The sequence below is a fragment of the Stenotrophomonas sp. WED208 genome (genome assembly GCF_040984485.1).
Taxonomy (GTDB): domain Bacteria; phylum Pseudomonadota; class Gammaproteobacteria; order Xanthomonadales; family Xanthomonadaceae; genus Stenotrophomonas; species Stenotrophomonas riyadhensis.
The window spans coordinates 2654671-2768141 of sequence record NZ_JAZARB010000001.1 but is presented as its reverse complement, the minus strand read 5'-3'; the positions used below and the strand labels follow the sequence as shown (position 1 = coordinate 2768141).

Sequence of the window (113471 nt, the reverse complement as noted above, 5' to 3'; positions counted from 1 at the left end):
GCCGGTACGGCCGACGCGGTGCTGGTAGCTCTCCACATCGGTCGGCAGCTCGTAGTTGATCACCGCCGCCAGCTCTTCCACGTCCAGGCCACGTGCGGCGACGTCGCTGGCCACCAGTACGTTGCAGCTGCGGTTGGCCAGCAGCAACAACACTTCCTCGCGATCGCGCTGTTCCATGTCGCCATGCAGGGCCAGTGCGGAGAAGCCGAACTGCTGCAGTGAGTTGGCCACTTCGTCCACGTCCTTGCGGGTGTTGCAGAAGACCACCGCCGATTCCGGCGTGTACTTCAGCAGCAGGCCGGCCAGTGCCTTCTGGCGATGTGCCGGTTCCACCTCGCAGAACAGGTGGCGGATGGCTGGGGCCTGGTCGGCGCCTTCCACGGTCACTTCCACTGCGTCGCGCAGCAGGTCACGCGCCATGGCGCGGATGCTGTCGGGGAAGGTGGCCGAGAACAGCAGGCTCTGGCGGTCCTTGTGGGTGCGGCCGGCGATCTCGCGGATCGGCTCCTCGAAGCCCATGTCGAGCATGCGGTCGGCCTCGTCCAGCACCAGCGTGCGCACCGCGCCCAGGTTCAGCGCGCGCTTGCGTGCAAGCTCCTGCACGCGGCCGGGGGTGCCGACCACCACGTGCGGGTCGTGGCCTTCCAGCGATGCCAGCTGCGGGCCCAGCGGCACGCCACCGACCAGCAGCAGCAGCTTCAGGTTGGGGATGCCGGTGGCCAGCTTGCGGATCTGCTTGCCGACCTGATCGGCCAGTTCGCGGGTCGGGCACAGCACCAGCGCCTGCACGCGGATCAGGCTGGGGTCGATGGCCTGCAGCAGGCCCAGGCCGAAGGCGGCGGTCTTGCCGCTGCCGGTCGGCGCCTGTGCGATCACATCGCGGCCATCGAGGATGGCCGGCAGGCTCTGCGCCTGCACGGGGGTGAGGGTGGTGTAGCCGAGGGCATCCAGGCCGGGCTGCAGGGCCGGGCTCAGCGGCAGGGTCGAGAAGTCAGTCATGGCGCATTGTACCCGTCCGCGCGGCCGCTCCCGCCTAATGGGGTGGGGTCGGCTCCCTTTCCGCAGGAAAGGACTCTGACCCCCAGTGGAGCCGCCATCCACGCATGGCGTGGATCTACTGGTGGGTGCCGACCCTGGTCGGCACGCTCCTGCTCAGCCCAGCACGGCCAGCACGCCCTGGTGGATCGCCAGGCCCCCGAACAGCAGCCAGGCAAACAGGATCAGCGCCAGCAGCAGCGGCTTCAGCCCGGCCTGGCGCAGCGCCGAGACGTGGGTGGTCAGGCCCAGTGCCGCCATCGCCATCGCCAGTAGCACGGTATCCAGCTGCACCAGCCCCGCCTGCAGGCCAGCCGGCAGCAGGTGCAGCGAGTTGAAACCGGCCACCGCCACGAAACCGAAGGCGAACCACGGCACCACAATGCGCGCCTTGCTGCCATCGGCGCTGGCCTTGCCGCCACGCGCCAGCCACAGCGACAGCGCCACCAGGAACGGTGCCAGCAGCATCACACGCACCATCTTGGTGATCACCGCCGTGTCAGCCGCCGCTTCGTTGACCGCGCGGCCAGCGGCGACCACCTGTGCCACTTCATGCACCGTCGCGCCGGTGAACAGACCGTACTGGCGCGCGTCCATTGCCAGCCAGCCGTGTGACTGCACCAGCGCATACAGCGCCGGGTACAGGAACATCGCCAGCGTGCCGAACACCACCACCGTCGACACCGCCACCGTGACCTGTGCCGCGCGGCCACGCACCACCGGTTCGGCGGCCATCACTGCCGCCGCGCCACAGATCGCGCTGCCGGCGCCGATCAGCATTGCCGCCTCACGCTCCATCTTGAACACGCGCACACCCAGCCAGCAGGCCAGGCCGAAAGTGCTGGCGACCACCAGCACGTCCATCAGCACGCCGGTGACGCCGACATGGCCGATGTCCTGGAAGGTCAGACGCAGGCCGTACAGCACGATGCCGGCGCGCAGCAGCCAGTGCTTGGAGAAGCCGACACCGGCTGCGCTGCTCGGCGCCAGCCGCGGATAGAGGGTGTTGCCGACCACGATGCCGGCGACGATGGCCACGGTCAGCGCGCTCAGGCCGTGCGCCTGCAGCCAGGGCAGCTCGGCCAGGTACAGCGACGCCGCCGCGATCAGGCCCACCAGCAGCAGGCCGGGCAGGCGCGGCTGCCAGCGTTGGCGCAGGGCGGGCAGGGACCAGGGGGAGAGAGCGGGGGCGTTCATGGCAGGGGCAGGGCTGGAGTGATGGGGCAAGCGTGCGCCTCTGTCGCTGACCTGTAAAACGAATAATATGGGTGAAACCTACCCATCAAGAAGGTAAGTGCCATGCGCTTGACCTTGCGCCAGCTGCAGGTCTTCGTCGCCATCGCCGACCATGGCAGCACCACCGCTGCCGGCCAGGCCATTGCGCTTTCGCAGTCGGCCAGCAGCGCCGCCCTGCAGGAACTGGAGGCGCACTTCGGCACCCCGCTGTTCGACCGCATCGGCCGCCGCCTGGCCCTGAACGGCCACGGCCGCGCGCTGCTGGAGCCGGCGCGTACCCTGCTGGTCAATGCCGCCGATCTGGAGCGGCAGCTGGCTGCCGGCGGCGACCCGTCGCAGGGTGCACCGCTGCGGCTGGTGCTGGCCGCCAGTACCACCATCGGCAACTACCTGCTGCCGCCGCGCATCGCGGAACTGCTGCGGCAGGCGCCGCAGGCCGAAGTCGACCTGCGCATCGACAACAGTGCCGGCGTGGTCGCCGCCGTGCAGCGACTGGACGTCGACGCCGGCCTGATCGAAGGCCCGTGCCACGAGCGCGGGCTGCAGGTGACCGCCTGGCAGCAGGATCCGCTGGTGATCGTCGGCGCCGCCGACGCCCCCGCGCGCTGGTCGCTGGATGAACTCCGCCGCGCCCGCTGGCTGCTGCGCGAGCCGGGCTCCGGTACCCGCGAAGCGGTCGAACAGGCGCTGTTGCCGCACCTGCGCGGCTTCGCCCAGACCCTGCAGCTGGGCAATACCGAAGCGATCAAGCAGGCCGCCATTGCCGGCCTCGGCCTGGCCTGCCTCTCGCGCCACGCGCTGGAAGAGCCGCTGGCCCTGGGCCGCCTGCGCGTGCTCCAGACCCCGCTGCCCGCCCTGCAGCGCACCCTGTGGCTGGTACGCCACCCCGGCAAGCAATGGCTGCCGGGGTTGCAGGCGTTGCTGGGGGAGGTGCAGTAGCAGGGATCCGTCTTGCACTGCGCGAATTCCACGAAGGGGTCAGAGCCCGTTGCGCAGCAACGGGATCCGACCCCGACCGATCGACAGTTCTTGCAGCGCTCATCCACGCATGGCGTGGATCTACCGTGTCGACCAAGGTCGCCACCCACCAGAGCAGAATGCCGTTCCGACAGATCGCAGAAATCTGTCGAAGGCGGGATGGGTCCGGTTGCGGGGGCGTGAGCCGCATGGATGCGGCGACCGAGCTTACATGGACGTACTTGCAGCGGCCCCCGCAACCGGACCCATCCCGCCATCCCTCAGGAAACCAGCTTCTGCCGTTGCCGTTGAGGTTGCCGGCCAGCGGCCGGCACTACCGCGGGTGCCGGGTGCAACCCGGCCGACGCCCCCAACCCGTACAATATCCGGATGCCTCTGATTACCCTACAGAACGTCGACTTCAGCGTCGGCGGCCCGTTGTTGCTGGAAAAGGCCGAACTGTCGATCGAGCCGGGCGAACGCATCGCCCTGATCGGCCGCAACGGCGCCGGCAAATCCACCCTGCTCAAGCTGCTGTCCGGCGACCACAAGCCCGATGACGGCGAAGTCCGCGTGCAGCAGGGGGTGCGCGTCACCCGCCTGGAGCAGGAAGTGCCGCATGGCGCCGCCGGCTCGGTGTTCGATGTTGTGGCCGACGGCCTCGGCGAACTGGGCCAGTGGCTGGCCGAATTCCACCACCTCAGCCATGCCGAAGTATTCGATGGCGAAGCCCTCGGCAACGTGCAGGCCAAGATCGATGCCGCCAACGGCTGGGGCCTGGACCAGCGCGTCAGCGAGACCCTGACCAAGCTCGACCTGGACGGCGAGGCCGAGTTCGGCCGCCTGTCCGGCGGCATGAAGCGCCGCGTGCTGCTCGCCCGCGCGCTGGTGTCCAGCCCCGACGTACTGCTGCTGGACGAACCGACCAACCACCTGGACATCGAAGCCATCGACTGGCTCGAAGCGTTCCTGAAGGGCTGGAGCGGCAGCGTGGTGTTCGTCACCCACGACCGTCGCTTCCTGCGTGCACTGGCCACCCGCATCGTCGAGATCGACCGCGGCCAGGTCACCAGCTGGCCGGGCGACTGGGCCAACTACGAGCGCCGCCGCGAGGAACGCCTCAACGCGCAGGCGCAGGAAAACGCCCGTTTCGACAAGCTGCTGGCGCAGGAAGAAGTCTGGATCCGCCAAGGCATCAAGGCCCGTCGTACCCGCGACGAAGGCCGCGTGCGCCGCCTGAAGGCGATGCGCACCGAACGCTCGCAGCGCCGCGACCTCAGTGGCAACGTCAAGATGGAAGCTGCCCAAGGCGTCAGCTCCGGCAAGAAGGTCATCGACGTCAAGGACATTTCGTTCGCCTTCGGCGAGCGCACCATGGTCCGCGATTTCACCACCACCATCCTGCGTGGCGACCGCATCGGCCTGATCGGTCCCAACGGCAGCGGCAAGACCACGCTGCTGAAGCTGCTGCTGGGCGAACTGCAGCCGGCCAAGGGCGAGGTCAACGCGGGCACCAACCTGCAGATCGCCTATTTCGACCAGTACCGCGCGGTGCTGCGCGAAGACTGGAGCGCGATCGAGAACGTGGCCGAAGGCCGCGATTTCCTCGAGTTCAACGGCAAGCGCAAGCACGTGCATGCTTACCTGCAGGACTTCATGTTCACCCCGGAACGTGCGCGTGCGCCGATCACCCGCCTGTCCGGTGGCGAGCGCAACCGCCTGCTGCTGGCCAAGCTGTTCGCGCAGCCATCCAACCTGCTGGTGATGGACGAACCGACCAACGACCTGGACGTGGAAACCCTGGAGCTGCTGGAAGAGCTGCTGGGCGAGTACACCGGCACGCTGCTGCTGGTCAGCCATGACCGTGACTTCATCGACAACGTGGTGACCTCCACGCTGGTGATGGAAGGCGACGGCGTGATCGGCGAGTACGTCGGTGGCTACAGCGACTGGCAGCGCTATGCGGCCAGCGTGGCTGCACCTGCTGCGGCCCCGGCTGCCAAGCCAGCGACCGCTGCACCGGCCGCTCCGGCGGCTGCGACCCCCGCTGCGCCCAAGCGCAAGTTGGCCTACAAGGAAGCGCGCGAGCTGGAGCAGCTGCCGAAGACCATCGAGAAGCTGGAAGGCGATGTCGAAGGGCTGACCTCGGCGATGAACGACCCGTCGTTCTACACCCGCAGCAGCGCCGAAGTGACCGCGCATACCCAGCAGCTGGCCAAGGTGCAGGCCGAGCTGGATGCCGCGTACGCGCGATGGGAAGAGCTGGAAGGCTGAGCGTCTGCCACGGCCGTCTCGCCCGGCGGGCGGCTGTGGCTTTTGATCTGATTCCGCCTTGAAGCGAGCCGAGCACCGCAGGTCCGGCGAGGGCGAAGAGGCGCGGGTGTCTGAGCGCAGCGAGTTCCCGCGCCGTCCCTCGGTGGGCCGAGGAGCGCAGGGTACCGGTGCGCAGCATCGGCTCGCGGACGGCGGAGCGTTTCTTTTGGTTACTTTTCTTTGCGCGCAAAGAAAAGTAACGCCCATGAACGCATCAGATTGCAGCCGTCATGATCCGCGCAGGCGGTCATTTAACCCCGTGCAGATCCCTCAGCTGGCTCGGTCGGCTGCCGAAGTACGCCGCCAGATCGGCAATGTCCTGATCGCTCAGGTCCTTCGCTTGTGGCGTCATCAGCGCATGCTGGCGGTCACCGGCGCGGTAGGCCTGCAGCGCATGCGCCAGGTAATCACCGTACTGCCCACCCAGCTTCGGGTAGGTCGCATCGATCGGCGCGTTGCCGTCGGCCCCGTGGCAGTCGATGCAGCTCTGGTTGGTGGCTTTGCCCTTCACCTTGGCGCGGGCTTCACCGGCGGCCTCGCGACCTGCCGGCAGGCCGGCGGAGGACGATGAACCGTGTTCGCCGCTGGCATGGCCCGGGTCGGCGGCGGATTTCTCGCTGTTCTCCACCTGCGACTGTGAACAGGCCGCCAGCAGCAGGGCAACGGACAGGGCGATGGCGTGACGCATCGGATGCGCGGCTTTCGACATGGGCGGGCCTTACTTGACGGTGGACAGGTAAACAGAGAGATCGGCGATCTCCTGTTCGCTGAAACTCATCGACTGCGCCTGCATCGTCGGATGCCGGCGCTTGCCCTGGCGGTATTCGGTCAGGGCCTGGGCCAGGTACTGCTGGGTCTGGCCGCCGATCTTCGGCACCCGGTAGCTGGGGTAGGCGTTCTTGTAGCCGGTGATGCCATGGCACCCTTGGCAGGTGTAGGCCAGGACACGGCCATTGTCGAAGTTGCCGGTGGGGGCGGCAGGCGCCGGGGCAGCGGCGGGAGCCGGGGCCGGGGCGGGTGTGGCAGGAGCAGGAGCGGGCTGTGCGGCGGCCCCAAGGGGCAGGAGGACGGCCAGAGCGAGACAAGCGGCGAGCGGCTGCGGGCGCATGGTGTCGTTTCCGGGGATTCGGGTCTGGTCGTTCCGGCGTGGGGTACGGAACGCCCCGAGTATAGCCTCAGGTTTCATCTAGCTGAAATGGGGGGAGGCCGACCAGCGGCGTGAAGGCACCATGACCTTTGGGATATGGTGTTGCCGTGAAGTGGTGCATTACTTTGCTACCACACCTGTCCACGCATCCTCCAGGGATCTGACGATGTCGCACCCAACCTTCCTGTCCGGCCGTCGCAGCGGAATCTGCGCTGCCGCACTGCTGATCTCCACCTCCCTGCTGCTGGGCGGTTGCGCCGCAGGGCCCAATTCCGAAGCCAAGGCCGCCGAGACCAAGGAGGAGAAGAAGGTCGACGCGGTCCCGGTCGAAGTGGCCGTGGCCAGCCATCGCGCGGTCGCCGCCAGCTACACCGGCACCGCCGCGCTGGAGCCGCGTGCCGAGTCGCAGGTGGTCGCCAAGACCTCCGGCGTGGCGCTGGCGGTGCTGGTCGAAGAAGGCCAGCGGGTCACTGCCGGCCAGCCGCTGGTTCGTCTGGACCCGGACCGTGCGCGGCTGGCCGTGGCACAGAGCGAAGCGCAGATGCGCAAGCTGGAAAACAACTACCAGCGCGCGCAGAAGCTGGTCGGCCAGCAGATGGTCAGCGCTGCAGACGTCGACCAGCTGCGCTTCGACCTGGAGAACGTCCGCGCGCAGTACCGCCTGGCCACGCTGGAGCTGTCCTACACCACCGTCGTGGCGCCGATCTCCGGCGTGATCGCCTCGCGTTCGATCAAGACCGGCAACTTCGTGCAGATCAACACACCGATCTTCCGCATCGTCGACAACTCGCGGCTGGAAGCCACCCTCAATGTGCCCGAGCGCGAGCTGGCCACGCTGCGCGCCGGCCAGCCGGTGACGCTGGCCGCCGATGCGCTGCCGGGGCAGAGCTTCACCGGCACCGTCGATCGCATCGCGCCGGTGGTGGATTCGGGCAGCGGCACGTTTCGCGTGGTCAGTGCCTTCGACGGCGCCGCGCACGCGCTGCAGCCCGGCATGTTCGGGCGCATCCGCATCGACTACGACCAGCGCGCCGATGCGCTCGTGGTGCCGCGCCTGGCGCTGCTCGACGATGGTGAGCCGGCGGTGTTCCGGGTGCGCGAAGGCAAGGTCGCACGCGTTCCGGTCAAGCTGGGTTACGCCGAGGGCCCGTGGGTGGAGATCCGTGATGGCCTGGCGGCCGGTGATCAGGTGGTCACCGCCGGCAAGGTCGCGCTGCGCGACGGCACCGCAGTGCAGGTGATCGCCGATCCGAAGGCAAAGCCGAAGACGGTCGCGGCGGCCGCCAAGCCGACAGACAAGGCCGGGAGCACGCAATGACCGCCCCGGGCCACGACCACGGTGCCTCGCCGGCGAGCGACGGCGCCGCCGCCGGCATGCGCGGCGGCTTGGTGGAGTTCGCCACCCGCCGCCGCGTGACCATCGCCATGTGCACGGTCACCCTGTTGCTGTTCGGCCTGATCGCGCTGGGCAACCTCAAGGTCAACCTGTTGCCCGACCTGAGCTACCCGACGCTGACCGTGCGCACCGAGTACACCGGTTCGGCGCCGACCGAAATCGAAACCCTGATTACCCAGCCGGTTGAAGAAGCGGTCGGCGTGGTCAAGAACCTGCGCAAGCTGAAGTCGGTCTCGCGTACCGGCCAGAGCGATGTGGTGCTGGAGTTCGCCTGGGGCACCAACATGGACCAGGCCAGCCTGGAGGTGCGCGACAAGATGGAAGCGCTGAACCTGCCACTGGAGGCCAAGGCTCCGGTGCTGCTGCGCTTCAATCCGTCCACCGAGCCGATCATGCGCCTGGTGCTGTCGAACAAGGTGGCGCCGACCAGCGATGCCGATGCGGTCCGCGAGCTGACCGGCCTGCGCCGCTATGCCGATGAAGACCTGAAGAAGAAGCTGGAGCCGGTCACCGGCGTGGCCGCGGTCAAGGTCGGCGGTGGCCTGGAAGACGAGATCCAGGTCGACATCGACCAGCAGAAGCTGGCCCAGCTGAACCTGCCGATCGACACCGTCATCAAGCGCCTGAAGGACGAGAACATCAACATCTCCGGCGGCCGCCTGGAGGAGGGTTCGCAGCGCTTCCTGGTGCGCACCGTCAACCAGTTCGCTGATCTGGAGGAGATCCGCAACCTGCTGGTCACCACCCAGGCCGCCAATGGCAGTGCCGCTGATTCGGCGTTGCAGCAGATGTTCAACATTGCCGCGTCGACCGGTTCGGCGGCGGCCATCGCGGCGGCCTCGGCGGCGCAGAGCGCATCGTCCGGCGGCGGTTCCAGCGTGGTCGCCAATGGTGTGCCGGTGCGCCTGAAGGACGTGGCCACCGTGCGCCAGGGCTACAAGGAGCGCGAAGCGGTGATCCGCCTGGGCGGCAAGGAATCGGTGGAGCTGGCGATCTACAAGGAAGGTGACGCCAACACCGTGTCCACCGCCGAAGCGCTGCGCAAGCGCCTGGAGCAGATCAAGGGCACGTTCCCGTCCGATGTCGAGATGACCACCATCGAGGACCAGTCGCGCTTCATCGAGCACGCCATTGCCGACGTCAAGAAGGATGCGGTGATCGGTGGCCTGCTGGCGATCCTGATCATCTTCCTGTTCCTGCGCGATGGCTGGAGCACGTTCGTGATCAGCCTGTCGCTGCCGGTCTCGATCATCGCCACGTTCTTCTTCATGGGCCAGCTCGGCCTGAGCTTGAACGTGATGTCGCTGGGCGGCCTGGCACTGGCCACCGGCCTGGTGGTGGACGACTCGATCGTGGTGCTGGAGAGCATCGCCAAGGCCCGCGAGCGTGGCCTGGGCATCCTGCAGGCGGCCATCGCCGGTACCCGCGAAGTGAGCATGGCCGTGGTTGCCTCGACCCTGACCACCATCGCAGTGTTCCTGCCGCTGGTGTTCGTCGATGGCATCGCCGGCCAGCTGTTCCGCGATCAGGCGTTGACCGTGGCGATCGCCATCGCGATCTCGCTGCTGGTGTCGATGACCCTGATCCCGATGCTGAGCTCGCTGAAGGGACGGCCGCCGCTGGCGTTCCCGGAAGAAGCGCCGAACGCGCCGTGGCAGCCGCAGAACCGCTGGCAGAAGCCGGTGGCGCTGGGCCGTCGTGGTGCCGTGGCGACCGCGCGCTGGAGCTTCTACGCGCTGGCCTGGCTGATCGTGCGGCTGTGGCGCGGCGTAGTGGCCGTGGTGGGCCCGGTGATGCGCAAGGCCAGCGACCTGGCGATGAAGCCCTACGCCGGTGCCGAGCGTGGCTACCTGCGCCTGCTGCCGAGCGCACTGGCGCACCCGGGCAAGGTGCTGGGCGTGGCCACGATCATCTTCGTGGCGACCATGGCGCTGGTGCCGATGCTCGGTGCCGACCTGATCCCGCAGCTGGCGCAGGACCGTTTCGAGATGACGGTGAAGCTGCCGGCCGGTACGCCGCTGAAGCAGACCGATGCGCTGGTGCGCGAGCTGCAGTTGGCCCACGGCCAGGGCGAGGGCGTGGCCTCGCTGTATGGCGTCAGCGGCAGCGGCACCCGCCTCGATGCCAGCCCGACCGAAAGCGGCGAGAACATCGGCAAGCTGACCGTGGTGATGGAAGGCGGTGGCAATGCGCGCACCGAGGCCGAGATCACCGAGCGCCTGCGTGACACCATGGGCCAGCATCCGGGGGCACAGGTCGACTTCGCACGGCCGGCGCTGTTCAGCTTCTCCACGCCGCTGGAAATCGAGCTGCGCGGGCAGGACATGGCCACGCTGGAAGTGGCCGGCCAACGCCTGGCGGCGCTGCTGCGCGGCAACGCGCACTACGCCGACGTGAAGTCGACGGTGGAAGAAGGCTTCCCGGAAATCCAGATCCGCTTCGACCAGGAGCGTGCCGGTGCACTGGGCCTGACCACGCGCCAGATCGCCGACGTGGTGGTGAAGAAGGTGCGCGGCGATGTCGCCACCCGCTACAGCTTCCGTGACCGCAAGATCGACGTGCTGGTGCGTGCGCAGGAAGGCGACCGCGCCAGCGTGGAGAGCATCCGCCGGCTGATCGTCAACCCGGGCAGCACCCGTCCGGTCACGCTGGACGCGGTGGCCGATGTGGTCGCCACCACTGGCCCCAGCGAGATCCACCGCGCCGACCAGACCCGCGTTGCCGTGGTCTCGGCCAACCTGCGCGACATCGATCTTGGCGCAGCCATGCGCGAAGTGCAGCAGATGGTCGCCGAGCAGCCGCTGGGCGCGGGCGTCGGCCTGCACATTGGTGGCCAGGGCGAGGAACTGGCGCAGGCGGCGAAGTCGTTGATCTTCGCCTTCGGCCTGGCGATCTTCCTGGTCTACCTGGTGATGGCCTCGCAGTTCGAATCGCTGCTGCATCCGTTCGTGATCCTGTTCACCATCCCGCTGGCGCTGGTCGGCGCGATCCTGGCGCTGACGCTGACCGGCAAGCCCATCTCGGTGGTGGTGTTCATCGGCCTGATCCTGCTGGTCGGCCTGGTCACCAAGAACGCGATCATCCTGATCGACAAGGTCAACCAGCTGCGCGAGGCTGGCGTGGCCAAGCACGAGGCGCTGGTGGAAGGTGCGCGCTCGCGCCTGCGCCCGATCATCATGACCACGCTGTGCACGCTGTTCGGTTTCCTGCCGTTGGCGGTGGCGATGGGTGAGGGTGCTGAGGTGCGCGCGCCAATGGCGATCACCGTGATCGGCGGCCTGCTGGTGTCGACCCTGCTGACCCTGCTGGTGATCCCGGTGGTCTACGACCTGATGGACCGCCGTGGCGATGCCTACTACCGCGAACGCGGCCGCAAGCATGCCGGCGGGATCGAGCCGGGCAGCGCAGGCAACGCGGCAGGTGTGGAGGAACCGGTATGAGTGTGGCCGAGTTCTCCATCCGCCGTCCGGTCACCACCATCATGTGTTTCGTGTCGCTGGTGGTGATCGGCCTGATCGCTTCGTTCCGGCTGCCGCTGGAAGCGCTGCCGGACATCTCTGCGCCGTTCCTGTTCGTGCAGATTCCGTACACCGGCTCGACCCCGGAGGAAGTGGAGCGGACCATCATCCGCCCGGTCGAGGAATCGCTGGCGACGATGACCGGCATCAAGCGCATGCGCTCGTCGGCCACCTCCGAGGCGGCGCTGATCTACATCGAATTCAGTGACTGGGACCGTGACATTGCGATTGCCGCTTCCGATGCACGCGAGCGCATCGATGCGATCCGCAGTGACCTGCCTGACGACCTGCAGCGCTACAACGTGTTCAAGTGGTCCAGCAGCGACCAGCCGGTGCTGAAGGTGCGCCTGGCCAGCACCACCGACCTGACCACCGCCTATGACATGCTCGACCGCGAGTTCAAGCGGCGCATCGAGCGCATCCCCGGCGTGGCCCGCGTCGACATCACCGGCGCGCCGCCGAACGAGGTGGAGATCGCCATTGATCCGAACCGCCTCAACGCGCACGGCCTGAGCATCAATGAGCTGAGCGAGCGCCTGCGCACGCTGAATTTCTCGATCTCGGCCGGGCAGATCGACGACAACGGCCAGCGCGTGCGCGTGCAGCCGGTGGGCGAGATCACCGACCTGCAGGAGATGCGTGACCTGGTGATCAACGCCAAGGGCCTGCGCCTGGGGGACATCGCCGACGTGCGCCTGAAGCCGGCGCGGATGAACTACGGGCGCCGCCTCGATGGCAATCCGGCGGTTGGCCTGGACATCTTCAAGGAGCGCAGCGCCAACCTGGTGGAGGTGTCGCGCGCGGCACTGGCCGAGGTTGAATCGATCCGTGCGGAAGCGTCGATGCGCGACGTGCAGATCAAGGTGATCGACAACCAGGGCAAGGCGGTGACCTCCTCGCTGCTGGAACTGGCCGAGGCCGGTGCGGTCGGCCTGATCCTGTCGATCACGGTGCTGTTCTTCTTCCTGCGCCATTGGCCGTCGACGCTGATGGTGACCCTGGCCATCCCGATCTGCTTCACCATCACCCTGGGCTTCATGTACTTCGTCGGGGTGACGCTGAACATCCTGACCATGATGGGCCTGCTGCTGGCGGTGGGCATGCTGGTCGACAACGCCGTGGTGGTGGTGGAAAGCATCTACCAGGAACGCGAGCGCATGCCGGGGCAGCCGCGCCTGGCCTCGATCATCGGCACCCGCAACGTGGCCATCGCGCTCAGCGCCGGCACGCTGTGCCACTGCATCGTGTTCGTGCCGAACCTGTTCGGCGAGACCAACAACATCAGCATCTTCATGGCGCAGATCGCGATCACCATCTCGGTCTCGTTGCTGGCCTCGTGGCTGGTTGCGGTCAGCCTGATCCCGATGCTGTCCGCGCGCATGGCCACGCCGAAGCTGGTGCACTCGCAGACCGGCATGATCGCGCGCCTGCAGCGCCGCTACGCGACGCTGCTGGACTGGTCGCTGCGCCATCGTGGCTGGAGCCTGCTCGGCATCCTGCTGGTGGTGCTGGTCAGCCTGGTGCCGATGAAGCTGACCAAGATCGACATGTTTGGTGGTGACGGTGGCAAGGACATCTTCATCGGCTACATGTGGAAGGGTGCCTACACCTACCGCCAGATGTCCGATGAAGTAGCACGGGTGGAGAACTGGATCGACCAGAACCGTGAGCGCCTGCACGTGAAGCAGGTCTATTCCTGGTACAGCGAGCAGGAAGGCAGCTCCACCGTGGTCACCCTGGACGAAAAGTACGCCAAGGACATCAAGGCGCTGCAGGAAGAGCTGCGCAAGGGCCTGCCGAAGTCCGCCCGCACCGACTATTTCGTTGGCAACCAGGGCGGCGATGGCGGTGGTGGTGGCAACCAGGGGGTGCAGGTGCAGCTGGTCGGCGACTCCAGTTCGATGCTGCAGGAGATCGGCCAGGAAGTGGTGCCGCTGTTGGCCCAGCGCGCCGAGCTGCGCGACGTGCGCATCGACAATGGCGAGAAGGGCGGCGAGCTGAAGGTGCGTGTCGATCGTGAGCGCGCCGCAGCGTTCGGTTTCAATGCCGAGCAGGTGGCCAGCTTCGTCGGCCTGGCGCTGCGCGGTGCACCGATGCGCGAGTTCCGCCGCGGTGACAACGAAGTACCGGTATGGGTGCGCTTCGCCGGCGCCGAGCAGAGCAGCCCGGAAGACCTGGCCGGTTTCAGCGTGCGCACCGGCGACGGCCGCAGCGTGCCGCTGCTGAGCCTGGTCACCGTCGACGTCGGTTCGTCGGCCACCCAGATCGGACGCACCAACCGCCAGACCACGCTGACCATCAAGGCCAACCTGGCCGAGAAGGTCACCGCGCCGGATGGCCGCAAGGCGATGGAGTCGGTGCTCAAGCCGATGAACTTCCCGGCCGGCTATGGCTTCACCTTCGATGGCGGTGACTACGGCAACGACGATGAGGCGATGCAGCAGATGGTGTTCAACCTGCTGATCGCGCTGGTGATGATCTACGTGGTGATGGCGGCGGTGTTCGAGTCGCTGCTGTTCCCGGCGGCGATCATGAGCGGCGTGCTGTTCTCGATCTTCGGCGTGTTCTGGCTGTTCTGGATCACCGGCACCTCGTTCGGGATCATGTCCTTCATCGGCATTCTGGTGCTGATGGGCGTGGTGGTGAACAACGGCATCGTGATGATCGAGCACATCAACAACCTGCGGCGCGGCGGCATGGGCCGAACGCAGGCTTTGGTTGAGGGTTCACGCGAGCGCCTGCGCCCGATCATGATGACGATGGGCACGGCGATCCTTGCGATGGTGCCGATCTCGCTGACCAACACGCAGATGTTCGGCAACGGCCCGGAGTACGCGCCGATGGCGCGCGCGATTGCCGGCGGCCTGGCGTTCTCCACGGTGGTCAGCCTGCTGTTCCTGCCGACGATCTATGCGGTGCTGGATGACCTGCGCAACGCGGTCACGCGGTTGATCCGCCGTGCGCGTGGTCTGGAAATGGTGGCGGGTACCCCGGTGTAGTGGTCGAGCCTGCTCGACCACAAGGAGCGCCAACGTGTTGTGGTGTGGGGGAGGCCGGTCGTAGTGGGGCGGCCTCCCCCTTTTTTTGCCAGGCATGGCCGGGCTGGCCATCACCGTATCGGCTTGCCTTCTGTAGAGCCGAAGGCAGCGGCAGGAGCCGCTGCCAACGTCGCTTGCGACGGCCCGGAGGGTGTCGGCCAGGACGGCCGGCATAGCCATGCTCGGCTGATCTTCGCGACCGGAAACGATGTGCCAACCAAGGTTGGCACCTACCGGTCGCGCGCGCAGATGCCGTGCGGCCGGTAGCGCCGGGCCATGCCCGGCGGGGCGTTGCAATCAACCGGCGACCTTGCCCCACACCTTGAACGTGGTCAGCCACAGGCCGAGCATGCTGCCGATGTTGGTCAGCATGAAGGTCAGCACCACGCGGGTGACGCGGTTGCGATACCAGCCCTTCAGGCTCTGCGCATCGTCGCGCAGCTTCAGGAAGTCCTCATACGCCGGCTTGCGCAGGCGCGCTTCCACCAGGGCCGAGAATGCGCCGGTCGGGATGCTCAGGCGGAACGGCTTGAACGGCGCCACCGCGATCGCGGTGAGGATGCTCAGCGGATGGCCGCCGGCCAGCAGGCAGCCCAGGCCGGCGAGGCCACCGGTATACATCGCCCAGGTCGCCAGCAGTTCGGTGCCCACGCCCAGACCACCGCGGTAGAAACCTACGCCGATGCCGGTCGCTACGATGGCCAGGATGCCCAGCGTGAACCACGGAATGTTGCGCTTCTTCGGCACCGCTTCCAGCTCGGCGCGCAGCGGCGCCGGTGCTTCGGTATCGGTTTCCAGGTAGCGCGCCAGCCCGGCCAGGTGACCGGCACCCACCACCGCCAGCACTTCACGCTGCTGCGGGTCGTGTTCCTCGCGCAGGCGCGTGGCCATGTAACGGTCACGTTCGCCGATGATGGTTTCGTACAGCGCCGGGCTCTCGCTGGCGAACTCGCCGAAGCTCGACTCCAGCATGTCGCCCTGCTTGAGCTTCTCGATCTCGTTCTCGCCGACTTCCTCGGACGAGAACAGGCCAGCCCCGAGACCGGCCACCAGCTTCAGCTTGCCGAAGAAGCCCAGCCGCTGCGAGGCACGGCGGAAGGTCAGGCCAACCTCGCGGTCGATCAGGTGCACCGGCAGGTTGCGCTCGCGCGCCAGTTCCACCGCGCGTTTCAGTTCCGCGCCCGGCTCGATGTCGAGCTGTTCGGCCAGGCGGCGCTGGTACGCGGACAGGGCCAGGTTGGCGGCGAACAGAGCAACGCGGCCCTTGCGGATCACCTCGACCAGGTCGAGCTTGGCCAGTGTGTCCGGGTCGCTCAGCGCCTGCAGGCGCTGTGGGTCCAGTTCAACGGCAACGGCATCGAAGCGGCCGCTGTCGATGGCTTTTTCCACCGCCTCGACGCTGGCGCGGGAGACGTGGGCGGTGCCCAGCAGGGTATAACGCACGCCGTCGCGTTCGACGACGCGTACCGGCTGGCCGGCGAACAGATCGTCGCCGGTCTCGGGAAGGGTTTCAGTCATGGGTTCATTCATTGGAAGGTGCGGTGTCGGCGCCATCGCCGAGCGCGCGCTGCATCTGCACGGTATCCAGCCAGCGGCCGTGCTTGCGGCCAAGGCCACGGAACACGCCCACCAGCTCGAAGCCGAAGCGTTCGTGCAGCTTGATCGACGCGGTGTTGGTCGGTTCACCGATCACCGCCACCATCTGCCGGTAACCGCGCGCCACGCAGGCATCGATCAACGCCTGCAGCAGGCCAGTGCCGACGCCCTGGCCCTGGAAGCGGGCATCGACGTAGACCGAGTTCTCCACGGTCCACTGGTAAGCCACGCGGGTGCGGTAGGTGTTGGCGTAGGCATAGCCGGCGACCTGGCCGTCGATCTCGGCGACCAGGTAGGGGAAGCCGCGGTCGATGATGTCGCGCATGCGGCGCAGCATCTCGGTCGCGTCCGGGATGTCGTACTCGTAGGTGTTGACGAAGTCGGTCACTTCCACCGCGTAGATCGCGGTGATCGCGTCGATGTCGGCAGGGCCGGCATCACGGATGAGGACGGCCATGCGCGGGCTCCGGATCAGTCGATGTAGCGCTTGAGCAGGTCGCCGTAGGCATCGATGCGGCGATCACGCAGGAACGGCCAGATACGGCGCACGTGCTCGCTGCGCTGCAGGTCGACATCGCACAGCAGCACGGTGGCGTCGGTGCCGGCTTCGGCCAGGAACTCGCCCTGCGGGCCCAGTACGTGGCTGTTGCCCCAGAATTGGATGCCCGAAGCACCCAGCGGCGAGGCTTCATGGCCAACGCGGTTGCAGCTCAGCACCGGCAGGCCGTTGGCCACGGCATGGCCGCGGTGACTCAGTACCCAGGCGTCGCGCTGGCGGGTCTTCTCGTCCTGCACATCGTCCGGGTCCCAGCCGATCGCGGTCGGGTACAGCAGCAGCTCGGCGCCGGCCAGCGCCATCAGGCGTGCCGCTTCCGGGTACCACTGGTCCCAGCACACCAGCACGCCGAGGCGGCCCACCGAGGTGTCGATCGGCTTGAAACCGATGTCGCCCGGGGTGAAGTAGAACTTTTCGTAGAAGCCCGGATCGTCCGGGATATGCATCTTGCGGTACTTGCCGAGCAGCGTGCCGTCCTTCTCGAACACCACGGCGGTGTTGTGGTACAGGCCGGCGGCGCGGCGCTCGAACAGCGAGCCGACCAGCACCACGCCATGCTGCTTCGCCAGCGCGCCCAGGCGCTCGGTGCTCGGGCCCGGAATCGGCTCGGCCAGGTCGAACTCGTCCACCGACTCGTGCTGGCAGAAGTACGGGCCATTGTGCAGTTCCTGCAGCAGCACCAGCTTGGCACCCTGCGCAGCCGCCTCGGCCACGCGTGCTTCGATCACCGCCAGGTTGGCGGCGGCATCACCGTGGTTGCGCTCCTGGATCAGGGCGACGGTAAGGGGGCTGCGCGAGTTCATGCGGGGCGTTCCTGCGGGGGAAAACCAGCATGTTAGCGCGGATGGACGGCGACGGCGTGTCGCGCGCTGAATGGGTGCTGGTAGTGCCGGCCAGCGGCCGGCACTACCCATCCTCAGGCCTTCAACAACCCTTCCGGCAGCTGCATGGTGATGCAGTGCAGGCTGCCGTTCTGCCAGATCAGCGAGCGGCAGGGCACCTGCACGATCTCGCGGCCCGGGTGCGCCTGGGCCAGCACATCGCGGGCCAGGTCGTCGGCCGGGTCGCCATAGGCCGGCATCAACACCGCACCATTGACGATCAGGTAGTTGGCGTACGACGCAGCCAGGCGGCGGCCTTCGTCGATCACCGGCTGTGCCCACGGCAGCGGGAACAGGCGGTACGGCTGCCCATCCTTGGTGCGCAGTGCGGCCAGTTCGTTGCCCATCGCCTGCAGTTCGGCGTAGTGCGAGTCGCTCTCGTCGTCACAGGCCTGGTAGACGATGCTGTCGGCCGAGGCGAAGCGGGCGAGGGTGTCGATGTGCGCGTCGGTGTCGTCGCCCTCCAGGTGGCCGTGGTCCAGCCACAGCACGCGGTCCTGCTGCAGCCAGTCGGCCAGGTCGGCGCTCAGGCTGGCGCGGTCGCGGTCCGGGTGGCGCTCGTGCAGGCACTTCCAGGTGGTCAGCAGGGTGCCTTCGCCGTCGGTTTCGATGCCGCCGCCTTCCAGCGCGAACGGGATGCTGCGCACCGGCGCGTCGTTGAACACGCCGGCCTGGTCCAGTACGCCCACCAACTGGTCATCCAGGGTCGCATCGAACTTGCCGCCCCAGCCGGTGAAGCGGAAATCCAGCAGCTGGAAACCGCCGTCGGCGCGGCGCAGGGTGATCGGGCCGGAGTCGCGCAGCCAGGTATCGTCGTAGGCCGCCGTGGTGAAGTGGACCTTGTCCATGTCGATGCGGTTGGAGCGCAGCCGCATCTCGGCATAGGTCTCCACGTCGTCGTCGGCCACGCAGATCAGCACCGGCTGGAAGCGGGTGATGGCCGCGACCAGGGCGATGTAGGTCTCTTCCACCTGGCCCAGGCGGTCGGCCCAGTCGGTGTCGGCGGTGGGCCAGGCAATCAGGACGCCGCTCTGGGCTTCCCACTCGGCAGGAAAACGAAGGGTCTGGTTCATGGTCTCGCTACACAGGCCCGCCCACGGCGGGTAAAGGGATCAACGGATCGGCGGTTTCGGGCCGATTTCGTTCGGGGCCGCCTGGTTGGCCACCACGTCGATCACCTTCTGCTTCTCGAAGTAGACGGTGAACTGCGGGTACACCCAGCGGTTGATGGTCGGCCATTGCCGCTTCTGCCCGCCACGCGGCTGCAGCTGTTCGCTCGGCGCGCCGAACTGCGCCTGCACCTGCTGCATGCTCTGGCCGCGCACGGGCAGAGCACCGGCCGGCTTCTCGCGGGCACGGTCGACAAGCAGGGTATCGGCCAACGCCGGCGTGGCGGCGGCCAGGGTGGCCATCACGGCCAGGGCGGACAGGTAACGCTTCATCTCGATCTACTCCCCAGTGGTCAAGAAAGGCGATTACAGCAAAAACGGCAGGAAAAAGCCGCATAAACAAAAAACCGCCCGAAGGCGGTTTCTTGCATCGGGTCGGCCCCGCGTAGGGCCAGCCGCAGCCGCGAGGGCTGTTGGGCTTAGCGCTGACGCGCCTTGAAACGCGGGTTCGACTTGCAGATGACGAAGATCTTGCCGCGACGACGGACGACCTTGCAGTCGCGGTGACGGGCCTTCGCCGACTTCAGGGAGGACAGGACTTTCATGGCATACCTCGGCGTAAACAGTAGTTGTTCGGGTGGAGCGTGGCCGCGATATGCGAAAGACAATCGGCAGTTGACGCTCGTTCAAGCCCGCCATTCTACCGGGCTTTTCCTCGTGGTTTCAAGTGGTTGCACAAAAGATCCCGCTGGGGGCGTCTGGCAGGGGCTAGAATGACCCCTTCACACGCTCTGGGACCCCCATGAATCCACTCGCTCCCGTCCTGACCATCGACGGCCCATCCGGGGCCGGCAAGGGTACCATCAGCCGCATCGTCGCGCGCCGGATGGGCTGGCATTACCTGGATTCGGGCGCGCTGTACCGGGCGGTGGGCGTGGCCGCCAGCTGGGCCGACATCGATACCTCGGATGCCTCGGCGCTGGTCCGCTGCACCTTCGATACCCACGTTCAGTTTGTCGAGCAGGGCGAGGCCATGCGGGTCATGGTCAACGGCACCGACGCCACCGACGAGCTGCGCCTGGAGACCACCGGCGCGCTGGCCTCGGCCATTGCCGCCATCCCGGAGGTCCGGGCTGCCCTGAAGGAACGCCAGCGCGCATTCAGGGAGCTGCCGGGCCTGGTCGCCGACGGTCGCGACATGGGCACGGTGATCTTCCCGGACGCCCCCTACAAGGTCTTCCTGACCGCCAGTGCCGAGGAGCGCGCCGAGCGCCGGCATAAGCAGTTGAAAGACAAGGGGGTTTCTGTTAACTTTGATGACCTCCTGCGCGAGATCATGGCCCGCGACGCCCGTGATGCTCAGCGTACCGTGGCGCCACTGAAGCCGGCAGACGATGCTGTCCTCATCGACACCACAGGCATCGGCATCGCAGATGTCGTTGCCAGAGTGATGGATCTGCTTCCGGTTCCGGCTGCCTGATCCGTTCGCGCGGGAGCACTGCCAGCAGCATCGGCGGTGGTCGCGCATAGCAGTGCTGTACCAGCTCCGTCGCGCAATGATGCGTGGCGGTTTTCCTACTACACACGACCTGCATTTCCGGGGTCGACCAACAGGCGGGCGGTCGCCATTCCCCTGAAGGGGACGCCACCGACCCATGTGTCCAACAGAGTAAATCTAATGACCGAATCATTTGCCGAACTGTTTGAAGCCAGCCAGGCCAACCTGGCCAAGCTGAAGCCGGGCGCCATCGTCAGCGGTACCGTTGTTGAAGTCCGCGGCGACGTCGTGGTGATCAACGCTGGCCTGAAGTCCGAAGGCATCGTGCCGATCGAACAGTTCCGTAACGACGCTGGCGAAATCGACGTCGCCGAAGGCGACATCGTCAAGGTCGCCCTCGACTCGATCGAGAACGGCTTCGGCGAAACCGTCCTGTCGCGCGAGAAGGCCAAGCGCGCGATGGTGTGGGACGAGCTGGAAGAAGCGTTGGAAAAGAACGAAACCATCACCGGCCGCATCAGCGGCAAGGTCAAGGGTGGTTTCACCGTGGACATCAAGGATGTCCGCGCCTTCCTGCCGGGTTCCCTGGTCGATGTGCGCCCGGTGCGCGATCCGGCCTACCTGGAAGGCAAGGAACTCGAGTTCAAGCTCATCAAGCTGGACCGCAAGCGTAACAACGTCGTGGTCTCGCGCCGCGCTGTCGTCGAAAGCGAGCACTCGGAAGAGCGCGAGCAGCTGATGGACAAGCTGCAGGAAGGCGCGATCCTGAAGGGTGTCGTCAAGAACCTGACCGATTACGGCGCGTTCGTGGACCTGGGCGGTATCGACGGCCTGCTGCACATCACCGACATGGCGTGGAAGCGCGTGCGTCACCCGTCGGAAGTCGTGAACGTCGGCGACGAGCTGGACGTCCGCGTGCTGAAGTTCGACCGCGAGCGCAATCGCGTTTCGCTGGGCCTGAAGCAGCTGGGCGAGGATCCGTGGGACAACATCGGCCGTCGTTACCCGGCCAACAGCCGCGTCTTCGGCAAGGTCTCCAACGTTACCGATTACGGTGCGTTCGTTGAGATCGAGCCGGGCGTCGAAGGCCTGGTGCACGTCTCCGAGATGGATTGGACCAACAAGAACGTCAACCCGTCCAAGGTTGTGCAGGTTGGTGATGAAGTCGAAGTGATGGTGCTGGACGTCGATGAAGAGCGTCGCCGCATCTCGCTGGGCATGAAGCAGGTTGCCGCCAATCCGTGGGAAACCTTCGCTGCCACCCACAAGAAGGGTGACAAGGTGTCGGGCCAGATCAAGTCGATCACCGACTTCGGCATCTTCATCGGCCTGGACGGCGGCATCGACGGCCTGGTTCACCTGTCCGACATCAGCTGGGCCACCACCGGCGAAGACGTCGTTCGCAACTTCAAGAAGGGCGATACCCTGGACGCCGTCGTCCTGGCCGTCGACCCGGAGCGCGAGCGCATCTCCCTGGGCGTGAAGCAGCTGGAGCAGGATCCGTTCGGCCAGTACATGGCTGCCAATCCGAAGGGCTCCAAGGTCGAAGGCGTGGTGAAGGAAGTCGACGCCAAGGGCGCCGTGATCGAACTGGCCGACGGCATCGAAGGCTACGTGTCGGCTCGCGACATCGCCAACGAGCGCGTTGACGACGCTACCCAGCACCTGAAGGTCGGCGACAAGGTCGAAGCCAAGTTCGTGGGCATGGACCGCAAGGGCCGCACCCTGCAGCTGTCGATCAAGGCCAAGGACGACGCGGAAATGCGCGAAGTGCTGGAGGAATACCAGTCCTCTTCGGCATCCAGCGGCACCACCCAGCTGGGCGCGCTGCTGCGTGCACAGCTGAACGGCAACAAGTCCGAGTAATCGGCCTTACGCTGTTCGTTGTTTCCTGGACGGCCCGGGCATTGCCCGGGCCGTTTCAGGCTGAGATGCCCCTGATGTGAGCCGGTAATGACCAAATCCGAACTGATCGAAATCCTTGCGCGCCGCCAGGCGCACCTGAAGGCCGATGATGTCGATCTGGCGGTGAAGTCGTTGCTGGAAATGATGGGCGGCTCGCTGTCCGCCGGGGATCGCATCGAAATCCGCGGTTTTGGCAGCTTCTCGCTGCACTATCGTCCGCCGCGCCTGGGTCGCAACCCCAAGACCGGCGAATCGGTTGCCCTGCCGGGCAAGCACGTCCCCCATTTCAAGCCGGGCAAGGAACTGCGCGAGCGGGTCAGCAGTGTGCTGCCGCTGGACGCCGATCCGGCCTGAGCCCCGTCGCGCCACCGCGTGCGAATCCAGCCGCGAGTCGGATAAGCTACGGACTCCTGCCACTGGAGCTGTCGCATGAAGGTTTTTCGTCTGCTGGTCCTGCTGGCGGTCCTGATCCTTGGGCTGATCATTGGTGCGGTCAACATGACCGCGATGTCGATCAACCTGCTGTTTACCCAATTGAACACGTCCGTCGGTGTGGCGCTGATTGCTGCCCTGCTGATCGGTGTCGTGGTCGGTGCTGGCCTGGTGCTGGTGAGCGTGGTCATTCCGCTTTACAGCCAGTTGCGCCGCGCCAACAAGTCCGTGGCGGCCACGCCGGCCGCGGGTGTTTCCCCCCAATCTTTTGATGGACGTTGATCGAAGATGGATTTCGTCACCGAGTGGTTCTGGTTCTTCCTGTTCGTTCCGTTGGCCGCACTGGCCGGGTGGGTGATCGGGCGACGCGGCGGTCAACGTCACGGTGACAACCAGGTCAGCCGCCTGTCCAGCACCTACTTCCGCGGTCTGAACTACCTGCTCAACGAGCAGCCGGACAAGGCCATCGAGCTGTTCCTGCACATCGCCGAGCTGGACAAGGAAACCTTCGAAACCCAGGTCGCGCTGGGCCACCTGTTCCGCCGTCGTGGTGAAGTGGATCGCGCCATCCGTCTGCATCAGGGCCTGGTCAACCGCCATGACCTGAGCGATGCGCAGCGCGTGCAGGCTCTGCTGGCGCTGGGCGAGGACTACATGAAGTCCGGCCTGCTGGACCGTGCCGAGACCGTGTTCACCGAGCTGGCGCAGCTGGACCAGCGTGCTCCGCAGGCGCTGAAGCATCTGATCGGCATCTACCAGGCCGAGCGTGACTGGGAAAAGGCGATTGACAACGCCACCCGTTTCGAAGAGGTGACCGGCGAGCCGATGGGCAAGCTGATCGGGCAGTTCGAATGCGAGCTGGCCGAGCGTTTCCGCGGTGCCGGCAAGCTGGAAGAGGCGAGGGCGGCGATCGCCCGTGCCTACCAGGCCGACGCCATGTCGGTACGCGCGGGCATCATCGAAGGGCGCCTGGAGACGGATGCGGGCAACGCCGAAGCCGCGGTGCGTGCGTTCGAGCGCGCCGCGCGCAACGACCCCGAGTACCTGCCGGAGCTGCTGCCGGCGTTGATGCAGAACTATCGCAAGGTGGGTGATCTGGGGGGCGCGCGGGCATTCCTGTCGGAGATGACCGAGCACTACCGTGGCATTGCGCCGGTGCTGGCCTTGACCCGCCTGATGGAAGAGCAGGAGGGCGTGGCCCCGGCCCGTGCCTACCTCGGTCGCCAGCTCAAGGATCGTCCGTCGGTGCGTGGCGAGTCCGCGCTGATCGACCTGACGCTGGCCGAGGGCGCCGATTCCACTGCCACCCTGCACGACCTCAAGCACATCACCGACCAGCTGCTGGTGCGCAATCCCGCTTACCGCTGCACCCGCTGTGGTTTCGGTGCGCGCACCCATCACTGGCAGTGCCCGAGCTGCAAGGAGTGGGGCACGGTCAAGCCGCTGCTGAACTACGCGGTGCTCTGATCCATGCCGTGGCTCGTGATGGGCGCGCTGCTGGGGCTGGCCCTGCTGAGTGCGGCGCTGACGTGGGCCGCGCGCGGCTATGCGCTGCGCCAGCAGCTGATGGACCAGCCGGGCGAACGTCGCAGCCATAGCGTGGCGACCCCGCGCGGCGGCGGCATCGCCATTGTCATCAGTCTCCTGGTCACTGCAGGCGTGGCAATGTGGATCTGGCCCGAATCGGCGCCGAGCCTGCTGGTTGCCAGTCTGGGGCTGGTGCTGGTGGCGGGCATCGGCTGGTGGGACGACCACAGGCCGCTGCCGGCCATGCGCCGCCTGCTGGTGCACTTCATCGCTGCCGCCCTGCTGGCCGCATTGGTCAAGCTGCATGGCGGCAGCTGGCTGCTGGCCGCTCTGGTGCTGCTGTTCACCGCTTCGCTGATCAACATCTGGAACTTCATGGATGGGATCAACGGCATCGCCGCCAGCCAGGCCATCGTGGTGGCGCTGGGCCTGGCGCCGGTGCTGCCCTGGCCGTATTCGCTCGCGGCTGTGGCCCTGGGGCTGGCCTGCCTGGGCTTCCTGCCGTTCAACTTCCCGCGGGCGCGGATCTTCATGGGCGATGTCGGAAGTGGCGCGTTGGGCTACGCGGTGGCGGCAGTACTCGCACTGGCCAGCGTGCAGACCGACATCCACTGGATCCTGCTGCTGGTGCCGGCCTCGGCATTCCTCGTGGACGCGGGCTTCACGTTGCTGGCGCGCATCATTTCCGGACAACGCTGGATGGAGCCCCATACCCAGCATGTCTACCAGCGGGCGGTGCAGGCAGGAGCCAGTCATGCCCAGGTCACAGGGATGTACTTTGCTTTGGGCCTGTTCAGTATTACAGTGCTTAATGTCTGCTCCAATTTGCAGCCGAGGTGGGAGGCTGTCGTGGCGATCGCGTGGTTCAGTGCGCTGAGCGCCCTCTGGCTCTTCCTGCGCAATGGATTGCGTCACCGACAAGGAACTACCTGACTTATGGCTTCACCCTGGCGGGACAGAATTCTCGGCGTGATGCCGCGTTCGGCGATCGTCTGCCACGACCTGTTCATGGTCTGGGCATGCTGGCAGCTGCTCCACGCGGGGCGGTACTCGATCCTCCCCAATGCGCCCGAGCTTCCCCTCTGGAATGTCGATACCACGCTGGTGCTGCTGCTGCAGGGGCTGGTGTTCTGGCGTGTCGGCCTCTATCGCGGCCTGTGGCGGTTTGCCAGCGTCAGCGACCTGCTGAACATCTTCAAGGCCAGCTTCATCGGCATGGTCGCCATCGTGCTGGTGCTGATGTGGAAGCGCTTCGATGGCGTGCCGATGTCGGTGCTGGTGATCTACCCGTTTGCGCTGTCGGCGCTGCTGGGCGCGCCGCGGCTGCTCTACCGGGCCTGGAAGGATTACCAGTCGCTGCAATCGGATTCGTCCGCACGGCGGGTGCTGATCCTGGGGGCCGGCCAGGCGGCCGAAACCCTGGTCCGTGACCTGCGCCGCTCCGGCAACTTCGAACCGGTCGGCCTGCTGGATGACGCGCCGCACCTGCGCGGTGCCAAGCTGCAGGGCCTGCCGATCCTCGGCACCCTGGACGATGCGCCGACGGTGGTGCGCGAGACCGCAGCCAAGCTGCTGGTGATCGCCATTCCTTCGCTGGACGCCGCCGGCATGCAGCGGATCGTTGCCATCTGCGAGAGTACGGGCGTGCCGTTCCGTACCGTGCCCAAGCTCAGCGACATCCTGCAGGGCCAGTCGCTGCCGGGGCAGCTGAAGGAAGTGGCGATCGAGGATCTGCTTGGCCGCAAGCCGATCATGCCGGACTGGAACCTGATCCGTGGCTGGCTGGGCGGGCGTACCGTGATGGTCACCGGTGCCGGCGGTTCGATCGGCTCCGAGCTCTGCCGCCAGTGCGCGCGGCATGGTGCCGGCCGCATCATCCTGCTGGAGATCAGCGAACTGCTGCTGCTGACCATCGAAGGCGAGCTGCGGCGCAGCTTCCCCGATGTCGAGATCGAAGCGGTGCTGGGTGACTGCGGTGACCCGGCGGTGATCCGCCACGCCCTGTCGCTGCACCCGGTCGACACCGCCTTCCATGCGGCTGCCTACAAGCACGTGCCGGTGCTGGAGCGCCAGCTGCGCGAAGCGGTGCGCAACAACATCCTGGCCACCGAGAACGTGGCCCGTGCCTGCCTCGAGGCCCGCGTTGAGCACTTCGTGTTCATCTCCACCGACAAGGCGGTCGATCCGGTCAATGCACTGGGTGCGAGCAAACGCTACGCGGAGATGATCTGCCAGAGCCTGGACCAGAAATCCACGCACACCCGTTTCGTCACCGTGCGCTTCGGCAACGTGCTGGCCTCGGCCGGCAGCGTGGTGCCGCTGTTCCGCGAACAGATCCTGCGCGGCGGGCCGGTGACCGTGACCGATCCGGAAGTCAGCCGTTACTTCATGACCATTCCGGAGGCCTGCCAGTTGATCCTGCAGGCTGCCGCGTCCGCGTCGCACGGCGCCATCTATACCCTCGACATGGGCGAGCCGGTACCGATCCGGGTGCTGGCCGAGCAGATGATCCGCCTGGCCGGCAAGCAGCCGTACAAGGACATCCCGATCATCTATACCGGCCTGCGTCCGGGTGAGAAGCTGCACGAGACGCTGTTCTATTCGGACGAGGACTATCGTTCGACGGCACACCCGAAGATTCTCGAGGCCGGTGTGCGCACGTTCGCGCGCGACCTGGTGCTGGGCAATGTCCCGCGCCTGCGCGATGCCGTCGCCGGTTACGACGTGACCACCATCCAGGAAATCCTGTTCGCGACGATGCCGGAGTTCTCTCCGATCGAACAGGATGCTTACATTTCATCCGCTAAAGTCGTGCCTTTTCCGGCACGTGAGGCCAGCAGGCACCAATGAGCAAGCGAATTCGCAAGGCGGTTTTCCCCGTCGCAGGACTGGGGACGCGGTTTTTGCCAGCAACCAAGACGGTTCCGAAGGAGATGCTGCCGATCATTGATCGACCGCTGATCCAGTACGCCGTGGATGAAGCGATCGAAGCGGGCTGCGACACGCTGGTGTTCATCACCAACCGCTACAAGCATGCGGTCGCTGACTATTTCGACAAAGCCTACGAGCTGGAGCAGAAGCTCGAGCGTGCCGGCAAGCAGGAGCAGCTGGAGCTGATCCGCCACGTGCTGCCCAACGGCGTGCGCGCGGTTTTCGTAACCCAGGCCGAAGCGCTGGGCCTGGGTCATGCAGTGCTGTGTGCCAAGGCCGTGATTGGTGACGAGCCGTTCGCGGTGCTGTTGCCGGATGACCTGATCTGGAACCGTGGTGCCGGTGCGCTGAAGCAGATGGCTGACCTCAACGAGGCCAGTGGTGCCAGCGTGATCGCCGTTGAAGACGTGCCGCACGACAAGACTGCCAGCTACGGCATCGTTGCCACTGATGCGTTCGACGGCCGCAAGGGCCGCATTTCGCAGATCGTGGAGAAGCCCAAGCCGGAGGACGCGCCGAGCGATCTGGCGGTGGTTGGCCGTTATGTGCTGAGCCCGAAGATTTTCGAGCTGCTGGAGCAGACCGGCAGTGGTGCCGGTGGCGAGATCCAGCTGACCGATGCGATCGCGCAGCTGCTGAAGACCGAAGAGGTCGATGCCTACCGCTTCGAGGGCACCCGCTTCGACTGCGGTACGCATCTGGGGCTGGTGGAGGCGACGATCCGTTTCGCGTTGGACAACCCGAAGCTGGCCGGCCCGGCGCGGGAGAAACTGACGGCGATGTTGGCGGAATAAGGTTTATCAAGCGCTCCGTCAGCGCCTTCCTGCCAGAGTGGGGAGGCGTGGGCAGTCCGCTGCAGGACACGCCGTAAACCCATCCCTGGGGGCTCGATGGCGCCATCCATGGCGCCAACGGTCCTGCAGCGGACTGCCCACGCCTCTCGACGGTTTCCTGCGAGCGCGGACGGGAAGGGCGGAATCAAGGGCAAGAGCACAAGCAAAAAAGGCAGCCGATGGCTGCCTTTTTTGCTTGTTGGGGTCAGATCCCTTTGCGCCGCAAAGGGCTCTGACCCCAGCCTTTGCTCACCCCTCCGCCGCGTGGAATGTTGGCTGGCACGGGTGGGTGAGGCTGACCGGGACCGTTGGCGCCATGGGTCCAAGGCATGCCTTGGGCGGGTTGGGCAGGACGCCCAACCCCGGTCTTGCCGTGTGCGCAGGACAGCGCACACGAGCAAGGCGCCATCGAGCCCCCAGGGGTGAGGGCGCTTTGCTTGCGAAGCACTGCTTCGCAAGCGCCCGAACGCACAGCCGCCAGCGGCTGGGCCGGACCCCGGAGGGGGGCACGGCGTGTCCCGGGCAGTCTCACCCACCCGGGCCCTGCAGTACGCCGACATCCCGACCGGCAGCGCTCTGAACCTTACAGCGCCTCGAAAATACCCGCCGCGCCCATGCCGGTGCCGATGCACATCGTCACCATGCCGTACTTCTGCTGGCGACGACGCAGGCCGTGCAGCAGGGTCGCGGTACGGATCGCGCCGGTCGCACCCAGCGGGTGGCCCAGGGCGATCGCGCCGCCCAGCGGGTTGACCTTGCTCGGGTCCAGGCCGCAATCGCGGATCACCGCCAGCGACTGTGCGGCGAACGCTTCGTTCAGTTCAATCCAGTCCAGCTGGTCCTGGGTCAGGCCCGCCTGCTTCAGCGCCTTCGGAATCGCGGCGATCGGGCCGATGCCCATCACTTCCGGGCGCACGCCGGCCACCGAGAAGCTGACGAAACGGGCCAGCGGGGTCAGGCCGTAGTCCTTGATCGCCTGTTCCGAGGCCAGCAGCACGGCACCGGCGCCGTCGCTCATCTGCGACGAGTTGCCAGCGGTGACGGTGCCGCCGAACTGGCCGTTGCGGAACACCGGGCGCAGCTTGGCCAGGCCTTCAGCCGAGGAATCCGGGCGCGGGCCTTCGTCGGTGTCGGCGATCTTGTTGCGGGTGATGATGCGCTGGCCATCGGCCAGGTCCGGCAAGTGCGAGACGATCTCGTACGGGCTGATCTCGTCCTTGAACTCGCCGTTCTGGATCGCGGCCATGGCCTTCTGGTGCGAGGCCAGGGCGAAGGCGTCCTGGTCTTCGCGCGAGACCTTCCACTCTTCAGCTACCTTCTCGGCGGTGATGCCCATGCCGTAGGCGATGGCGACGTGGTCGTTGTCGAACACGCTCGGCGCCATCGCGATCTTGTTGCCCATCATCGGCACCATCGACATCGACTCGGTGCCACCGGCCAGCATCAGGTCGGCATTGCCCAGGCGGATCGCGTCGGCGGCCTGCGCCACGGCCTGCAGGCCGGAGGAGCAGAAGCGGTTCACGGTCTGTGCGGCGATGGTGTTCGGCAGGCCGGCCAGCAGCACGCCGATGCGTGCCACGTTCATGCCCTGCTCGGCTTCCGGCATGGCGCAGCCGATGATCGCGTCATCGATCCGGTTGACGTCCACGCCCGGGGCCTGGGCGACGACGCTGCGCAGCACGTGCGCAAGCATGTCGTCGGGGCGGGTGTTGCGGAACATGCCCTTGGGCGCCTTGCCGACCGGGGTACGGGTGGCGGCGACGATGTAGGCGTCCTGGATTTGCTTGGTCATTGCAGTGATCTCTCGAATTGGTTTTGCCGGTGTGCCCACCAAGGTGGGCACCTACCAGAGGCAGAGGGATGCCGGCCAGGGGCCGGCACCCGCCATCAATCAGTTACGCAGCGGCTTGCCGGTCTTCAGCATGTGCGCGATGCGGGCCTGGGTCTTTTCCTGCTGGGCCAGTTCGACGAAGTGCTTGCGCTCCAGGGTCAGCAGCCACTCTTCGTCCACCAGGGTGCCGCGGTCGACCTTGCCGCCGCACAGCACGGTGGCGATGCGCTCGGCGATCTCGTAGTCGTACGGGCTGATGAAACGGCCTTCCAGCATGTTGACCAGCATCATCTTGAAGGTGGCAATACCCACGTCGCCGGCCACCTGGATGCGGCGTGCCGGCAGCGGCGGACGGTAGCCCGATTCGGCCAGGGCGCGCGCTTCGGCCTTGGCGATGTGCAGGGCCTCGTAGCTGTTGAACACCACCTTGTCGGTGCTGCGCAGCAGGCCCAGTTCCTTGGCGTTGACCGCCGAGTTGGAGACCTTGGCCATCGCCACGGTCTCGAAGGTCTTCTTCAGTTCGGCGAACACGTCACCGCCCGGACCGGCGGCCTGCGAGGCGCGCACGGCCAGTTCCTTCAGGCCGCCGCCTGCCGGCAGCAGGCCGACGCCGGCCTCGACCAGGCCGATGTAGCTTTCCAGGAAGGCCACGGTCTTGGCGCTGTGCATCTGGAACTCGCAGCCGCCACCCAGGGCCAGGCCACGCACGGCAGCCACCACCGGCACCAGCGAGTACTTGATGCGCTGGCTGGTGCGCTGGAAGTTGGCGACCATTTCCTCGAACTGGTCGACCTTGCCGGCCTGCAGCAGGCCCAGCGCGCCGGCCAGATCGGCGCCGGCGGAGAAGGGTTCCTTCTGCTGCCAGATCACCAGGCCCTGGAAGTCCTTCTCGGCGCGGCTGACGCATTCCTGCAGACCGTCCAGCACCTGGTCGGACACGGTGTTCATCTTGGTCTTGAAGCTGACCACGGCGATGCCATCACCGTCGTGCCACATGCGCAGGCCGTCGTTCTCGAACACGGTCTCGCCCGGCGCGAACGTCTCGCCCAGCAGCGGATCCGGGAAACGCTGGCGCTGGTACACCGGCAGCGACGAGCGCGGCAGCTTGGCGTTGCGCGACGGGCTGTAGCTGCCTTCGGCGGCATGCACGCCATCGCGGCCATCGAACACCCAGTCCGGCAGCGGGGCGTTGCTCATGCTCTTGCCGGCGACGATGTCATCGGCGATCCACTGCGCGACCTGCTTCCAGCCGGCGGCCTGCCAGGTTTCGAACGGGCCCAGCGACCAGCCGTAGCCCCAGCGGATGGCCAGGTCGACGTCGCGCGCGGTCTCGGCGATGTCGGCCAGGTGGTAGGCGCTGTAGTGGAACAGGTCGCGGAAGGTCGCCCACAGGAACTGCGCCTGCGGGTGCTGGCTCTCGCGCAGCTTGGCGAACTTCTCGGCAGGGTTCCTGATCTTCAGGATCTCGACCACTTCCGGCGCGGCAGCGCGATCAGCCGGACGGTAGTCCTGCTTCTCCAGGTCCAGCACCACGATGTCCTTGCCGACCTTGCGGAAGATGCCGGCGCCGGTCTTCTGGCCCAGCGCGCCCTTGGAAATCAGCGCGTCCAGCCACTTCGGCGACTTGAAGAATTCATGCCACGGGTCGTTCGGCAGGGTATCGCCCATGGTCTTGATGACGTGCGCCATGGTGTCCAGGCCGACCACGTCGGAGGTGCGGTAGGTGGCCGACTTCGGGCGGCCGACCAGCGGGCCGGTCAGGCCGTCCACTTCATCGAAGCCCAGGCCGAACTGCTGGGTGTGGTGGATGGTGGACAGGATCGAGAACACGCCGATGCGGTTGCCGATGAAGTTCGGGGTGTCCTTGGCGTACACCACGCCCTTGCCCAGGGTGGTGACCAGGAATTCTTCCAGGCCTTCCAGCACGGCGGCGTCGGTGGTGGTGGCCGGGATCAGCTCGGCCAGGTGCATGTAGCGCGGCGGATTGAAGAAGTGCACGCCGCAGAAGCGGTGGCGCAGCTGCTCGGGCAGCACGTCGGCCAGCTTGTTGATGCCCAGGCCCGAGGTATTGGAGGCCAGCACCGCGTGGTCGGCCACGAACGGCGCGATCTTCTTGTACAGGTCCTGCTTCCAGTCCATGCGCTCGGCGATGGCCTCGATGATCAGGTCGCAGTCCTTCAGCTGCTCCAGGCCGGACTCGTAGTTGGCCGGAGTGATGGCTTCGGCCAGCGACTTGCTGGCCAGCGGCGCCGGGCTCAGCTTGCCCAGGTTGGCGATCGCCTTCAGCACGATGCCGTCGGCCGGACCTTCCTTGGCGGGCAGGTCGAACAGCACGGTGTCGACGCCAGCGTTGGTGAGGTGGGCGGCGATCTGGGCACCCATGACGCCGGCACCCAGCACGGCGGCGCGGCGGACTAGCAGGGAATTGGACATGGTGTAGGGCCTTTGTTGGTCAGCAGTTACTGGGTGGAATCAAAGGGAAGCGGGCAGGGCGCTGGCGCGAGCGGCGGCGCGGAACCCGGCTTCGGCGAAATGGATCAGTTCGTGGGCGGCATGGGCACGATGCGCCGCTTCGGTGACACCGGCGGGACGCTTGATCAGCCCGAAGTCGGCCATGGCATAGGTGAGCGAGCCGGCCAGGAAATCCAGGCGCCAGTACAGCTCTTCCTTGCTCAGGTCGGGCACGCACTCGCCGATGGCCTTGCCGAACGCGCGCAGCACGTGGCCGTAGTGGTCGGACAGGAACTTGCGCAGGTTGTCGTTCTTCTCGGCGTAGGCGCGGGCGATCACGCGCACGAAGGCGCCGCCGTTCTGGCGGTCCTGGGCCAGCGCCAACGCCGGTTCGACGAAGGCGGCCAGCACCGGGCGCAGCTGCCCGGGGTGTTCGCTGCGGGCGCGCTCGAGCTGCGCCAGACGCGCGCCGGTCATCTCGTCCATGCGGCGGCGGAACACCTCGTTGACCAGGTTTTCCTTGGAGCCGAAGTGGTAGTTGACCGCAGCGATGTTGACGTCGGCCTGGCTGGTCACCTGGCGCAGCGAAGTGCCGGCGAAGCCGTGCTGTGCGAACAGCTCCTCGGCCGCGCCGAGAATGCGGTCCTTGGTCGAGAAGTGGGCGGGTTTGGCCATCGGCGGGCGGACCTTAATCAAACGATTGTTTGATACTAGGACCAGACGGTAGCGTATGGCATTTTGCAGTGCAGCAAAATTGCCAGCAGCGGTCAGAATCCGCTCAGGTGGGTGAATGGGCGCAAAGGGTAGTGCCGGCCGCTGGCCGGCAACCGCGGGCAGCCCATGGGGCACCAGCCTGCCGGCCAGCGGCCGGCACTACCACCCTGCCGCTTTATCTTTTACAATTCGCCTACGTTTATCAGGCTAAGCCCGCGTCCCGACGCGGGTTTTTTTCATGTTACCCTTCGGGCCATCAGCGGCCCGATTCCATTGGAGACATCCCATGGCGCTGGAGCGCACCCTTTCGATCATCAAGCCGGACGCCGTTGCCAAGAACGTCATCGGCGAAATCTACGCCCGCTTCGAGAAGGCCGGCCTGAAGGTCGTGGCCGCCAAGTACAAGCAGCTGTCGCGCCGTGAAGCCGAAGGCTTCTACGCCGTGCACCGCGAGCGTCCGTTCTTCAACGCGCTGGTCGAGTTCATGATCTCCGGCCCGGTGATGATCCAGGCCCTGGAAGGCGAGAACGCCGTCCTGGCCCACCGCGACCTGCTGGGCGCCACCAACCCGAAGGAAGCCGCTGCGGGCACCATCCGCGCCGACTTCGCCGAATCCATCGATGCCAACGCCGCCCACGGCTCGGACTCGGTCGAGAATGCCGCGATTGAAATCGCCTACTTCTTCGCCGCCACCGAAGTCGTCTCGCGCTGAGAGTAATGCCGTGAACGAGGTCGTACAGTCCCCCGCCATCCAGCCGCTGCCGAAGTCGGCACCCACGGCTGGCAAGCAGAACCTGCTCGACCTCGATCGCGCGGGCCTGGAGAAGTTTTTCGTCGACGTCCTCGGCGAAAAGAAGTTCCGTGCCCATCAGGTGATGAAGTGGATCCACCATCGCTACGTCACCGACTTCGATGAAATGACCGACCTCGGCAAGGTCCTGCGCGCCAAGCTGCAGGCCCATGCCGAGGTGCTGGTTCCCAACATCGTGTTCGACAAGCCCTCCGCCGACGGCACCCACAAGTGGCTGCTGGCGATGGGCGTGGATGGCAAGAACGCCATCGAGACCGTGTACATCCCGGACAAGACCCGCGGCACGCTGTGCGTGTCCTCGCAGGTCGGTTGCGGCCTGAACTGCACGTTCTGCTCCACCGCCACCCAGGGCTTCAACCGCAACCTGACCACCGCCGAGATCATCGGCCAGGTGTGGGTTGCCGCACGCCACCTGGGCAACGTGCCGCACCAGATGCGCCGCCTCACCAACGTGGTGATGATGGGCATGGGCGAGCCGCTGATGAATTTCGACAACGTCGTGCGCGCCATGAGCGTGATGCGCGACGATCTGGGCTACGGCCTGGCCAACAAGCGCGTGACCCTGTCGACCTCCGGCCTGGTGCCGCAGATCGACCGCCTGTCTGCCGAAAGCGACGTGTCGCTGGCGGTGTCGCTGCATGCGCCCAACGATGCGCTGCGCGAGACGCTGGTGCCGCTCAACAAGAAGTATCCGATCGCCGAGCTGATGGCCTCGTGCGCACGCTACCTGCGCGCCAACAAGCGCCGCGAATCGGTCACCTTCGAATACACCCTGATGAAGGGCATCAACGACAAGCCCGAGCATGCCCGCGAGTTGGCCCGGCTGATGCGCCAGTTCGACAACGCGGTGCAGGCCAAGGATTCGGGCAAGGTCAACCTGATTCCGTTCAATCCTTTCCCGGGTACTCGCTACGAGCGTTCGGAAGAAGCGCACATCCGTGCCTTCCAGAAGATCCTGCTGGACAGCAATGTGCTGACCATGGTCCGCCGCACCCGTGGCGACGACATCGACGCCGCCTGTGGCCAGCTCAAGGGCCAGGTGATGGACCGCACCCGCCGCCAGGCGGAGTTCAACAAGTCGCTGCAGGCGGGGAAGGGGAGCGATGCCGCGGCCTGACCGCCTCTGGCTGGTCCTGCTCGCAGGCGTGCTGGCCGTTTCGGTCGGCGGCTGCAAATCCCACTCCAAGGCCAAGGTGGGCCCCAGCATGGCGCCGGTGTACTCGGTCCGTGATCCGGACAGCGTACGCCGCCAGGTGCGCTGGCAGGATCTGCTGGCCCTGGCAGCCCGCGACATGCAGGTTGGCAACCTCGACGCCGCCGAGCGCAAGGTCCGCGAGGCGCAGAAACTGGCCCCGGATGCGCCGGACGGCCTGGTGCTGCTGGCCGGCATCGACGAACGCCGCGGCCGTATCCAGCAGGCCGGCGAGAACTTCCGCAGGGCTGCCGAGCTGGCGCCGCAGCGCGGCGACATCCTCAACAACTACGGTGCCTGGCTGTGCCAGCAGGGCCGACCGGCCGAATCGCTGATATGGTTCGACCGTGCGCTGCAGGCGCCGGGCTATGCCACGCCGGCCGAAGCACAGGCGAATGCCGGCGGCTGCGCGCTGGACGCGGGCCAGTTCGAGCGTGCCGAGCGCGACCTGCGCGCGGCACTGGCGACACTGCCCGGCAACCCCGTTGCGCTGGAGGCGATGGCCCAGCTGAGCTACCGCCAGGGCCGCTACATGGAGGCCCGGGCCTTCGCCGAACGTAGGATTGCGGCTGCACCCGCAACGCGTTCCGTGTTACAACTTGCGTCTCAAATCGAAGCGCGGCTGGGCGATCGGGCGGCATCTGATCGTTATCTTCAGCGGATTCGACAGGAATTTCCGCAGGAAGCGGGCTCCTAACTCCAGGGTTGATGCATTGTGATTGATGACCAGACTGTGAGCGCTCTCGAGACTGCGGCCGGCTGCGGCACCCGCCTGCGCCAGGCCCGCGAGGCGGCCGGACTGACCCTCGAAGATGTCGGCTCGCGCCTGCGCATGCCGGTCCAGGTGGTCAGGTCGCTGGAAGAAGAACAATGGCAGAAGCTCGGCGCGCCGGTGTTCGTGCGCGGCCAGCTGCGCAGCTATGCGCGCCTGCTCAACGTGGACGTGGGGCAGCTGCTGGAGCAGGCCCAGGTCGGGCCGGTGGTTCCGCCCACCCTGGTCAGCCATACCCATACCCCGCGCGCGCGCCGTATTGCCGAGAACCTCGGTCGGCGCATGCTCTATGTCGGCATCACCGCGGTGCTGGCCGTGCCGGTGTGGTTCGCCACCCGTGGTCACTTCGATGGCAGCGCCACCCCGTCGCCAAGCACCGCCTCGCTGGACGCGATCCCGGCTGCGGTGCCGGTGACCCCGTCCGCCGCAGGCGTGGAGCCGGCAGCGCCGGCTGACGTGGCCAGCGCTCCGGCCAGCAAGCCGGCCGCGACCCCGTACGTGGCCTCGCTGGCCCCGGTGCCGCGTTCGGCGCCCGCGCCGGCCGCGGTCGGCAACACGCTGGAGATGCAGTTCAGCGGCGACAGCTGGGTCGATATCGGCGGCCCGGATGGTGCCACCGTCGAGAAGGCGCTGATCAAGTCCGGCGAAAGCCGCAGCTTCACTCCGGGCCAGGTAACCCGGGTGACCCTGGGCAACGCCTCGGCGGTCCAGGTTCAGCAGAACGGCGCTATCGTCGATCTGACCCCCTACCAGCGAGCCAACGTGGCACGCTTTCAGGTATCCTCTGAAGGCTCCGTAGTCCCGGTTTCGCACTGAGGCGCGGTTTCACCACCTTCGATTAAACCCAATGGTCCCTCCCGACGGGCGGGGCGAGAGTACGCATGGCGATCGACGATCTGCTCGACGAGCACGAACAAAGTGAACGCGTCCGCAGCTGGCTGCGGAAGAATGGCGCCAGCATCCTCGGTGGCGTAGCCATCGCGATCGGTGCCATTGCCGGCTGGCAGTGGTACCAGAAGGATCAGGGCGGCAAGCTGGCCTCGGCCAATGTCGAGTACCAGAAGGCGCTGGTCGGCCTGCAGCAGAACAAGCTCGACGATGCCGCCAAGGCCGTGAAGGCGCTTGAGGCCGGCCCGTCCAGCATCTACGGCGACCTTGCGGCGCTGCAGCTGGCCAAGGCCCAGGTCGACGCCGGCAAGAATGAAGAAGCGCTGGCCACCCTGCGCGGCGTGAAGGTCGAAGGTGACCTGCAGCGCGTGGTCGACCAGCGTGTGGCTCGCCTGCTGGTGGCCACCGGCAAGAGCGACGAAGCCATCAAGCTGCTGGGCAGCGCCACCGACAGCAGCAGCCTGGAAATCCATGGCGATGCGCTGCTGGCGCAGGGCAAGCGTGATGATGCCCGTGCACAGTACGAGAAGGCGCTGAAGTCGCTGGATGTGGCAGCGCCGCAGCGGCGCCTGCTGGAAACCAAGGTTATGGATGCCGGCGGCACGGTCGCCGCCCCTGCGGAGTCGGTTTGATGAGTCAGAAGGTCATGATCACCCGCGTCGCCACCGTGCTCCTGATGGGCATGGCCCTGACCGGCTGCAGCACCATGAAGGGCTGGTTCGCCGGCAAGGACGCGGCGGCGAAGAAGGCCCAGGAGCCGGCTGAGCTTGTCAAGTTCGAGCCGAGCGTGAAGGTCAACAAGATCTGGTCGGTCAACCTCGGCAAGGGTGAGCGCCGCATCGGCGTGCGCCAGGGCCCGGCCGTGGCCAACGGCCATGTGTTCGCTGCGGCGATCACCGGTGGCGTGCACGCCATCGACCTGCAGACCGGCAAGAAGGTCTGGACCTGGGAGCCGCAGAAGGAAAAGAAGAAGCCGAAGCTGCGCCTGTCCGGCGGCCCGGGTGTCGGTGAGAACCTGGTCGTGATCGGCACGCTGGATGGCCAGGTCATTGCCCTGGACATCAACGATGGCAGCGAGAAGTGGCGCGCCCGTGTTCCGGGTGAAGTGATTGCCGCACCGGCCGTGGCCCAGGGCCTGGTCTTCGTGCGCAGCAACGATGGCCGCGTCACCGGTTTCGATGCTGGCAACGGCACCCAGAAGTGGTTCAACCCGAGCGAACTGCCGGCGCTGACCGTGCGCGGCAACGCCCCGGTGGTCACCGGCCCGGGCGTGCTGTTCATCGGCAAGGACGAAGGCGCGGTTGCCGCGCTCGCCATGCAGGATGGGCGTACCCTGTGGGAGCAGAACCTCGGCAACGGCGAAGGCCGTACCGAGCTGGAGCGCATGGCCGACGTCGATGGCGCCCCGGTGCTGGAGGGCAACACCCTCTTCGTGAGCAGCTTCAAGAACCAGACCATGGCCATTGAAGGCCCGACCGGTCGCCCGCTGTGGGCGCGCGACCATGGCGGTGCAGGTGGTGTGGCGGTGTCGTCGGGCAATGTGTTCGTTACCGACAACAAGGGTGGCGTGTTCGGCCTGGACAAGGCGACCGGCGCAGCCATGTGGTCGCAGACCGAGCTGGCGCGTCGTTCGCTGACCGGCCCGGCTCTGCAGGGTGATTACGTGGTCGTCGGCGACTACAAGGGATACGTGCACTGGCTGAAGACCTCCGATGGTGCGATGGCGGCACGGGCGAAGAGCGGCGGCGACGCCCTGTTGGCCCAGCCAGTCGTCGTAGACGGGGTGCTGCTGGTGCAGAACGTTGATGGCAAGCTGACCGCCTTCCGGTTGGCAAATTAAAAATTGGAGTAATCGCGATGCTGCCTTTGGTCGCCCTGGTTGGACGGCCGAATGTCGGCAAGTCGACTATTTTCAATGCGCTTACGCGCACCCGTGACGCGCTGGTCCATGACCAGCCCGGCGTCACCCGCGACCGCAACTACGGTGTCTGCCGTCTGGACGAGGACAATCATTTCCTCGTCGTCGACACCGGCGGTATCGCGGAAGAGGAAGAGGGACTGGCGGGGGCTACCACCCGCCAGGCCCGCGCCGCTGCAGCGGAAGCTGACCTGATCCTGTTCGTGGTCGACGCCCGTGAGGGAACGTCGGCGATGGACGACGAGATCCTGGCCTGGCTGCGCAAGCTGTCGCGCCCGACGCTGCTGCTGATCAACAAGATCGACGGCACCGACGAGGACACCGTGCGTTCGGAATTCGCCCGTTACGGCTTCGGCGAGATGCTGACCGTGTCGGCCGCGCATCGCCAGGGTCTGGACGACCTGCTGGACGAAGTGATCCAGCGCCTGCCCGAAGAAGGCAGCGGCGAAGAGCTGGACAACGATCCGAACCGCATCCGCATCGCCTTCGTCGGCCGCCCGAACGTGGGCAAGTCGACCCTGGTCAACCGCATCCTCGGCGAGGAGCGCATGATCGCCTCCGACGTGCCGGGCACCACCCGCGACTCGATCGCCGTGGACCTGGAGCGTGACGGCCGCGAATACCGCCTGATCGATACCGCCGGCCTGCGCCGTCGTTCGCGCGTGGACGAGGTCGTCGAGAAGTTCTCGGTGGTCAAGACCATGCAGTCGATCGAGCAGTGCCAGGTGGCCGTGCTGATGCTCGACGCCACCGAAGGCGTGACCGACCAGGACGCCACCGTGCTCGGTGCCGTGCTCGACGCCGGCCGCGCGCTGGTGATCGCCATCAACAAGTGGGATGGCCTGACCGAGTACCAGCGCGAGCAGGCCGAAACCATGCTGTCGCTGAAGCTGGGCTTCGTGCCGTGGGCCGAGTCCGTGCGCATCTCGGCCAAGCATGGCTCGGGCCTGCGTGAGCTGTTCCGTGCGGTGCACCGCGCGCACGAATCGGCGAACAAGACCTTCACCACCAGCGAAGTGAACAAGGCGCTGGAAGTGGCGTACGAGACCAACCCGCCGCCGACCATCCGCGGCCACGTCTCCAAGCTGCGCTATGTGCATCCGGCCGGTGCAAACCCGCCGACCTTCATCGTGCACGGCACGCGCCTGAAGGAGCTGCAGGAGTCGTACAAGCGCTACCTGGAAAACTTCTTCCGCAAGCGCTTCAAGCTGATCGGCACGCCGGTGAGCTTCATCTTCCGCGAGGGTACCAACCCGTACGAGGGCAAGAAGAACGTCCTCACCGAGCGGCAGGTCAAGGCCAAGCGGCGCTTGATGAAGCACGTCAAGGGCAAGTGATGCAGAAGAAGGCGGCCTGAGGGCCGCCTTTTTCGTTTGTGGTGGTGTCGGCCGCTGGCCGGCAATCCCCCGTGTTCGCAGATACCGGCCGAGGCGGTCCGGCGCCACGTGCCCGACAATGCGGCCTCGAGCATCGAAGAGCTTTCCCCCACGTGAGCGCCTGGCCTACGGCGCCGTGCTGATTGATGTGCGCTAGGCGGTCGCTGGGGGACCTACCTCGATGTGGAACTCGACGAGGGGACCTTTCAGCGACGGGATTCGACTTATGCAATTCCTTCTATCATCTGCCTGGCTGAGGCCAGCAGGAATTCATCCTGATAGTGACCGGCGGCAACAGAGAGTCCAACCGGGCAATTGTCGATAGTCAGCAACGGCATGGAAATCTCTGGCAGCCGCGCGACACCGGAAAAGGCGGTGATCGCCATTGTCCTATCGTAGAAGTCCAGCACGGCCTCCAGCGTCGTCAGCGATCCCTTGAGGGGGGCAATGACCGGCGTCGTGGGGAAGCAGATGACGGTTCCGGGCATGAGGCAAGCATTGATCCTCTCGAAGAACCATTCGCAGCGGGTGATGCTGTCGAGTGCGGTAAGCCGGTCGAACGATTGCACATTTCCATACGCCATGGAGAAGGCAAAGCCAAGCTCGGGCTTGTGTGTTTCGATCCAGTTGCCGACCGTGCTCTGGAATTCGGCCGTCTGCAGATTCCGCAGCGCCTTCACATTGCAATCGACTAGCGGAACGTCCGCGCCGACGATCTGCGAGAAGCGGACTGTCTCCGGCACGATGCCGGTGCGGGTGGCGATCGCCTGCAAGGCGGCATCCGCCTGGTTTCTCACTGCTTCGTCAGCAATGTCCAGCGCATCGGCGAGGACCAGGATACGTTGCAGCGGCGCCGGCTGGCTTGAGCTGCTGCGCAGCAAAACCCGTGTCGCTGCATCGAGCAGGTTCAATGATGCAGCAACGACGCCCACCGTGCTGACGCTCGGCATGAAGGGCAGCACGCCGGCTTCGGAAATCCGGTGCAGGGATGGGCGCATGCCCCAGATGCCGCACAGGCTCGCAGGAACACGGATCGAGCCGCCCGAATCGGTGCCGATTGAGAAATCGGCCACGCCATTGGCGACCGACGCTGCAGATCCACTTGAAGAGCCGCCGGGAATGCGATCTGGAGCCTTGGCATTCACCGGCGTGCCGAAGAATTGGCTTTCGCCGTCGAGGCTATACGTGAATTCGTCCGCGACGACCTTGCCTACGCAGCGCGCGCCCGCAGCCAATACCTGATCGACGCAAAGCGCATTGAGCTTCGGCGCAGGATGCCTGGCCCGCCAGGCCGGGCTGCCATAGGAGGTCTTATGACCCGCCAGATCGATATTGTCCTTCACCGTGAAGGTTGTTCCCTCCAAAGACCCTGCTCCAAGCGGTGCTATGTCGATCCTTTCGACGATCGAGCCGGACGGATCATCAGGGTAACTACTGTGCATGCTCATCTCGTGGTGGGTTCCGAAGCGTTGTGACGATTGTCCGTGCGAACATCGGCCTAAGAGTATGAAACCCGAGGACTGCTGTTGCGGGCGCGCTGGGGGCGCCAGCCAGGTATGGGTTTGGTTCTCGATGTCTCGATCAGGGCGAACTGCTGCGACGAGCGCGGCAATGAGGCAACGCGCATGGCATGCCTCGACCGCGCCGCGATGTTGAAGCCGGTTGCACCTGACTTGTGGCAGGGATCGATTCCGGCAGCTGCACCTGCCCCGTGATGCTTGCCCAGACCAGGGTCGTACCCAGTGCACCTGCCAGGTACGCCACCGACACCGCCCCGATCAGCAGGCCCGTGGCATGCTCCAGCCATGGAAGCAATCGGCAACACCCCTGTGCCCAGCGCGGATGGCTGCCGAGCCACGCCATCAGCAGGCCGAGCGACAGCGCGACGCCACTCAGGCCGGCCACGTAAGCGGCCTGGGTGCCCGTGTCGGCAACGAGGCCGGTAACCAGGGCTGCAATCGCGAACTGCAGCATCCAGTTGCTGCTGCTGGCGAGCGCCAGCAGGCATCCTGCTTCGGCGTGCGGCCAACGGGAGCGAGCGCGCAGGCCCCAGGGCATCTGCAGGGAAAGCGGAGAGAAAGGGGTCAAGCCTGCGTCGCGCAGGCACATGCCCGCCAGGCGCAGCAGCAGGAGGCAGCCCGCGCACTGCATCGCCAGCGTCCACAGGCCGCGGTTTCCCAGCATGCCCGCTGCAACGAAAGCCGTCGCACAGATGACGCCCGTACCGATGGCGATACCGAACGACGCGGCCATGGCGGCGTGCCCGCCCGCGCCCATCGCGGTGCGCAGGATCTTCGCGTGATTCGAAGCAGGCAGGAGCATGGCGAAGCCGTACAGCACCGCGACGATGAAGAACTGCTGCACGTAAACCTGCCACTGACCTACAGAAAGTGCAGAGTGTGGGCGGGTGTGAACGCGAGGTATTGAACGCCATTGCGACAGGTGCGAATCGCCGGCATCAGCCGGCCCACAGCGACACGACGATCCATAGCGCCAGCGCGATCATCAGAAGCCCTGCGGCCCGCTCCAGCCAGGGCAGGGCGTGTGCGAACCGACCCAGTACCCATGGATGGCCGACCAGCGCGGCGACCAGCAGATCCCAAAGCAGGACGATGCCGAACATCCACGCGCCATAGAAGAATTTCGTTGCGGTGTTGGCCTGCGGGCCGTTGAGCATTGCCGCCAACGTTGCGTAGAACAGCGCATTCTTCGGGTTCAGCAGCGCAGACAGGACGCCCAGCCCTGCCGCCTTCCACCATCCATGGGTACCGCCCGCTGGCGATCCGGCGGCAGCGTCAGCTGCCTGCAGCGTCGTCGAGCCCGCATGGCGCAGGAACAGCGTGCCGAGGTACAGCAGGAAGCCGCAGCCCGCCAACTGCACCGCAATGAACCCTGCGCTGCCCGCGCGCAGCAGGGCGATTCCGGTGAAAGCCGCCACGATGAAGACGCCGTTGCCGACGGCGATGCCTGCGCAGGCGCCACTGGCGGTGCGCCAGCCAGAGGTGATCGCGGTGCGTGCAACGAGGAAGAAATCGGGACCGGGTGAGAGCAGGGCGAGAAAATGTACGGTGGCGATGATCAGGAACTGTTCCATCGGGTCCGGCGGCGGCTGGCTGGGGCGCCAGTCTGGGGATGTGCCGCGCAGTGGTATTGAACGTTATTGCAGGCTCAGCGCCGGTACTGGCCCGGGGTTGCACCGGCGTGGGCCTTGAAGACCCGCTGGAAATGACTCTGGTCGGCGAAACCCAGCGCATGCGCGACCGCGGCCAGCGCCTGACCTTCGCACAACCGTCGGCGCGCCTCCTGGATGCGCTGGTCGATCTGCCAGGCGTGTGGGGTCAGGCCCGTGGCACGCCGGAAGGCGCGGATCAGCTGGTAGCGGCTCATGCCTGCCAGTGGTGCGAGCTCCTGCAGGGCCGGGGTGTGTTCGAGCCGCTGGCGCAGAAGGTCCATCACCGGCTGCAGCCGCTGCTGTAGTGCGGCATCTTCAGGCGGGCCGGCGACGGCTACACCATCGTGTTCATCCAGATCGCCGACGAACGCGATCAGGGCCGCTTCCTTGACGCAGACCGGATCATCGGAGAACAGCGTCTCGTTGAGCTGGCAGTACTGCTGGTAGCGCAGGCGATGGCTGGAAATCCGGATCGGTTCCTGCTGCCAGTCGGGCCCGGGCAGGCCGTCGTACTCGGCGCGGACCTCGGCCATCCAGCGCGCATCCAGGTGCAGCATCTGGTAGCTCCAGACCTGGCCGGGCAGGGGGTTGCAGGCATGCACGCGGCCTGCGGGTACGCCGACCAGGCTGCCGGGCTGCAGCAGGCGCGGTCCTTCCGCGGCGCCGGTGAACACGCTGCTGCCGGCGTCCACGGCGCCGATCGAGAAGGTGTCATGGCTGTGCGGGCGATGGCAGGCGCGGCTGTCGCACGCCCGTCGGCTTTCGACGAAGGGCATGCGCGGGTCACGCCAGAATTCGGTGGCAGAGCGCATGCAGCGGTTCCGGGATGCAAGGGGCAACGCCCGCATGGTGCCATGTTCGGGGCAAGGCGCGTCGAGGGTGTCTGCGCGATAATGCGGCCATGAGCATTCAAGAGCTTTCCCCCGCGCAGGCGCGCGAGCGCCTGGCCCATGGCGCCGTGCTGATCGATGTGCGCGAGGCGCATGAACGGGCCGGGGGCATGGCCGAGGGCGCGCGCGGCGTGGCCAAGGGCGAGCTGCAGGCCGACCCGGCCGCGCATCTGCCGCGACTCGACCAGGAAATCCTGCTGATCTGCCAGAGCGGCAAGCGCTCGGCCGATGCCGCGCAGTTCCTGCTGCAGGCCGGCTACACAAACGTCGCTTCCGTGACGGGCGGCACCGTGGCCTGGCGCGAGCAGTCGCTGCCGCTGGTGCAGCCGCTGGCCAGCGCCGCCGACCGCGATTTCTACGACCGCTATTCGCGCCACCTGCTGCTGCCGCAGGTGGGCGAGGCCGGCCAGCGCCGGCTGCAGCAGTCGCGCGTGCTGGTGCTGGGCGCGGGTGGGCTGGGCGCACCGGCTGGGTTCTACCTGGCCGCGGCTGGGGTAGGGCACCTGCGCTTTGCCGACCACGACCGGGTGGAGCGCAGCAACCTGCATCGGCAGATCGTGCATACCGAAGCCAGCGTCGGCCAGCTCAAGGTTGACTCCGCGCGCGAGCGGCTGCTGGCGCTGAACCCGTCGATCGAGGTCGAGGCGGTGCCGGAGCGGGTCACCTCCGAGAACGTGGATGCGCTGCTGGAGGGCGTGGACGTGGTGCTGGATGGGTCGGACAACTTCCCGCTGCGCTACCTGCTCAACGACGCCTGCATCAAGCACGCCAAGCCGCTGGTGTATGCCGCCATCGAACGCTTTGACGGCCAGGTAAGCGTGTTTGACGCTGGCCGCCAGCGTGGTGTGGCGCCGTGCTACCGCTGCCTGTTCCCCGAGCCGCCGCCGCCGGAATTCGCGCCGAACTGTTCCGAGGCCGGTGTGCTGGGTGTGCTGCCGGGATTGGCCGGTGTGCTGCAGGCTACCGAGGTGCTGAAGTTGCTGCTGGGCATCGGCGAGCCGCTGGTTGGTCGGCTGCTGCGCTTCGATGCGCTGGGCATGCGCTTCCGCGAGACCGGCATCCGGCCAGACCCGCAGTGCCCCGTGTGCGCGCCGGGCGTGCCATTCCCGGGGTATATCGATTACGCCGCGTTCTGCCGGGGTGGGTGAACCCGATCGGGGTGTGCATTGGTAGATGCCGACCTTGGTCGGCGCTTTCGTGCCAACCAAGGTTGGCACCCACCGAAGCGGGTGTACGGTTGCTCCCACTTGGGCGGGCGCATGGTTTCGGGATGATGCTGGGGGTCACTCCCGGCATCGTTCCACCTCCAAGACAATCCGACGCAGCATGCGTGCTATTGCCGTCATCGGCATTGCTCTATTGTTGAACCCGATTCTGGATCTTGGGGAAAACACCGCATGGCGGTAGAAGCAGCGACCAGCGAGCTGGTCAAGGTCGTCGCCCTGTTGGGCGCGGCGGTGGTGATGGTGCCTTTGTTCCGCCGGGCCGGCCTGGGCTCGGTGCTGGGCTACTTCGCCGCTGGCCTGGCGATCGGACCGTTCGGGCTGGGCTGGTTCTCAGATCCGCAGGCGATCCTGCATACCGCCGAGCTCGGCGTGGTGATGTTCCTGTTCGTGATCGGTCTGGAGATGCGGCCCTCGCACCTGTGGAGCCTGCGCAAGGAAATCTTCGGGCTGGGCACGCTGCAGATCGTTACCTGTGCGGTGGTGCTGACCAGCATCGCCAAGCTGTTCGGCCTGCCGTGGCAGGTGGCCTTCATCGGCGCTACCGGTTTCGTGCTGACCTCCACCGCGGTGGTGATGCAGCTGCTGGCCGAACGCGGCGACATCGCGCTGCCGTCGGGGCAGAAGATCGTCTCCATTCTGCTGTTTGAAGACCTGCTGATCGTACCGTTGCTGGCGCTGGTGGCGTGGATGGGCCCGAGCGCGGGCAGTGCCGACGGCGAGGGTTCTCGCTGGCTGTCGGTGGCGATCGGTGTCGGTGCCATCGTCGGCCTGGTGCTGGTCGGCCGCTTCCTGCTCAACCCGCTGTTCCGCGTGCTGGCCGAATCGAAGGCGCGCGAGGTGATGACCGCCGCCGCGCTGCTGGTGGTGCTGGGCGCCGCGCTGCTGATGCAGCTGTCCGGCCTGTCGATGGCGATGGGCGCGTTCCTCGCGGGTGTGCTGCTGAGCGAGTCGACCTTCCGCCACCAGATCGAAGCGGACATCGAGCCGTTCCGCGGCATTCTGCTCGGCCTGTTCTTCCTCAGTGTGGGCATGGCGCTGGACCTGAGCGTGGTGGCCGCGCACTGGCAGCTGATCCTCGGCCTGGTGCTGGCGTTGATGGCGGCCAAGGCGCTGTGCATCTACGTGGTCGCGCGCGTGATGGGTAGCGATCACGCGCAGGCGCTGGATCGCGGCGTGCTGATGGCGCAGGGTGGCGAGTTCGCCTTTGTGCTGTTCTCCGCCGCCGCATCGGCCGGCGTGATCGACCTGGAGATCAATGCCAACTTCACCGCCGTGGTGGTGCTGTCGATGGCGCTGACCCCGCTGGTGGTGCTGGTCTACAAACGCATCGCGCCGAAGCCGACGGTGAACATGGACGGCGTGGACGAGGCCGACGGCCTGTCCGGCAGCGTGCTGCTGATCGGCTTCGGCCGCTTCGGCCAGGTCGCCAGCCAATCGCTGCTGGCGCGCGACGTGGATGTGACCATCATCGACAACGATGTGGAGATGATCCAGAGCGCCGCGCGCTTCGGTTTCAAGATCTATTACGGCGATGGCACCCGCCTGGATGTGCTGCATGCCTCGGGTGCCGCGACTGCGCGTGCGATTGCGGTGTGCGTGGACAAGGCCGAGGCCGCAGACCGCATCGTCGAACTGGTGGCGCATGAATTCCCGCAGGCCAAGCTGATGGTGCGTTCGTTCGACCGCGAGCATTCGCTGCGGTTGATCCATGCCGGTGTCGATTTCCAGATCCGCGAGACGTTTGAATCGGCGGTGTTGTTTGGCCAGGCCGCGCTGGTGGAACTGGGTGCGGACGAAGACGATGCGGTGGAGATTGCCGAGCAGATCCGCCGCCGCGACGCCGAGCGTTTCGAGCTGGAGATTGCCGGTGGTGGTCTGAATGCCGGCGCGCGGATGATCTACGGCAACAGCCCGCAGGGCGTGCCGACGCCGACGCCGTTCACCGCACCGAAGCGGGAGAGCAAGACGCTGAACCCGCAGGATGTGCCGGAAGAAGAAGAGTAAGGCCCTGGTAGTGCCGGCCGCTGGCCGGCAGATACGGGAACGTTCCGACGTCATGAGGTTGCCGGCCAGCGGCCGGCACTACCGGAGGTTGGCAATCTGAGTCACCCCGGAGTCAGAGCCCTTTGCCTGCGGCAAAGGGATCCGACCCCATTCCGCGGTGGGCGAGGGGGCCTGAATCGGGGACAATAGCGTCCCCGCCGCCCCACGCCCGCTCCCGATGACCGATTCCTCCCCCCAGCTTCCTGCCCGCATCCTTGATGGCCGCCGTATCGCCGAGGACCTGCTCGACAGCCTGAAGGTGCGCGTCGACGCCCGCGTGGCCGCCGGTGGCAGCCGCCCGGGCCTGGCCGTGGTGCTGGTCGGTGGCGACCCGGCTTCGACCGTGTACGTGCGCAACAAGCGCCGTGCCGCCGAGAAGGTCGGCATCGAAGCGCATGACTACGATCTGCCGGCCGGTACCACCGAAGCCGAGCTGCTCGACCTGATCGACCAGCTCAATGCCGACCCGAAGATCAACGGCATCCTGATCCAGCTGCCGCTGCCGGGCATCCCCGACGCGCGCCGGCTGATCCAGCGCATCGACCCGCGCAAGGACGTGGACGGCTTCCACCCGGAAAACGTCGGCCACCTGGCCCTGCGCGAGTTCGGCCTGCGCCCGTGCACCCCGCGCGGCATCACCACGCTGCTGGGCCACACCGACCAGCCGGTGCGTGGCCGCAACGCCACCATCGTGGGCGTGAGCAACCACGTCGGCCGCCCGATGGGCCTGGAGCTGCTGATTGCCGGTTGCACCGTGACCAGCTGCCACAAGTTCACCCCCAAGGACGTGCTGGAACAGGCCGTGCGCAACGCCGACATCCTGGTGGTGGCGGTGGGCCGCCCGGGCATCGTGCCGGGCGAATGGGTGAAGCCGGGCGCGGTGGTGATCGATGTCGGCATCAACCGGTTGGATGACGGCCGGTTGGTGGGTGATGTCGGGTTTGAAGCGGCTGCCCAGCGGGCGAGCTGGATCACCCCGGTGCCGGGTGGCGTGGGTCCGATGACCGTGGCCACGTTGATGCAGAACACCCTGGAAGCCGCGGAAGCGCTGAGCTGACCTTTTGGGGTGGGTGCCGACCGTTGGTCGGCACAATGCTGGGGCAGGCCGATGACCCGCTCCTGGTAGGTGCCAACCTTGGTTGGCACACATCCATCGGGGCCATCTGGGGCACCGGTGCCGGACGGATCGTGCCAACCAAGGTTGGCACCTACCAAAAGCAGTTTCAGGACTGGCCCGAGTGAACCTCTTGAGGTGGGTGCCGACCGTTGTTCGGCACATTGCCGGGGCAGGCCGATGACCCGCTCCTGGTAGGTTCCAACCTTGGTTGGCACATCCATCGGGGCCATCAGCCCGTCTGGGGTCCAGGTGCCGGACGGGCCGTGCCAACCAAGGTTGGCACCTACCAAACGCGGTATGCCGTCGGCCCCGACGGCCCCCCTGAACCAATCGCCGCCCGCGCGACACTGCGTCGCATCTACCCCCTGCCACAGGGCGCGAAAAAGGGGTAAAATGTCGCGCTTCCCCACATCTCGGGTATGCCGATGCTGCGCATCCAGGCTGAAGCACTCACTTACGACGACGTCTCGCTCGTCCCCGCCCACTCGACCATCCTGCCCAAGGACGTCAACCTCGAAACGCGGTTGACTCGCGACCTGAAGCTGAAGCTTCCGATCCTGTCTGCAGCCATGGATACCGTCACCGAAGCCCGCCTGGCCATCGCCATGGCCCAGCTCGGCGGCATGGGCATCATCCACAAGAATCTCAGCCTGGAACAGCAGGCCGCGGAAGTGGCCAAGGTCAAGAAGTTCGAGGCCGGTGTCATCCGCGATCCGATCACCGTCGGCCCGGAAACCACCATCCGCGACGTGCTGGCCCTGACCCAGGCGCACAACATCTCCGGCGTGCCGGTGGTGGGCAGCGACGGCCTGCTGGCCGGCATCGTGACCCACCGCGACATGCGCTTCGAGACAGAGCTGGACGATCCGGTCCGCCACATCATGACCAAGAAGGATCGCCTGATCACGGTCAAGGAAGGCGCCGCGTCTGACGAAGTGCTGCAGCTGCTGCACCGCAATCGCATCGAAAAGGTGCTGGTGGTCAACGATTCGTTCGAACTGCGTGGCCTGATCACCGTCAAGGACATCCAGAAGAACACCGACTTCCCGAACGCTGCCAAGGATCTGTCGACCCGCCTGCTGGTCGGCGCCGCCGTCGGCGTGGGTGGCGATACCGATCGCCGCGTGGAAGCGCTGGTCGCCGCCGGCGTGGACGTGATCGTGGTCGATACCGCGCACGGCCATTCGCAGGGTGTGCTGGACCGCGTCAGCTGGGTCAAGAAGAGCTTCCCGAACGTGCAGGTCATCGGTGGCAACATCTGCACCGGCGAAGCCGCACTGGCGCTGCTGGACAGCGGCGCGGATGCGGTCAAGGTCGGCATCGGCCCGGGCTCGATCTGCACCACCCGTGTCGTCGCCGGTGTCGGCGTGCCGCAGGTTACTGCGATTGACCTGGTGGCCGAAGCGCTGCAGGACCGCATCCCGCTGATCGCCGACGGTGGCATCCGCTACTCGGGCGACATCGGCAAGGCGCTGGCCGCCGGTGCCTCGACCATCATGGTCGGTGGCCTGCTGGCTGGTACCGAGGAATCGCCGGGCGAGACCGAGCTGTACCAGGGCCGTTCGTACAAGAGCTACCGCGGCATGGGTTCGCTGGCCGCCATGGAGAAGGGGTCGAAGGACCGCTACTTCCAGGACGCCGCCACCGCCGACAAGCTGGTGCCGGAAGGCATCGAAGGCCGCGTGCCGTACCGCGGCCCGGTGGGCGGCATCATCCACCAGCTGATGGGCGGCCTGCGCGCCACCATGGGCTACGTGGGCTGCGCCACCATCGAAGACATGCGCAGCAAGCCCAAGTTCGTGAAGATCAGCGGCGCCGGCCAGCGTGAGAGCCACGTCCACGACGTGACCATCACCAAAGAGCCGCCGAACTACCGCGCCTGATGCGCTTGCGAACTGCTCTTGCGATTACGGGCAGCCTGCTGATGGCAGGCTGTTCGTTGTCCGAACCGCCGCCGCGCTCCGGGTCTCCGGGCGCGGCGGTTTCGCAATTGCAGGACGTGCAGGCGTGCCAGAGCGCGTTCTCGCTGCCGAAGGGCTGGCAGGTGCAGGCCGCTGGCGAGCAGCGTTGGCTGCTGAAAGGTACTGGCGAGCGCCCGCTGCAGGTCACGCTGCAATGCATTACCGAGCTGCTGCACGGGCCGGATGATCCGGTGCTGACGCCGGTACTGGGCGCGCTGGAGCCCGCACGGATGAGCGTGCGCTGGGCGTCCTGGGGCGCTGCGGATTCGGGCGTCTCGATGGCGGCGCTGCAACGGCGCATCGTGCCCGGCACCGAAGTGCAGGAAATCGCCGAGCTGCCGCGCGCCGACCGCTCCAACCCCAACGCACCGCATGGCCTGCTGATGCTGCGCTGGGACGAGGAAGACCCCTCACATATTCAACAACGCGAGGCGTTCATCGCCACGCTGACGCAGAGCCTTGAAGCGCCGGGCGCTGCGAAAAACACCACTGGAACGGCACCATGACCAACATCCATAACGACAAGATCCTCATCCTCGATTTCGGCGCGCAGTACACGCAGCTGATCGCCCGCCGCATCCGCGAGCTGGGCGTCTACTGCGAAATCTGGGCGTGGGACCACAACCCGGCCGAGATCGCCGCGTTCGGCGCCAAGGGCATCATCCTGTCCGGTGGCCCGGAATCGACCACGCTGCCGGGCGCCCCGGCCGCGCCGCAGGAAGTGTTCGACAGCGGCCTGCCGATCTTCGGCATCTGTTACGGCATGCAGACCCTGGCCGCGCAGCTGGGCGGTGCCACCGAAGCGGCTGACCAGCGCGAATTCGGCCACGCCGAAGTGAACGTGATCAACCCCGATGCACTGTTCAAGGGCCTGAGCGACCACGGCGGCGAGCCGAAGCTGAATGTCTGGATGAGCCACGGCGACCACGTCTCCGTTGCGCCGCCGGGCTTCACCATCACCGCCACCACCGACCGCATTCCGGTGGCCGCCATGGCCAACGAAGAAAAGCGCTGGTACGGCGTGCAGTTCCACCCGGAAGTGACCCACACCCTGCAGGGCCAGGCGCTGCTGCGCCGCTTCGTGGTGGACGTGTGCGGCTGCCAGACCCTGTGGACCGCCGCCAACATCATCGACGACCAGATCGCCCGCGTGCGCGAACAGGTGGGCGATGACGAAGTGATCTTGGGCCTGTCCGGCGGCGTCGATTCGTCCGTGGTGGCTGCGCTGCTGCACAAGGCCATCGGCGAGAAGCTGACCTGCGTGTTCGTGGATACCGGCCTGCTGCGCTGGCAGGAAGGCGACCAGGTGATGGCGATGTTCGCCGAGCACATGGGCGTAAAGGTGGTACGCGTGAATGCCGCCGACCGTTACTTCAGCGCGCTGGAAGGCGTGAGCGACCCGGAAGCCAAGCGCAAGATCATCGGCAACCTGTTCGTTGAGATCTTCGACGAAGAGTCGAACAAGCTGAAGAACGCCAAGTGGCTGGCGCAGGGCACCATCTACCCGGACGTGATCGAGTCGGCCGGCAGCAAGACCGGCAAGGCGCACGTGATCAAGAGCCACCACAACGTGGGCGGCCTGCCGGAGCACATGAAGCTGGGCCTGGTGGAGCCGCTGCGCGAGCTGTTCAAGGACGAAGTGCGCCGCTTGGGCGTTGAGCTCGGCCTGCCGCGCACCATGGTCTACCGCCATCCGTTCCCGGGCCCGGGCCTGGGCGTGCGGATTCTGGGCGAAGTGAAGCGTGAGTACGCTGAGCTGCTGGCCAAGGCCGATGCCATCTTCATTGATGAGCTGCGCAAGGCGGATCTGTACGACAAGACCAGCCAGGCGTTTGCCGTGTTCCTGCCGGTGAAGTCGGTGGGCGTGGTGGGCGACGCGCGGGCTTATGAGTGGGTGATTGCGCTGCGGGCCGTGGAGACGATCGACTTCATGACGGCGCACTGGGCGCATCTGCCGTATGAGTTCCTGGGGACGGTGAGCAACCGGATCATCAATGAGTTGCGGGGGGTGTCGCGGGTGGTTTATGACATCTCGGGGAAGCCGCCGGCGACCATTGAGTGGGAATGAGTTGAAAGAACGAGGGCGCCGAGAGGCGCCCTTGTTTTTTTTGAAGGGCCGGCCCATCAGTTGAGCCTAATGAGTAGGCCTAGCTGGGGCATTGACGACCATCGGGCGCTGATACAATGTCGCGGGTATCCAGTTCGCTAAGCTCCTGCCTCGTAGAGCCGCAGCTGCGAAATATGAATCCCTTCGTGCTGACAGCCGAGTTCTGGGGAGGGCTGGATTAATGGCATCGAGAACAGGAGGAGGCGCGATGGAACGGATGTGGATGGTTCGCGGCGATGGCGGCACCTTGTATGACGCTTTCCGTGAGCGCGGTGTGGTGGCTGTGGGCTGGAATCAGCTGGCTGCGCATGCCAAACCCGGCGTCGGTCGAAAACAGCTGATCGGCCTCTATCAGGCAGCTGAGCCCCAGGCCAAGCATGGCACGGTAGTGTCAGGCGCTTCTCAGGTCTGGCGCTTCGTCAATGACATCCGAGATGGCGATTGGGTTATTACCTATTCTCCTCCAAACCGCCTGTATTCGATCGGTAGGATTGCTGGTCCGGCCAAGCATTATGCCGACTGGACAGAGCAGGGCATGCCTTTGGCTCGAGACGTTCAATGGGGCGCGCAAGAATTGCCGCGCGATCATTTGGGCACCGGGACGAAGAACAGTCTTGGTTCCACCTTGACGTTGTTCGAGGTGCCGCGAGTTGCTGCTGCCGAAGTTCTCGCCGCTCTTCAGGGGCAGTCGGCCCCGATGGCCGATGATGAGGCGGACGAGGCAGTAGCAGATCCTCTGGCTGACATCGACTCTCAAGCGGTGGAGCGAATCAAAGACCGAGTCAACGAGCTTGACTGGGACGACATGCAGCAGCTCGTGGCGGGAATATTGCGCGCCATGGGCTACAAGACCCAGGTTTCTCCGCCAGGTTCAGATCGAGGTAAAGATATTGTTGCCTCGCCGGATGGGTTCGGATTCGAGCATCCGCGCATCGTCGTGGAGGTCAAGCACCGCAGGGGGCAGATGGGAAGTCAGGAGATTCGCAGCTTCCTCGGCGGCCGCCACAAGGATGATCGCGGGCTTTACGTAAGTACTGGGGGATTCACCAAGGACGCTCAGTATGAAGCAGATCGCGCTTCCATACCTCTGGCGATGTGGACGCTAGATCACGTGGTTCGCGCTCTGATTGAGCACTATGACGCTACAGACGCCGAAACCAAGCGAATTGTGCCGCTGAAGCGACTTTACTGGCCAGCCTAACATAAGAGGAATGGTAGGTGATTCCCCCCGAACAGAAGACCGAACAATGCAACTGAAGGTCGATTGCCTGCGGCAGTCGCGCTCGCAATAAGCGTCTGCTTGAAACGCCGGGCAGGCAGGGTAGTATCTTCTCACGCGCCAAACGGCAATTAGTCGGCTGCCGCATTAGCCCTGGCGCGGCCTCGGTAGCCTTGAGCGAGAACGTTTTTCCTTACGCAAACGCGACAACGGCCACCAAGCGAGAAGTTTATGGGGCTAGCAAGGAAGACAGACATGACGAAACACGGGACAAAAACATGAAACCCATCGAACAACAATTCTTCAACGACCTGGAAAAGAAGCTCTGGTCCGCAGCAGACAAGCTACGCTCAAACCTCGATGCGGCCGTTTACAAGCACGTCGTACTTGGGCTGATCTTCCTCAAATACGTTTCCGACTCCTTCGAAGAGCGGCAACGCGAGCTGCGCGAACAGTTTTCCAATCCGGACCATGACTACTACATGGCCCCAAACGAATACGGTTGCGAAGGCACTCAGGATTACGAGAAGAATATCACCGCCGAGCTTGAAGTCCGCGATTACTACACCGAGAAGAACGTGTTCTGGGTGCCGGCAGAGGCCCGTTGGCAAACCCTGCGCGATTGCGCTCAGCTGCCGCCGAAGGCGGGGCTGCCGTGGAACAAGCCGGGCAAGGACGAGCCGGAGGAAATGCGTTCGGTCGGATGGCTGATCGACAACGCCATGGAAGCCGTCGAGCGCGAGAACGTCCGGCTGAAGAACGTGCTCAACAAGGACTTCGCTCGCGTGCAGCTCGACTCCAGCAAGCTGGCCGGATTGATAAGCCACTTCTCGGATACTGACTTCAGCGCCAAGGAATACAGGGGGCAGCCGTTAGACCTGAAGTCCAAGGACATCCTCGGCCACGTCTACGAATATTTCCTGGGCCAGTTCGCCCTGGCCGAAGGCAAAAAGGGTGGCCAGTACTACACGCCCAAGAGCATCGTTACCCTGATCGCGGAAATGCTCCAGCCGTTCAAGGGCCGCGTCTACGACCCGGCTATGGGTTCCGGCGGCTTCTTCGTGCAGAGTGAGGAGTTCATTGAACAGCACGGCGGCAGGGCCATCAACGGTAAGAGTGGACAGATCAGCGTCTACGGGCAGGAGAGTAACCCCACGACTTGGCGACTAGCTGCGATGAACATGGCCATTCGCGGCATCGACTTCAACTTCGGTAGCGGCCCGGCCGACACCCTGCTCAACGACCTGCACCCGGACCTGCGCGCCGACTTTGTAATGGCCAACCCACCCTTCAATATGAAGGAATGGTGGAACGAAAAGTTGGCCAGCGACCCGCGCTGGATCGCTGGTACGCCGCCGCAAGGCAACGCCAACTTCGCTTGGCTGCAGCACATGCTGTATCACCTGGCGCCCACCGGCAGCATGGCGCTGCTGCTGGCCAACGGCTCCATGAGCTCCAATACCAACAACGAAGGCGAAATCCGCAAGCGGTTGGTCGAGGACGACTATGTCGAGTGCATGGTCGCGCTGCCGGGCCAGTTGTTCACCAACACCCAGATTCCGGCTTGCATCTGGCTCCTTACCCGCGACAAGCGAAACGGGTTTGCGCTCGACAAGAAGAAGCGCGACCGGCGTGGCGAGTTCCTGTTCATCGACGCCCGACAGTTAGGTTATATGAAGGATCGCGTGCTGCGCGATTTCACAAAGGACGACATCCAGAAAATCGCTGAGACTTTCCATGCCTGGCAGCAGGGCGAGGGATATGAGGATGTGCCCAGCTTCTGTTATTCTGCCACATTGAAAGACGTGCGCAACCATGAGCATGTGCTCACGCCGGGACGTTACGTGGGCGCGGCAGAGCAGGAGAATGATGGCGAACCCTTTGCCGACAAGATGCAGAGGCTGACCGGACAACTGGCGAAGCAGCTTGCGGAGGGTGCGAAGCTGGAGGCGGAGATCAAGAAGAATTTGGCGAGGCTGGGTTATGACCTCTAAGTGGAGATCAACAGCTTTCGGTGATTTGGTGGATTTTGTTTCCGAGAAGGCTAAGGCACAAGATGCAGTCTACGCAAAATACGTCTCCACTGAAAACATGCAGGCAGACTTTGGAGGCGTGGCAATAGCAGCAACCGTGCCCAAAAGTGGAAACGTGACGAAATTCAATCTCGGCGATACGCTGTTCTCAAATATTCGAACCTATTTCAAGAAAGTTTGGCTGGCAGAGTTTGATGGATATTGCTCAAATGATGTGTTGGTCTTTCGCACTAAAGACGAAATTGTATTGCATCCGGGATTCCTAAATGGCATTTGTCGGTGGGAAAAATTCACCGAGTTCAGCATTAGAACATCCAAAGGTGCAAAAATGCCGCGCGGAGATAAAGATGCGCTGGCACAGTTTAAATTTGAATTGCCGTCCATCGAAGAGCAGCGTGCGATAGCCAAAACAATTCGCTGTTTTGATAACAAGATCGACCTCAATCGCCGCATCAACCAAACTCTTGAAGCCATGGCGCAGGCCATCTTCAAATCTTGGTTTGTCGATTTCGATCCGGTCAAGGCCAAGATCGCGGCCATCGAACAGGGCGAAGACTCCCAGCGGGCCGCCATGCGCGCCATCAGCGGCAAGACCGACGCCGAACTCGACCAGATGCCACGCGAGCACCATGACCAGCTTGCCGCCACCGTCGCACTGTTTCCCGATGCCATGGAAGAGTCGGATTTGGGAGATATTCCGAAGGGATGGACGCACGGTGTTCTGGGTGATGTTTGCAGCTTTACGGCTGGTAGCGCATTTAAGCCCGAACATCAGGGAAGCACAGAGGGAGACTATCCGTTCATCAAGGTTAGTGATATGAATCTTGCTGGCAACGAGGTATTCATACAGTCAGCTAACAACTATGTGAGCAAAGCGCAGCAGTCTGAAATGAAAGCCAAACTTCACCCAATAGGGGCGACAGTTTTTGCCAAGATTGGCGTGGCGCTGATTTCGAATCGTCGAAGATTACTGACTGCCCCAACAATCATTGACAACAATTTGATGTCAGCCAGTCCTGTTGACGGTAAGTCGGGAGTATATTTTTTGTACTCGATGCTTAGCGCGATTGATTTCAATACACTGGTTTCAGGCACTGCTTTGCCATATCTCAATGTTTCTGACCTTAAGAAGATCCCTATTGTTCGTCCTTCGCACGACGTCAATTGTAATTTTGAGCGGAAAGCATCCTCGATTTTTTCGATGATGCAGGCGCTGACGGAACAAAGTTCAACTCTCGCAGATACTCGCGACAATTTGCTGCCTAAATTGCTATCGGGTGAAGTTGAGATTTATGAATCACTTGAGGGGTGACCATGGAATTTTGGCGCCCCAAGTACCATGAATATCTCAATTCCGAAGGGGATGTGACCATTGTTGGTTCTACCTTTCAGCGGAGTCGAATACTCAAAGATTTAGAGCCAGAAACTTATCAGTTATCTTTTGAAGATTGGGTTGAAGAGAGAAAGGCTGGCTTGCATGATTTGGCTGGTCAAGTACTGACGACGCACGACAACGAAAACCGTTTCAAGGCTCTCAAGAGGGCATATGAGACTCGGAATGTTGTTCCATTTCTTGGTGCGGGCATATCAATGCCTAGTGGCTATCCGGGCTGGACGAAATTTCTATGGGATTTACAGTCTGAGTCGCACGTCAAAGAGAATGATTTGGAGTTGTTGTTAAGTTCTGGAAACTATGAAGGTGCAGCTCAGCTGATTTACGATGATCTTGGCTCTGCGTTATTTGGCAAGCAGCTGCAAGAATGCTTTGATAGAAATTGCACGACTGCTGGCGCAATAAATTTGCTTCCGCTTGTGTTCCCGGACTCAAATATCATTACCACCAATTTCGACAAGTTGCTTGAGTCTGTCTTTTCTGGACAATCACAAGGCTTTGACCAAGTGGTGCTTGGTACTAGCCTGGAAGAGGCGCTGCGTATTTTGAATACTGGTGGAAGATACCTTCTAAAGCTGCATGGCTCATGTGAATCGATTGCAAATCGCGTGCTACTCCAGGGTGAGTACGAGCATGCCTATAGCGACTCAGGGGTTGTTAGGAGATTCTTTTCACGCTTCTTGTTCGGGAAGTCATTGTTATTTATCGGTTGCAGCCTTTTGACGGATCGCACGCTACGGGCAATGGAAGACGTAGTCTCAGCAGAAGGTTCCCACACGCTTCCACAACACTATGCTTTCCTTGAGTTAAAGGATGGGGTCGATCGCGTGGAACGGAAAAAGGATTTGGCAAGAGCCAACATATTTCCCATCTGGTATCCGGAGGGAGAGCATGATGAATCTATCGAAGCCTTATTGTTGGCGCTGATGGAGGATGGGGCATGATCACGGAGCAGCAACTCGAAGACCACAGTGTCGCTTGGTTTCAGGAGCTTGGTTGGCAGTACGTTCTGGGTTCAAGCATTGCACCCGATGGAGATGGCCCTGCGCGTACTGATTATCGCCAGACCGTATTGCGGGAACGCTTGTTAGTCGCGCTCACCCGCATCAACCAGCACATCCCCGCTGCGGCGCTGGAGCAGGCAGCACACGAGCTTCTTACGGTAAGCGAGCCGCTGCTGATCGCGCGCAACCGTCGTATGCATGGACTTCTGCTGGCTGGCATTCCGGTCGAGTTCTCCATAGGCGACGAAAAGCGCACCGACTTGGTTAACCTGATTGACTTCGCTGACCCACGCAACAACGACTTCCTGCTGGTCAGCCAATTCACCGTGACTGGTACCAAGCAGCTGCGCCGTCCCGATCTGGTGGCCTTCGTCAACGGCCTGCCGCTGGCGGTGATCGAGCTGAAGAACCCAGCCAACGAGCAGGCCGACATCTGGGATGCCTTCAACCAGATCCAGACCTACAAGGAAGAGATTGGCGACCTCTTTAACACCAACGTGGCGGTGGTGGTCAGCGACGGCTTCACGGCGCGCCTGGGTTCGCTGACGGCCAACCAGGAGCGCATGCAGCCCTGGCGGGCGATTGCCAATGAGGACAACCGGCCGCTGCTGGAGTTCGAACTGGAAACCATGGTGCGTGGCTTCTTTGAGCCTGCACTGTTCCTGGACTATGTCCGCCACTTCGTGCTGTTCGAGCAGGATGCCGATCAGATCATCAAGAAGATTGCGGGCTACCACCAGTTCCATGCCGTGCGCGAGGCGGTGAAAGCTACGGTGGTCGCCGCCAGCGACCCGAACAAGGGTCTTCTGGAAGTGCAGGAGCCGCGTGCCACCTATGGCAAGGAAGTGCAGCCCGGCAGCCGCAAGGCCGGTGTGGTGTGGCATACCCAAGGCTCGGGCAAGAGCATCACCATGGCCTGCTACGCGGGCAAGCTGTTGCAGCAGCCAGAGATGAAGAATCCAACGCTGGTGGTGGTGACCGACCGCAACGATCTCGACGGTCAGCTTTTCGGCACTTTCTGCGCCGCCGAGGACCTCCTTAGGCAGGCGCCAGAGCAGGCCGGCAGCCGCGAGGAGCTGCGCGAGATGCTGGCTTCGCGTGAGGCTGGCGGCATCATCTTCACCACGGTGCAGAAGTTCGCCCTGCTGGACGATGAGGCACTTCACCCATTGCTGTCGGATCGCAGCAATATTGTTGTGATCTCCGACGAGGCGCACCGCAGCCAGTACGGCATGAAGGGGCGGCTGGATACCGAGACCGGCAAGTACGTGTTCGGCTATGCCAAGCACATGCGCGACGCGCTGGCCAATGCCACGTTCATCGGCTTTACCGGCACGCCCATCGCTCTGGAAGACAAAGACACTCGGGCGGTGTTCGGCGATTACGTCAGCATCTATGACATTCAGGATGCGGTAGACGATGGCGCCACGGTCCCAATCTTCTACGAAAGCCGTCTAGCTAAGCTGGACGTGAACCAGGCTGAGATCGACGCACTCAATGCCCGGGTAGATGAGGTCATCGAGGACGAGGAAGACATCACTGCCCGCGAGAAGACCAAGAGCGATTGGGCTGCGCTGACCAAGCTGGTTGGTGCGAAACCGCGTCTTGAACAGGTCGCTGCCGACTTGGTGCAGCACTTCGAGACGCGCACGGCCACGCTGGAAGGCAAGGCGATGATCGTGTGCATGAGCCGTGACATTTGTGCCGAGCTGTACGACGCAATCGCGGCCCTGCGCCCGGACTGGCACGATGCCGACCCGGAGAGGGGGGCAATCAAGGTAGTGATGACCGGCTCGGCAGCGGACAAGCCCTTGCTGCAGCCTCATCTTTACAGCCAGCAGGTGAAGAAACGCCTGGAAAAGCGCTTCAAGGATCCGGCAGACCCGTTGAAGCTGGTGATAGTACGCGACATGTGGCTGACTGGCTTCGACGCGCCCTGCTGTCACACCATGTACGTGGACAAGCCCATGAAGGGCCACAACCTGATGCAGGCCATCGCCCGCGTCAACCGAGTGTTCCGCAACAAGCCCGGTGGATTGGTCGTAGATTACATCGGCATTGCCAACGAGCTAAAAGCGGCGCTCAAGACCTACACCGAATCCAAGGGCAAGGGCGATCCTGCGCATAGCGCGGCGGAGGCTCTGGCTGTGTTGCTGGAGAAGCTGGACATCGTGCGCGGGTTGATGCATGGCTTTGATTACAGCGAGTTCGAAACAGATGCGCTGCAACTTTTGGTGCCAGTGGCCAACCATATCCTAGGGCTGAAGGACGGCAAGCAGCGCTTCCTCGATGCCATGTTGGCGGTGAGCAAGGCGTTCTCCCTGTGCAGCACGCTCGATGAAGCCGCAGCCTTACGTACGGAGATTGCCTTCTTTGCCGCCGTCAAGGCCGCCATCGTCAAGTTCACCACTGTGGATCGCAAGGGTTCCGATGCGGACAAGAACAGCGCGCTCAAGCAGATTCTTGATAACGCCATCGTGGCCGACGGGGTGGCGGATATCTTCGCGTTGGCGGGCCTGGACAAGCCCAACATCGGCCTGCTTTCAGACGAGTTCCTGGAAGACGTGCGGCAGATGAAGAGCCGCAATCTGGCGGTGGAACTGCTGGAGAAGCTGTTGCGCGACGAGATCAAGGCGCGGGCGCGCAACAACGTAGTGCAGGAGAAGAAGTACGGCGACCGCCTGTTGGAAACCTTGCGCAAGTACCACAACCGGGCGGTGGAGACGGCGCAGGTCATCGAAGAGCTGATCCAGATGGCCAAGGACTTCCAGGCGGCCCTGGAACGAGAGACGGCATTGGGCCTGAGTCAGGATGAGATAGCCTTCTATGATGCCTTGGCCAATAACGAAGGTGCGGTTCGGGAGTTGGGGGACGACACTCTAAAGAGCATTGCCATCGAGATCACGGAGAAGCTGCGCCATAGCACCACGGTGGATTGGCAGGTGCGTGAGAGCGTCCGCGCTAAGTTGCGGATTCTGGTGCGACGTACCCTGAAGAAATGGAAGTACCCGCCGGTAGGTGAGGATGCCGCGATCGAACTAGTGCTTAAGCAGGCCGAATCACTGTCAGACGCGTGGTCAAAGTAGATGCACGTTTAAAGAATTAGGGCGCCGATAGGCGCCCGTGTGATCGAGCGAGGGGCTGGTGGATTACTCCGGCCTAACCTCCCGACAGGCCCACTCAACCAACCCTCTACAAGCCAGAAACAACCCGTCCACCACCCCCTCATCCAGATGCCTCTCCGGCTCCGCTGCCACCCGGCAGCGGTCTGCCGCATGCAGCAGCTCCAGCACCGTCAGCGCCCCCACCATCGCGCGCTCGCTCCTGGCCAGACTTACACGGCGGCCGGGTGACACGTCGTTCTCCGGCCACGGATGCCCATCAGCCCCCTCGCAACCGCGCATGCGCTTGAGGATGCCGAGCAGGGAGTTCAGGTCGGGCAGGGGAGTGTCGTCGTTGACGGGCTCAACAACGGTGTACGAAGAGAAGGTGTCGGATTCGTTCATGGCGTCGGCTTCCGTGGCTGTGCTTAACAGCGCCACCGCGAAGAGGTGGCGGACGATGCGTGGCTGCAAACCGGGATGAAATAGCACCATAGACCGGTGGGCCCAAGGACCCCCACGCACCGCCCGCCAGAAAGGCCGACGGATTGCCCGCCGGCACCGGTTAAGGACGGTGCCGACGGGCAAGCGCAAACTACAGGTGCATCTCTCATCACGGGTTTGCAGACCCGCTGCCACCCTTTCTCGGTGGCGCGCCATGGTGTTTACGCCGCCGCTTCGAATGCCAATAGAAATTCGCGAAGGAATCTCTGAATCCGAGAGCGAAGAACTATTGTTGCACGCACCATTCGTGCAGCACGCGACGCCAGCAGACGCATTCGCGCAGCTGCTCTGCTGATGGCGGATCAAAGTGGCGCAATCGCCCATGTCACAAGCGGATAGCGCGACGGCCTTCTTTGCAACAGTTCTTACTCTGCTTAGGCAGGCAGCGGCGCCCGACCGACCGTAGGCCCCGAAAATCGGTTCAATCCCGACAACGTCAGCGAACCTTGCAGTCTCAACCAACGCCATCCTCAGCACGCCCCACATTCCCCACCAGCAATTCAATCATCGCCCGCGCCGCCGCCGACTGCCGCCGATGCGGCGCATAGATCACCGAGAACGGCCGCGATCTCCCGCGCAGCTGCGGCAGCACTTCCACCAGCTGCCCACGCTGCAATCGCTCGCGCACGATGAACTCAAAGCTCTGGCAGATGCCTATGCCTTGTTCGGCCAGCGACACCACGCCCAGCACATCGTCGGAGGTCTCGATGGACGAACGCGGCAGCCAGTCCACGTCGCGTCCGCCGTCGCGGAAGATCCACGGCGCCAGCCGCCCGGTGCGCGGCATTACAAACGGCAGGCACAGGTGCTGCTGCAGGTCGTCGAGCGTCTGCGGTGTGCCGCGGCGCTGCAGGTAGTTGGGTGCGGCCACCAGCAGCAGCGGCGCGTCTTCCAGCTTTCGCCCCACCAGCCCGCTGTCCGGCAGCTGGCCCAGCCGGATGGCCAGATCGAAGCCTTCGGCCACCAGGTCCACGTTGCGGTTGGTGATGTTCAGTTCCACCTGCACCTGCGGGTACTGCTGCGCAAAGCGCGCCAGCACGGGCGGCAGCCGGTAGTGGCCATAGGTGGTGGGCACGCTCAGGCGCACGCGGCCGGCCAGCGCACCATCCTGGCCCAGTACGTCGCGCTCGGCCTCGTCCAACAGGCCGAAGGCGGTGCGCACCTGTTCCAGATAGAGCCGCCCGGCGTCGGTCAGGCCCACGCGGCGGGTGGTCCGCTGCAACAGCTGCCGGCCCAGCCGCGCTTCCAGACGGGTGACCGCGCGGCTCAGCACCGAGGGCGTGGTGGACAGCGCCACCGCGCCAGCCGTGAACGAGCCGTGCTCGACTACCGCCAGGAACACCTCCACATCGCCCAGGTAGTCGAACTTGCGGCTCATTTGGCTCTCCGTGGAACAGATGTTTTGCGATGGAGCCAATTTATCGCCGCCGGGGCGATGAATAAAGTGGCCGCCATTCCCCCGATAGGAGCTCCCCATGAACCTGATGACCCGGCTGGCCGCAGCGCTGGCCCTGACCCTGGCCGCCAGCGGCGCGCAGGCCGCCAACGTGCTGGTGGTGCTGTCCGACGAAAACCACCTGGACCTGAAGGACGGCAAGGTGCTGTCCACCGGCTTCTATCTCAACGAGTTGATGCAGCCGGTCAAGCTGCTGCTGGACGCCGGCCACGAGGTGACGTTCGCCACGCCGCAGGGGCGGGCGCCGACGGTGGATGCGTCCTCGGTGACGCCGGCGTATTTCGGCAACGATGCCGCGCAGCTGGCGCTGCACAAGGATCTGCTGGAGAAACTGGCGCTGACCTCGCCGACGGCTTCGCCGGTGGTCAGCCTGGCGCGCGTGGAGCAGCAGGGCTACGCGCGTTTCGATGCGGTCTACATTCCCGGTGGCCACGCGCCGATGCAGGACCTGCTGAAGAGCCCAGCGCTGGGCCGGTTGCTGGCCGACTTCCACCAGCGCAACAAGACCACCGCGCTGGTCTGCCACGGGCCGATCGCGCTGCTGTCCACGCTGCCGGATGCTGCGGGTTTCGTGGCGAAGTTGGACGCGGGTGCGATGCCGGCTACGCCGAAGTGGATCTACAGCGGCTACCAGATGACGGTGATCAGCAACCAGGAAGAAGAGCAGGCCAAGCCGCTGCTGGGCGGCGGTGAGATGAAGTTCTACCCGCAGACCGCGCTGCAGCGGGCGGGGGCGACGTTCAGCAGCAATGCCACGCCGTGGACCGGGCATGTAGTGGTGGACCGCGAGCTGATCACCGGGCAGAACCCGGCTTCGGCGCTGGAGGTGGGGCAGCGGTTGGCGGAGCGGTTGAAGTAGGGCGGGTTCTGCATCGCATGCGGTGCCGTGGCACCATGGTGGGCTGGCCTCGTCCTTCCGGGCGGGGCCGTTTTCCCAGGGAAGCCCTCGAACACGACATGCGAACGTCTCTTTTCATTCTCTCCGCCCTGTGCCTTGGCCTGCTGTCTGGCTGCGCCAGTGGCCCGGAGGAGCACGCCTCAAGCCGCGAAATCACCGGTGCGTTCGTGGCCGACGACGGCCAGCTATACCTGCTGCCGCGCTTTGAAGAGCCGATGCGTTTCAATGCCGCGCCGTTCCGCGAGTACCGCGCGCTGATGGACAGCCCGCTGCGCGAGACGGTGGCCTGCGCGCAGATGTACTTCCATGAGGACTGGCGCGACCCGGCCAACAAGGCCAAGGTGCACGGCAGCTATGCGCTGCTGCTGCGGCCGGAGCAGGTGACGCCGGAACAGGCCGCGCAGTTCAAGCTGGAGCGGATTGAGGTGCTCCCGCGCGAGGCGAAGTATGTGGATGAGCGTGCGCGCTACTACCTGCCGCAGGATCGGAGCCGCTACGCGCTGGCGTTTGATCGGGCCTGCAATCTTTCAAAGACGGGCGGCAGCTATTACAGCGCGCTGTTCGAGGGCGACGGCGAGCGGGTGAAGTTGCCGGACGCCGCTGCGCTGGCGGAGAAGGGGAAGCTGGTACAGCCGATCAGTGCGCGGGCGCAGCGGATCCTGCCGGAGAGGGAGGACAAGCCGGGTGTTGGGACGGCGGCCGGCAAGGTGCTGGGCGCAGCGTTGATACCTGTGGCGGTTCCGGTGTTTGTGTTGAGCCTGCCGTTCCTGGGGCCGGATCATTGGAAGTGATGGGGCGTTGAGGGAGAGCCATCCACGCATGGCGTGGATCTACCCGGGCGTCGTCAGTGCCTGAACGTTCATCCTGGAGATCTGTGTGCCCAGCACGCTGGGAACTGTTTTGAAGACCGCAGGCTTCATTGTCCTCGCGGCACTTCCGTTGGTGATCCTTTGGTTCATCCTTCGGCAAATGTCAGCGAGAGCCCGTTCGGCGTTGGGATCAGGGTTGCGTCTGAATCCCCCGCGCCGGATCTCCGGCACGTCCATGACCCTGGTGATGGTGGATGGCAAAGAGGATCGGGAGCACTACTTCTTCGACACAGATTTCTTTTACCTGCGGCGGGGCCCGGTACCCACGGCGGTTCCGCTCTCGCAGATCACCTCAGTCACACGAACGTCCGACGTCATCTATGCGCGCTATGTCTGGCAGGTATGCTTCAGCAGAGCATCGGGTAGAAAGTGCGTGACGTTCACTAACAACCTTTCGCTGTTCAACCGCGACTTTCTGCTCTTTCTGGAGGCGGTGCGGAAGGCTAATCCGCTCGCGACCGTTGAGCGAGCGAGTCTGTTCTTCTGAGTGCTGGATGATTCAGATATGCGGACGTTGAGGCAGTGAATCCACGCGTGGCGTGGATCTACAGCTTGGCCTGCCGCCAGTCACACAGCTTGCCCGCCAATGCTCCCAGGCCTTGGCATCGATGCCGGCCTTCAGTGCGATGGCCTGCAACTCCGCCCAGTTCTTCGGCGAAGGCGAGGCCAGCAGCCCGCGCATGAAGGCCTGCATCTTTACTTCGCCAACCTGTTTTTCCAGCGAGATCAGCAACAAAGGGCCGTAGCCATAGCGGTACAGTTCGCCCATGTCCGAGTTGCCGTCGATGGCATCGAACGCGGGCAGCGGCTTTTCCTGCTTATCGACGGCCGATTGCAGTCGCGCGATGTAGCGATCCGCCGCAGCATCGCCACTGATCTCGCGCAGCGCCTTGATCGACAGGAACTCGGCGCTGGATTCCAGCAGTACCCAGAAGTAGGGGCCCTGCGGACGGTTCAGCGTGCCGAAGTAGTAATGGCCCATTTCGTGTGCGATGTACTGCACGCGGCGGTCGGCCTTTTCGCCACCGGCGAGCAGTGAATCGGCCACGTTGCCGATGCTGCCGCTCATGGCGATGGTCGGCCAAGTGGCAAAGCCCCACTCGCTACCCTCGCGGTCGCGCTCGATCTGGTTGAGGGTGACCATGCGCAGGAAGGTGGGGCGGTCGGCCAGCGGCACGCCCATGTAACGGCTGTGCACGTCGGCTACCTTCTGCATCGTGCTGGACAATGCATCAACCTTGGCCTTGGGCAGGGTCTCGTTGAGGACCGTGACCTGCGCGGTGCGGGTGATCGGGCCGCTGCCGCCGAACAGCAGGATCGGCCGTGCGTTCTCGCTGCGGAAACGGCCCTGCGCGCCTTCGATGGCCGGGCTGCCGTTGAGATACAGGAAGCGGCAGCCGTTGCAGTCCACCTGCAGGTCGTAGCGGCTTTCGCTGCTGCGCACGCGGGCCTTGGGGTCGAATGCCTGCGGCAGCCAGGCGGACTGTTCGGTGAAGCGGGCGCTGTCGCCGTTGAAGGCCATCAGGCCCTTGAAGTCGGTTGGGGCATCGTGCCGGGCATAGACCGGGAAGGCGCCCACGTACTGCACGCAGAGCGTGGCGGATGGCTTGGCCACGGTGTACACGCGTGCCTCGCCATCCACACCGGGGGCGTACCAGCCTTCGAAGTCCAGCGGCGCGCCATCGCCATCGGTCACCCGCGCGACATTCAGGCCCGCGTTGAGCACGAAGGTGTTGAGCGACCCGGCAGGGCGGTTGGACACGCAGACGTCGCCCTCGACGCGGCCACTGGCAATGTCCAGCCGCGCGCTGCCGGTGGTAAGTGGCGTCGCGGCCTGAGCGGGCGGCGTGGCCTGGCTGATGGCAGGGGCGAGCAGTGCGGCAACAACGGCGGGCAGCAGGGCCTTGCAGGGGTTCATCGGGCCAGCCATGGGTGGATTGCGCTGACTATAGGGGTAATGTGAAAGTCTGCCGAGAGGGGGGGCATCCACGCATGGCGTGGACCCAGAGGGCTACACTGGTTGCCTGTGCCCGTTGGAAGCTCGCCCATGTTCAGTGGAAAGGTTGCGGTGGTTACCGGCTCCACCAGCGGTATCGGCCTTGGCATCGCCACGGCGCTGGCACGGCAGGGCGCCGACGTCGTGCTGAATGGCTTTGGCGATGCAGCGGAGATTGAACGCCTCCGTTCACGGCTGGAAACCGAGTTCGGTGTACGGGTGGCGCATGATGGCGCAGACCTGTCCCGTGGCGAGGCGGTGCGCGGAATGATCGACCACGCCGTTGCGACGATGGGCCGCATCGACATCCTGGTGAACAACGCGGGCATCCAGCACACCGCTTCAATCGACGAGTTTCCCGTAGAGAAGTGGGATGCGATCCTGGCGCTGAATCTCTCGGCGGTGTTCCATGCAACGGCGGCGGCCTTGCCCCACATGAAGCAGCAGGGCGCCGGTCGCATCATCAACATCGCATCCGTACACGGTCTGGTGGGCTCGGCGAACAAGTCGGCCTATGTGGCGGCCAAGCACGGCGTGGTGGGGTTTACCAAGGTGACCGCGCTGGAGAATGCGGGCAGCGGTATCACCGCCAATGCCATCTGCCCGGGCTGGGTGCGGACCGCGCTGGTCGAGCAGCAGATCACTGCGTTGGCCGAGCGCGAAGGCACGGATCAAGAAACCGCCGCGCGCGCGTTGCTGGCCGAAAAGCAGCCCTCGTTGCAGTTCGTGACGCCCGAGCAGCTGGGAGAAATGGTGGTGTTCCTGGCCTCGGACGCCGCGGCCCAGATCACCGGCACGGCATTGCCGGTGGATGGAGGCTGGACGGCGCGCTAACTGCAGGTGTTCGGAGTAAAGAGGGGACAGGATAAGACAGCCAGCTGGATGGCGGGTTCAGTCCCGCTGGATTCGACGCAACCAAGTGTCCCACGATTCGAGCCGCACTTGGGGTGACGTTCCGCGTTCGTAATCGTGGCGTTTGCGGCTCTCTTCCAGGTCGTTCTGGGTTCTCCCACCGATGATCACCGGGCGGATGTTGATGTCCTTATCGGGATCGACCTCAAGAGGGGCTTCGGGGCCGAGAAATGCATTGTGGAGCGAACTCCCGCGCTCGGCTTCTGCGCGGATACGGTGCAGCTCGCAGCGGATGGGTTCCTGGTTGCGATAGAACAATCCGAGGCGTTTGCGGAGCTGGCCTGCGGCTTCCAGTACTTTGTGGTTGAACTCCTCGTAGTGGTTGCTATTGACGAGGTTGAAGTCGGCTCCCTTGACCTCGATCAGAATGACATCCATGCGCGAGCGACCGGTGAACACGGCGAAATCCACATAGCCGTCGCCAAAGGGAAATTCCGAAAAGCAGATGTATTCGTCATCTGGCGAGGTGAACGCTTCGGCGACAATCGATAGATCGCTCTTGAGCAAGCGTTGGAGCTCGCGTTCACCACTTCCAGCCTCGACGAGTGCGCGCACGGAGGAGCGCGAGATCATGGTGTCTGCGATCTCCAGCTTGCGCTTGGTGACCTCGGGAGACTCGGGCCAGGGTGAACCATCAAATCGCCTTGTGGAGAGTCTGAGCGTTTCGGTCCTGCCGACGATTCGCTTGTTGTGTTCGGTACGGTCTTCAAGCTCGTCCGGACTACAACCCAGAAGGGCAATCGCCGTCTTTTTCGAGATCGACTGCCAGTTCACCCCTGGAGAGACTCGCACCTGGTCAAAGGTGTCATGCTCTGGGTCAGGTCTCTCATAGTGTTCGATATAAACCGTCGCACCGAGGGCCAGTCCGCTGTCCTCGATTCGCTCCACGATCGTTTCAATGGCATTGGTGACGGACCGCCCGTTGTTACATGGGCCAAGATCCGTGATGAGAACGCGGGGGCCGTCATCTCCGGAGAACACGCGGAGACGGCACATGCCTTTGGATTGCGGGTGGTAGTCGCCTGCGTAGCTGAGTACCGTATCTACAATCTTCATTCTGCAATTGCTCTCGCTCCTCCATGGAATGTCAACAATGTGCGTCTTATGTTCCGCACACAATCGGGGATTCCCCTACAGATTTCACCAATGGGGACGACAGTTGGGAATCAACGGCCAGGGATATTCAGGCGTTACAGTCACTGGACCGGCTGTGCCCGCCGCTGCAGCATCGGCAGCGCCACCAGTGTGGCGAGGATGGTGAACAGCACCAGCGACGAGCCCACCGTGCCGAAGCCCAGGCCACCTTTTTCCAGCGGCTTGGTGAGCAGGTCGCCGAAGGTGGCACCGAACGGGCGGGTGAGCACGAAGGCGATCCAGAACAGGATGACCCGGTTGATGCCCTTGATACGGCTGGCCAGCGCGGTGAGCGCGATGAGGCTGCCGATCAGTAGCGCGCCGCCGGTGAAGCCCAGCCCGGAATCGTCGGCGAGGAAGTCGCCCAAGGCGGTGCCCAGCGTGTTGGAGAACAGCACGGCGGTCCAGTAGAAGCCTTCGGCGCGGCGCGATGCGATGTTGCTGACCGAGATCGACTTTTCAGACAGGCGCCAGGCCAACAGCACCAGCGCCAGGCAGCCGGCGAGCAGGCTGGCGCCGGTGGCGTACCCCAGCCCCAGCGTGCGGTCGATCAGGTCGGACATCGTTGTGCCGGCGGTGCTGGTAGCCAGCACTACCGACCAGAACAGCACCGGGTGGAAGCGCCGCGCGGACAGTTGCACGGCCAGCAGGCCGGCGAAGATCGCCAGCAGGATGGCCGAGCTGGCCACGTAGCCCAGGTTGAGCGTCATCGACAGCAGGTCACCGGCGGTCTCGCCGAGGGTGGTGGCGGCGATCTTCATCACCCAGAAGCCGAGGGTGACTGCCGCCACTTTGCTGTGCAGGGAGTCTGCGTCTGAAGCACTCATCGAGGGTCGCCAGGGATGCCTGCGGGCGATGCTGTGGCGGCGGGCGTCGGAGCGCGGTCGGAAACGGGTTCGGCGAGGGTGAGCGTGGGGGCGGCGTTCAGCCGGCGCTGGCCGGGGCCGGCAGGCGTGCCAGCAAGGCGTCCCAGTCGGCGACGAAGCAGCCGTCGCGGCCGCGGTTGCACTCGGTGATCCATGCGTCCAGCGACTCGCTCTGCGATATGACGGCGAGCAGTTGCAGCATGCGCTGGGAGAATGAACGCGCTACGCTGCGGCGATCCCCGCACTGCGCGGGTCTACGGTGGTGGGGAAGGACATGGCAGGGTGGAAGGGGCGTTCGGTGTTGTGGGCGGTGCTGTTGTCCTGCGGCCTGCCGGCAACGGCAGCGGAGCTGTGCACGGCCAGCGCCTATGCTGACGGGCAGGGCAACATCGTGGTGCTGGGCGCACCGGCTACGGCACCGGCTACGGGCCAACGCTATCTGATGCTGGACGGGCGACGCGGTGCGACCGGCGATATCAACGCACCGGTAAGCTGCAGCGGCGATGTGGTCAGCTTCAGGACACCCGCCGGAACCACGCAGCGCTGGCAGCGCCTGTTGACCCGCGATACCGATGCAACCTTCAGTAGTGCCGGAACCACGCTGGTGGGGCAGTTGATCGAACCGGCTGGCCCAGCTGACCCGAAGCGGCCGCTGGTGGTGTTGGTGCACGGCTCGGAACGCACGATGGCGGTGGCGGCGATCTACCAGCGCATGCTGGTGGCTCAGGGCATTTCGGTGTTCGCCTACCAGAAGCGTGGCACCGGCGATTCGGAAGGCGAATACACCCAGAACTTCGAGCTGCTGGCTGACGATGCCGCGGCGGCCTTGACGAAGGCACGTGAGCTGGCAGCGGGGCGTTTCGGTCGGGCCGGCTACTTCGGTGGCAGCCAGGGTGGTTGGATCGCGCCGCTGGCGGCGACGCGCTCGCAGGCGGATTTCGTGGCGATCGGGTTCGGCCTGGTGGTGTCACCGATCGAGGAGGACCGCGAGCAGCTGTTCGACGAGGCACGCCGCATGCAGCTGGATGCGGCGGCGATGAAGCAGATCGGCCAACTATCGGACGCGACCGCGCAGTTGATGCGCACGCATTTCAGCCAGGGCTACGAAGCACTCGCCCAGGTGCGTGCACGGATCGGTGTCGCGCCATGGGCGCAGACGATCAGCGGCGAGTACAGCGGTGACATGCTGCGGATGAGCGATGCTGATCTGCGCCGCATCGGTCGCGCGCGCTTCGACAATCTGGAACTGATCTGGGACTACGACGCCGAGGCCGCGCTGCGTCGTCTGAAGGTGCCATTGCTGTGGGTGCTGGCCGAGCAGGACCGAGCCGCGCCGATTGCGGCCACGCGCACCATCCTGGAACGCCTGCGCGCGTCGGGCCAGCCGATTGATACCTACCTGTTCCCGGACACCGACCACGGCATGGTGGAGTTCCGCACCGATGCCGAAGGCAACCGCGTGTCGACACGGATCACCGACGGGTATCTGCGCCTGTTGGCCGACTGGATCAAGCAGGAGGTGAGTGGGCCCTATGGGCGTTCGCGCAGGCTGAGCGACTGAGCGGACAGGGAGTGCTGGCGGCGGGCTGCTCTCCGCCGCCAGTTGCACCGGGGCTCACTTCGGCTTCGCAAACACATCCAAGCCCTTGCCCGTCTCCAGCAGCGACTTCAGGCTCGACAGCACGATCGGCCAACCCTGGCGGATGCCGGTATCCATGCCGCTGCCGGGTTCCAGTTCGTCGTGGGTGACGGTCAGTCGGACCATGTCCTGGTAGGGCACGATGTCGAAGGTGACGCGGCTGTAGGCATCCGGATTCTCCGCCTGCGAGGCGGCGGCCCAGGTGATGACCAGCCGCGAGGGCGGGGTGCTTTCCACCACTTCGCCCACCAGTTCGACCGAGCGCGTTTCGTTGGCGCGCACATGCTGCCAGCGTGAGCCGGGTTTCCAGTCCGAGACGTTTTCGTGGCCCCAGTAGCGGCTGGCGATCTCGGGGCGGGTGATCGCCTCGAACACCTTCTGCGGGGTGGAAGCGATGTAGATCACGTGGATGAAGCGGGTGGTCTCTGCGGACATCGTCATTCTCCTTCCAGTTCTCGTTTCAGGTCATGCAGCAGGCTCAGGCGCTGCTGCTCGAACTTGCGTACCCAGCGCTCGTAGACTTCGTGCAGCGGCACCGGGTTGATGAAGTGCAGCTTCTCGCGGCCACGGCGCACGGTGCTGATCAGGTTGGCGTCTTCCAGCAGGCCGAGGTGCTGGGTGACCGATTGCCGGGCCATGTCCAGGTGGTCGCACAGCTGGCCGAGCGACTGCCCGTTGTCTTCGCAGAGCAGATCCAGCAGCGTCCGGCGCGTGGGATCGGCCAATGCCTTGAACACCTTGTCTGCGTCGCGCACGTTGTCTACCGCCATGGGGATGTCTTCAATTCCAGTTGTCGATCCTGACGTCGTGCGGGTTGGGCTGGCCCTTGCCGGTCTCCAGCAGGGCTTTCAGGCTCATCAGGAACACCGCCCATTTGGTGCTGCAGTGGGAGGTGAACTCGACGCGCTCTTTCCAGCCCTCGTGGGTGAACAGGACGATGCAGTAGTCGCCCTCCTGCTTCAGCACGAAGCGCGCGTGGGTGCCGATCCATTCGGCGGGACCGGCGAGGAACCGCCAGAGCACGAGCTCACCTGGGATGAGCTGTTCCAGCTTCATTTCCATCGCGCCGATCTCCTGGCCGTTGTTCGTGAAGCGCGCCTTGACCGTGCCGCCGACCTCGCGGTCGCCCTGGGTGTCTTCGGCCCACCAGGCGGCGACGCCCTCGGGCGTGGCCAGGACCTGGTACACCTGGTTTGCGGGGGCCTTGATGCCGACCCTGTGTGCGATATCCACCATTGCAGGTTCCTCGCGATGGGCCGGCAGGCGCCGCCCTTGAGTGGATGATATGCAGGTAAATGCCTGCATGTCAAATCCAGCCATGGAAGAGCGGGGTTGGGCGGGGCGGGGCTAGTGTTGCCTGGGCACGAACTGCTCGCGTACTGCCTTGGCCAGCAGGTCCGGCGGCAGCAGGCCCTGGTCGATGAGGAAGTTGTTGAATGCAAGGCGGTCGAACCGGTGGCCCAGTGCGATCTCGGTTTCCATGCGCAATTCGAGGATGCGGCTGTAGCCGTAGAAGTACGCGCCAGCCTGGCCCGGTGCATTGAAGGTGTAGCGATCCAGCTCCTGCTGGATCATCGCTTCGGACAGGCCGACGTCGTCGCGCAGAATGCGTGCTGCGGCGGCACGGTCGATCTGGCCCAGGTTGATCATCGGATCGAGCATGGCCCGCGCTGCGCGCATCAGGCGGAACTGCAGGGCGATGAATTGGCCGTCGAGCGGTTCGTACGGGACCATTTCTGCTTCGGTGTACAGCGCCCATCCTTCGATGTTGACGGAGTTGAACGCGAACAGCGTGCGCGCCAGCGAGACCCCACGCTCGATCATCGCGGTGAACTGCAGTTCGTGACCCGGCCGTCCCTCGTGGGCGGACATGGTCCAGCGCGCCGCATCGAAATTGAAGTCGTCGTAGTGCAGGGTGTTGCCGTCGGCAGTGGCCAGTGCAACGGGCAGGACGAACTGACCCTGCTGCCCGGTGTTGTCGACCAGCGGCGCCGGCAGCAGATGCGGGGCCTGCACCACGGCCGATTCCGCGGGGGTGCCAAGGCGGACGATCATCGGCCGGGCCGGCAGGTTGACGATACGCTGGGTGCGGATGATGGGCTCGATCGCCTCGATGGCCTGCTGATAGCGCGCGACCAGCTGCTCGTTGGGGATGGCATTCCTCTTCAGGGCGCGGACCACTGCGACGTGATCGTGCGGATCGGTGACCTGCAATCCATGTTCCTTGACCACACTGGGTGCCAGCTGCTGCATGGCCGCGCGTGTTTCCATGAACTCTACCTGCGCGCGCTGCACCAGCAGCTGCGGATCGATGTCGATGCCGATCTGCCGGAGCTGGTTGGCATACAGCGCTGGCGGCAGCCGGGTATCCACGCGTGCATCGGGCAGCACTGTCGTACGCACCCATTGGCCGTAGTCCTTCAACTGCGCTTCCATCAACGCCAGGCTGGCCTCGGCACCAGGCTGCGGGTAACGGGTGAACAGGGCCCGGATGCCGGTGATGTAGGTGTTGATGTTGCCCAGGGCCTGTTCGACCTCTGCCTTGGAGGGCCGAAGCAGGCGGTGATCAGTCGCGCTTTCGGTGTAGCGGACCTTGGCCAGTTCGGTGAACGGCTGCGATGTGCCGTCCTGCCCCACGTACCGCTGCAGGCGTTGTGCCGCGAATGCGCGGCGCTCGGGCGTGGCCTGATCGGAGAGCAGGGTGCGGAGACCGTTGAACATGATCTGCGGCGCATCGCGCCACGGCAATGACAGCTGCTCCTTGAGCTGGCTGCTGGCGATGGCCTCGTCGGCGGCGCGGATCATGATGTCCAGGTCCTGACGGACGTTCGGGTCCTGTTCGTTGGCCCGCTGTGCCTTCAGCTGGTCGCGGGCCTTCGCGCTGGCGGCGCGGAAGCGCGCGGGGAAGCCCGGTTGCAGGTCGGTGATGAGGCGGTCGTAGCCGGGGATGCCCATGAACGACATGTCCTCGGGGCCGAACGGCGCCTGCGCATCCAGCAGGATCTGTGCGTACTGGTTGCTGCGGGCGACCCAGGCAGCCGATGACGTGGGGCCTGGATGCACCTCGGCCGCTCGGAGTGGCGTGGCGGCGAGCGTCCACGATGCCGAGAGGGTGAGCGCGATCACGAAAGGCAGGCGGCGGTTCATGGGGCATCCTTGGCGGGTGATTCGCCGCAGATTCGGTGGCGGCCTCTGGGGTGAACAGCGCTGGAAGTCACGTGGACTTCCGACTGCTTCAGTCCGGTACAGGTGGCTGCGGCGGGCGCTGAACCGATCGAACTGACCGACGATCACGGCTATCCTCCACTGAGGTTCATGGCATGACAGGCGTGGAACGTATGACGGGAACAGGAAAGGAGATCATGAACATCCGCCGCGCCAGCGTGGCCGATGCCCCTGCGGTGCTGGCGCTCTTCGACGAAGTCATCGAATGGTTCGTGTCGATCGGCAACATGCAGCAGTGGGGCAGCGAGCCGTGGTCCACAGTGCCGCGCCGGATCACCCAGGTGACCGATGCGTGCGCGCTTCCGGGTGCATGGGTGGCGCAGAACGAGCACGGCGTGGTGCGCGCATTCCTGGCGCTGGGCGAGTCGATGCCCTATGTGCCTGCGCCCACCGGCCCGGAACTGTATGTGCGGGTACTGGTGGCATCGCGTGACGTGCGCGTGCGTGGCATCGGCCGCCGCCTGATGGCCTTTGCGGATGAGCAGGCGCGCGCTGCCGGGCTCGACCATCTGCGCGTGGACTGTTACGGCGGTGGCAACGGTGATCTGGTGCGCTTCTATGAGTCCTGCGGCTATACGCGCATCGCGCCGTTCAACGTGGACGGCTGGCCGGGCATGCTGCTGGGGCGACAGCTCTGACGCGACTGCGTCACTCCGTCGCAGCCTGCGTGCAGGAAACGGTACATCGGTTCGGCGCTAGAGTAGGGGCATGACCTGCATCGGATGGCTGTGTCATTCCGCTGCGGGTTCCTGATGACCCCCTCCAGGAAGGAGCAACGCATGTACTACAGCAGTGGCAACTACGAAGCCTTTGCGCGCCCGCGCAAGCCCGCCGGTGTCGATGACAAGCGCGCATGGTTCGTCGGTTCGGGCCTGGCCTCGCTGGCTGGCGCCGCGTTCCTGGTGCGCGACGGGCGCATGGCCGGTGAGCGCATCACCATTCTCGAGCAGCAGCAGATTGCCGGCGGCGCGCTGGATGGCTTGAAGGTGCCGGAGAAGGGCTTCGTGATCCGCGGTGGCCGCGAGATGGAAGACCATTTCGAGTGCCTGTGGGACCTGTTCCGCTCGATTCCGTCGCTGGAGATTGAAGATGCCAGTGTGCTGGACGAGTTCTACTGGTTGAACAAGGATGATCCGAACTATTCGCTGCAGCGGGCCACGATAAATCGCGGCGAAGATGCACACACCGACGGCCTGTTCACCCTGACCGAGCAGGCGCAGAAGGACATCATCGCGCTGTTCCTGGCCACCCGGCAGGAGATGGAGAACAAGCGCATCGACGAGGTGCTGGGCCGTGATTTCCTGGACAGTAACTTCTGGCTGTACTGGCGCACCATGTTCGCGTTCGAGGAGTGGCATTCGGCGCTGGAGATGAAGCTGTACCTGCATCGCTTCATCCACCACATCGGCGGCCTGCCGGATTTTTCGGCGCTGAAGTTCACCAAGTACAACCAGTACGAATCGCTGGTGCTGCCGCTGGTGAAGTGGTTGCAGGACCAGGGCGTGGTGTTCCAGTACGGCACCGAGGTGACCGACGTCGACTTCGATCTGGCGGCCGGGCGCAAGCAGGCCACGCGCATCCACTGGACGCGTGACGGTGTAGCCGGTGGCGTGGATCTGAGCGCGGATGACCTTGTGTTCATAACGATCGGTTCGTTGACCGAGAACTCGGACAACGGCGATCACCACACGGCTGCGCGATTGAACGAGGGGCCGGCGCCTGCCTGGGACCTGTGGCGACGCATTGCCGCCAGGGATCCTGCGTTCGGTCGCCCGGATGTGTTCGGTGCGCACATTCCGCAGACCAAGTGGGAGTCGGCGACGGTGACCACGCTGGATGCACGCATCCCGGCCTACATCCAGAAGATCGCCAAGCGTGACCCGTTCAGTGGCAAGGTGGTGACTGGCGGCATCGTCAGCGTGCGCGATTCGCGCTGGCTGATGAGCTGGACCGTGAACCGCCAACCGCATTTCAAGAACCAGCCCAAGGACCAGATCGTGGTCTGGGTGTACTCGCTGTTCGTCGATACGCCTGGCGACTACGTGAAGAAGCCGATGCAGGATTGCACCGGCCAGGAGATCACCCGCGAGTGGCTGTATCACCTGGGCGTGCCGGTGGAGGAGATCGACGAACTGGCTGCCACGGGCGCAAAGACGGTGCCGGTGATGATGCCGTACATCACCGCGTTCTTCATGCCGCGTCAGGCCGGTGACCGCCCGGAGGTGGTGCCGGAGGGTGCGGTGAACTTCGCCTTCATCGGGCAGTTTGCCGAATCGAAGCAGCGCGACTGCATCTTCACCACCGAGTATTCGGTGCGCACACCGATGGAAGCGGTGTACACCCTGCTGGGCATCGAGCGCGGCGTGCCGGAGGTGTTCAATTCCACCTATGACGTGCGCTCGTTGCTGGCGGCGACCGGCCGCCTGCGCGATGGCAAGGAACTGGATGTTCCCGGCCCGGCGTTCCTGCGCAACCTGCTGATGAACAAGCTGGACAAGACCCAGATCGGTGGCTTGCTGCGCGAGTTCAAGCTGGTGCAGGAGGACTGAGCGGGCGTCGGCGTGGAGGGGAGCGTCCTGGCAACACCGCGGATCAGTCGGCCAGCACGGTACCCGCACCTTCGCGATAGGTCGCCCTGGCGCTGCCACACACCGCGTAGGTGGCAGCGTTGGCTGGCAGGCCAGTGGCCTTGATGCCGCGCTGCGAATCGCCGTCAAATACCTCCGCGTAGCGCTCTGCGGCCAGCGCATCATCGGGCAGCATGTACAGCAGGACGCGCTGCAACGTGGATTGTCCCTGCAGGGGCTGCGGCTGCCGGAATGCCGGCACCTGCACGCGCGCGCTGTGCCACCGCGTCGGCGCGTCTGCAGTCTGCCAGCGCACCTGCAGGGGCAGGTTGAGTGGCAACAGCGCGGCGCTGACAGGGTAGCCGTAGGCCGTGCAATCCTGGGGCGCTTCCGGGATGTTCGCGATCGCCCGGTCGCCGATGTCCAGTGTGAGGCCGTTGATTTCCATCCGCAGGATGGGCGCACTGCCGTAGTTGTGGATCTTGAACAGCACCAGGCCTTCGAAGCGGCTGCGCTCCAGATCATCGGTGGTGAAGCCACTGAGGCGTGCAAGTGCGGGCGCGACCTCTACGTGATCGCTGTAGTGGTAGTAGATATGCACGAGCTCGGGTGTACCCGCGCGTCGCCAGGCCGCGTTGAATGGTGCAAGGTCGGGATACGGCCGACGGACCAGTGGCACATCGGTGACGGCGCGATCTCCGGACGGAGTGGCGTAGCGGTAGTGGTCGACGGAGCGCTTCAGGCCCGCATCTTCATACGGGAACCCCCTGTCTGCATCGGACTGTGCGTTGGGGTAGCGGTGGAAGGCCAGGAAGCGCTCGGGGGTGTCGCCCTGCATGGGCAGATCCGGGCCAGCGCCGGAGCCGGTGGATGCATGCGGCGAGGTGTCCAGCCACAGGGGGTGCCCGCTGAGGTTGACGTGCAGCTCGGCGATGGATGCACGTGAGCCGCCGGCCAGGCTGTCCACACTGCCTTGCAGGGCGTGCCACAGTGGGATGATGAGCATGGAGGCGGCGGTTGGCACGAACATCAGCACGTGTATGCGGCTCGGCACCTGCCCGCGCTGGCGCACCATGTAGCGCAGCCAGGCCAGCAGGAGCACCAGCAGCAACGGGACGCCGACCCAGATCGCGATGGTGGCCAGCGCCACGACGCCCCAACCCAGGCTGGGGGTAGCGACGGCAATCAACGAGAGCGTGGCGATCAGCGCAGCCAACACCAGCGATACGCCGATTCCAACGCGGTAGGTCCTGTAGGGGCTGTCGGTCATCACCGTTCCGTCGGCAGTGCGGGGCATGCCCCTATCTTGCAGCGCAGGTGCCTGCGTGGAAAGGCCGGGAGCGGGGGACAGGGGGGGCGGGAGTCAGCAGCCGATCAGGCGGTCCGCACCGATGCCGCTGCGGTGCTGGCTGCGGTACTCGGTGGGGCTGGCATCGACCTGGCCACGGAAGTGGCGGCGGAACGATTCCTGCGAACCAAAGCCCACCTGCTCGGCGATCCATTGCAGCGGCCGGTCGGTGGTTTCCAGCAGCTCACGGGCGAGGGCTACGCGCTCGCGGATCAGCCAGTCGATCGGTGACAGGCCCGTCGCTTCCAGGAACTGCCGCTGCAGGGTGCGCTGGCTGAGTGCGGCCTGCTCGGCGAGGCTGCCTAGCGAATGCGGCTCGCGCAGGTTGCGGCGCATCCATTCCATCAGTTTTGCCAGGCGCGAGGGTTCGCCATGGGGAATGGCCCGGCTGACACGCTGGCTGCGCCCGGCATCACGCCACGGCGCCAGCACCAGCCGCTCGGCCACCAGGTTGGCCACGCGGGCACCGTAATCCTTGCGCACCATGTGCAGCATCATGTCCATGCCGGTGGCCGAGCCGGCCGAAGTGATGATGCTGCCGGTGTCCACATACAGCACATCCTCGCGCACGTCGATGCGTGGGAACTGGCGTGCCAGCGCTTCGGTGAGGCGCCAGTGCGTGGTGGCCTGGCGGCCATCGAGCAGCCCGGCCCAGGCCAGCACGAACGCACCGGAGCAGATCGAGGCGATGCGTGCGCCGCGTGCGTGGGCGCGGATCAGTGCATCGAGCAGGATCTGCGGTGGACGCTCGCTGGGTTCGCGCCAACCGGGGATGACGATGATGTCGGCGTCATCGACGCTGCCAAGATCGTAGGGCAGTTGCACCTGGGTGTTGCCGAGCATGCGCAGCGCACCGGGCTCGCCGGCGCATAGCTGGGTGCGGTACCAGGCCACGCCCAGTTCAGGCCGTATCGGTGCGAACAGGCCGACCGCACAGCCGAACTCGAACAGCCCCTGGCCATGGCAGGCAACGATGGCGACGAGCGGCGCGGCGGGATCGGCGGGTGGGCTGGGCATGGCCTGATGCTACGGGTGGAGGTGTGCGGCGCAGAGTGGTGCGCGGGCATGAGGTGATGCCGGGCGGGCATATGGAGGCCGGGGTCGGATCCCTTCCGCAGGAAGGGCTCTGACCCCGTGGAGGGATGCGTGCCTGGGGTCAGAGCCCTTTCCTTTGGAAAGGGATCCGACCCCGTGTGTTCAGGCCGCCTAACGTCATTACCAGCGGTCATGTGGGTGGCCGGATGTTACGGCTGGGTGACGCGATCCCGCCTGTCGCGGTGGGTGAACAGGCCCTTGAATGGAAGCGTGTTTCCGGCCCACTCCCACGAGCCCCCATGCCTGCCGCCTACGCCCCAGTCCTGAGCACTCTTGCCGTCCTGATCGCGGTCGCCCTCGCCGCATCGCCCAGCCATGCGGCGGAAGCCGATGCAGATCCTGCCACCACTGCAGCTACCGCCAATGTGGCGGCCTCCACGCTGGATGCGGTGGTGGTCACCGGTTCACGCACCAGCACGCGCACGGTGAAGAACAGCTCCACGCCGATCGATGTGATTTCCGCCGAAGACCTTGCCGCCACCGGCCAGGGCAACCTGCTCGAAGCGCTGCAGCGCAGCCTGCCGTCGCTGAGCCAGATCGGCGGCTACCAGAGCGACCAGGAAAGCCTCATCCGCGGCTACCAGCTGCGCAACCTGTCGCCGGGCTACACACTGGTACTGGTCAACGGCAAGCGCCGCAATGCCAGTGCCTATGTGAGCGGTGCCAATGGGGGCGGCTTCCCCGGCCATGCGTGGGCGGACCTCGCGTTGATTCCGGTCTCGGCCATCGACCATGTGGAAGTGCTGCGTGATGGTGCCTCCGCCATCTACGGCTCGGACGCGATCACCGGCGTGGTCAACGTGATTCTGAAATCGCAGGCGCACGGTGGTGATGTGTCGGTGGAGAGCGGGCAGAGCATCGATGGTGATGGCTCGCGTACCAGCGTGCGCGCAAACGTGGGCCTGCCGTGGGGCGAGGATGGCTTCGTCAACCTGTCCGGCGAAACCACCCGCCAGCACCATGCAATCCGCACCCGCCGCTATATCGACGGCTACCTGAGCTATCCGGCCGTGGATGGCAGCGGCGATCTGGTGGCGCTGCGGCCGAACAATCGATTGCCAGCGGGTGCTGCGCCGAACCCGGCCGAGGCCAACCGCAATGCTGAGGCCAATACCATCCTCAGCTCGCCGTCGTATGCGTTGAAGGCCTTCGCGGTGAACGTGGGCCATGGCCTGGGTGAGAGGGCGCAGTTCTACGCCAACGCCACGGCCAGTGACCGCACCGCGCAGGCGATCCAGAATTTCCGCCTGCCGGCGACGATCTTCACCACCTACAAGGCCCCCGGCGTGCTGAGCGTGTTTCCCGACGGCTTCCTGCCGGTGCTGGAAACCAAAGAGAAGCAGTACACCGGCACCGCCGGCGTGAAAGGCCAGATCGCGGGTTGGGACTACGACGCCAGCCTGACCGGCAACCGCAGCACGGTGCGCACCTATACCCGCAACTCGGTGAACTACTCGCTGCCGTATCCCGGTTCGCCCACCGACTTCTATGACGGCAAGCTGGACTACCAGCAGGGCATCGCCAACCTCGACCTGCGCCGTGGCTTCGAGGTGGCGGCGTTTGCTTCGCCGCTGGAGGTGAGCGCGGGCGCCGAGTATCAGCACGAACAGTACGAGCGCGGGGCAGGGCAGTGGGAGTCGTACACCGGCTTCGGCGCTGCAGCCTTCGTCGGCTATTCCACCGCCGACGCGGTGAAGGCGACCCGCAACAGCAAGGCGGTGTACGTGGGTGCGGCCACCAATATCACCTCACGCTGGTACCTGGATGCTGCCGCGCGCTGGGAAGACCATTCCGATTTCGGCAGTGTCTCCACCGGCCGTCTGACCACGCGCTTCGACTTCACCGACGCGCTGGGTGTGCGTGCCACGGTCAGCAACGGCTTCCATGCGCCCAGCCTGGGCGCGCAGTACTACCAGGCCACCGGCAGCTGCCCGTGCGGGACCACGCTGGTGGCGCAGGTGTCTTCGCCGGCGGCGATTGCGTTGGGTGCCACGCCGCTGAAGCCGGAAAAGGCCACCAACTACAGCCTGGGCCTGACCTGGGACCCGAGCCCGGCCTTCCACCTGGCAGTGGATGCCTATCAGATCGACATCCGCGGCCAGCTGGGGCAGTCCAGCCAGATCGGCTACAACGCGCAGGATCCGGCGCGCGTCACCGACAACAGCGGCACGGTGCTGAGTGCGGCGCAGAAGAACACGATCGATGCACTGCTGGGTTCGGCCGGCATCAGCATCCTGCCGGGTGATGCGTTCTACGCCAGCTACTTCACCAACGTGGGCAATACCCGGACACGCGGTGTCGAGCTGACCCTGGAAGCGAACCAGGAAACGGCGTGGGGCAAGCTGCGCTGGAGCTACGCGGCCAACGTCGGCCGTACCACCATCCAGAAAGTCAGCGACATTCCGGCGGCACTGCAGGGTCTGCCGAACATCAACCTGCTGACCAAGAGCAGCGAGTACGCGCTGCGCTTCCGCACGCCCAGCTACACCCAGGTGGCGGGACTGGGCTGGCAGAACGGGCGCTGGCGCTCGAATCTGGACTTCACCTACTACGGCCCGATCAAGCGCCTGAACAACGGCGTGGAGTACAGGCAGCCGCCGGTGCTGGTGACCAACCTGTCCGGTGGCGTGGAGCTGGGTGCGGGCTGGAGCGCGGCGCTGGGCATCAACAACGTGTTCGACAAGCGCACGCGCAAGGTGCCGGAGTACGCGCGCAGTGCCACCGATGTGGCGAGCATCGAGACCACCTGGGACAGCGGCGATGTGCTGAGCAATATGGGTGCGTATTGGTTTGGCCGGGTCAGTTACCGGTTCTGATCTGGAGCAGTCGAGCATGGCTCGACTCTACAAAAGACCAAAGGCGGCCGGACGTAGTTCGGCATCATCGAGGAGCAGTTCATGTCTTCTGCATTGAAGGTGGTTGCATTGGTGGGGTCACCGACCAGCTCGGCGACGTCGCGCACGTTGTTGCTGGCGCGGCATCTGCTGGTGTCGCTGCAGCAGCGGGTGCACGCCAGCGTGGACCTGGTGGAGCTGGCGCCGATCGCGCGCGCGCTGGGTCAGTCGCTGTCGCGCGGCGAGGCGGAGCCGGCGGTGGAACAGGCACTGCAGACCATCGAGGCCGCCGAGCTGCTGGTGGTGGCAGCGCCGGTCTATCGCGGCTCGTATCCCGGGTTGTTCAAGCACCTGGTCGACTTCATCGGGCTGGAGGCGCTGGTGGATGTGCCGGTGCTGCTGGCAGCGACCGGCGGCAGCGAGCGCCATGCGCTGGTAATCGATCACCAGCTGCGGCCGTTGTTCAGTTTCCTGCAGGCGCACACGCTGCCGATCGGGGTGTATGCCACGCCCGCCGACTTCGAAGGCGAGCACATCAGCAGTGCGGCCTTGCAGGCGCGCATCGAGCTGGCGACCGAGCGTGCGGCCGGGCACTTGGCCACGCAGGCGCTGGCGGTAGCGGCGCCGCTGCGGCGTATTGCCTGACGCCATAACCGGCGGCGCTTTGCTTATGGCCACGCCGCATCTGCGTGGCCGGATCTGACCGCCGATTGTCGCCAGCCGTCGCTGCTGCAGCTGCTGGCATCTCTAGCATCGATATCGAAGCGGCATCGCATTGCCGGCCCCGATGAGGACGACCCCTGTGACTTTCGACGCAGCAAGCAAACCCATCCTGTTCCTGCTCGACCGTGAGTTCGAGGACGGCCAGATTCCCGGCCAGCGCTTCTTCTGCCGGCACAGCCTGTTGCTGGAGGGCGCGTTGTCGAGCATCGATGGCCTGGACGCGCAGCTGGACGTGCGCCGCATCGGCTTCGCACGACCGCGCCGTGAGGTAATCGCCGAGATCGGTGAGCAGGACCAGTCACTACCCAAGCTGGTGCTGCCGCAGGGCGTGCGCAGCGAACTGGCCAGTGGCGCGCACCAGGACCGCCAGTACGTCTCCGGTGCCGAGCCGATCCTGGCCGCGTTGAACGGCTTGCTCGGCATTCCCGTGGCCCACCCCTGAGCGAGGACGTGACCATGAGCTATCAGATCAGCGTGCTGGACAAGAGCCCGGTGGCCGAAGGTGCCTCGCCAGAGCAGGCGCTGCGCAACAGCCTGCAGCTGGCGCAGCGCGCCGAGCAGCTGGGCTACCACCGCTACTGGTTTGCCGAGCACCACGCTGCGCCGACGCTGGCCAGCCCTGCACCGGAAGTGCTGGCTGCGTGGGTGCTGGCGCAGACCCGGCGCATCCGCATCGGCAGTGGCGGGGTGATGCTGCGCCACTACGCACCGTACAAGGTGGCGGAGAACTTCAACCTGCTGTCGGCGCTGGCGCCAGGGCGCGTCGATCTGGGCGTGGGCAAGGCCCCCGGTGGCCTGCCGGCCTCGACCGCGGCGCTGGCAGCCGGGCGTCCGGCGTTCGCCGACTTCGACCAGCAACTGCGCGACCTGGAAGGTTATCTGTCCGGCGCCGAAACCGAGGCACAGGCTCGGCCGGTTCCGCAGCAGGCACCGGAGCGCTTCCTGCTCGGGGCCAGCCCGCAGAGCGCGCAGCAGGCGGCCGAGCTCGGCTGGCGCTTCGTCTACGCCGCGCACTTCGATGGTGACCCGAAGCATATCGAGGCCGCGTTCGATGCCTACCGCAGCGTTTCAACGCAGCCGCCGCTGCTGGCCACGGTGGCGTTCGCCGCACCAACTGCCGAAGCCGCAGCGCGTCATATCGGCGCGCTGCGCGTCTACAAGCTGCACCTCGGCCCCGGCCAGACGGTGAATCTGCCCAGTCCCGAGGCGGCTGCCGAGTACGCGCGCCAGGTGGGCGTGGCTGACTTCCGCATCGAGGAGACACGCCCGAGCGTGTTGTCCGGTGATGCGCAGCACGTGCGTGACGAACTGGATGCGCTGCACCGGCGCTTCGGCGTGGGCGAGTTCATCCTCGATGCGCCGGTGGCCGACCTCGACGCACGCCTGACATCCCTTGAACTGCTGTCGCCCGCGCCGCGCGCGGCGGTGGCCTGACCTGCAGGAGCGATTCCCATGAGCACGACCCCGCGCCACATTCCGTTCGGCATCATGCTGCAGGGCCCTGGCAGCCACATGCATGCCTGGAAGCATCCCTCCAACCCGGCCGATGCCAGCGTCAACCTGCAGTTCTACATCGACATCGCGCGCACCGCCGAGGACAACGGCATCGCCTTCGGCTTCGTGGCCGACGGCCTGTACATCAACGAGAAGTCGATCCCGCACTTCCTCAACCGCTTCGAGCCGATCTCGCTGCTGTCGGCGCTGGCCACGGCAACGAAGAAGATCGGCCTGGCGGGCACGCTGTCGACCTCGTACAGCGACCCGTTCACCGTCGCCCGCCAGTTCGCCTCGCTGGATCTGCTCAGCGGCGGCCGTGCTGGCTGGAACGTGGTGACCTCGCCACTGGAGGGGTCGGGTCGCAACTACGGCCGGCCACACCCGGAGCACGCGCTGCGCTACCAGATCGCCGACGAATATCTGGAGGTGGTGCAGGGACTGTGGGATTCCTGGGATGACGTTGCCTTTGTGCGCGAGCGCGACAGCGGCACGTTCTTCGCACCGGAGAAGTTCCGGCGGCTCGACCACAAGGGCCGCTTCTTCCAGGTGGAAGGGCCGCTCAACATCCAGCGTTCGCCGCAGGGTCAGCCGGTGATCTTCCAGGCCGGTTCGTCCGACGATGGCATCGCGCTGGCCGGCAAGTACGCCGATGCGGTGTTCACCCATTCGCCATCGCTGGAGGAGACCCGCGCGTTCACCCAGAAGGTGAAGAACTCGGCGATCGCCCACGGCCGCAGCGGCAATGACGTGAAGATCTTCCCGGGCATCGGCCCGATCGTCGGCCGCACCGCCGAGGAGGCTGAGGCCAAGTACCAGGCGATCGCCGCGCTGGCCACGTTGGAGGATGCGCTGGCCTATCTCGGCCGCTTCTTCGACCACCATGATTTCAGCCAGTACGACCCGGACGCGCCCTTCCCGGAGCTGGGCGGAATCGGCAGCAACTCGTTCCGTTCCACCACCGACCGCATCAAGCAGGACGCACGCGAGAAGGGCCTGAGCCTGCGCCAGGTGGCACTGGAAGCGGTGAGCCCGCGACCGAATTTCATCGGCACGCCGGAGCATGTGGCCGACGAGTTGATCCGCTGGTTCGATGCCGGTGCCAGCGACGGCTTCATCCTCGGTTTCGCGGCACAGCGCGAAGGCCTGGACGATTTCGTGACCCAGGTGCTGCCGATCCTGCAGGCGCGCGGCTACCACCAGCGTGAGCTGGAAGGGCAGACTCTGCGCGCGCATCTGGGCCTGCCGTACAAGGCCAGCCGCCACTCGACCGACGCCGAGCCGGCGCGGAAGGCAGGGTAAGGCGATGAGCGGAGAAAGCGCGACAGCACCGGGCCATGCCCAGCGGAATTCCCAGACGACGGGCATATTGCCCGACATCGCGGCACGCGCAGAGGCGGCCATCGCGATCCGCCATGACCTGCACCGGCACCCGGAGCTGGCCTTCGAGGAACACCGCACCAGCGCACGCGTGGCCGAGCTGTTGCAGCAGTGGGGCTACGAGGTGACCACCGGCCTCGGCGGCACCGGCGTGGTCGGCACGCTGCAGCGCGGGCAGGGCAGCCGTCGCCTCGGCCTGCGCGCCGACATCGATGCACTGCCGATCCACGAGGATTCCGGATTGGCGTACGCCAGCCAGACCGAGGGGTTGATGCATGCCTGCGGCCACGATGGGCACACCGCCATCCTCCTGTCTGCGGCGCACTACCTCGCCCATCACGGTCGCATCGACGGCACCCTGCAGCTGGTGTTCCAGCCCGCTGAGGAAACCGGTTCGGGCGCTTCGAAGATGATCGCCGATGGCCTGTTCGAGCGCTTCCCGGTGGATGCGATCTATGGCCTGCACAACTGGCCGGGCGTGCCAGTGGGACACTTCGGTTTCGTCGATGGTCCGGCGATGGCGTCGGTGGACTGGGCGCGGCTGAAAGTGATCGGCAAGGGCGGCCACGGTGCCGAGCCGCAGGGCAGCGTCGACGCGATCCTGGCGGCAGCGCACATCGTCACCGCGCTGCAGAGCGTGGTGTCGCGGAATGTCGATCCGCGGCAGATGGGCGTGGTCACCGTCGGTTCGATCCACGGCGGGCAGGCCGCCAATGTGATCCCGGACGTCGTCGAGCTGAAGCTGACCGTGCGCGCCTACCTGCCGGAAGTGCGCGACACGCTGCGCCGCCGGGTCACCGAGATTGCCGAGCAGACTGCTGCCGCGTTCGGTGCGCGCGCCGAGATCGCGTTTCCGCGCGGCTTCCCCAGCGTCATCAACCATCCTCAGCAGACTGCCTATATCCGCGACGTAGCCGTACAGGGCTTCGGCAGTGAACAGGTGGTACCGGAGTTCGCGCCACGCACGGCCAGCGAAGACTTCGCCTTCCTGCTGCAGGCACGGCCGGGCAGTTTCGTGTTCGTCGGCAACGGCGACAGCGCACCGCTGCACAGCCCGCGCTATGTGTTCAACGACGACGCCATCGCACCCGCCGCCAGCCTGTGGGCGCGGCTGGCCGAAGACTATCTGGTGAAGGACGTGGCATGAGCAGCAACGAACGCTTCCTCTACACCTCGGTGGACGATCCACTGGCCCGTCCACTGTTCGATGGACTGGAACAAGAGTACGACAGCCGCTACGCCGATGTGCGCCGCCGTATCGGTGGCAGCGCCCGCGAGGAGCTGCAGCGCTACCCGGCGCAGGCATTCGCGGCGCCGGTAGGGGCGTTCGTGCTGCTGCTGCGCGATGGTGTGGCGATCTCCGGCGGTGCGTTCATGCCGCACCGCGATCCGGATACCGCCGAGTTCAAGCGCATCTGGACATTGCCAGGGCTGCGCCGCCAGGGCATCGCGCGGCGCGTGCTGCAGGAGCTGGAAGACCAGGCAGCGCGGCAAGGATACCGGCGGGTGTTCCTGACCACCGGCTTCCGCCAACCTGAAGCCGTCGGCCTGTACCTCAGCCACGGCTACACCGCGCTGTTCGATCTGCAGGCCGACCCGGAAACCATCGCGCATCTACCGTTCGAAAAACACCTGCGGGCCTCCGCGCCCGTCATCGCGCCTGCGCAAGCCCAGCTGCATGGAGCCCACGCATGAGCACGCCTTCGACCGCGCTGGATGGACTTGCCGCACGCCCGGCGCCAGCTCCGGCGTTGAAGATCGTGCCGGCCCGGCATCCGCTGCAGGTGGTCGGAACCCTCCTGGCGCTGGCTTTGATCCTGATCGGGCTGCAATCAGTGCTGGGCAATCCGCGCTGGGGCTGGGGCACGTTCGCCGAGTGGTTCTTCGCACGCCCGGTGCTGGAAGGCCTGGGTCGTACGCTGCTGCTGACCGCACTCGGTACCGGCCTCGGTTTCGCGCTGGGTACCCTGCTGGCGTTGGCCCGCGTCTCCGGCTCGCCACTGCTGTCGGCGGTGTCGTGGGGCTATGTGTGGCTGTTCCGTTCGATCCCGCTGTTGGTGTTGTTGCTGCTGCTGAACAACCTGGGCTACCTGTACAGCACCATCGAGCTGGGGGTGCCGTTCACCGGCATCAGCCTGTTCTCGTACCCGACCACGCAGCTGATCGGCGTGTTCACCGCCGCAGTGCTGGGCCTGACCCTGAATCAGGCCGCGTTCTCGGCGGAAGTGATCCGTGGCGGCATTCTCTCGGTCGACCATGGCCAGTACGAAGCCGCAGCGGCGCTTGGCCTGCCACGTGGCCGCCAGGTGCGCCGCATCATCCTGCCGCAGGCGATGCGCTCGATCCTGCCGGCCGCGTTCAACGATGTGATCGGCCTAGCCAAGAGCACGTCGGTGGTCTACGTGCTGGCGCTGCCGGAGCTGTTCTACACCGTGCAGGTGATCTACCGGCGCAACCTGGAAGTGGTGCCGTTGCTGATGGTGGCCACGGTCTGGTACCTGGTGATCCTGACCGTGCTTTCGCTGCTGCAACGGCGCGTGGAGCAGCGGTTCGCGCGCGGCCAACTGCAGCGCGAGCGCTCGGTATCGCGTGTCTCGTCGCCAACGCGCGCCACAGGTGATGCCGCACCGCGCGTAGTCAATCGCCCGCGCATCGCCGCGCAGGTTGAAGCGGGCGAGGGGGCATCGGTGTCGCTGCATGGCGTAGGCAAGGTGTTCGGCGACCAGCCGGTGCTGGAAGACGTGAACCTGGACCTTCGCGCTGGCAGCGTGACGGTGCTGATCGGCCCGTCCGGCGCCGGCAAGTCCACGCTGCTGCGGCTGATCAACCATCTGGAACGTGCCGACAGTGGCTTTGTGACCGTCGGCGGCCAGCTGATCGGCTACCGCCGCGACGGCGACACCCTGTACGAGCTGCCCGAGCGTGAGATCCGCCGCCGTCGTGCGGAAGTGGGCATGGTGTTCCAGGGCTTCAACCTGTTCCCGCACCTGACCGCGCTGGAGAACATCATCGAGGCGCCGATCGCGGTGCGCGGCGTGCCGCGTGCGCAGGCCGAACAGCAGGCGCGCACGCTGCTGGAACGGGTCGGCCTGGCCGACAAGGCCGATGCTTTCCCGCGCCAGCTGTCCGGCGGCCAGCAGCAGCGCATTGCCATTGCCCGCGCACTGGCCCTGCAACCGAAGGTGCTGCTGTTCGATGAACCGACCTCGGCGCTGGACCCGGAGCTGGTGGCCGAAGTGCTCAGCGTGATCGAGGAGCTGGCCCGTTCCGGCACCACGCTGGTGATCGTCACCCATGAGCTGAGCTTCGCTCGTCGCGTGGCCGACCACGTGGTGATGATGGACCAGGGCCGGGTGATCGAGCAGGGTACGCCTGAAGCCCTGTTCGAGCGTCCACGCCAGCAACGCACCGCCGATTTCCTGGCCAAGACCCTGTGACCCCGGAAGGAACACCATGAGCCCTGCAGCACCGCGTCGCCCCTCGCGCAGCACCCTGTTGATCGTGGGCGTGCTGGTCATCGGCATCGTCGGCATCGTCTACTCGCGCGTGCAGCAGGCACCGGACGCGAGCACCGTGGCCGCAACCAGCCTGGCGGGTGCGAACACCGCCATCCTGAAGGGCACGCTCGATCCGAAGGCGCAGGCGTTGATCCCGGCCGACTATCGCTTTGTCACGCCCGGTACGTTCACCGTGGCCACCCATCCGGGGCAGCTGCCGCTGGCCGACTACGGCGCCGACAGCAAGGACGTCGTCGGCATCGAGCCGGACATCGCGCGGCTGATTGCCGATGGATTGGGCCTGAAGCTGGTGATCGTGCCGGTGGCGTGGGCGGACTGGCCGTTGGGGTTGGAATCAGGCAAGTACGATGCCGTGCTGTCGAACGTGACGGTTACCGAGGAGCGCAAGAAGAAGTTCGATTTCTCCAGCTACCGTTACGATCTGCTGGGCATCTATACGCGCACTGATGGGCCGATCCAGAAGATCGAAAAGCCGGCCGACGTTGCCGGGCTGAAGGTGGTGGTCGGTGCCAGCACCAACCAGGACCAGATCCTGCGGCAGTGGGACCAGCAGAACATCGCCGCTGGCTTGAAGCCGGTGGAGTACCAGTACTTCGATGACGCCGTGGTTGGGCGGCTGGCAGTGATTACCGGCCGCGCCGATGTCTCGTTCGAGCCCAACGCCACCGGCGCCTATTCGGCGCGCGATGGCAAGGTGCGGCGTGTGGGCCTGTTCCCGGGCGGCTGGCCGAACGCCGCGGCGATCTCGGTGACCACGCGCAAGGGCAGCGGCCTGGCTGATGCGGTGACCCAGGCGCTGAACACCCAGATCGGCAGCGGCACCTATGCGCAGGCATTGGCGCGCTGGAACGTGACCGAGGAAGCGGTGCCGCAGTCGCAGACCAACCCGCCGGGGTTGCCGACGCTGTGACGCCGAGCATGGCCCGGCGCTAACGCCGCTTTTGTAGAGCCGAGCCATGCTCGGCTGCTCTACCAACGCGCCTCTAGCGTTCTGAACGGTTTCGCCACGCGCACGCACTCAGCATCGAAATCGGAAACGCTGCGTCCATCCACACGCACCGTCTTCGGCATCGTGCGCGCCGGCCACCAGACCTTCACCGCCGTCCCGCTGCGCAACCCGTCGCCCAGGGTGACGTTCAGTGTGCCGTCGCGCTGCAGCGCCTGCATCTGCAACGTGCCATACGCGGTCGGCAGACGCTCCACCGCCAAGCCATCGCCCGCCACCCACGAAGGCGGTGTGCCCGGTAGCAATGACAGCGCATCATCGTCTTCGCGCATCAGCATACCGAACAGGGTGCGGCCGTACTCGGCACCGATCCAGGTATGCGGCATGTCGCCGAGATAGCGTGGAAAACGCATTCGAGAGTGCACGACCTCGGCCAGCACCTGCCACTCGCGCGGGCGTCGATCACGCAGCAGGCCCTGCAGCAGCTCATCGGCCACCTGCGGCTGGCCCAGGTGCACATAGCTCAGCACGTTGCGGATCTCGTACGGCGTGTAGGCATACAGCGCACCGGGCTGGCTGCGCTTGCGCACGTCGTCCAGGTAGCGGTCGAAGGTCGTCCGCAGTGCCACGGCCGGCAGCACGCTCTGCGCACCGGTGGGGTCCAATGCAATCGAAACGCCGGTGGGATCACCATCGCCCAGATCCGCCGAGGACGGGATGAAGTCGATGCCCTTCCACGCCATCGTGGCGCGGATCGAGGCATGCAGTGCGTCGTACAGCGCCTTGTACTGCTCACGCGCCCAGCGCGCGGTCTCATGATCGCCCAGCGATTCGGCCAGCCATGCACCGTCGTGCCAGCCCTTCAGGCCCCAGTAGTCATCCCAGTAGCTGTGGGTGGGCGACGGATAGCCTTCATGGCTGATCGACGGCGCAAGAATGCCCGCGAAGCGTTCCGGGGCATGCTGGTCAGCCTTGTAACCGGGCACCAGCGTGCGCTCGCGCAGTTCCTGCAGGAAACGCAGTGCTGCTTTCACTTTCGGCAGGTAGTCACGCACCGACTCGGGCCCGCCATCGAGGCGGGCGACATCGGCCACCAGTGCCACGTACTGGCCCTGGCTGTCGTACTCGATGTCCGAGCCGAAGCCGGTGTTGACGCTGCCATCGTCGTTGAGGATCGGCGAAACCAGTCCGTTGGCATGCACACCGTGCGCGCTGTACCAGGCCAGGTAATCACGCGCGACGCGGGCTTCGCCCATGCGCAGCAGCACCGCCGAGGTGGCCATGCCATCGCGGATGAAGGAGCGGTTGTAGTTGCGCGGACCAGGCTGCATGGCCGGGCCGGTCTGGTTGATCAGCATGTAGGCGGCCTGCGCGCGCAGCATGTCCACCAGTGAGGGGTCGGGCAGGCGCAGGCCGACCTGGCCGAGCCGGGCCTGCCAATCTGCGGACGCCTGCGTAGCCAGCGTCTCGAACGCCGCATTGGCATCACGGGGCAGCGTGGCCAGGTCAAGCGCAGGCGCTTCGGGCAGCACGCCATTGGCATCGGCAGCGGCGGTGCCGAGTGGGAACGCGACCACGATGGCATCGCGGGCTCCCGGCGCCAGCGACACGCGGTAGTTGAGCGCGGCGGCGGCAAGACCCTGGTCATCACGAGCCTGCTGCGAGGAAGGCAGTTCGCCGGCAGCGATGTCCGCGGTGATCTCCGATGCGCCTTCCTTCCCGAACGGCGCCACGCCGGACGAAGCCACCGGCGTGAGCGACTGCAGCAGCGTGCGCCCATTGATGCGCAGGGCCTTTCCATCGATGGCCACCTCGCGGATCGGCGACAGTCCGCCGTTCTGCCACGGCGGATTCATCTGCATGGGGCGCGCGACCAGACTGAGCGTGCCGTCGATCCGGGTGCTGCCGGTGTTGTGCAGTCGATGGCGGAGGAAGGTCACCGGCTGGCCATCGCGCTCGATGGCGAACACCTCACTGCGCAGCTCCAGCCCAGGCTGCGGCGACCAGGTGGCCGAAGGCATAGGCTTCCAGCCATCGCGCAGGGCGTGCTGTACGGGCTGCCCGGCGGCGCCGGCGGTTTGGCCGTCGGCATTGCGCCAGATCGGCTGCACCAGCGGCGCGCCCTTGAAGGCTTCCAGATTGCCGTATTCGTCGAAGATGGATTTCTGCCGCCCTGCGTGCACGCCGACGGCGGTCCAGTAGGTCTGCTGCATCTGCAGCGACGCCGGAAACAACGCACGCTGCGCGCCGCTGGCGGCGATCTGGTAGCGCTTCATCGGCGTCATCATCGCTTTCGGGCCGAGCAGGCGCAGGCGCGCGATCTGCGGGGCAGCGCCGTCCACGGCCAGACGGAATGCACGTAGAGGTTGTGCCGTGTCAGCAGCCAGCCAACTCTGCCGATGGCTGGCCGCCTGTGCATCGTGTGCGAGGTCCTGCCAGCGGCCCTGTGCGTCCTGCGCCTGCAAGCGGGCGGCGCCGCGCCCGCCATCGGCCCAGTCGACCGCGAGACCGGCCGTGGACTGGGCGCGAGGCAGCATGATCTCGAGCATATGGGATCCACCTTTTCCGGCTGGAACCGCGACGGTGCCACCGCCTTGCCAGAGCGCCGCCGCCTGCGTTGCATCGACACCGCTGATGCGTGCGCTGAGCGTGCTGTCCAGCGGCTCCATCTCGAAGATCGACACGCCCCAATCGGAGGTGCGCTGTGGGCTGGCCAACCGCAGGTAGCGCGCCTGGCGTGGCGCGAAGTACAGCGTTTCCACGTCGCCCAGCGAATCGGCCATGGTGTACGCGGTCTGCCACTGCGTGCCGTCCAGCGAGGTCTGCAGTGAATATCCCTCTGGATTGGAGACATCCCAGGTAAGCCGTGCGCCCGCCAGCATCGTCGGTGCGCCCAGATCGATCTGGAACCAGTGGCCCGGACTGAAGGCACCGCCGGTGACGGTCTTGGGGTCGCCGTCGATCAGGTGGCTGATCGCCATCGCCGGTACCTGCTGCGAGGAGGCGCTGGCCTGCCATTGGCTGCGTGGTGGCAGCGTCTGTGCCTGCGCGGAGGATGCCAGGACGGCGAGCATCAGAGTGGCGGCAGGTCGCCATGGGACAGGTGGGCGGGAGACCTTGGAGCGTTCGGTGCGCAACGTCATTACGGACAGCCTCGCAGGTTCGGCCGGATTCGGGCGAGCGCTACGCTAGCAAGGGATGTAATCGGTTACATGACGCACTGCAGCGCCGCCGGGCGCTGGCGCTGCCATCGCGGGAGCGCTGACGGATGTGGCTCTGGACGGCTGCCGGCTTGCCCCTATGCTGATTGGCAACGACCACCGATCTGAAATGGATTGATGATGGAGTTCAGTTTCACGCTGATGTACCGAGTGCCTGATACCGGAAAAGATCTCAGTGCATTTGAGCGAGCTCTTGCAGAGGTGGGGTGCGACGATGCGCTGCTGGGCAGTGGTTCGCCGGGTGTGTTGGCGTTGCGATTCCAGCGAGAAGGCACAGCCGCAGACGATGTCGCGCGTGCCGCATGCGTGCAGGTTCAGAGTGCGCTACCGGAAGCCGAATTGATAACCGTGCATGTCGATGTCAGCAATGCTGCCGGCGTCTCCAATTGCGGTGCCTCCAAAGCTGAGCTTGTTTGACGTCCACGGCGCACTTCTCAGAAGCAGCCGAGCATGGCTCGGCTCTACATGGTTTCCGGCAGGTCACACGCACCCGCTTTTACAGCTCCACCGTCTCCCACCAGCGCGTGCCCGCCTGCGGCGCCTGCATGTCCAGCGCCTCGCCCATCATCGGCGTGGCCACCGGCACGTTCTTTGCGGCGGCCAGTGCGGTGATGCGCTCGAAGGGCTGCTGCCATGCGTGCAGCGCCAGATCGAAGGTGCCGTTGTGGATCGGCAGCAGCCACTTGCCGCGCAGGTCCAGGTGCGCCTGCAGGGTCTGCTCGGGCTGCATGTGCACGAACGCCCAACGCGGATCATAGGCACCGGTTTCGATCATGGTCAGGTCGAACGGGCCGTACTTCTCACCGATGACCTTGAAGCCGTCGAAGTAGCCAGTGTCGCCGCTGAAGAAGATGCGGAAGTCATCGTCCTGGATCACCCACGACGCCCACAGGCTGCGATCGCTGTCGCCCAGACCGCGGCCGGAGAAATGCTGGCCCGGGGTGGCGGTCAGGCGCAGGCCGCTGGCTTCGGTGGATTGCCACCAATCCAGCTGTTCCACCTTGCTGGCGTCCACGCCCCAGGCGATCAGCTGGTCGCCCACGCCGAGCGGGGCAATGAAGCGTGCGGTCTTGCCGGCCAGCTGCATTACCGCGGCATGGTCCAGATGGTCGTAGTGGTTGTGCGAGAGGATCACGCCGGCGATCGGCGGCAGGTCGTCGATGCTGATCGGTGGCGCATGGAAGCGGGCCGGGCCCATCCACTGCACCGGCGAGGCGCGCTCGGAGAACACCGGGTCGGTCAGCCAGTACTGGCCACGCAGCTTCAGCAGGATGGTGGAGTGCCCCAGCCGGAACAGGCTGCGGTCCGGCGCGGCGTCCAGGGTGGCGCGGTCCAGCGGCAGCACCGGAATGGGGTGCGCCGGGACGGTACCCTTGGGCTTGTTGAACAGGAACGTCCACCAGATCTCTGCGCCGTCGCGCAGGCCCATCGCAGGACGCGGCAAGGCATTGCGGAACTTGCCGTCGCGGTACTGCGGCGAATCGGGGAAGTCGGGGAGGGACCAGGACTTGCAGAAGGTGTAGGCGGTCACGGCGAGGATTCCAAGCAGGAGGACAAGGAGCAGGCGCTTCATGGGTGACGTCCGCAGGGTACACTGCACAGTGTAGTTTCGTGTTTTCCAAAAGTACACTGCCGGGTGTAAAATGGTGGCGTCCGTTCAGCTATCCGGTTCCTGCCATGACCCGTGCCCCGCAACGCCTGACCGACCGCAAACGCGAAGCCATCGTGCGCGCGGCGGTGGAGGAGTTCCGTGCATCGGGCTACGAGGCGACCAGCATGGACCGCATTGCCGAGGTGGCCGGGGTCTCCAAGCGCACCGTCTACAATCACTTCCCGAGCAAGGAAGCGCTGTTCTCGATGATCCTGGAGGAGCTGTGGGAGCGCAGCGTGGCCAGTGATGCGCTGCCGTACCGCGCCGATCTGCCGTTGCAGGCGCAGCTGATGCAGCTGCTGGGGCAGAAGCTGGAGCTGCTCAGTGATGCCAACTTCATCGACCTGGCACGGGTGGCAATGGCCGAGATCATCCATTCGCCGGAACGGGCGCAGGCCATCGTCTGCCGCATGGGCGAGAAGGAAAGTGGCGAGAGCGCGTGGATCCGCGCGGCGATCGCCGATGGTCGGCTGCGCCAGGTCGATCCGGAGTTCGCCGGCCACCAGCTGCACGGCCTGGTGAAGAGCTTTGCGTTCTGGCCGCAGGTGACGATGGGGCAGGCGCCGTTGAACGAACAGGAGCGCGCACGCGTGGCCGGGTCAGCGGTGGCGATGTTCCTGGGTTACTACGCGGTGTAGGCCGGCCTTACGACCTAGCTGGCCGCGAAGCGGCGGAACTCGTCGGCCGGCAACGCGGCCGAGTACAGATAACCCTGGCCGACATCCACGCCCAGTGCCCGCAGTTGCTGTTCCTGTGCCAGGGTTTCAGTGCCCTCGGCCACCACGATGGCGCCGCAGCGGTGCGCAACTTCTACGATGAAACGCACGATTGACTGCGACTTGGCATCGGACAGGGTGGCAATCAACGCTTGCTCGATCTTGACCTCGGCGATGGCCAGCTGCGAGAGCAGGATCAGGGTCGAGTAGCCGGCACCGAAGTCATCCAGCGACAGCGTCACCTCGGCGGCCAGCAACTGCGCGATGTTGGCGTCGACCACGTCGCGCTCGACGATCTCGGTCCACTCGACGATCTCCAGGCGCAGCATCGTTCCGGGCACGTCATGCAGCTGCAGCAGTTCCTGCAGGCGCAGGCCGAAGCCGGGCAGGCGCAGTGACTCGGCGGAGACATTGACTGCTACGGTCAGTTGCGCGCCATCGCGCCGGCACTGCTGCAGGAAGTGGAGGGCGGACTGCAGCGTGGCCCATTCCAGGTCGGCCAGGCGGCCCTGCCGGCGCAGCAGCGAGATTACCCGCATCGGTGCGATCAGACGGCCTTCGCCATCGCGCATGCGCAGCAACGCTTCGGCGCCGACCAGCTGGCGATCCTGCAGGCGATGCTTGGGCTGGTAGCACAGGGGGGCATCTCCCTGCTGCAGCCAGCGTTCAAGCGCGACTTCAATCAAGGCATCGATCTCGCTGTCGCGCTGGATGGGGTCATCGAAGAACACGACACCGGATTCGATCGCGCTCAGTGCCAGGGTGATCGCGCGGAACGGAAGATGGCCATCGTCTGCATCGGTGGGGGGCTTGAGTTCGACCACTGCGCAGCGGAACAGCGGGCGGAACCCTGGCCAGTCACGGCCGACCCGATCGGCCAGGTTGCTGGCCAACTCGGTGATCTGTGGCTGCGTACGCAGTTCGGACAGCGACAGGTCACGCACCAGAATTGCCAGCGCCGCATCACCGAACTGGTAGATCTCCAGCTGCCCGGCCGGCAGCGACGGCAGCAGCCGATGCACCTCATCGGTGCTGTCGCGCTGCCACAGACCGTTGTCCTGCAACGGACCATAGCGCAGGCGCAGGTCGCGCAGGTTGCCCATCTCGGCCACGACCAGGCAGGCCTTGCCGCTGCCGTCGTTGTCGCGCCAGTAATGCTGCAGGCGTTCGCCGAGCGCGCGCATGTTGGGCAGGCCACTGATCGGGTCGATTCGCAGCCAGGCCTGCTCGCGCTGGCGCTGGGCGTCGATCTGCGCGTCGTTGTAGACCAGTGCGAACACCGCGCCCAGCATCAGCAGGGAGACCGGCAGCGCCAGCAGGCGCTGGATCGCCAGTTCAGCCACCGGCAGCTGATCGGCGCCGATGATCGCCACGCCCAGTGCCAGGCCCAGCGCAGTCACGCCGATGCGCACACCCCAGGCCTGCAGGATCATGCGCAGTGAGAGTTCGTTGAGCATGCGCGGGTGCAGGCGCCTGCGCAGCCAGATGCCGGCCAGCATCTGCAGCAGGGATTCCAGGCCGGCAGGCAGGAAGAACTGGGCGCCGGCGAACTGGTAGCGGGCCAGCAGGCTGGCGGCCAGGCAGGTCAGGCCGCCACGCCAACCGCCCAGCAGGCCACTGACCAGCAGGATGTCGAAGCCGAGGTGCAGCTTGACCACGCCCTGGCTATAGCGGGCCACGAACCAGGAATTGAACAGGTAGATCAGGCCCAGTGCCACGCCCACATACAGGCGACGGCCTTCAATGGCATGGCCGGCGCGACGGGTGGCGATCAGCAGCACGCCGATCATGCCGATCACCGCCGTGGCCTGCAGCAGGTACAGCGGCAGGCTGGGCAGGGCGCTGTCCAGGACCTGGGCCGAGACCCTTGAAAGCGCATCCATAGCAGGTTCCCGCCTGTGACCGACGGCCAGTGACGAGCAGGGTAGTCGCAGCCGCGCGCGGGTTCAATTGCACCGGCCGCCTTGGGGAAGTAGGTGATCGGCCATGAAATCGACAAAGGCGCGCACCCGCGGTTGCTGATGGCGATGGCTTGGCCAGAGTGCCCAGAAGGTGCTTTGTTCGGTGTTCCAGGCGTCCAGAACACTGACGAGCGCGCCGCGGTCGAGCGCATCCCGAACGGCGAAGTCCGGCAGGCACGCAATGCCGTGGCCATCAAGGCTCATGTGCAGGATGGTCTCAAGATGATTGGCGGTCATCGCGGGCGTCAGCCGCAGGTCATGGCCACCCATGTCTGCCTGCAGCGGCCATCGCTCGATCAGGCCGGTGCCGGGAAAACGATGGAGAAGGCATGCGTGTCCACCCAGCTCGTCCGGGTGCTGTGGCGTGCCGCGGTTCGAGAAGTACGCAGGGGCACCGACGCACAGCAGCCGGGTGCTGCCGAGGTTGCGGGCGTGCAGTCTGGAGTCGGCGGGACTGCCGGTGCGAACGACGGCGTCGAAGCCCTCTTCGATGACATCGACAAGACGGTCGCTGAAGTGCAGGTCGAGTTCGACGGCGGGAAAGCGGCGTGCAAACGCCGAAAGCACGGGCAGCATCAGTCCACTTACCAGCGGAAGGCTGACTTTCAGACGACCGCTGGGCGCGGCATGGGCGTCGGTCAGCTCGCGCTCCGCTGCGGCGACCTCGGTCATGATGCGACGGCAGCGTTCAAGGAACTGCTCGCCTTCGGCAGTCAGGCTGACGCTGCGGGTATTGCGGTTCAGGAGGCGGGCGCCCAGGCGCTCCTCCAGCCGGGCGATGGTCTTGCTTGCCGCCGAAGGGGTGATGCCACGCTGTCGCGCTGCGGCCGCGAAGCTGCGTGCCTCGGCGACCAGAACGAAGAGGCTGAGACCGGCAAAGCTGTCCATGGGTGACCATTGATGACATTTGATTCATTAAAGCATGGACATATGGGTGGATTCTTCTGCAATAGCGTCGTCGATAGCATCAATGCCGTGGCGCTTGGCCACGCTGGAGCTTCTTCGACATGTCTGTTGCTTCTGCTGGGACGGCCGGATCATCACGCCTTGGAGTGGTGTTTGCAGGCTGTCTGACGGCCCTTACCATTCCACTGAGCATCGCCAGCCCCGCGGTGGGCATTCCCGCCATCCGGGCCGCGCTGGGCGGGTCTCCCGCAGAATTGTCCTGGGTGATCCACGCCTACCTGCTGACCTACGGCAGTACGACGCTGGTGGCCGGCGGATTGGCCGATCTGTATGGCAGGCGCAGGATCTGGATCCTGGGTGGCCTGCTGTTCGCGATCGTTACCGGCCTGATTCCCCTGATGCCCGATGTGGCGTGGATCAATGCCATGAGGCTGCTGCAGGGAATGGCCGCGGCGGCGGCGTTTGCCGGTGCGATGGCGTCGCTGGCGCAGGTGTTCGACGGCCAGGCGCGGGCCAGGGTGTTCAGCCTGATCGGCACCACCTTTGGTGCAGGAGCCGCAGGCGGTCCGCTGCTGGCAGGCGGGTTGATCGATGCGCTGGGCTGGGAATGGGTGTTCTTCCTGCCTGCGTTGCTGGCCGCCCTGACCGTACCGTTGGTCGCCCTGTCATCCGTCGAATCGAAGAGCGCCGGTTCGCCTCGCCTGGACTGGCTTGGCGCCGTCACCTTCATGCTGGCGCTGGGGTCACTCACCTACGCCATGATCGTGCTGCCGGAACGCGGCCTGCTGCATCCGCAGACGCTGGTACTGCTGGCGCTCCCGGTGGTGTTGCTGGGCGTGTTCATTGCCGTGGAGCGCTCCCATCGAACACCCCTGCTGGATCTAGGCCTGTTCCGCAACCGGCGCTTTGTTGGCGTGCAGATTCTCGCCGCTGCGCCTGCGTTCTCGTACGTCGTCCTTCTGGTGGTGCTGCCGGCGGGGTTCATCGGTGTTGAAGGGCTGCGGCCCACCGAGGCTGGACTGGCCATGGCAGCACTGTCTGCGCCATTGCTGGTTGTTCCCCTGGTTGCGGGTCACCTGCTGCGCTGGATTCCGGCGCGGACGCTGTGTTGTGCGGGCCTGTTGATCGGCGCGCTTGGGCTGGCATGGCTGGCGCAGGTGTTCCAGCTACCTTCTGTGCGCTGGATGCCGATGCTGGTCATCGGGATCGGCATCGGTCTGCCTTGGGGGATCATGGATGGACTGGCGGTCAGTGTGGTCGGCAAAGAGCAGGCGGGCATGGCCGCTGGCATTTTCAATGCGATGCGACTGGCAGGTGATTCCATTGCCCTCGCGCTTGTCGGCATCATGCTTTCTGCCCGGATTGGCGGGAGCGTACCGCTGGAAGCCGGCGTCGTGGCCCGTGCCGCTGTGCACCGGCTGTCCATGGGCGACCTTGGCGGAGCGGTGGAGGCGTTGCCCGGCGTTTCGAGAACGGCGCTGGCCCAGGCATACATGGAGGCCGTCCGTGGCCAACTGTTTGTTCTGGCGATGGCGACCGTGCTGACCGCCATCGTGCTTGGGTACCTGTTGCACGAAGAGGGTGAGCCTGGCCTGTGCACCCCCGGTCAGTAGCGCGGGTCGGCGATGGCCGGCAGCACCAGTTCGCGCACGAAGCCGGACGGTGACAACTGCAGCAGCGCGCGCACCATCGTAACGACGTCGTGCACCGGCACCAGCTCGCCGTCGCCGCGCGCTGCGGCCTCGGCCACCGGCACCGTCAGTGCATCGTCGGTGTTGAGGTAGCCCAGCTGCAGGCTGGTCACCGCCAGGCGGCGATCGCGGAAGCCCTCGCGCAGTGCATCGGCGATGCCGTTGAGCGCGAACTTGGATGCGCCGAACGCCACTTCCGGGCGGCCGCTGCGTGGCAGTGCCGAGGTCGAGCCGGTCAGCACCAGCTGCGGGCGTGGCGCGCCGAGCACTCGCGGCAGCAGGCGCTGCAGCAGCACCAGGGTGGCGGTGATGTTGACGTCGATCAGTTGGGTGAGTGCGGCATCGCTTTCGTTGAGGAAGGCGTACTCGTCGCTGAAGGCGGTCTCTTCCCAGATGCCCAGGTTGTGGATCAGCACATCCAGATCGGCAGGTGCCTGTGCTGCGATGTGGTCGGCAGCCACGGTCGGCTGGGACAGATCGGCTTCGATCCAGTGCAGGGTGACGCCTTCGGGGCATGCAATGTCGCCCGGGCGGCTGCGCGAGACACCAATCACAGTGTCACCCTGGCCGCACAGGCCTTCCACGAATGCGCGCCCCAGGCCTCTGCTGGCGCCGATGATCATCAGCTTCATGTTGCTTCCTTGTTGTGCAGCGGCGGCCTCACGCGGCCGCCAGAATGATGTCCCAGTCACCGAACGCGCGCAGACCACTGCGCTCAGCGGTGATGATCGAGGCCGTGTTGTCGAGCTGGCAGCGGTACTGTGGCTGCAACCCGGCGGCGTGGGCGGATACGGCCATGGCCTGCACGAGCAGGCGTGCATGACCACGGCCACGGGCTCCGGGCAGTGTCAGCACGCCCATGTCGGCGAGTGCCGGACCCAGGCTCCACGGATACAGGCTGCCGGCCGCGACCACCTGTTCGCCGTCGAAGGCGCCGAACACCTGCCAGTGGTCCAGCTCGACCCAGGCAGCATCGAGGTCCTCCTCGCTCGCGCTGGCCTGGAACACATCGAACGCGGCAGCGTCGGTCGGATCGAGACGGCGGATATGTGGCGGCGCAGGCCGCTCGGCCAGGGCCGCAAGTTCGGCGGCAGGAAAGTAGAAGACGCGATCCGCGCCGTGCGTGCGCTGGCCGAGCTGCTGCAAGCGCTGTTGCAGCTGCGGGAGCGTCCAGTGCGATTGCGCGTGCAGTTGCAGGCGAGCGGCCAGGGCGGGGCGCAGCAGTGCGCGCGCGGGGCCCACGACCGGCTGCAGCAGCATGCCGTCCTCGCCCTCATCGAAATCATCGCTGCACGCCAACTGCAGTTGTGAATCGTCCGGCAGCGTGCGCTGCCCGGCGAACATGCCGCGCCAGGTCGCATCGATCAACGGGGCAAACGCATCATCCATGACAACGGTCTCGCTCAGGGCCGGGGCAGGTCCACCTGCAGGCCGGCCGCCTTCCATTCGGGGTAACCGGCAGCGAGCCGCTGCGCGGTCAGTCCGGCCTCGCGCAGCATCGCCACCGCATCGTTGGACAGCACGCAGTAGGGACCGCGGCAGTACGCGACAATGTGGACGGCACGCGGCAGTTCGTCCATCCGTGCACGCAGTTCCGTAACGGGAATGTTCAGCGCGCCAGGCAGGTGGCCCAGATCGAATTCCTCACGCGGCCGCACATCCAGCAGCACCACGCTGCCGCGCTGTTCCAGCAACTGCTCGACAGTCAGACCTTCCAGAGCATCCCGGCGCTGCAGGCTGTCGTGGATCACGCCGTGCATCTCGCTGCGCTGGTGGTCGGCATAGTCGCGCAGCGCGGCCAGCAGGTTGCCCAGTGGGCCATCACCACTGCGATAGAGGATGCGCTTGCCATCGCGACGGGTCTGCACCAGGCCGGCACGGCGCAGCTGCTGCAGATGCTGGGAGGTATTGGCCACCGATAGTCCGGTCAGTTCGGCCAGGCGCTCCACTGCGCGCTCGCCCTGGGCGATGTGCTCCAGCAGGGCCAGGCGATGGGCGTGGCCGAGCGTGCGGGCGATCTCGGCCAGGGCCTCCAGCGGTGAGGGTGGCGGCTCGGTTGCGGTGTTCATGGCCGGCACGCTAGCATCGCTCTATCATTCAAGCAAATAATTGAAGGTATGCGATATGGCTGGCCTGGGGACATTCGTGATGGATGTGGTGGTAATCGGCGTGGGCGCAACCGCGGTGATGGATCTGTGGGCCCTGCTGCAGCGACGGTTGCTTGGCATTCCCTCGCTGGATTTCGCGATGGTGGGCCGCTGGCTGGGGCATCTGCCGCGCGGGCGCTTCCGCCACGACGGTATCGGCCGCTCGGCAGCGGTCAGTGGCGAGCGCGCGCTGGGTTGGACCGCGCATTACGTGACCGGGGTGATCTTCGCCGCCTTGTTGCTTGCCGTGGTGGGGAACAATTGGCTGCAGGCGCCGACACTGTGGCCGGCGCTGGCCTTCGGCATCCTCAGCGTCGCCGCACCGTTCCTCATCCTGCAGCCGGGCATGGGCGCGGGCATTGCCGCTTCAAAGACCCCGGCGCCGGGCAAGGCGCGCCTGCGCAGCCTGGTGACGCACAGCGTGTTCGGTCTAGGCATGTACCTTTCCGCGTTGTTGTTGGCTGCGGTCCATGCAGGATGAGCGAGAATCCATGGGGTCACCGGCAACAGGAACACCTCGGCATGGAAGCGCCCAACCCCACCACTGATGGCATGCCGCTGCCGTGGGCGTGGCAGGACGCATTGGCCGATGCGCGCATCCAGCGGCAATCGATCGGTGTGTCGCGTGCGGATGTTGCCCGCGTGCATCGGCCGGGGCAGGCCGATGCCTTCCTGAAGTCGGAAGTGATCGACGCCTTCAGTGAGCTGGGCGATGAGATCGCGCGCCTGCGTTGGCTGCAGGCACAGGGACAACCGGCGCCAACGGTGATTGCCACTGCCGAAGAGGCGGGCCGGCGCTGGTTGCTGATGAGCGCGCTGCCTGGCCGCGACCTGGCCTCGTCGCCGGAACTCACGCCGCAGCAGCTGGTGGATCTGCTGGCCGACGCGCTGCGCGGGCTGCATGGGTTGCCGGTGACAGCCTGCCCGTTCGACCAGCGACTGGTCTCGCGCCTGCAGGCCGCGCAGGCCCGCGTCGAAGGTGGCCTGGTGGATGCCGATGATTTCGACGATGAGCGCCTGGGGCAGAGTCCGCAGCAGGTCTTCGCCGAACTGTGCAGCACCCGGCCCGACCATGAAGACCTGGTAGTCAGCCACGGAGACGCCTGCCTGCCGAACCTGATGGCGGTCGAGGGCCGCTTCAGTGGCTTCATCGACTGTGGCAGGCTGGGTGTGGCCGACCGCTACCAGGACCTGGCGCTGGCCGCGCGCAGCCTTGTCTACAATTTCGACAACACGCGTTGGGTGGCGCCGCTGTTCAAGCGCTACGGCATGGTTGCCGACGAACGACGGTTGGCGTTCTACCGGTTGCTCGACGAGTTCTTCTGAGGCAGAAGCCGCGCGCTGACCTGCAACAGGCCGTTGCCGGCGGCTGCCGCGCCACTGAACTGCAGCGCCACGGGTTCCGGCAGTACGTCGAAGAGGCGTACGCCGCCGCCCAGCAGGATGGGCAGCCAGGTCAGCACCAGATCGTCCAGCAGCTGTGCCTGCACCGCCTGGCGGATGATGGCGCCGCCATCGACATAGACGTCCCTGCCGGCGGCGAGGGTACGTGCGCGCTCGACCAGTACCTCGATGCTGCCCTCGGCAACCTGCACGCCATCGGGCGCATCCTGGAGGGGGCGGTGGCTGGCTACCAGCACGGGCAGGCCGGCATACGGCCACTCCGGCATGGCGGCGACCACCTCGTAGGTGGTGCGGCCCATCAGCAGGCAGCCGATGCCAGCAATGAAGCCTGGGTAGTCGAGGTAGTCCGGCGACGCGGGCAGGTCGCCTGCACGGGCATGGTCTGCGCTCAGCCAGTCCAGCTCGTTGCCGGGGCCGGCGATGTAGCCATCCAGCGAGCTGCCCATGTAGGCACGGATACGTGATGAAGTGTGGGGCATGATCAGGTTATATATAAACGAATGTTCGTTTATATTAATTCCATGGCGCGTACCAAATCCATTCCTGATGAACGTGTGGTCGAGCTGGCCGTGGAACTGCTGGTGCAGGCCGGACCACAGGGCTTCACTCTTGCCGCACTCGGGGCGCGGGCGGGGCTGTCGGCGGCGACGTTGGTGCAGCGCTTCGGCAGTCGTGCCGCCGTGCTGGAGCGTGCGATCATCCGCTCCAGCGAGCGCATGGCAATCTCGGTGCCGACAGCGGGTGCCGCGACGGTGGATGCGTTGGTGGGCTGGCTGGGGGCGCAGACCCGCGGCATGGAGACACGGCAGCGACTGGCCGGGCACATGACACTGCTGATGGAAGACCTGCGGGCAGCGGGTGGGCGTCGGGCGACCCTGGCCAATGCGCATGTCATGGAGATGCGCCACGGCATCGCCAGCCAGCTGCGGACGATGGGATTTGCCGACGCAGAGGCCGCCGCCACGCTGCTGGAGGCGCACTGGCATGGCCTGGTGATCCAGTGGGGGCTGGCGGGCAAGGGCAGCCTGCGCAGCTGGGTCGAAGCTGGCCTGCGCCAGGCGATTACGTTGTTGCCACGGGACTAAGCGGACGAACGCGTAGCGCGCAGCTGCGCGCGCGCGTGACTGGCAATGGCCGCACAGATCAGGCCACCGATCACGCTCAGGTGCTCCAACGCGAAGAACAGGGCCAGTTGCTGTTCGGCACCGTGCTTGCTCCAGAAAGTGTGCACGATCACGATGGTCAGCAGCATGAACACGCCCAGCGCGCCGCTGCCCAGCCAGAGCAGGCGATCAAGCAGCAGGCACAGTGCGCCGCCCAGCAGCACCACGGCGCTGGCGATGTTGAACAGCACAGGCGGTTGCAATCCGGCCGCCTGCATTTCGGCCACGCTGTTGTCCCACGCCAGCAGCTTGGCCAGGCCCGAGGACAGGAACACCACGGCCAGCAGCAGTCGGGCGAGGAACCACAGCACGCGGCTGTCGAGCAGGGTAGTGATCATCCGTGGCATGCAGCTACTCCGGGTTGAGCTTGGGACGGGCCGCGCAGCATCGGGCCTCAACCGCAGTTGAGGTCAAGGCTGGCTGAACGGAGCCCGATGGTGGCCAGGTCGACATCTTTAAAGTGGACGAACGTTCGTTCACTATTTGTGGCATGAACCGAATCGACCGCAATGAGCAGCGCGTGACCCTGATCCTGCAGGCGGCCCTGCGGTGCTTCCTCGCCAAGGGGTTCCACCAGACCAGCATGCGTGACATCGCGCTGGCGGCTGGCGTCAGCCTGGGCAATCTCTACAACCACTTCCCGGGCAAGGAGGCGATCATCCTTGCGGTAGCGGTGGCCGAAAGCGAGGAGCTGGCCCCGATGCTGCAGCGCCTGGCGGGCGCCGACGGCGACCGGGTACAGGTGATGGCCTTCCTGCAGGACTTCCACGCGCTGTGCAGGCAGCCGGAATGGGCAACGCTTGCGGTGGATGTGCTGGCCGAGAGTGCACGCAACCCTGCCGTGGCCGAGGCCTTCGCGGCCAACCGCAGGCAACTGCAGCACGTTCTGGCCGATGCCCTGCAGCACGTTGCACAGCGCGAGCGGCGGCGCCCCGCGCTGGCCCCAACACTGCAGGCACAGGTGTTGCTGGATGCCATCGAAAGCGATGCGCTGCGCCGGGGCCTTGGTGGAGTGGGCGATCCAGATGGCGCGCCGTTGGACCTTGGCCTGCTGGCGCTGCTGCTGGGGGCGCGTGCATGAGCGTCGTGGACCGGCGGTTGCACGGCCTGGATCTGGCCCGCTACCTGGCACTGGCCGGCATGGTGCTGGTGAATTTCCGCCTGGCGATGGCCGTGCCTGCAGAAGGCACAGGATGGTTGGCAGGCTTCTTCCACCTTCTGGAAGGCAAGGCTTCGGCGACGTTCGTTACGCTGGCCGGGTTGGGCCTGGTGCTGGCCACGCAGCGGCAAGGGTGGTGGCCGGCCAGTGTGCAGACCTGGCGCCGCGCGGCGTTCCTGCTGGTGCTGGGCCTGCTCAACCTGACCCTGTTCCCGGCCGATATCCTGCACTACTACGCGGTGTATTTCGCGCTGGCGGTGCTGTGGCTGCGTGCCTCGCCACGCGTGCTGCTGGCCAGCATCGCCGCCATTGCCGCCTGTTCGTTCTGGGCGCTGCTGCACTGGAACTACAGCGAAGGCTGGAACTGGCAGACGCTGGAATACGCCGGTCTGTGGCAATGGCCGGGCGCGGCCCGCAACCTGCTGTTCAATGGCTTCCATCCGCTGCTGCCGTGGCTGTGCTTCTTCCTGCTGGGCATGCTGCTGGCACGCCTTCCGTTGTCGCAGCCGCGGGTGCAGCATGCATTGCTGGTGCTGGGGCTGTTGCTGATCGGGGCCGGCCATGGCGCGCAGCAGCTGGCGCAGGGCACACCCTGGCAGCCATGGCTGGGGACGCAGCCGATGCCGCCGGGACCGGCTTATCTGCTTACGGGCTCGGGCGCAGCCTGCAGTGTCATCGCCGCCTGCCTGTGGCTGACGCGTGTACGCCCAGGTGACTGGCTCGAGCCGTTCACCGCGGCCGGACGCATGACACTGACCCTGTACGTCGGCCATATCCTGCTGGGCATGGGCACGCTGGAAAGCCTGGGCCTGCTCGATGGCAGTGCCTCGCTTGCGTCGGTGCTGCTGTGGGCGCTGCTGTTCCTGATGCTGGCGACCGGCGCGGCGTGGCTGTGGTCATGGCAGTTTGCACGCGGCCCGCTGGAAGCGGTGATGCGACGCATCGCCGGCTAGTGCTTTGGACGTGCCGAGGCGATGTTGTGACGGACATGTCTGTGTCGTGGCAAACGCATCTGCGATAGTAGTGGCAGGTAACACTTTCCGTTTGCATCCATGTCATTCGCTTCGGCGCAGCATCTCGGCGAAGTCCTGCAACAATCCTATGGCATCACCGCCACCGCCGTGGTGCCGCGCCCGGTGGGTGCCGACGCCAATGCCAGCGTGTATCGCGTCGACGCGCGGCACGGGCAATGGTGGTTGAAATGCCGTACCTACCAGGTCGACCCAGCGGTGTGGGACAGTCTGCATTGGATGCGCGGCACGTTGGGTATCGATGAGATCGTCGCACCGTGGCCGGCACTGACCGGTGGTGCGTCGGTACAGCGCTGGGGATTGCAGTTCACCCTGTTTCCTTACGTGGAAGGCCAGTCCGGGTTCGAGGCGGCGTTGAGCCGCACGCAGTGGCAGCGGCTGGGTGAGGTGCTGCGGCGCCTGCACGGCGCGCGGCTGCCACCGGAACTGCAGCAGGCGTTGCCGATCGTGCGGCTTGAAACGGCGGCGCTGGAGACCGTTGGGCAATGGCTGGCCGGCGAGGGCCTGGCGGCCGCGAAGGACGGGCTGGGCCGCGCATTCGTTTCGGTATGGGACCAGCAGCACGCGCGCATCACAGCGCTGCATGCACAGGCACGGGAACTGCACGCTGCATTGCAGGATGCCCCGATGGACCTGCACCTGTGCCACACCGACCTGCACGCTGGCAACCTGCTGATGGGCAATGACGGGGGCCTGCACCTGATCGACTGGGATGGCTTGTCGCTGGCGCCGCGCGAGCGTGACCTGATGTTCATCGGTGGTGCCGTGGGCGGACGTTGGGGCCGCGAGAATCCGCTCGATTTCGCAGCAGGCTATGGCAGCGACCTTGGGGATCCGCGCTGGATCGCCTGGTACCGGCATTGGCGCATCCTGCAGGACCTGATCGAGTTCCAGCAGGTGCTGCTGGGCAGCGATGGGGAGGAGCGTTCGCCGCAGTTGCGCCGGCAGTCACTGCACTACCTGGGCGAGCAGTTCGCACCGGGCAATGTGTTCGATGCGGCGGAGCGGGTGTATCGGGCGTTGTAGATCCACGCCATGCGTGGATGGCATCTTCTACGATGAAGCCTCGCGCTGCGCGATGCGTCGAGCATGGCTCGACTCTACAGGGTTCCCCGGTGTCTGTGCAGGGCGCGGATCTACTCGGCGGGCTTGGCCGCTGCCGAGGCCGCCGCGCTCGCGGCGCGGCGCGACAACACGGCCTCGCGGTGGGCGATGTAGGCGTTGGCGGCGAGGATGATGCCGGCACCGATGATCGTCCAGCGATCCACGCTTTCGTTGAACAGCAGCCAGCCGAACAGCGTTACCAGCGGCAACTGCAGGAAGCTGATCGGCGTCAGCGCCGAAACTTCGCCCAGGCGCAGCGCACGTGTCCACAGCAGTTGGCCGATGGTGCCGAGCACGCCGGTGGCCAGCAGCCACAGCCATGCGGTGCCGGTGGGCCAGACCCATACGAACACTGCCGGCACCAACGACAATGGCACCCAGAACACGTAGGTGTAGAGCACGACGGTATCGGCACTGTCGATGCGGGTGAGCTGCTTGATCTGGATCGCCACCAGCGAACTCAGCACGGCCGCACCCACGGCCACCAGGCTGCCGGCGGTGAAACCGGCGGTGCCGGGACGCACGATCACCAGCACGCCGATGAAGCCGACCACCACCGCCGCCCAGCGGCGCACGCGCACGGTCTCGCCCAGCCACAGCACGGCGGCAATGGTGACGAACAGGGGCGTGGAGTAGGAGAGCGACACCGCCTGCGCCAACGGCAGGTGGCCCAGGGCCCAGAACGCGCACAGCATCGATCCCAGGCCGATCGCACTACGTACGAAATAGCGTGGCAGCTGTTGGGTCTTCAGCGGCGCGTGACCTGGCCGCAGCAGCATCGGCAGCAACGCCAGCAGGCCGAAGGCGTTGCGGAAGAACGCCACTTCCTGGGTTGGCACGTAGCGCGTGGCATAGCGGATCGCCACCGCCATCAGGCCGAATGCCATCGTGCTGCCGAGCATCAGCAGCGCCGCCCGCATCGGGGTGGCGCTGGGGGAGAGGGCGGGGGTGTTCACCACTGTGCGCCGAGCAGGCGGGGCTCCGGTTCGATCGGCACGCCGAACTTCTCCAGCACGGAAGCAGAGATGCGTCGCGCCAGCGCCAGCAGTTCAGCGCCGGTGGCGTTGCCGTGGTTGACCAGTACCAGTGCATGGCTGGGGGCCACGCCGGCATCGCCGTCGCGGAAACCCTTCCAGCCGCAGGACTCGATCATCCAGGCCGCGGAGACCTTGCGCTTGTCGTCCTGCTCGGCCGGGAACACGGGCAGGTCGGGGAAGTGCTGCAGCAGCACGTCGACCTGTTCCAGCGGCAGCACCGGGTTCTTGAAGAAGCTGCCGGCGTTGCCGAGCACATCCGGATCAGGCAACTTGCGGCGGCGGATCGCGATCACGGCATTGGCCACGTCGACCGCACTGGGCAGCTCCACACCCTGTGCCTGCAGTTCGTCGCGGATGCCGGCGTAGTCCATGCGCAGGTCATGCAGCAGTGGCAGCTTCAGTTCGATGGCGGTGATCAGATAGCGGTCCATCTGCTGCTTGAACACGCTGTCGCGGTAGGCAAAACCACACTGTTCGTTGTCCAGCCGCACCCAGGCCTGTTCGTGGCAGTCCCAGGCTTCGACGGCCTGGATGAACTCGCCGACCTGCGCGCCGTAGGCGCCGATGTTCTGGATCGGCGCGGCACCGGCCGTGCCGGGAATCAGGGCCAGGTTTTCCAGGCCGGACAGGCCTTCCTGCAGCGACCACATCACCAGGCCGTGCCACGGCACACCGGCACCGGCGCGGATCACCGCGTGGTCGGCGCGATGCTCGAGGAAGCTGATGTCACGGTTGCCGAACACCAGCACGGTGCCGGGCAGGTCTTCGGCGATCAGCACGTTGCTGCCGGCGCCCAGCACCAGCAGCGGGCCGCTGGCCACCTCGGGCAGTGCCAATACCTCCGGCAGCAGCGCGGGATCGTGCAGTTCCAGCAGCTGAGCGGCGCTGGCCTGCACATGGAAAGTGTTCAGGGCCTGCAGCGGCGCATTGCGGGTGAGCGTCCAGCGCAGCGGGGCATTGCCGTCGACGGTATCCATGGGCGCGCTCACAGCGGCGCCACCGCGCCGCGGCTGGGCGCTTCGCGACGGCGACGGATCGCCTCCACGCATTCGGAGACCAGCGCCGGGCCGCGGAAGATCAGGCCGCTGTAGCACTGCACCAGCGCCGCGCCTGCGGCCATCTTGGCTACGGCGTCGGCACCGGACAGGATGCCGCCGACGCCGATCAGCGGCACCGACTCGGGCAGGCGCGAACGCAGGCGACGCAGTACCAGGGTGGACTGCTCCAGCACCGGCGCACCGGACAGGCCACCGGCCTCGTTGGCCAGCGGGTCGCCGGCTACCTTGCTGTGGTCGATGGTGGTGTTGGTGGCGATCACGCCGTCCACCTGCAGTTCGCCCAGTACGCGGGCAGCGGCATCGATGTCGCGCTCGCTCAGGTCGGGTGCCACCTTGACCAGCATCGGCACGCGGCGACCGTGGCGGGCAGCGAGATCTTCCTGGCGGTCGCGCAGCTGGCTGACCAGCTGGCGCAGCGCGGTTTCTTCCTGCAGTTCACGCAGGCCGGCGGTGTTGGGCGAGGAAATGTTGACAGTGATGTAGTCGGCCAGCGGGTACACCTTGTCCAGGCAGGCGATGTAATCGTCCACGGCCTGTTCGTTCGGGGTGTCCTTGTTCTTGCCGATGTTGATGCCGAGCAGGCCGCGGCGGTTGCGCGCGCGCTCGACGTTGCGCACCAGCGCGTCCACGCCCGCATTGTTGAAGCCCATGCGGTTGATGATCGCGTTGTGTTCCGGCAGGCGGAACAGGCGCGGCTGCGGATTGCCGGCCTGTGGGCGCGGGGTGATGGTGCCGATTTCGACGAAGCCGAAACCCAGCGCGAACAGCGCATCGATGTGCTCGCCATTCTTGTCCAGGCCGGCGGCCAGGCCGACCGGATTGGGGAAGGTCAGCCCGAACACCGTGCTGGGCATCGGCGCGATGCGTGCGGCCAGCAGCGGCGTGGTGCCGGTGCGATAGGCCAGGTCCAGTGCGGACAGGCCGAGGCCGTGGGCGCGCTCGGCGTCGAGCGAGAACAGGAAGGGGCGGGCAAGCGAATACATGCGTCGGTTCAGTCCAGCGTGCCGAGGAAGGCTCGGGTTCGATATTCAAAAGCAACCTGGCCGTCGACCGCGTGGGTGGCGAACAGGTCCTGCAGAGCGTCGATCATCGGCGCGTGGCGCGGATGACCGGCTTGCGGGGCATAGGAGGAGGACAGCAGGCGCCCGCGCAGGGCATCGAAGTCCAGATGCTGTACGTTCGGCAGCTCTACCAAGCCGCGCAGGCCGGGGCCGAACCAGGCCTGCATGGTGGCATCGTCCTGGTAGCGCTCGGCCACGGCGGAGTAGTCGGTGCCGTAATCCAGCAGCAGCTGTTCGTAGCCGACCAGGAACGGACTGGCATCGAGCAGGCGCGAATTCCAGTAGATCAGTGCCAGGCCACCCGGGCGCAGGATGCGCTGCCACTCGGCGCGCACCGCCACGGTGTCGAACCAGTGGAAGGCCTGCGCGGCACTGACCAGATCGATGCTGGCGTCGTCCAGGCCGGTGGCCTCGGCGCGGCCGTCCACCGCACGGAACTGCGGGTACTGCGGTGCCAGCCATTCCTCGGCCGCGCCCCGCATGGCGGCGTTGGGTTCAACCGCGACTACCGGATGGCCGCTGGCCAGGAACAGGCGACTGGAAATACCGGTCCCGGCGCCGATGTCGGCGACCAGCGCCTCGCGGCTGACGCCCATCGGGCCGTGCAGCCATTCCAGCAGCGCGGGTGGGTAATCGGGCCGGTAGCGGACGTAATCGGCGACGCGGCTGCTGAAGCGTTCAGTGCTGTCGGAGGCGGTCATGGCAGTCAGTTCGACATCGCAGCGAGCCAGGCCAGGCCGCCGAAGAACAGGATGAAGACCAGGATGGCGGCGATCACGGCGCCGACCATCACCCAGCCCAGTACCAGACCGGTGACGGCCAGGCCATCGCCTTCCAGTTCATGCGGGCGGCGGCGGATCTCGGCGCGGGCCATGTGGCCGGTGATGATGGCCACGATGCTGGCCACGAAGGGCAGGACGGTCCAGCTGGCGATGCCCATGACCAGGCTGACCACGGCCAGGGCGCTTGTCTGTCGGGGTGCCACGCTCATCGGGGTCCTCCTTGGCAGTGTGCACATGATAGTGCCTCTGCCCGGGCAATCCCATGCCCGGCGGATACGATGGCAGGCGTCGACCTTGGTCGACGAACGGCATTTCAGCCGGGTAGGCGTCGACCTTGGTCGACGAAAGGCATTTCAGCAACGGTAGGCGTCGACCTTGGTCGACGAAAGGCATGCCAACCAAGGTTGGCAGCTACCGGAGTGCCGGTGTCAGCCCATCAACACCTGGCCGCCATCCACGTTGAGCACATGGCCGGTGATCCAGCGCGCCAGCGGCGAGCACAGGAACAGGGCGGCATCGGCAATCTCGCGCGGGTGGCCGAAGCGGCCGAACGGAATCTTCGCCAGCGTGCCGTGGTACAGCGCCGGGTCTTCGGTGCGGCGACGGTCCCAGAGGCCATCATCGAACTCGATCGAGCCCGGTGCGATTGCGTTGACGCGGATCCGGTCCTTGGCCAACGCGAGGGCCTGCGAGGTGGTGTAGTGCGAAAGCGCGGCCTTGGCGGCGGCGTAGGGTGCGCCACCGGGGCGCGGCTGCTGCGCGGCGATCGAAGAGAGATTGAGAATGCAGGCGTCACTGGACGCGCGCAGCCAGGGCAGGGCCAGGCGCGATGCACGCACGGCCGCCAT

General features: G+C 65.5%; 99 protein-coding genes and 1 pseudogene (2 of these 100 only partly in view). 56 read left to right on the top strand and 44 right to left on the bottom strand.

Annotation, left to right across the window (positions count from 1 at the left end):
* Together dbpA and VPH47_RS12320 are read right to left on the bottom strand one after the other, a co-directional pair.
* On the bottom strand, positions 1-999 hold the 5' portion of the coding sequence (gene dbpA / locus VPH47_RS12325) for an ATP-dependent RNA helicase DbpA (RefSeq protein WP_121503061.1). 378 nt of this gene lie to the left of the window's left edge; the window shows 999 of its 1377 coding nt (coding positions 1-999); the start codon lies at positions 997-999; its stop codon lies beyond the left edge, outside the window.
* 153 nt (positions 1000-1152) lie between these two features.
* On the bottom strand, positions 1153-2232 hold the full coding sequence (locus VPH47_RS12320; RefSeq protein ID WP_368850928.1) for a YeiH family protein: 1080 nt from the start codon (positions 2230-2232) through the stop codon (positions 1153-1155).
* A 102-nt stretch (positions 2233-2334) separates the two neighbouring features.
* Here VPH47_RS12320 and VPH47_RS12315 point away from each other — a divergent pair, with 102 nt between their 5' ends.
* Together VPH47_RS12315 and VPH47_RS12310 are read left to right on the top strand one after the other, a co-directional pair.
* Positions 2335-3210, top strand: a complete 876-nt coding sequence (locus VPH47_RS12315) for a LysR substrate-binding domain-containing protein (protein ID WP_110712014.1) — start codon at positions 2335-2337, stop codon at positions 3208-3210.
* 408 nt (positions 3211-3618) lie between these two features.
* Positions 3619-5502, top strand: coding sequence for an ATP-binding cassette domain-containing protein (locus tag VPH47_RS12310; RefSeq protein ID WP_180847809.1), 1884 nt, complete (start codon positions 3619-3621; stop codon positions 5500-5502).
* Between the two features lie 286 nt (positions 5503-5788).
* On the opposite strand, the gene VPH47_RS12305 is transcribed toward VPH47_RS12310, so the two are convergent.
* Entirely contained in the window at positions 5789-6250 is a 462-nt protein-coding gene (locus VPH47_RS12305; protein WP_006430887.1) for a cytochrome c, read from the bottom strand.
* A gap of 9 nt (positions 6251-6259) precedes the next feature.
* Complete coding sequence (locus VPH47_RS12300; protein WP_005413034.1) at positions 6260-6649, bottom strand: c-type cytochrome; 390 nt, start codon at positions 6647-6649, stop codon at positions 6260-6262.
* A 205-nt stretch (positions 6650-6854) separates the two neighbouring features.
* On the opposite strand from VPH47_RS12300, the gene VPH47_RS12295 reads away from it, so the two are divergent.
* The 3 genes and pseudogenes from VPH47_RS12295 to VPH47_RS12285 all read left to right on the top strand — a co-directional run bounded on the left by VPH47_RS12295 (position 6855) and on the right by VPH47_RS12285 (position 14601).
* Positions 6855-8006, top strand: a complete 1152-nt coding sequence (locus VPH47_RS12295) for an efflux RND transporter periplasmic adaptor subunit (RefSeq protein ID WP_368850926.1) — start codon at positions 6855-6857, stop codon at positions 8004-8006.
* A 62-nt stretch (positions 8007-8068) separates the two neighbouring features.
* A pseudogene (locus VPH47_RS12290) lies at positions 8069-11524 on the top strand (efflux RND transporter permease subunit); the annotation flags it as partial.
* On the top strand, positions 11521-14601 hold the full coding sequence (locus VPH47_RS12285) for an efflux RND transporter permease subunit (protein ID WP_110712020.1): 3081 nt from the start codon (positions 11521-11523) through the stop codon (positions 14599-14601). The pseudogene VPH47_RS12290 and the gene VPH47_RS12285, both read left to right, overlap by 4 nt.
* 336 nt (positions 14602-14937) lie before the next feature.
* On the opposite strand, the gene VPH47_RS12280 is transcribed toward VPH47_RS12285, so the two are convergent.
* From VPH47_RS12280 to ykgO, 6 genes are all read right to left on the bottom strand, one after another.
* A complete protein-coding gene (locus VPH47_RS12280) occupies positions 14938-16170 on the bottom strand; it encodes a TraB/GumN family protein (protein WP_032130074.1) in 1233 nt (410 codons plus the stop codon).
* Positions 16163-16693, bottom strand: coding sequence for a GNAT family N-acetyltransferase (locus VPH47_RS12275; RefSeq protein WP_110712021.1), 531 nt, complete (start codon positions 16691-16693; stop codon positions 16163-16165). Before VPH47_RS12275 ends, VPH47_RS12280 begins: the two co-directional genes overlap by 8 nt.
* Before the next feature lie 14 nt (positions 16694-16707).
* Positions 16708-17595: a carbon-nitrogen hydrolase gene (locus VPH47_RS12270; RefSeq protein ID WP_049397762.1), complete on the bottom strand. Its 888-nt coding sequence runs from the start codon at positions 17593-17595 to the stop codon at positions 16708-16710.
* Between the two features lie 113 nt (positions 17596-17708).
* A complete protein-coding gene (locus VPH47_RS12265; RefSeq protein WP_164161813.1) occupies positions 17709-18746 on the bottom strand; it encodes an agmatine/peptidylarginine deiminase in 1038 nt (345 codons plus the stop codon).
* Positions 18747-18785: 39 nt separating this feature from the next.
* Entirely contained in the window at positions 18786-19115 is a 330-nt protein-coding gene (locus VPH47_RS12260; RefSeq protein ID WP_368850925.1) for a hypothetical protein, read from the bottom strand.
* Positions 19116-19261: 146 nt separating this feature from the next.
* Positions 19262-19387 (bottom strand): type B 50S ribosomal protein L36, encoded by a 126-nt coding sequence (gene ykgO / locus VPH47_RS12255; protein WP_005409283.1) that lies wholly within the window; start codon positions 19385-19387, stop codon positions 19262-19264.
* Positions 19388-19584: 197 nt separating this feature from the next.
* On the opposite strand from ykgO, the gene cmk reads away from it, so the two are divergent.
* From cmk to galU, 8 genes are all read left to right on the top strand, one after another.
* On the top strand, positions 19585-20262 hold the full coding sequence (gene cmk / locus VPH47_RS12250) for a (d)CMP kinase (RefSeq protein WP_065199123.1): 678 nt from the start codon (positions 19585-19587) through the stop codon (positions 20260-20262).
* Positions 20263-20460: 198 nt separating this feature from the next.
* The gene (gene rpsA, locus VPH47_RS12245) at positions 20461-22146 is read left to right on the top strand and encodes a 30S ribosomal protein S1 (RefSeq protein ID WP_049447857.1); all 1686 of its coding nucleotides are present in this window, start codon (positions 20461-20463) and stop codon (positions 22144-22146) included.
* A gap of 87 nt (positions 22147-22233) precedes the next feature.
* On the top strand, positions 22234-22539 hold the full coding sequence (locus tag VPH47_RS12240) for an integration host factor subunit beta (RefSeq protein ID WP_005409286.1): 306 nt from the start codon (positions 22234-22236) through the stop codon (positions 22537-22539).
* Positions 22540-22614: 75 nt separating this feature from the next.
* Positions 22615-22899 carry a lipopolysaccharide assembly protein LapA domain-containing protein gene (locus VPH47_RS12235; protein WP_049447858.1) on the top strand — a complete coding sequence of 95 codons (285 nt, stop codon included), beginning with the start codon at positions 22615-22617 and terminating at the stop codon, positions 22897-22899.
* Between the two features lie 6 nt (positions 22900-22905).
* Positions 22906-24084 (top strand): lipopolysaccharide assembly protein LapB, encoded by a 1179-nt coding sequence (gene lapB / locus VPH47_RS12230; RefSeq protein ID WP_110712023.1) that lies wholly within the window; start codon positions 22906-22908, stop codon positions 24082-24084.
* Between the two features lie 3 nt (positions 24085-24087).
* Positions 24088-25077, top strand: coding sequence for a glycosyltransferase family 4 protein (locus VPH47_RS12225; RefSeq protein WP_180855392.1), 990 nt, complete (start codon positions 24088-24090; stop codon positions 25075-25077).
* Positions 25078-25080: 3 nt separating this feature from the next.
* A complete protein-coding gene (locus VPH47_RS12220) occupies positions 25081-26994 on the top strand; it encodes a nucleoside-diphosphate sugar epimerase/dehydratase (protein ID WP_110712025.1) in 1914 nt (637 codons plus the stop codon).
* Positions 26991-27869, top strand: a complete 879-nt coding sequence (galU, locus tag VPH47_RS12215) for a UTP--glucose-1-phosphate uridylyltransferase GalU (RefSeq protein ID WP_110712026.1) — start codon at positions 26991-26993, stop codon at positions 27867-27869. Before VPH47_RS12220 ends, galU begins: the two co-directional genes overlap by 4 nt.
* A gap of 622 nt (positions 27870-28491) precedes the next feature.
* Here galU and VPH47_RS12210 read toward each other — a convergent pair.
* From VPH47_RS12210 to VPH47_RS12200, 3 genes are all read right to left on the bottom strand, one after another.
* Entirely contained in the window at positions 28492-29700 is a 1209-nt protein-coding gene (locus VPH47_RS12210) for an acetyl-CoA C-acyltransferase (protein ID WP_005409292.1), read from the bottom strand.
* Between the two features lie 99 nt (positions 29701-29799).
* Positions 29800-32172, bottom strand: coding sequence for a 3-hydroxyacyl-CoA dehydrogenase/enoyl-CoA hydratase family protein (locus VPH47_RS12205; protein ID WP_368850923.1), 2373 nt, complete (start codon positions 32170-32172; stop codon positions 29800-29802).
* 39 nt (positions 32173-32211) lie between these two features.
* The gene (locus VPH47_RS12200; RefSeq protein WP_014036900.1) at positions 32212-32865 is read right to left on the bottom strand and encodes a TetR/AcrR family transcriptional regulator; all 654 of its coding nucleotides are present in this window, start codon (positions 32863-32865) and stop codon (positions 32212-32214) included.
* Between the two features lie 325 nt (positions 32866-33190).
* Here VPH47_RS12200 and ndk point away from each other — a divergent pair, with 325 nt between their 5' ends.
* The 7 genes from ndk to der all read left to right on the top strand — a co-directional run bounded on the left by ndk (position 33191) and on the right by der (position 39822).
* On the top strand, positions 33191-33616 hold the full coding sequence (gene ndk, locus VPH47_RS12195) for a nucleoside-diphosphate kinase (RefSeq protein WP_008265389.1): 426 nt from the start codon (positions 33191-33193) through the stop codon (positions 33614-33616).
* 10 nt (positions 33617-33626) lie between these two features.
* Complete coding sequence (gene rlmN, locus VPH47_RS12190; RefSeq protein WP_110712028.1) at positions 33627-34832, top strand: 23S rRNA (adenine(2503)-C(2))-methyltransferase RlmN; 1206 nt, start codon at positions 33627-33629, stop codon at positions 34830-34832.
* Positions 34819-35604 (top strand): type IV pilus biogenesis/stability protein PilW, encoded by a 786-nt coding sequence (gene pilW / locus VPH47_RS12185; RefSeq protein ID WP_368850922.1) that lies wholly within the window; start codon positions 34819-34821, stop codon positions 35602-35604. The genes rlmN and pilW overlap by 14 nt, the downstream gene beginning before the upstream one ends.
* 18 nt (positions 35605-35622) lie before the next feature.
* Positions 35623-36495, top strand: coding sequence for a RodZ domain-containing protein (locus tag VPH47_RS12180; RefSeq protein ID WP_164161818.1), 873 nt, complete (start codon positions 35623-35625; stop codon positions 36493-36495).
* Between the two features lie 65 nt (positions 36496-36560).
* The gene (locus tag VPH47_RS12175; RefSeq protein ID WP_094001816.1) at positions 36561-37199 is read left to right on the top strand and encodes a tetratricopeptide repeat protein; all 639 of its coding nucleotides are present in this window, start codon (positions 36561-36563) and stop codon (positions 37197-37199) included.
* The gene (bamB, locus tag VPH47_RS12170) at positions 37199-38407 is read left to right on the top strand and encodes an outer membrane protein assembly factor BamB (protein ID WP_110712031.1); all 1209 of its coding nucleotides are present in this window, start codon (positions 37199-37201) and stop codon (positions 38405-38407) included. The genes VPH47_RS12175 and bamB overlap by 1 nt, the downstream gene beginning before the upstream one ends.
* A gap of 17 nt (positions 38408-38424) precedes the next feature.
* Entirely contained in the window at positions 38425-39822 is a 1398-nt protein-coding gene (der, locus tag VPH47_RS12165; protein WP_014036905.1) for a ribosome biogenesis GTPase Der, read from the top strand.
* 263 nt (positions 39823-40085) lie between these two features.
* On the opposite strand, the gene VPH47_RS12160 is transcribed toward der, so the two are convergent.
* The 4 genes from VPH47_RS12160 to VPH47_RS12145 all read right to left on the bottom strand — a co-directional run bounded on the left by VPH47_RS12160 (position 40086) and on the right by VPH47_RS12145 (position 43845).
* The gene (locus VPH47_RS12160) at positions 40086-41303 is read right to left on the bottom strand and encodes an amidase family protein (RefSeq protein WP_180855395.1); all 1218 of its coding nucleotides are present in this window, start codon (positions 41301-41303) and stop codon (positions 40086-40088) included.
* Between the two features lie 139 nt (positions 41304-41442).
* Complete coding sequence (locus tag VPH47_RS12155; RefSeq protein ID WP_368850921.1) at positions 41443-42225, bottom strand: lysine transporter LysE; 783 nt, start codon at positions 42223-42225, stop codon at positions 41443-41445.
* A gap of 94 nt (positions 42226-42319) precedes the next feature.
* The gene (locus tag VPH47_RS12150; protein WP_368850920.1) at positions 42320-42955 is read right to left on the bottom strand and encodes a LysE family translocator; all 636 of its coding nucleotides are present in this window, start codon (positions 42953-42955) and stop codon (positions 42320-42322) included.
* 74 nt (positions 42956-43029) lie between these two features.
* Positions 43030-43845: a helix-turn-helix domain-containing protein gene (locus VPH47_RS12145; protein ID WP_368850919.1), complete on the bottom strand. Its 816-nt coding sequence runs from the start codon at positions 43843-43845 to the stop codon at positions 43030-43032.
* Between the two features lie 89 nt (positions 43846-43934).
* On the opposite strand from VPH47_RS12145, the gene moeB reads away from it, so the two are divergent.
* The 11 genes from moeB to VPH47_RS12090 all read left to right on the top strand — a co-directional run bounded on the left by moeB (position 43935) and on the right by VPH47_RS12090 (position 61112).
* Positions 43935-45071, top strand: a complete 1137-nt coding sequence (moeB, locus tag VPH47_RS12140; RefSeq protein ID WP_368850917.1) for a molybdopterin-synthase adenylyltransferase MoeB — start codon at positions 43935-43937, stop codon at positions 45069-45071.
* 249 nt (positions 45072-45320) lie between these two features.
* Positions 45321-47153: a monovalent cation:proton antiporter-2 (CPA2) family protein gene (locus tag VPH47_RS12135; protein ID WP_101765321.1), complete on the top strand. Its 1833-nt coding sequence runs from the start codon at positions 45321-45323 to the stop codon at positions 47151-47153.
* 217 nt (positions 47154-47370) lie between these two features.
* Positions 47371-48249 (top strand): bifunctional methylenetetrahydrofolate dehydrogenase/methenyltetrahydrofolate cyclohydrolase FolD, encoded by an 879-nt coding sequence (gene folD, locus VPH47_RS12130; protein ID WP_368850916.1) that lies wholly within the window; start codon positions 47371-47373, stop codon positions 48247-48249.
* Positions 48250-48734: 485 nt separating this feature from the next.
* Positions 48735-50192, top strand: a complete 1458-nt coding sequence (gene guaB / locus VPH47_RS12125; RefSeq protein WP_197651510.1) for an IMP dehydrogenase — start codon at positions 48735-48737, stop codon at positions 50190-50192.
* 107 nt (positions 50193-50299) lie between these two features.
* Positions 50300-50776 carry a hypothetical protein gene (locus VPH47_RS12120; RefSeq protein ID WP_368851586.1) on the top strand — a complete coding sequence of 159 codons (477 nt, stop codon included), beginning with the start codon at positions 50300-50302 and terminating at the stop codon, positions 50774-50776.
* Complete coding sequence (gene guaA, locus VPH47_RS12115; RefSeq protein ID WP_054171531.1) at positions 50773-52338, top strand: glutamine-hydrolyzing GMP synthase; 1566 nt, start codon at positions 50773-50775, stop codon at positions 52336-52338. The genes VPH47_RS12120 and guaA overlap by 4 nt, the downstream gene beginning before the upstream one ends.
* A 247-nt stretch (positions 52339-52585) precedes the next feature.
* Positions 52586-53578, top strand: a complete 993-nt coding sequence (locus VPH47_RS12110) for a restriction endonuclease (protein WP_317223414.1) — start codon at positions 52586-52588, stop codon at positions 53576-53578.
* A gap of 296 nt (positions 53579-53874) precedes the next feature.
* Positions 53875-55590, top strand: a complete 1716-nt coding sequence (locus VPH47_RS12105) for a type I restriction-modification system subunit M (protein ID WP_368850915.1) — start codon at positions 53875-53877, stop codon at positions 55588-55590.
* 28 nt (positions 55591-55618) lie between these two features.
* On the top strand, positions 55619-56941 hold the full coding sequence (locus VPH47_RS12100; RefSeq protein WP_368850914.1) for a restriction endonuclease subunit S: 1323 nt from the start codon (positions 55619-55621) through the stop codon (positions 56939-56941).
* 2 nt (positions 56942-56943) lie between these two features.
* Positions 56944-57966: an SIR2 family protein gene (locus VPH47_RS12095; RefSeq protein WP_368850913.1), complete on the top strand. Its 1023-nt coding sequence runs from the start codon at positions 56944-56946 to the stop codon at positions 57964-57966.
* The gene (locus VPH47_RS12090; protein WP_368850912.1) at positions 57963-61112 is read left to right on the top strand and encodes a type I restriction endonuclease subunit R; all 3150 of its coding nucleotides are present in this window, start codon (positions 57963-57965) and stop codon (positions 61110-61112) included. Before VPH47_RS12095 ends, VPH47_RS12090 begins: the two co-directional genes overlap by 4 nt.
* Positions 61113-61175: 63 nt before the next feature.
* Here VPH47_RS12090 and VPH47_RS12085 read toward each other — a convergent pair whose 3' ends face one another.
* Both VPH47_RS12085 and VPH47_RS12080 read right to left on the bottom strand, forming a co-directional pair.
* The gene (locus tag VPH47_RS12085) at positions 61176-61532 is read right to left on the bottom strand and encodes a hypothetical protein (protein WP_368850911.1); all 357 of its coding nucleotides are present in this window, start codon (positions 61530-61532) and stop codon (positions 61176-61178) included.
* A gap of 553 nt (positions 61533-62085) precedes the next feature.
* Positions 62086-63009 carry a LysR family transcriptional regulator gene (locus VPH47_RS12080; protein ID WP_368850910.1) on the bottom strand — a complete coding sequence of 308 codons (924 nt, stop codon included), beginning with the start codon at positions 63007-63009 and terminating at the stop codon, positions 62086-62088.
* Positions 63010-63106: 97 nt separating this feature from the next.
* On the opposite strand from VPH47_RS12080, the gene VPH47_RS12075 reads away from it, so the two are divergent.
* The 3 genes from VPH47_RS12075 to VPH47_RS12065 all read left to right on the top strand — a co-directional run bounded on the left by VPH47_RS12075 (position 63107) and on the right by VPH47_RS12065 (position 65341).
* Entirely contained in the window at positions 63107-63946 is an 840-nt protein-coding gene (locus tag VPH47_RS12075) for a type 1 glutamine amidotransferase domain-containing protein (protein WP_368850909.1), read from the top strand.
* A 98-nt stretch (positions 63947-64044) separates the two neighbouring features.
* Positions 64045-64776, top strand: a complete 732-nt coding sequence (locus VPH47_RS12070; RefSeq protein ID WP_368850908.1) for a hypothetical protein — start codon at positions 64045-64047, stop codon at positions 64774-64776.
* 85 nt (positions 64777-64861) lie between these two features.
* On the top strand, positions 64862-65341 hold the full coding sequence (locus tag VPH47_RS12065; RefSeq protein ID WP_368850907.1) for a hypothetical protein: 480 nt from the start codon (positions 64862-64864) through the stop codon (positions 65339-65341).
* Positions 65342-65353: 12 nt separating this feature from the next.
* Here VPH47_RS12065 and VPH47_RS12060 read toward each other — a convergent pair whose 3' ends face one another.
* Entirely contained in the window at positions 65354-66772 is a 1419-nt protein-coding gene (locus tag VPH47_RS12060) for a hypothetical protein (protein WP_368850906.1), read from the bottom strand.
* 129 nt (positions 66773-66901) lie between these two features.
* On the opposite strand from VPH47_RS12060, the gene VPH47_RS12055 reads away from it, so the two are divergent.
* A complete protein-coding gene (locus VPH47_RS12055; RefSeq protein ID WP_368850905.1) occupies positions 66902-67684 on the top strand; it encodes a 3-hydroxybutyrate dehydrogenase in 783 nt (260 codons plus the stop codon).
* A 57-nt stretch (positions 67685-67741) separates the two neighbouring features.
* On the opposite strand, the gene VPH47_RS12050 is transcribed toward VPH47_RS12055, so the two are convergent.
* The 3 genes from VPH47_RS12050 to VPH47_RS12040 form a co-directional block, all read right to left on the bottom strand.
* Entirely contained in the window at positions 67742-68818 is a 1077-nt protein-coding gene (locus tag VPH47_RS12050) for a Shedu immune nuclease family protein (protein ID WP_164161831.1), read from the bottom strand.
* A 140-nt stretch (positions 68819-68958) separates the two neighbouring features.
* Positions 68959-69723: a hypothetical protein gene (locus VPH47_RS12045; protein ID WP_368850904.1), complete on the bottom strand. Its 765-nt coding sequence runs from the start codon at positions 69721-69723 to the stop codon at positions 68959-68961.
* A gap of 97 nt (positions 69724-69820) precedes the next feature.
* A complete protein-coding gene (locus VPH47_RS12040; protein ID WP_368850903.1) occupies positions 69821-69964 on the bottom strand; it encodes a hypothetical protein in 144 nt (47 codons plus the stop codon).
* 72 nt (positions 69965-70036) lie between these two features.
* On the opposite strand from VPH47_RS12040, the gene VPH47_RS12035 reads away from it, so the two are divergent.
* Positions 70037-71323: an alpha/beta hydrolase family protein gene (locus tag VPH47_RS12035; protein ID WP_368850902.1), complete on the top strand. Its 1287-nt coding sequence runs from the start codon at positions 70037-70039 to the stop codon at positions 71321-71323.
* Between the two features lie 54 nt (positions 71324-71377).
* On the opposite strand, the gene VPH47_RS12030 is transcribed toward VPH47_RS12035, so the two are convergent.
* From VPH47_RS12030 to VPH47_RS12015, 4 genes are all read right to left on the bottom strand, one after another.
* Positions 71378-71836, bottom strand: coding sequence for an SRPBCC family protein (locus VPH47_RS12030; RefSeq protein WP_153854991.1), 459 nt, complete (start codon positions 71834-71836; stop codon positions 71378-71380).
* A 2-nt stretch (positions 71837-71838) separates the two neighbouring features.
* Positions 71839-72171: a helix-turn-helix transcriptional regulator gene (locus tag VPH47_RS12025; RefSeq protein WP_014036929.1), complete on the bottom strand. Its 333-nt coding sequence runs from the start codon at positions 72169-72171 to the stop codon at positions 71839-71841.
* Between the two features lie 10 nt (positions 72172-72181).
* Positions 72182-72637 (bottom strand): SRPBCC domain-containing protein, encoded by a 456-nt coding sequence (locus tag VPH47_RS12020; RefSeq protein ID WP_350260173.1) that lies wholly within the window; start codon positions 72635-72637, stop codon positions 72182-72184.
* 111 nt (positions 72638-72748) lie between these two features.
* Positions 72749-74548 carry a DUF885 domain-containing protein gene (locus tag VPH47_RS12015; protein WP_368850901.1) on the bottom strand — a complete coding sequence of 600 codons (1800 nt, stop codon included), beginning with the start codon at positions 74546-74548 and terminating at the stop codon, positions 72749-72751.
* A gap of 191 nt (positions 74549-74739) precedes the next feature.
* Here VPH47_RS12015 and VPH47_RS12010 point away from each other — a divergent pair, with 191 nt between their 5' ends.
* On the top strand, positions 74740-75264 hold the full coding sequence (locus VPH47_RS12010; RefSeq protein ID WP_368850900.1) for an N-acetyltransferase family protein: 525 nt from the start codon (positions 74740-74742) through the stop codon (positions 75262-75264).
* A 141-nt stretch (positions 75265-75405) separates the two neighbouring features.
* Positions 75406-77175 carry an oleate hydratase gene (locus VPH47_RS12005; RefSeq protein ID WP_368850899.1) on the top strand — a complete coding sequence of 590 codons (1770 nt, stop codon included), beginning with the start codon at positions 75406-75408 and terminating at the stop codon, positions 77173-77175.
* A gap of 43 nt (positions 77176-77218) precedes the next feature.
* Here VPH47_RS12005 and VPH47_RS12000 read toward each other — a convergent pair whose 3' ends face one another.
* Both VPH47_RS12000 and ftrA read right to left on the bottom strand, forming a co-directional pair.
* Positions 77219-78490, bottom strand: a complete 1272-nt coding sequence (locus VPH47_RS12000; protein WP_368850898.1) for a hypothetical protein — start codon at positions 78488-78490, stop codon at positions 77219-77221.
* A 66-nt stretch (positions 78491-78556) separates the two neighbouring features.
* Complete coding sequence (gene ftrA / locus VPH47_RS11995; protein WP_110712053.1) at positions 78557-79558, bottom strand: transcriptional regulator FtrA; 1002 nt, start codon at positions 79556-79558, stop codon at positions 78557-78559.
* 317 nt (positions 79559-79875) lie between these two features.
* Here ftrA and VPH47_RS11990 point away from each other — a divergent pair, with 317 nt between their 5' ends.
* The 9 genes from VPH47_RS11990 to VPH47_RS11950 all read left to right on the top strand — a co-directional run bounded on the left by VPH47_RS11990 (position 79876) and on the right by VPH47_RS11950 (position 90495).
* Complete coding sequence (locus tag VPH47_RS11990) at positions 79876-82452, top strand: TonB-dependent receptor plug domain-containing protein (RefSeq protein WP_368850897.1); 2577 nt, start codon at positions 79876-79878, stop codon at positions 82450-82452.
* A gap of 81 nt (positions 82453-82533) precedes the next feature.
* Complete coding sequence (gene msuE, locus VPH47_RS11985; RefSeq protein WP_368850896.1) at positions 82534-83115, top strand: FMN reductase; 582 nt, start codon at positions 82534-82536, stop codon at positions 83113-83115.
* Positions 83116-83272: 157 nt separating this feature from the next.
* A complete protein-coding gene (locus VPH47_RS11980) occupies positions 83273-83635 on the top strand; it encodes a DUF3088 family protein (RefSeq protein WP_110712056.1) in 363 nt (120 codons plus the stop codon).
* Between the two features lie 14 nt (positions 83636-83649).
* Positions 83650-84627, top strand: coding sequence for an MsnO8 family LLM class oxidoreductase (locus tag VPH47_RS11975; protein WP_110712057.1), 978 nt, complete (start codon positions 83650-83652; stop codon positions 84625-84627).
* 18 nt (positions 84628-84645) lie between these two features.
* Positions 84646-85989 (top strand): LLM class flavin-dependent oxidoreductase, encoded by a 1344-nt coding sequence (locus tag VPH47_RS11970; protein WP_368850895.1) that lies wholly within the window; start codon positions 84646-84648, stop codon positions 85987-85989.
* A 4-nt stretch (positions 85990-85993) separates the two neighbouring features.
* The gene (locus VPH47_RS11965; protein ID WP_368850894.1) at positions 85994-87214 is read left to right on the top strand and encodes a M20 aminoacylase family protein; all 1221 of its coding nucleotides are present in this window, start codon (positions 85994-85996) and stop codon (positions 87212-87214) included.
* A complete protein-coding gene (locus tag VPH47_RS11960) occupies positions 87211-87762 on the top strand; it encodes a GNAT family N-acetyltransferase (RefSeq protein WP_110712060.1) in 552 nt (183 codons plus the stop codon). The genes VPH47_RS11965 and VPH47_RS11960 overlap by 4 nt, the downstream gene beginning before the upstream one ends.
* Complete coding sequence (locus VPH47_RS11955) at positions 87759-89504, top strand: amino acid ABC transporter permease/ATP-binding protein (RefSeq protein ID WP_197610833.1); 1746 nt, start codon at positions 87759-87761, stop codon at positions 89502-89504. The genes VPH47_RS11960 and VPH47_RS11955 overlap by 4 nt, the downstream gene beginning before the upstream one ends.
* A 16-nt stretch (positions 89505-89520) precedes the next feature.
* A complete protein-coding gene (locus tag VPH47_RS11950; protein WP_368850893.1) occupies positions 89521-90495 on the top strand; it encodes an ABC transporter substrate-binding protein in 975 nt (324 codons plus the stop codon).
* Positions 90496-90554: 59 nt separating this feature from the next.
* Here VPH47_RS11950 and VPH47_RS11945 read toward each other — a convergent pair whose 3' ends face one another.
* On the bottom strand, positions 90555-93674 hold the full coding sequence (locus tag VPH47_RS11945) for a discoidin domain-containing protein (RefSeq protein WP_368850892.1): 3120 nt from the start codon (positions 93672-93674) through the stop codon (positions 90555-90557).
* A gap of 195 nt (positions 93675-93869) precedes the next feature.
* Here VPH47_RS11945 and VPH47_RS11940 point away from each other — a divergent pair, with 195 nt between their 5' ends.
* Complete coding sequence (locus VPH47_RS11940; protein WP_368850891.1) at positions 93870-94169, top strand: hypothetical protein; 300 nt, start codon at positions 93870-93872, stop codon at positions 94167-94169.
* Between the two features lie 79 nt (positions 94170-94248).
* Here the strand turns inward: VPH47_RS11940 and VPH47_RS11935 are convergent, their stop codons facing one another.
* The gene (locus VPH47_RS11935; protein ID WP_248860403.1) at positions 94249-95325 is read right to left on the bottom strand and encodes an MBL fold metallo-hydrolase; all 1077 of its coding nucleotides are present in this window, start codon (positions 95323-95325) and stop codon (positions 94249-94251) included.
* A gap of 104 nt (positions 95326-95429) precedes the next feature.
* Here VPH47_RS11935 and VPH47_RS11930 point away from each other — a divergent pair, with 104 nt between their 5' ends.
* Positions 95430-96041 carry a TetR/AcrR family transcriptional regulator gene (locus VPH47_RS11930; protein ID WP_368850889.1) on the top strand — a complete coding sequence of 204 codons (612 nt, stop codon included), beginning with the start codon at positions 95430-95432 and terminating at the stop codon, positions 96039-96041.
* Positions 96042-96055: 14 nt separating this feature from the next.
* Here VPH47_RS11930 and VPH47_RS11925 read toward each other — a convergent pair whose 3' ends face one another.
* The gene (locus tag VPH47_RS11925) at positions 96056-98002 is read right to left on the bottom strand and encodes an EAL domain-containing protein (RefSeq protein WP_180854737.1); all 1947 of its coding nucleotides are present in this window, start codon (positions 98000-98002) and stop codon (positions 96056-96058) included.
* Positions 98003-98065: 63 nt separating this feature from the next.
* The gene (locus VPH47_RS11920) at positions 98066-98968 is read right to left on the bottom strand and encodes a LysR substrate-binding domain-containing protein (protein ID WP_180859320.1); all 903 of its coding nucleotides are present in this window, start codon (positions 98966-98968) and stop codon (positions 98066-98068) included.
* A gap of 119 nt (positions 98969-99087) precedes the next feature.
* Between VPH47_RS11920 and VPH47_RS11915 the strand changes: the two genes are divergently transcribed.
* On the top strand, positions 99088-100599 hold the full coding sequence (locus tag VPH47_RS11915; RefSeq protein ID WP_368850888.1) for an MFS transporter: 1512 nt from the start codon (positions 99088-99090) through the stop codon (positions 100597-100599).
* Here the strand turns inward: VPH47_RS11915 and VPH47_RS11910 are convergent.
* The 3 genes from VPH47_RS11910 to VPH47_RS11900 are packed head-to-tail and all read right to left on the bottom strand — an operon-like array spanning position 100593 to position 102746.
* Positions 100593-101309 (bottom strand): SDR family NAD(P)-dependent oxidoreductase, encoded by a 717-nt coding sequence (locus VPH47_RS11910; RefSeq protein WP_368850887.1) that lies wholly within the window; start codon positions 101307-101309, stop codon positions 100593-100595. The two genes, VPH47_RS11915 and VPH47_RS11910, sit on opposite strands and share 7 nt — an antisense overlap.
* A 28-nt stretch (positions 101310-101337) precedes the next feature.
* Positions 101338-102066: a GNAT family N-acetyltransferase gene (locus VPH47_RS11905; RefSeq protein ID WP_368850886.1), complete on the bottom strand. Its 729-nt coding sequence runs from the start codon at positions 102064-102066 to the stop codon at positions 101338-101340.
* A 14-nt stretch (positions 102067-102080) separates the two neighbouring features.
* Positions 102081-102746 carry a metalloregulator ArsR/SmtB family transcription factor gene (locus tag VPH47_RS11900; protein ID WP_153854969.1) on the bottom strand — a complete coding sequence of 222 codons (666 nt, stop codon included), beginning with the start codon at positions 102744-102746 and terminating at the stop codon, positions 102081-102083.
* A 55-nt stretch (positions 102747-102801) separates the two neighbouring features.
* Here VPH47_RS11900 and VPH47_RS11895 point away from each other — a divergent pair, with 55 nt between their 5' ends.
* Complete coding sequence (locus VPH47_RS11895; RefSeq protein WP_368850885.1) at positions 102802-103305, top strand: DUF2938 domain-containing protein; 504 nt, start codon at positions 102802-102804, stop codon at positions 103303-103305.
* A 41-nt stretch (positions 103306-103346) separates the two neighbouring features.
* Positions 103347-104150, top strand: coding sequence for an APH(3')-II family aminoglycoside O-phosphotransferase (locus tag VPH47_RS11890; RefSeq protein WP_368850884.1), 804 nt, complete (start codon positions 103347-103349; stop codon positions 104148-104150).
* Here VPH47_RS11890 and VPH47_RS11885 read toward each other — a convergent pair.
* Entirely contained in the window at positions 104123-104707 is a 585-nt protein-coding gene (locus VPH47_RS11885) for a dihydrofolate reductase family protein (RefSeq protein WP_368850883.1), read from the bottom strand. The two genes, VPH47_RS11890 and VPH47_RS11885, sit on opposite strands and share 28 nt — an antisense overlap.
* 42 nt (positions 104708-104749) lie before the next feature.
* Between VPH47_RS11885 and VPH47_RS11880 the strand changes: the two genes are divergently transcribed.
* Positions 104750-105313, top strand: a complete 564-nt coding sequence (locus tag VPH47_RS11880; RefSeq protein ID WP_368850882.1) for a TetR/AcrR family transcriptional regulator — start codon at positions 104750-104752, stop codon at positions 105311-105313.
* Here the strand turns inward: VPH47_RS11880 and VPH47_RS11875 are convergent.
* Entirely contained in the window at positions 105310-105738 is a 429-nt protein-coding gene (locus tag VPH47_RS11875; protein WP_368850881.1) for a DoxX family protein, read from the bottom strand. The genes VPH47_RS11880 and VPH47_RS11875 overlap by 4 nt on opposite strands.
* A gap of 143 nt (positions 105739-105881) precedes the next feature.
* Between VPH47_RS11875 and VPH47_RS11870 the strand changes: the two genes are divergently transcribed.
* The 3 genes from VPH47_RS11870 to VPH47_RS11860 all read left to right on the top strand — a co-directional run bounded on the left by VPH47_RS11870 (position 105882) and on the right by VPH47_RS11860 (position 108607).
* Entirely contained in the window at positions 105882-106472 is a 591-nt protein-coding gene (locus VPH47_RS11870) for a TetR/AcrR family transcriptional regulator (RefSeq protein WP_368850880.1), read from the top strand.
* Positions 106469-107503, top strand: a complete 1035-nt coding sequence (locus VPH47_RS11865) for a heparan-alpha-glucosaminide N-acetyltransferase domain-containing protein (RefSeq protein ID WP_368850879.1) — start codon at positions 106469-106471, stop codon at positions 107501-107503. The genes VPH47_RS11870 and VPH47_RS11865 overlap by 4 nt, the downstream gene beginning before the upstream one ends.
* 99 nt (positions 107504-107602) lie before the next feature.
* The gene (locus VPH47_RS11860; RefSeq protein WP_197610809.1) at positions 107603-108607 is read left to right on the top strand and encodes an aminoglycoside phosphotransferase family protein; all 1005 of its coding nucleotides are present in this window, start codon (positions 107603-107605) and stop codon (positions 108605-108607) included.
* 110 nt (positions 108608-108717) lie between these two features.
* Here the strand turns inward: VPH47_RS11860 and VPH47_RS11855 are convergent, their stop codons facing one another.
* From VPH47_RS11855 to VPH47_RS11830, 6 genes are all read right to left on the bottom strand, one after another.
* A complete protein-coding gene (locus VPH47_RS11855) occupies positions 108718-109605 on the bottom strand; it encodes a DMT family transporter (protein ID WP_180844127.1) in 888 nt (295 codons plus the stop codon).
* Between the two features lie 32 nt (positions 109606-109637).
* Positions 109638-110699 (bottom strand): UDP-N-acetylmuramate dehydrogenase, encoded by a 1062-nt coding sequence (murB, locus tag VPH47_RS11850; RefSeq protein ID WP_368850878.1) that lies wholly within the window; start codon positions 110697-110699, stop codon positions 109638-109640.
* 8 nt (positions 110700-110707) lie between these two features.
* Positions 110708-111763, bottom strand: coding sequence for a quinone-dependent dihydroorotate dehydrogenase (locus VPH47_RS11845; RefSeq protein ID WP_032127499.1), 1056 nt, complete (start codon positions 111761-111763; stop codon positions 110708-110710).
* An 8-nt stretch (positions 111764-111771) separates the two neighbouring features.
* Positions 111772-112542 (bottom strand): class I SAM-dependent methyltransferase, encoded by a 771-nt coding sequence (locus tag VPH47_RS11840; protein ID WP_368850877.1) that lies wholly within the window; start codon positions 112540-112542, stop codon positions 111772-111774.
* Between the two features lie 5 nt (positions 112543-112547).
* Positions 112548-112832: a DUF4190 domain-containing protein gene (locus tag VPH47_RS11835; protein ID WP_010484694.1), complete on the bottom strand. Its 285-nt coding sequence runs from the start codon at positions 112830-112832 to the stop codon at positions 112548-112550.
* Positions 112833-113051: 219 nt separating this feature from the next.
* Positions 113052-113471 carry the 3' end of an SDR family NAD(P)-dependent oxidoreductase gene (locus VPH47_RS11830; RefSeq protein WP_368850876.1) on the bottom strand. It continues 420 nt past the right edge of the window, so only the last 420 of its 840 coding nucleotides appear in the window; its start codon lies beyond the right edge, outside the window; its stop codon occupies positions 113052-113054.

What these genes read in the sequence shown, in the direction of transcription:
- rpsA (WP_049447857.1), top strand. Translation starts at nt 20,461, where the DNA reads ATGACCGAATCATTTGCCGAACTGTTTGAAGCCAGCCAGGCCAACCTG.
- VPH47_RS11870 (WP_368850880.1), top strand. Translation starts at nt 105,882, where the DNA reads ATGAACCGAATCGACCGCAATGAGCAGCGCGTGACCCTGATCCTGCAG.
- VPH47_RS11950 (WP_368850893.1), top strand. Translation starts at nt 89,521, where the DNA reads ATGAGCCCTGCAGCACCGCGTCGCCCCTCGCGCAGCACCCTGTTGATC.
- VPH47_RS11925 (WP_180854737.1), bottom strand. Translation starts at nt 98,002, where the DNA reads ATGGATGCGCTTTCAAGGGTCTCGGCCCAGGTCCTGGACAGCGCCCTG.
- VPH47_RS12145 (WP_368850919.1), bottom strand. Translation starts at nt 43,845, where the DNA reads ATGCGCTCTGCCACCGAATTCTGGCGTGACCCGCGCATGCCCTTCGTC.
- VPH47_RS12275 (WP_110712021.1), bottom strand. Translation starts at nt 16,693, where the DNA reads ATGGCCGTCCTCATCCGTGATGCCGGCCCTGCCGACATCGACGCGATC.
- VPH47_RS12295 (WP_368850926.1), top strand. Translation starts at nt 6,855, where the DNA reads ATGTCGCACCCAACCTTCCTGTCCGGCCGTCGCAGCGGAATCTGCGCT.
- VPH47_RS12080 (WP_368850910.1), bottom strand. Translation starts at nt 63,009, where the DNA reads ATGAGCCGCAAGTTCGACTACCTGGGCGATGTGGAGGTGTTCCTGGCG.
- VPH47_RS11945 (WP_368850892.1), bottom strand. Translation starts at nt 93,674, where the DNA reads ATGACGTTGCGCACCGAACGCTCCAAGGTCTCCCGCCCACCTGTCCCA.
- VPH47_RS12175 (WP_094001816.1), top strand. Translation starts at nt 36,561, where the DNA reads ATGGCGATCGACGATCTGCTCGACGAGCACGAACAAAGTGAACGCGTC.
- guaA (WP_054171531.1), top strand. Translation starts at nt 50,773, where the DNA reads ATGACCAACATCCATAACGACAAGATCCTCATCCTCGATTTCGGCGCG.
- VPH47_RS12015 (WP_368850901.1), bottom strand. Translation starts at nt 74,548, where the DNA reads ATGAACCGCCGCCTGCCTTTCGTGATCGCGCTCACCCTCTCGGCATCG.
- VPH47_RS11895 (WP_368850885.1), top strand. Translation starts at nt 102,802, where the DNA reads ATGGCTGGCCTGGGGACATTCGTGATGGATGTGGTGGTAATCGGCGTG.
- lapB (WP_110712023.1), top strand. Translation starts at nt 22,906, where the DNA reads ATGGATTTCGTCACCGAGTGGTTCTGGTTCTTCCTGTTCGTTCCGTTG.
- VPH47_RS12265 (WP_164161813.1), bottom strand. Translation starts at nt 18,746, where the DNA reads ATGAACCAGACCCTTCGTTTTCCTGCCGAGTGGGAAGCCCAGAGCGGC.
- VPH47_RS11890 (WP_368850884.1), top strand. Translation starts at nt 103,347, where the DNA reads ATGGAAGCGCCCAACCCCACCACTGATGGCATGCCGCTGCCGTGGGCG.
- VPH47_RS12315 (WP_110712014.1), top strand. Translation starts at nt 2,335, where the DNA reads ATGCGCTTGACCTTGCGCCAGCTGCAGGTCTTCGTCGCCATCGCCGAC.
- VPH47_RS11920 (WP_180859320.1), bottom strand. Translation starts at nt 98,968, where the DNA reads ATGGACAGCTTTGCCGGTCTCAGCCTCTTCGTTCTGGTCGCCGAGGCA.
- VPH47_RS12010 (WP_368850900.1), top strand. Translation starts at nt 74,740, where the DNA reads ATGACGGGAACAGGAAAGGAGATCATGAACATCCGCCGCGCCAGCGTG.
- VPH47_RS12160 (WP_180855395.1), bottom strand. Translation starts at nt 41,303, where the DNA reads ATGCACAGTAGTTACCCTGATGATCCGTCCGGCTCGATCGTCGAAAGG.
- VPH47_RS12005 (WP_368850899.1), top strand. Translation starts at nt 75,406, where the DNA reads ATGTACTACAGCAGTGGCAACTACGAAGCCTTTGCGCGCCCGCGCAAG.
- VPH47_RS12150 (WP_368850920.1), bottom strand. Translation starts at nt 42,955, where the DNA reads ATGGAACAGTTCCTGATCATCGCCACCGTACATTTTCTCGCCCTGCTC.
- VPH47_RS12085 (WP_368850911.1), bottom strand. Translation starts at nt 61,532, where the DNA reads ATGAACGAATCCGACACCTTCTCTTCGTACACCGTTGTTGAGCCCGTC.
- VPH47_RS12055 (WP_368850905.1), top strand. Translation starts at nt 66,902, where the DNA reads ATGTTCAGTGGAAAGGTTGCGGTGGTTACCGGCTCCACCAGCGGTATC.
- VPH47_RS11860 (WP_197610809.1), top strand. Translation starts at nt 107,603, where the DNA reads ATGTCATTCGCTTCGGCGCAGCATCTCGGCGAAGTCCTGCAACAATCC.
- VPH47_RS12205 (WP_368850923.1), bottom strand. Translation starts at nt 32,172, where the DNA reads ATGTCCAATTCCCTGCTAGTCCGCCGCGCCGCCGTGCTGGGTGCCGGC.
- VPH47_RS11960 (WP_110712060.1), top strand. Translation starts at nt 87,211, where the DNA reads ATGAGCAGCAACGAACGCTTCCTCTACACCTCGGTGGACGATCCACTG.
- VPH47_RS12000 (WP_368850898.1), bottom strand. Translation starts at nt 78,490, where the DNA reads ATGCCCCGCACTGCCGACGGAACGGTGATGACCGACAGCCCCTACAGG.
- VPH47_RS12200 (WP_014036900.1), bottom strand. Translation starts at nt 32,865, where the DNA reads ATGGCCAAACCCGCCCACTTCTCGACCAAGGACCGCATTCTCGGCGCG.
- VPH47_RS12045 (WP_368850904.1), bottom strand. Translation starts at nt 69,723, where the DNA reads ATGAGTGCTTCAGACGCAGACTCCCTGCACAGCAAAGTGGCGGCAGTC.
- folD (WP_368850916.1), top strand. Translation starts at nt 47,371, where the DNA reads ATGACCGATTCCTCCCCCCAGCTTCCTGCCCGCATCCTTGATGGCCGC.
- VPH47_RS11885 (WP_368850883.1), bottom strand. Translation starts at nt 104,707, where the DNA reads ATGCCCCACACTTCATCACGTATCCGTGCCTACATGGGCAGCTCGCTG.
- pilW (WP_368850922.1), top strand. Translation starts at nt 34,819, where the DNA reads ATGCCGCGGCCTGACCGCCTCTGGCTGGTCCTGCTCGCAGGCGTGCTG.
- VPH47_RS11975 (WP_110712057.1), top strand. Translation starts at nt 83,650, where the DNA reads ATGAGCTATCAGATCAGCGTGCTGGACAAGAGCCCGGTGGCCGAAGGT.
- VPH47_RS11930 (WP_368850889.1), top strand. Translation starts at nt 95,430, where the DNA reads ATGACCCGTGCCCCGCAACGCCTGACCGACCGCAAACGCGAAGCCATC.
- VPH47_RS11840 (WP_368850877.1), bottom strand. Translation starts at nt 112,542, where the DNA reads ATGACCGCCTCCGACAGCACTGAACGCTTCAGCAGCCGCGTCGCCGAT.
- VPH47_RS12210 (WP_005409292.1), bottom strand. Translation starts at nt 29,700, where the DNA reads ATGACCAAGCAAATCCAGGACGCCTACATCGTCGCCGCCACCCGTACC.
- ndk (WP_008265389.1), top strand. Translation starts at nt 33,191, where the DNA reads ATGGCGCTGGAGCGCACCCTTTCGATCATCAAGCCGGACGCCGTTGCC.
- ykgO (WP_005409283.1), bottom strand. Translation starts at nt 19,387, where the DNA reads ATGAAAGTCCTGTCCTCCCTGAAGTCGGCGAAGGCCCGTCACCGCGAC.
- VPH47_RS11875 (WP_368850881.1), bottom strand. Translation starts at nt 105,738, where the DNA reads ATGCCACGGATGATCACTACCCTGCTCGACAGCCGCGTGCTGTGGTTC.
- VPH47_RS12090 (WP_368850912.1), top strand. Translation starts at nt 57,963, where the DNA reads ATGATCACGGAGCAGCAACTCGAAGACCACAGTGTCGCTTGGTTTCAG.
- VPH47_RS11935 (WP_248860403.1), bottom strand. Translation starts at nt 95,325, where the DNA reads ATGAAGCGCCTGCTCCTTGTCCTCCTGCTTGGAATCCTCGCCGTGACC.
- murB (WP_368850878.1), bottom strand. Translation starts at nt 110,699, where the DNA reads ATGGATACCGTCGACGGCAATGCCCCGCTGCGCTGGACGCTCACCCGC.
- VPH47_RS12035 (WP_368850902.1), top strand. Translation starts at nt 70,037, where the DNA reads ATGGCAGGGTGGAAGGGGCGTTCGGTGTTGTGGGCGGTGCTGTTGTCC.
- VPH47_RS12040 (WP_368850903.1), bottom strand. Translation starts at nt 69,964, where the DNA reads ATGCTGCAACTGCTCGCCGTCATATCGCAGAGCGAGTCGCTGGACGCA.
- VPH47_RS12070 (WP_368850908.1), top strand. Translation starts at nt 64,045, where the DNA reads ATGCGAACGTCTCTTTTCATTCTCTCCGCCCTGTGCCTTGGCCTGCTG.
- VPH47_RS12260 (WP_368850925.1), bottom strand. Translation starts at nt 19,115, where the DNA reads ATGAAGCGTTACCTGTCCGCCCTGGCCGTGATGGCCACCCTGGCCGCC.
- VPH47_RS12225 (WP_180855392.1), top strand. Translation starts at nt 24,088, where the DNA reads ATGCCGTGGCTCGTGATGGGCGCGCTGCTGGGGCTGGCCCTGCTGAGT.
- VPH47_RS12310 (WP_180847809.1), top strand. Translation starts at nt 3,619, where the DNA reads ATGCCTCTGATTACCCTACAGAACGTCGACTTCAGCGTCGGCGGCCCG.
- galU (WP_110712026.1), top strand. Translation starts at nt 26,991, where the DNA reads ATGAGCAAGCGAATTCGCAAGGCGGTTTTCCCCGTCGCAGGACTGGGG.
- VPH47_RS11880 (WP_368850882.1), top strand. Translation starts at nt 104,750, where the DNA reads ATGGCGCGTACCAAATCCATTCCTGATGAACGTGTGGTCGAGCTGGCC.
- VPH47_RS12320 (WP_368850928.1), bottom strand. Translation starts at nt 2,232, where the DNA reads ATGAACGCCCCCGCTCTCTCCCCCTGGTCCCTGCCCGCCCTGCGCCAA.
- VPH47_RS11910 (WP_368850887.1), bottom strand. Translation starts at nt 101,309, where the DNA reads ATGAAGCTGATGATCATCGGCGCCAGCAGAGGCCTGGGGCGCGCATTC.
- VPH47_RS12060 (WP_368850906.1), bottom strand. Translation starts at nt 66,772, where the DNA reads ATGAACCCCTGCAAGGCCCTGCTGCCCGCCGTTGTTGCCGCACTGCTC.
- VPH47_RS11915 (WP_368850888.1), top strand. Translation starts at nt 99,088, where the DNA reads ATGTCTGTTGCTTCTGCTGGGACGGCCGGATCATCACGCCTTGGAGTG.
- ftrA (WP_110712053.1), bottom strand. Translation starts at nt 79,558, where the DNA reads ATGCCCAGCCCACCCGCCGATCCCGCCGCGCCGCTCGTCGCCATCGTT.
- VPH47_RS11855 (WP_180844127.1), bottom strand. Translation starts at nt 109,605, where the DNA reads ATGCGGGCGGCGCTGCTGATGCTCGGCAGCACGATGGCATTCGGCCTG.
- VPH47_RS11990 (WP_368850897.1), top strand. Translation starts at nt 79,876, where the DNA reads ATGCCTGCCGCCTACGCCCCAGTCCTGAGCACTCTTGCCGTCCTGATC.
- msuE (WP_368850896.1), top strand. Translation starts at nt 82,534, where the DNA reads ATGTCTTCTGCATTGAAGGTGGTTGCATTGGTGGGGTCACCGACCAGC.
- VPH47_RS11865 (WP_368850879.1), top strand. Translation starts at nt 106,469, where the DNA reads ATGAGCGTCGTGGACCGGCGGTTGCACGGCCTGGATCTGGCCCGCTAC.
- guaB (WP_197651510.1), top strand. Translation starts at nt 48,735, where the DNA reads ATGCTGCGCATCCAGGCTGAAGCACTCACTTACGACGACGTCTCGCTC.
- VPH47_RS12050 (WP_164161831.1), bottom strand. Translation starts at nt 68,818, where the DNA reads ATGAAGATTGTAGATACGGTACTCAGCTACGCAGGCGACTACCACCCG.
- VPH47_RS11940 (WP_368850891.1), top strand. Translation starts at nt 93,870, where the DNA reads ATGATGGAGTTCAGTTTCACGCTGATGTACCGAGTGCCTGATACCGGA.
- VPH47_RS12235 (WP_049447858.1), top strand. Translation starts at nt 22,615, where the DNA reads ATGAAGGTTTTTCGTCTGCTGGTCCTGCTGGCGGTCCTGATCCTTGGG.
- VPH47_RS12075 (WP_368850909.1), top strand. Translation starts at nt 63,107, where the DNA reads ATGAACCTGATGACCCGGCTGGCCGCAGCGCTGGCCCTGACCCTGGCC.
- VPH47_RS12285 (WP_110712020.1), top strand. Translation starts at nt 11,521, where the DNA reads ATGAGTGTGGCCGAGTTCTCCATCCGCCGTCCGGTCACCACCATCATG.
- VPH47_RS12105 (WP_368850915.1), top strand. Translation starts at nt 53,875, where the DNA reads ATGAAACCCATCGAACAACAATTCTTCAACGACCTGGAAAAGAAGCTC.
- VPH47_RS12095 (WP_368850913.1), top strand. Translation starts at nt 56,944, where the DNA reads ATGGAATTTTGGCGCCCCAAGTACCATGAATATCTCAATTCCGAAGGG.
- VPH47_RS12020 (WP_350260173.1), bottom strand. Translation starts at nt 72,637, where the DNA reads ATGGTGGATATCGCACACAGGGTCGGCATCAAGGCCCCCGCAAACCAG.
- VPH47_RS12025 (WP_014036929.1), bottom strand. Translation starts at nt 72,171, where the DNA reads ATGGCGGTAGACAACGTGCGCGACGCAGACAAGGTGTTCAAGGCATTG.
- VPH47_RS12240 (WP_005409286.1), top strand. Translation starts at nt 22,234, where the DNA reads ATGACCAAATCCGAACTGATCGAAATCCTTGCGCGCCGCCAGGCGCAC.
- VPH47_RS12270 (WP_049397762.1), bottom strand. Translation starts at nt 17,595, where the DNA reads ATGAACTCGCGCAGCCCCCTTACCGTCGCCCTGATCCAGGAGCGCAAC.
- VPH47_RS11905 (WP_368850886.1), bottom strand. Translation starts at nt 102,066, where the DNA reads ATGGATGATGCGTTTGCCCCGTTGATCGATGCGACCTGGCGCGGCATG.
- VPH47_RS12135 (WP_101765321.1), top strand. Translation starts at nt 45,321, where the DNA reads ATGGCGGTAGAAGCAGCGACCAGCGAGCTGGTCAAGGTCGTCGCCCTG.
- VPH47_RS11970 (WP_368850895.1), top strand. Translation starts at nt 84,646, where the DNA reads ATGAGCACGACCCCGCGCCACATTCCGTTCGGCATCATGCTGCAGGGC.
- moeB (WP_368850917.1), top strand. Translation starts at nt 43,935, where the DNA reads ATGAGCATTCAAGAGCTTTCCCCCGCGCAGGCGCGCGAGCGCCTGGCC.
- VPH47_RS12030 (WP_153854991.1), bottom strand. Translation starts at nt 71,836, where the DNA reads ATGTCCGCAGAGACCACCCGCTTCATCCACGTGATCTACATCGCTTCC.
- VPH47_RS11845 (WP_032127499.1), bottom strand. Translation starts at nt 111,763, where the DNA reads ATGTATTCGCTTGCCCGCCCCTTCCTGTTCTCGCTCGACGCCGAGCGC.
- bamB (WP_110712031.1), top strand. Translation starts at nt 37,199, where the DNA reads ATGAGTCAGAAGGTCATGATCACCCGCGTCGCCACCGTGCTCCTGATG.
- VPH47_RS12305 (WP_006430887.1), bottom strand. Translation starts at nt 6,250, where the DNA reads ATGTCGAAAGCCGCGCATCCGATGCGTCACGCCATCGCCCTGTCCGTT.
- VPH47_RS11955 (WP_197610833.1), top strand. Translation starts at nt 87,759, where the DNA reads ATGAGCACGCCTTCGACCGCGCTGGATGGACTTGCCGCACGCCCGGCG.
- VPH47_RS12280 (WP_032130074.1), bottom strand. Translation starts at nt 16,170, where the DNA reads ATGAATGAACCCATGACTGAAACCCTTCCCGAGACCGGCGACGATCTG.
- VPH47_RS11835 (WP_010484694.1), bottom strand. Translation starts at nt 112,832, where the DNA reads ATGAGCGTGGCACCCCGACAGACAAGCGCCCTGGCCGTGGTCAGCCTG.
- VPH47_RS11900 (WP_153854969.1), bottom strand. Translation starts at nt 102,746, where the DNA reads ATGAACACCGCAACCGAGCCGCCACCCTCACCGCTGGAGGCCCTGGCC.
- VPH47_RS12220 (WP_110712025.1), top strand. Translation starts at nt 25,081, where the DNA reads ATGGCTTCACCCTGGCGGGACAGAATTCTCGGCGTGATGCCGCGTTCG.
- cmk (WP_065199123.1), top strand. Translation starts at nt 19,585, where the DNA reads ATGAATCCACTCGCTCCCGTCCTGACCATCGACGGCCCATCCGGGGCC.
- der (WP_014036905.1), top strand. Translation starts at nt 38,425, where the DNA reads ATGCTGCCTTTGGTCGCCCTGGTTGGACGGCCGAATGTCGGCAAGTCG.
- VPH47_RS12300 (WP_005413034.1), bottom strand. Translation starts at nt 6,649, where the DNA reads ATGCGCCCGCAGCCGCTCGCCGCTTGTCTCGCTCTGGCCGTCCTCCTG.
- VPH47_RS12110 (WP_317223414.1), top strand. Translation starts at nt 52,586, where the DNA reads ATGGAACGGATGTGGATGGTTCGCGGCGATGGCGGCACCTTGTATGAC.
- VPH47_RS11965 (WP_368850894.1), top strand. Translation starts at nt 85,994, where the DNA reads ATGAGCGGAGAAAGCGCGACAGCACCGGGCCATGCCCAGCGGAATTCC.